Origin of the sequence: Gordonia sp. CPCC 205333 (assembly GCF_048537885.1) — a bacterium.
GTDB lineage: Bacteria > Actinomycetota > Actinomycetes > Mycobacteriales > Mycobacteriaceae > Gordonia.
In genome coordinates, this window is sequence record NZ_JBCLVI010000001.1 from 57,188 (window position 1) to 171,381 (window position 114,194).

At 61.8% G+C, this 114,194-nt stretch carries 112 protein-coding genes (2 of these 112 running past the window's edge); 62 read left to right on the forward strand and 50 right to left on the reverse strand.

Translation table 11 applies throughout. The features are described 5' to 3' along the window. The 9 genes from AAFP29_RS00295 to AAFP29_RS00335 form a co-directional block, all read left to right on the forward strand. On the forward strand, positions 1-202 hold the final stretch of the coding sequence (locus AAFP29_RS00295) for an enolase C-terminal domain-like protein (protein WP_419215305.1). 1,013 nt of this gene lie to the left of the window's left edge; the window shows 202 of its 1,215 coding nt (coding positions 1,014-1,215); its start codon lies beyond the left edge, outside the window; the stop codon is at positions 200-202. A 50-nt stretch (positions 203-252) separates the two neighbouring features. Further along, on the forward strand, positions 253-999 hold the full coding sequence (locus AAFP29_RS00300) for an SDR family NAD(P)-dependent oxidoreductase (protein ID WP_419215306.1): 747 nt from the start codon (positions 253-255) through the stop codon (positions 997-999). Between the two features lie 35 nt (positions 1,000-1,034). Continuing rightward, the gene (locus AAFP29_RS00305) at positions 1,035-1,313 is read left to right on the forward strand and encodes a YciI family protein (RefSeq protein ID WP_419215307.1); all 279 of its coding nucleotides are present in this window, start codon (positions 1,035-1,037) and stop codon (positions 1,311-1,313) included. Beyond that, positions 1,300-1,968: a fumarylacetoacetate hydrolase family protein gene (locus tag AAFP29_RS00310; RefSeq protein WP_419215308.1), complete on the forward strand. Its 669-nt coding sequence runs from the start codon at positions 1,300-1,302 to the stop codon at positions 1,966-1,968. Before AAFP29_RS00305 ends, AAFP29_RS00310 begins: the two co-directional genes overlap by 14 nt. Before the next feature lie 30 nt (positions 1,969-1,998). Next, positions 1,999-3,207 (forward strand): DNA polymerase IV, encoded by a 1,209-nt coding sequence (gene dinB, locus AAFP29_RS00315; RefSeq protein WP_419215309.1) that lies wholly within the window; start codon positions 1,999-2,001, stop codon positions 3,205-3,207. 126 nt (positions 3,208-3,333) lie between these two features. Next, on the forward strand, positions 3,334-4,716 hold the full coding sequence (locus AAFP29_RS00320; protein ID WP_419215310.1) for a CitMHS family transporter: 1,383 nt from the start codon (positions 3,334-3,336) through the stop codon (positions 4,714-4,716). A gap of 30 nt (positions 4,717-4,746) precedes the next feature. Further along, entirely contained in the window at positions 4,747-6,408 is a 1,662-nt protein-coding gene (locus AAFP29_RS00325) for an ATP-binding protein (protein WP_419215311.1), read from the forward strand. Then, on the forward strand, positions 6,401-7,087 hold the full coding sequence (locus tag AAFP29_RS00330) for a response regulator (protein WP_419215312.1): 687 nt from the start codon (positions 6,401-6,403) through the stop codon (positions 7,085-7,087). Before AAFP29_RS00325 ends, AAFP29_RS00330 begins: the two co-directional genes overlap by 8 nt. 45 nt (positions 7,088-7,132) lie before the next feature. After that, positions 7,133-7,777: a TetR/AcrR family transcriptional regulator gene (locus AAFP29_RS00335; RefSeq protein ID WP_419215313.1), complete on the forward strand. Its 645-nt coding sequence runs from the start codon at positions 7,133-7,135 to the stop codon at positions 7,775-7,777. A gap of 18 nt (positions 7,778-7,795) precedes the next feature. On the opposite strand, the gene AAFP29_RS00340 is transcribed toward AAFP29_RS00335, so the two are convergent. Beyond that, positions 7,796-9,130: a cytochrome P450 gene (locus AAFP29_RS00340; RefSeq protein WP_419215314.1), complete on the reverse strand. Its 1,335-nt coding sequence runs from the start codon at positions 9,128-9,130 to the stop codon at positions 7,796-7,798. Positions 9,131-9,439: 309 nt separating this feature from the next. On the opposite strand from AAFP29_RS00340, the gene AAFP29_RS00345 reads away from it, so the two are divergent. Both AAFP29_RS00345 and AAFP29_RS00350 read left to right on the forward strand, forming a co-directional pair. Then, positions 9,440-10,015, forward strand: a complete 576-nt coding sequence (locus tag AAFP29_RS00345; RefSeq protein WP_419215315.1) for a TerD family protein — start codon at positions 9,440-9,442, stop codon at positions 10,013-10,015. 143 nt (positions 10,016-10,158) lie between these two features. Beyond that, complete coding sequence (locus AAFP29_RS00350; RefSeq protein WP_419215316.1) at positions 10,159-11,268, forward strand: DUF475 domain-containing protein; 1,110 nt, start codon at positions 10,159-10,161, stop codon at positions 11,266-11,268. 16 nt (positions 11,269-11,284) lie between these two features. Here the strand turns inward: AAFP29_RS00350 and AAFP29_RS00355 are convergent, their stop codons facing one another. Genes AAFP29_RS00355 through AAFP29_RS00365 form a run of 3 tightly spaced genes read right to left on the reverse strand, consistent with a single transcriptional unit; the run spans position 11,285 to position 13,423 of the window. Beyond that, complete coding sequence (locus tag AAFP29_RS00355; RefSeq protein WP_419216305.1) at positions 11,285-12,040, reverse strand: AIM24 family protein; 756 nt, start codon at positions 12,038-12,040, stop codon at positions 11,285-11,287. A gap of 20 nt (positions 12,041-12,060) precedes the next feature. Continuing rightward, positions 12,061-12,792, reverse strand: coding sequence for an AIM24 family protein (locus AAFP29_RS00360; protein ID WP_419215317.1), 732 nt, complete (start codon positions 12,790-12,792; stop codon positions 12,061-12,063). A 10-nt stretch (positions 12,793-12,802) separates the two neighbouring features. Then, complete coding sequence (locus tag AAFP29_RS00365; protein WP_419215318.1) at positions 12,803-13,423, reverse strand: AIM24 family protein; 621 nt, start codon at positions 13,421-13,423, stop codon at positions 12,803-12,805. A gap of 220 nt (positions 13,424-13,643) precedes the next feature. Between AAFP29_RS00365 and AAFP29_RS00370 the strand changes: the two genes are divergently transcribed. The 5 genes from AAFP29_RS00370 to AAFP29_RS00390 are packed head-to-tail and all read left to right on the forward strand — an operon-like array spanning position 13,644 to position 19,465. Continuing rightward, a complete protein-coding gene (locus AAFP29_RS00370) occupies positions 13,644-14,834 on the forward strand; it encodes an HpcH/HpaI aldolase/citrate lyase family protein (RefSeq protein ID WP_419215319.1) in 1,191 nt (396 codons plus the stop codon). Beyond that, positions 14,834-16,132: a phosphoribosyltransferase family protein gene (locus AAFP29_RS00375; protein ID WP_419215320.1), complete on the forward strand. Its 1,299-nt coding sequence runs from the start codon at positions 14,834-14,836 to the stop codon at positions 16,130-16,132. The genes AAFP29_RS00370 and AAFP29_RS00375 overlap by 1 nt, the downstream gene beginning before the upstream one ends. 11 nt (positions 16,133-16,143) lie before the next feature. Next, positions 16,144-17,265, forward strand: coding sequence for a cysteine protease StiP family protein (locus AAFP29_RS00380; protein WP_419216306.1), 1,122 nt, complete (start codon positions 16,144-16,146; stop codon positions 17,263-17,265). A gap of 59 nt (positions 17,266-17,324) precedes the next feature. Then, complete coding sequence (locus AAFP29_RS00385; protein WP_419216307.1) at positions 17,325-18,152, forward strand: HAD family hydrolase; 828 nt, start codon at positions 17,325-17,327, stop codon at positions 18,150-18,152. After that, the gene (locus tag AAFP29_RS00390; protein WP_419215321.1) at positions 18,149-19,465 is read left to right on the forward strand and encodes a TerD family protein; all 1,317 of its coding nucleotides are present in this window, start codon (positions 18,149-18,151) and stop codon (positions 19,463-19,465) included. The genes AAFP29_RS00385 and AAFP29_RS00390 overlap by 4 nt, the downstream gene beginning before the upstream one ends. A 38-nt stretch (positions 19,466-19,503) precedes the next feature. Here AAFP29_RS00390 and AAFP29_RS00395 read toward each other — a convergent pair whose 3' ends face one another. Then, a complete protein-coding gene (locus AAFP29_RS00395) occupies positions 19,504-21,393 on the reverse strand; it encodes a YhgE/Pip family protein (RefSeq protein WP_419215322.1) in 1,890 nt (629 codons plus the stop codon). A gap of 408 nt (positions 21,394-21,801) precedes the next feature. On the opposite strand from AAFP29_RS00395, the gene AAFP29_RS00400 reads away from it, so the two are divergent. After that, a complete protein-coding gene (locus AAFP29_RS00400; protein ID WP_419215323.1) occupies positions 21,802-23,544 on the forward strand; it encodes a PE-PPE domain-containing protein in 1,743 nt (580 codons plus the stop codon). Between the two features lie 90 nt (positions 23,545-23,634). Further along, positions 23,635-24,513: a bile acid:sodium symporter family protein gene (locus tag AAFP29_RS00405; protein ID WP_419215324.1), complete on the forward strand. Its 879-nt coding sequence runs from the start codon at positions 23,635-23,637 to the stop codon at positions 24,511-24,513. A gap of 237 nt (positions 24,514-24,750) precedes the next feature. Here AAFP29_RS00405 and AAFP29_RS00410 read toward each other — a convergent pair whose 3' ends face one another. Beyond that, on the reverse strand, positions 24,751-25,845 hold the full coding sequence (locus AAFP29_RS00410; protein ID WP_419215325.1) for an inositol-3-phosphate synthase: 1,095 nt from the start codon (positions 25,843-25,845) through the stop codon (positions 24,751-24,753). Continuing rightward, positions 25,838-26,542, reverse strand: coding sequence for a PadR family transcriptional regulator (locus tag AAFP29_RS00415; RefSeq protein WP_419216308.1), 705 nt, complete (start codon positions 26,540-26,542; stop codon positions 25,838-25,840). The genes AAFP29_RS00410 and AAFP29_RS00415 overlap by 8 nt, the downstream gene beginning before the upstream one ends. A gap of 205 nt (positions 26,543-26,747) precedes the next feature. On the opposite strand from AAFP29_RS00415, the gene AAFP29_RS00420 reads away from it, so the two are divergent. The 3 genes from AAFP29_RS00420 (at position 26,748) to AAFP29_RS00430 (ending at position 31,049) form a co-directional block, all read left to right on the forward strand. After that, a complete protein-coding gene (locus tag AAFP29_RS00420) occupies positions 26,748-27,161 on the forward strand; it encodes a DUF5318 family protein (protein ID WP_419215326.1) in 414 nt (137 codons plus the stop codon). A gap of 97 nt (positions 27,162-27,258) precedes the next feature. Continuing rightward, a complete protein-coding gene (locus tag AAFP29_RS00425) occupies positions 27,259-29,511 on the forward strand; it encodes a transglycosylase domain-containing protein (protein ID WP_419215327.1) in 2,253 nt (750 codons plus the stop codon). Next, positions 29,508-31,049 (forward strand): glycosyltransferase family 87 protein, encoded by a 1,542-nt coding sequence (locus AAFP29_RS00430; RefSeq protein WP_419215328.1) that lies wholly within the window; start codon positions 29,508-29,510, stop codon positions 31,047-31,049. Before AAFP29_RS00425 ends, AAFP29_RS00430 begins: the two co-directional genes overlap by 4 nt. 9 nt (positions 31,050-31,058) lie before the next feature. Here the strand turns inward: AAFP29_RS00430 and AAFP29_RS00435 are convergent, their stop codons facing one another. Then, positions 31,059-31,634, reverse strand: coding sequence for a GNAT family N-acetyltransferase (locus tag AAFP29_RS00435; protein ID WP_419215329.1), 576 nt, complete (start codon positions 31,632-31,634; stop codon positions 31,059-31,061). Then, positions 31,631-33,091: a hypothetical protein gene (locus tag AAFP29_RS00440; protein WP_419215330.1), complete on the reverse strand. Its 1,461-nt coding sequence runs from the start codon at positions 33,089-33,091 to the stop codon at positions 31,631-31,633. Before AAFP29_RS00440 ends, AAFP29_RS00435 begins: the two co-directional genes overlap by 4 nt. A gap of 183 nt (positions 33,092-33,274) precedes the next feature. Between AAFP29_RS00440 and rpsF the strand changes: the two genes are divergently transcribed. The 4 genes from rpsF to rplI all read left to right on the forward strand — a co-directional run bounded on the left by rpsF (position 33,275) and on the right by rplI (position 35,018). Further along, positions 33,275-33,556: a 30S ribosomal protein S6 gene (rpsF, locus tag AAFP29_RS00445; RefSeq protein WP_419215331.1), complete on the forward strand. Its 282-nt coding sequence runs from the start codon at positions 33,275-33,277 to the stop codon at positions 33,554-33,556. A 156-nt stretch (positions 33,557-33,712) separates the two neighbouring features. After that, positions 33,713-34,240 carry a single-stranded DNA-binding protein gene (locus tag AAFP29_RS00450; protein WP_419215332.1) on the forward strand — a complete coding sequence of 176 codons (528 nt, stop codon included), beginning with the start codon at positions 33,713-33,715 and terminating at the stop codon, positions 34,238-34,240. A gap of 52 nt (positions 34,241-34,292) precedes the next feature. Next, complete coding sequence (gene rpsR, locus AAFP29_RS00455; RefSeq protein WP_007319000.1) at positions 34,293-34,547, forward strand: 30S ribosomal protein S18; 255 nt, start codon at positions 34,293-34,295, stop codon at positions 34,545-34,547. Between the two features lie 18 nt (positions 34,548-34,565). After that, entirely contained in the window at positions 34,566-35,018 is a 453-nt protein-coding gene (gene rplI, locus AAFP29_RS00460) for a 50S ribosomal protein L9 (RefSeq protein ID WP_419215333.1), read from the forward strand. Between the two features lie 233 nt (positions 35,019-35,251). Here the strand turns inward: rplI and AAFP29_RS00465 are convergent, their stop codons facing one another. The 5 genes from AAFP29_RS00465 to AAFP29_RS00485 all read right to left on the reverse strand — a co-directional run bounded on the left by AAFP29_RS00465 (position 35,252) and on the right by AAFP29_RS00485 (position 39,236). Continuing rightward, entirely contained in the window at positions 35,252-36,067 is an 816-nt protein-coding gene (locus tag AAFP29_RS00465; protein ID WP_419215334.1) for an ABC transporter permease, read from the reverse strand. After that, the gene (locus AAFP29_RS00470) at positions 36,064-37,056 is read right to left on the reverse strand and encodes an ATP-binding cassette domain-containing protein (protein WP_419215335.1); all 993 of its coding nucleotides are present in this window, start codon (positions 37,054-37,056) and stop codon (positions 36,064-36,066) included. The genes AAFP29_RS00465 and AAFP29_RS00470 overlap by 4 nt, the downstream gene beginning before the upstream one ends. Then, a complete protein-coding gene (locus AAFP29_RS00475) occupies positions 37,053-37,928 on the reverse strand; it encodes a DUF4097 family beta strand repeat-containing protein (protein WP_419215336.1) in 876 nt (291 codons plus the stop codon). Before AAFP29_RS00475 ends, AAFP29_RS00470 begins: the two co-directional genes overlap by 4 nt. Positions 37,929-37,952: 24 nt before the next feature. Further along, positions 37,953-38,465 (reverse strand): toxin-antitoxin system HicB family antitoxin, encoded by a 513-nt coding sequence (locus AAFP29_RS00480; RefSeq protein ID WP_419215337.1) that lies wholly within the window; start codon positions 38,463-38,465, stop codon positions 37,953-37,955. Positions 38,466-38,600: 135 nt separating this feature from the next. Beyond that, entirely contained in the window at positions 38,601-39,236 is a 636-nt protein-coding gene (locus tag AAFP29_RS00485; protein WP_419215338.1) for a hypothetical protein, read from the reverse strand. 566 nt (positions 39,237-39,802) lie between these two features. Here AAFP29_RS00485 and dnaB point away from each other — a divergent pair. Continuing rightward, positions 39,803-41,968 carry a replicative DNA helicase gene (gene dnaB / locus AAFP29_RS00490; protein WP_419216310.1) on the forward strand — a complete coding sequence of 722 codons (2,166 nt, stop codon included), beginning with the start codon at positions 39,803-39,805 and terminating at the stop codon, positions 41,966-41,968. Between the two features lie 13 nt (positions 41,969-41,981). Here dnaB and AAFP29_RS00495 read toward each other — a convergent pair whose 3' ends face one another. Continuing rightward, positions 41,982-42,536: an SRPBCC family protein gene (locus tag AAFP29_RS00495; RefSeq protein ID WP_419215339.1), complete on the reverse strand. Its 555-nt coding sequence runs from the start codon at positions 42,534-42,536 to the stop codon at positions 41,982-41,984. Between the two features lie 433 nt (positions 42,537-42,969). Here AAFP29_RS00495 and AAFP29_RS00500 point away from each other — a divergent pair, with 433 nt between their 5' ends. Further along, positions 42,970-44,301 carry a haloacid dehalogenase-like hydrolase gene (locus AAFP29_RS00500; RefSeq protein ID WP_419215340.1) on the forward strand — a complete coding sequence of 444 codons (1,332 nt, stop codon included), beginning with the start codon at positions 42,970-42,972 and terminating at the stop codon, positions 44,299-44,301. Positions 44,302-44,324: 23 nt separating this feature from the next. Here AAFP29_RS00500 and AAFP29_RS00505 read toward each other — a convergent pair whose 3' ends face one another. Further along, on the reverse strand, positions 44,325-44,792 hold the full coding sequence (locus tag AAFP29_RS00505) for a MarR family winged helix-turn-helix transcriptional regulator (protein ID WP_419215341.1): 468 nt from the start codon (positions 44,790-44,792) through the stop codon (positions 44,325-44,327). Positions 44,793-44,858: 66 nt separating this feature from the next. On the opposite strand from AAFP29_RS00505, the gene AAFP29_RS00510 reads away from it, so the two are divergent. Both AAFP29_RS00510 and AAFP29_RS00515 read left to right on the forward strand, forming a co-directional pair. Next, entirely contained in the window at positions 44,859-46,973 is a 2,115-nt protein-coding gene (locus AAFP29_RS00510; protein ID WP_419215342.1) for an MMPL family transporter, read from the forward strand. A gap of 47 nt (positions 46,974-47,020) precedes the next feature. Beyond that, the gene (locus AAFP29_RS00515; RefSeq protein ID WP_419215343.1) at positions 47,021-47,635 is read left to right on the forward strand and encodes a lipocalin family protein; all 615 of its coding nucleotides are present in this window, start codon (positions 47,021-47,023) and stop codon (positions 47,633-47,635) included. An 18-nt stretch (positions 47,636-47,653) separates the two neighbouring features. Here the strand turns inward: AAFP29_RS00515 and AAFP29_RS00520 are convergent, their stop codons facing one another. Together AAFP29_RS00520 and AAFP29_RS00525 are read right to left on the reverse strand one after the other, a co-directional pair. After that, complete coding sequence (locus tag AAFP29_RS00520; RefSeq protein WP_419215344.1) at positions 47,654-48,529, reverse strand: hypothetical protein; 876 nt, start codon at positions 48,527-48,529, stop codon at positions 47,654-47,656. A 380-nt stretch (positions 48,530-48,909) separates the two neighbouring features. Beyond that, positions 48,910-49,416: a winged helix-turn-helix transcriptional regulator gene (locus AAFP29_RS00525; RefSeq protein ID WP_419215345.1), complete on the reverse strand. Its 507-nt coding sequence runs from the start codon at positions 49,414-49,416 to the stop codon at positions 48,910-48,912. A gap of 101 nt (positions 49,417-49,517) precedes the next feature. Here AAFP29_RS00525 and AAFP29_RS00530 point away from each other — a divergent pair, with 101 nt between their 5' ends. Together AAFP29_RS00530 and AAFP29_RS00535 are read left to right on the forward strand one after the other, a co-directional pair. Continuing rightward, entirely contained in the window at positions 49,518-50,297 is a 780-nt protein-coding gene (locus tag AAFP29_RS00530) for a crotonase/enoyl-CoA hydratase family protein (protein ID WP_419215346.1), read from the forward strand. A 28-nt stretch (positions 50,298-50,325) separates the two neighbouring features. Beyond that, positions 50,326-52,830 carry a molybdopterin-dependent oxidoreductase gene (locus AAFP29_RS00535; RefSeq protein WP_419215347.1) on the forward strand — a complete coding sequence of 835 codons (2,505 nt, stop codon included), beginning with the start codon at positions 50,326-50,328 and terminating at the stop codon, positions 52,828-52,830. 40 nt (positions 52,831-52,870) lie between these two features. Here the strand turns inward: AAFP29_RS00535 and AAFP29_RS00540 are convergent, their stop codons facing one another. Then, positions 52,871-53,503 carry a TetR/AcrR family transcriptional regulator gene (locus tag AAFP29_RS00540; protein WP_419215348.1) on the reverse strand — a complete coding sequence of 211 codons (633 nt, stop codon included), beginning with the start codon at positions 53,501-53,503 and terminating at the stop codon, positions 52,871-52,873. A gap of 179 nt (positions 53,504-53,682) precedes the next feature. On the opposite strand from AAFP29_RS00540, the gene AAFP29_RS00545 reads away from it, so the two are divergent. From AAFP29_RS00545 to AAFP29_RS00565, 5 genes are read left to right on the forward strand one after another with little or no spacing between them, the layout of a single operon-like run. After that, positions 53,683-54,888 (forward strand): lipid-transfer protein, encoded by a 1,206-nt coding sequence (locus AAFP29_RS00545; RefSeq protein ID WP_419216311.1) that lies wholly within the window; start codon positions 53,683-53,685, stop codon positions 54,886-54,888. A 37-nt stretch (positions 54,889-54,925) separates the two neighbouring features. Beyond that, positions 54,926-55,360, forward strand: coding sequence for an SRPBCC family protein (locus AAFP29_RS00550; protein WP_419215349.1), 435 nt, complete (start codon positions 54,926-54,928; stop codon positions 55,358-55,360). Continuing rightward, the gene (locus tag AAFP29_RS00555; RefSeq protein WP_419215350.1) at positions 55,357-56,238 is read left to right on the forward strand and encodes a MaoC/PaaZ C-terminal domain-containing protein; all 882 of its coding nucleotides are present in this window, start codon (positions 55,357-55,359) and stop codon (positions 56,236-56,238) included. Before AAFP29_RS00550 ends, AAFP29_RS00555 begins: the two co-directional genes overlap by 4 nt. A gap of 26 nt (positions 56,239-56,264) precedes the next feature. After that, positions 56,265-57,143: an SDR family oxidoreductase gene (locus AAFP29_RS00560; RefSeq protein WP_419215351.1), complete on the forward strand. Its 879-nt coding sequence runs from the start codon at positions 56,265-56,267 to the stop codon at positions 57,141-57,143. Positions 57,144-57,161: 18 nt separating this feature from the next. Next, a complete protein-coding gene (locus AAFP29_RS00565) occupies positions 57,162-58,430 on the forward strand; it encodes an acyl-CoA dehydrogenase family protein (protein WP_419215352.1) in 1,269 nt (422 codons plus the stop codon). A 10-nt stretch (positions 58,431-58,440) separates the two neighbouring features. Here AAFP29_RS00565 and AAFP29_RS00570 read toward each other — a convergent pair whose 3' ends face one another. After that, entirely contained in the window at positions 58,441-59,550 is a 1,110-nt protein-coding gene (locus tag AAFP29_RS00570) for a glycerate kinase (protein WP_419215353.1), read from the reverse strand. 584 nt (positions 59,551-60,134) lie between these two features. Here AAFP29_RS00570 and AAFP29_RS00575 point away from each other — a divergent pair. After that, a complete protein-coding gene (locus AAFP29_RS00575; RefSeq protein ID WP_419215354.1) occupies positions 60,135-60,719 on the forward strand; it encodes a transglycosylase SLT domain-containing protein in 585 nt (194 codons plus the stop codon). 37 nt (positions 60,720-60,756) lie between these two features. Here the strand turns inward: AAFP29_RS00575 and AAFP29_RS00580 are convergent, their stop codons facing one another. Both AAFP29_RS00580 and AAFP29_RS00585 read right to left on the reverse strand, forming a co-directional pair. Further along, positions 60,757-61,374 carry an MspA family porin gene (locus tag AAFP29_RS00580; RefSeq protein WP_419215355.1) on the reverse strand — a complete coding sequence of 206 codons (618 nt, stop codon included), beginning with the start codon at positions 61,372-61,374 and terminating at the stop codon, positions 60,757-60,759. A 113-nt stretch (positions 61,375-61,487) separates the two neighbouring features. Continuing rightward, positions 61,488-62,156 carry an MspA family porin gene (locus AAFP29_RS00585; protein WP_419215356.1) on the reverse strand — a complete coding sequence of 223 codons (669 nt, stop codon included), beginning with the start codon at positions 62,154-62,156 and terminating at the stop codon, positions 61,488-61,490. Between the two features lie 360 nt (positions 62,157-62,516). Here AAFP29_RS00585 and AAFP29_RS00590 point away from each other — a divergent pair, with 360 nt between their 5' ends. After that, positions 62,517-63,194 (forward strand): hypothetical protein, encoded by a 678-nt coding sequence (locus AAFP29_RS00590; protein ID WP_419215357.1) that lies wholly within the window; start codon positions 62,517-62,519, stop codon positions 63,192-63,194. Here AAFP29_RS00590 and AAFP29_RS00595 read toward each other — a convergent pair. From AAFP29_RS00595 to AAFP29_RS00605, 3 genes are all read right to left on the reverse strand, one after another. Further along, the gene (locus AAFP29_RS00595; protein ID WP_419215358.1) at positions 63,171-65,066 is read right to left on the reverse strand and encodes a sigma factor-like helix-turn-helix DNA-binding protein; all 1,896 of its coding nucleotides are present in this window, start codon (positions 65,064-65,066) and stop codon (positions 63,171-63,173) included. The two genes, AAFP29_RS00590 and AAFP29_RS00595, sit on opposite strands and share 24 nt — an antisense overlap. A 130-nt stretch (positions 65,067-65,196) precedes the next feature. After that, on the reverse strand, positions 65,197-65,778 hold the full coding sequence (locus AAFP29_RS00600; RefSeq protein WP_419215359.1) for a PadR family transcriptional regulator: 582 nt from the start codon (positions 65,776-65,778) through the stop codon (positions 65,197-65,199). A 364-nt stretch (positions 65,779-66,142) separates the two neighbouring features. Further along, positions 66,143-66,442: a hypothetical protein gene (locus AAFP29_RS00605; protein WP_419215360.1), complete on the reverse strand. Its 300-nt coding sequence runs from the start codon at positions 66,440-66,442 to the stop codon at positions 66,143-66,145. A 113-nt stretch (positions 66,443-66,555) separates the two neighbouring features. Here AAFP29_RS00605 and AAFP29_RS00610 point away from each other — a divergent pair, with 113 nt between their 5' ends. Further along, positions 66,556-67,725, forward strand: a complete 1,170-nt coding sequence (locus tag AAFP29_RS00610; RefSeq protein ID WP_419215361.1) for an acyl-CoA dehydrogenase family protein — start codon at positions 66,556-66,558, stop codon at positions 67,723-67,725. A gap of 7 nt (positions 67,726-67,732) precedes the next feature. Here AAFP29_RS00610 and AAFP29_RS00615 read toward each other — a convergent pair whose 3' ends face one another. Further along, positions 67,733-68,308 (reverse strand): TetR/AcrR family transcriptional regulator, encoded by a 576-nt coding sequence (locus tag AAFP29_RS00615; protein ID WP_419215362.1) that lies wholly within the window; start codon positions 68,306-68,308, stop codon positions 67,733-67,735. Between the two features lie 83 nt (positions 68,309-68,391). Here AAFP29_RS00615 and AAFP29_RS00620 point away from each other — a divergent pair, with 83 nt between their 5' ends. Genes AAFP29_RS00620 through AAFP29_RS00630 form a run of 3 tightly spaced genes read left to right on the forward strand, consistent with a single transcriptional unit; the run spans position 68,392 to position 70,162 of the window. Continuing rightward, positions 68,392-69,033 carry a TetR/AcrR family transcriptional regulator gene (locus AAFP29_RS00620; RefSeq protein WP_419215363.1) on the forward strand — a complete coding sequence of 214 codons (642 nt, stop codon included), beginning with the start codon at positions 68,392-68,394 and terminating at the stop codon, positions 69,031-69,033. After that, positions 69,030-69,587 (forward strand): hypothetical protein, encoded by a 558-nt coding sequence (locus AAFP29_RS00625; RefSeq protein ID WP_419215364.1) that lies wholly within the window; start codon positions 69,030-69,032, stop codon positions 69,585-69,587. Before AAFP29_RS00620 ends, AAFP29_RS00625 begins: the two co-directional genes overlap by 4 nt. Positions 69,588-69,622: 35 nt before the next feature. Next, the gene (locus AAFP29_RS00630; RefSeq protein ID WP_419215365.1) at positions 69,623-70,162 is read left to right on the forward strand and encodes an MOSC domain-containing protein; all 540 of its coding nucleotides are present in this window, start codon (positions 69,623-69,625) and stop codon (positions 70,160-70,162) included. A 64-nt stretch (positions 70,163-70,226) separates the two neighbouring features. Here AAFP29_RS00630 and AAFP29_RS00635 read toward each other — a convergent pair whose 3' ends face one another. Beyond that, on the reverse strand, positions 70,227-70,682 hold the full coding sequence (locus AAFP29_RS00635) for a DoxX family protein (protein WP_419215366.1): 456 nt from the start codon (positions 70,680-70,682) through the stop codon (positions 70,227-70,229). A 415-nt stretch (positions 70,683-71,097) separates the two neighbouring features. Between AAFP29_RS00635 and AAFP29_RS00640 the strand changes: the two genes are divergently transcribed. Further along, the gene (locus AAFP29_RS00640; protein ID WP_419215367.1) at positions 71,098-71,991 is read left to right on the forward strand and encodes a siderophore-interacting protein; all 894 of its coding nucleotides are present in this window, start codon (positions 71,098-71,100) and stop codon (positions 71,989-71,991) included. 11 nt (positions 71,992-72,002) lie between these two features. On the opposite strand, the gene AAFP29_RS00645 is transcribed toward AAFP29_RS00640, so the two are convergent. Continuing rightward, complete coding sequence (locus tag AAFP29_RS00645) at positions 72,003-72,869, reverse strand: alpha/beta fold hydrolase (RefSeq protein WP_419215368.1); 867 nt, start codon at positions 72,867-72,869, stop codon at positions 72,003-72,005. A gap of 99 nt (positions 72,870-72,968) precedes the next feature. Between AAFP29_RS00645 and AAFP29_RS00650 the strand changes: the two genes are divergently transcribed. Both AAFP29_RS00650 and AAFP29_RS00655 read left to right on the forward strand, forming a co-directional pair. Further along, a complete protein-coding gene (locus AAFP29_RS00650; protein WP_419215369.1) occupies positions 72,969-73,844 on the forward strand; it encodes a sulfurtransferase in 876 nt (291 codons plus the stop codon). Next, a complete protein-coding gene (locus tag AAFP29_RS00655) occupies positions 73,841-74,968 on the forward strand; it encodes an NADH oxidase (protein ID WP_419215370.1) in 1,128 nt (375 codons plus the stop codon). Before AAFP29_RS00650 ends, AAFP29_RS00655 begins: the two co-directional genes overlap by 4 nt. Here the strand turns inward: AAFP29_RS00655 and AAFP29_RS00660 are convergent, their stop codons facing one another. Then, on the reverse strand, positions 74,969-77,185 hold the full coding sequence (locus AAFP29_RS00660; RefSeq protein WP_419215371.1) for a heavy metal translocating P-type ATPase: 2,217 nt from the start codon (positions 77,183-77,185) through the stop codon (positions 74,969-74,971). Beyond that, a complete protein-coding gene (locus tag AAFP29_RS00665; protein ID WP_419215372.1) occupies positions 77,185-78,111 on the reverse strand; it encodes a heavy-metal-associated domain-containing protein in 927 nt (308 codons plus the stop codon). The genes AAFP29_RS00660 and AAFP29_RS00665 overlap by 1 nt, the downstream gene beginning before the upstream one ends. Before the next feature lie 208 nt (positions 78,112-78,319). Here AAFP29_RS00665 and AAFP29_RS00670 point away from each other — a divergent pair, with 208 nt between their 5' ends. From AAFP29_RS00670 to AAFP29_RS00685, 4 genes are all read left to right on the forward strand, one after another. Continuing rightward, positions 78,320-78,715 carry a DUF4189 domain-containing protein gene (locus tag AAFP29_RS00670; protein ID WP_419215373.1) on the forward strand — a complete coding sequence of 132 codons (396 nt, stop codon included), beginning with the start codon at positions 78,320-78,322 and terminating at the stop codon, positions 78,713-78,715. Positions 78,716-78,938: 223 nt separating this feature from the next. After that, complete coding sequence (locus tag AAFP29_RS00675) at positions 78,939-80,942, forward strand: OPT family oligopeptide transporter (RefSeq protein ID WP_419215374.1); 2,004 nt, start codon at positions 78,939-78,941, stop codon at positions 80,940-80,942. 111 nt (positions 80,943-81,053) lie between these two features. After that, positions 81,054-82,202, forward strand: a complete 1,149-nt coding sequence (locus AAFP29_RS00680) for an acyl-CoA dehydrogenase family protein (RefSeq protein WP_419215375.1) — start codon at positions 81,054-81,056, stop codon at positions 82,200-82,202. Positions 82,203-82,227: 25 nt separating this feature from the next. Next, complete coding sequence (locus AAFP29_RS00685; RefSeq protein ID WP_419215377.1) at positions 82,228-82,896, forward strand: GntR family transcriptional regulator; 669 nt, start codon at positions 82,228-82,230, stop codon at positions 82,894-82,896. On the opposite strand, the gene AAFP29_RS00690 is transcribed toward AAFP29_RS00685, so the two are convergent. Continuing rightward, a complete protein-coding gene (locus tag AAFP29_RS00690) occupies positions 82,886-83,341 on the reverse strand; it encodes a MaoC family dehydratase (RefSeq protein ID WP_419215378.1) in 456 nt (151 codons plus the stop codon). The genes AAFP29_RS00685 and AAFP29_RS00690 overlap by 11 nt on opposite strands. Then, entirely contained in the window at positions 83,338-84,219 is an 882-nt protein-coding gene (locus AAFP29_RS00695; protein ID WP_419215379.1) for an FAS1-like dehydratase domain-containing protein, read from the reverse strand. The genes AAFP29_RS00690 and AAFP29_RS00695 overlap by 4 nt, the downstream gene beginning before the upstream one ends. Positions 84,220-84,346: 127 nt before the next feature. Here AAFP29_RS00695 and AAFP29_RS00700 point away from each other — a divergent pair, with 127 nt between their 5' ends. Both AAFP29_RS00700 and AAFP29_RS00705 read left to right on the forward strand, forming a co-directional pair. Then, complete coding sequence (locus AAFP29_RS00700; protein WP_419215380.1) at positions 84,347-85,558, forward strand: acetyl-CoA C-acetyltransferase; 1,212 nt, start codon at positions 84,347-84,349, stop codon at positions 85,556-85,558. A gap of 9 nt (positions 85,559-85,567) precedes the next feature. Further along, a complete protein-coding gene (locus tag AAFP29_RS00705) occupies positions 85,568-86,791 on the forward strand; it encodes a CoA transferase (RefSeq protein ID WP_419215381.1) in 1,224 nt (407 codons plus the stop codon). Here the strand turns inward: AAFP29_RS00705 and ald are convergent. Beyond that, the gene (gene ald, locus AAFP29_RS00710; RefSeq protein WP_419215382.1) at positions 86,784-87,920 is read right to left on the reverse strand and encodes an alanine dehydrogenase; all 1,137 of its coding nucleotides are present in this window, start codon (positions 87,918-87,920) and stop codon (positions 86,784-86,786) included. The two genes, AAFP29_RS00705 and ald, sit on opposite strands and share 8 nt — an antisense overlap. Before the next feature lie 130 nt (positions 87,921-88,050). Between ald and AAFP29_RS00715 the strand changes: the two genes are divergently transcribed. Next, on the forward strand, positions 88,051-88,530 hold the full coding sequence (locus AAFP29_RS00715) for an Lrp/AsnC family transcriptional regulator (RefSeq protein ID WP_419215383.1): 480 nt from the start codon (positions 88,051-88,053) through the stop codon (positions 88,528-88,530). Between the two features lie 8 nt (positions 88,531-88,538). Here AAFP29_RS00715 and AAFP29_RS00720 read toward each other — a convergent pair whose 3' ends face one another. From AAFP29_RS00720 to AAFP29_RS00735, 4 genes are all read right to left on the reverse strand, one after another. Further along, positions 88,539-89,567 (reverse strand): esterase-like activity of phytase family protein, encoded by a 1,029-nt coding sequence (locus AAFP29_RS00720; RefSeq protein ID WP_419215384.1) that lies wholly within the window; start codon positions 89,565-89,567, stop codon positions 88,539-88,541. 64 nt (positions 89,568-89,631) lie between these two features. Further along, a complete protein-coding gene (locus tag AAFP29_RS00725) occupies positions 89,632-90,414 on the reverse strand; it encodes an SDR family oxidoreductase (protein ID WP_419215385.1) in 783 nt (260 codons plus the stop codon). A 65-nt stretch (positions 90,415-90,479) separates the two neighbouring features. Then, on the reverse strand, positions 90,480-92,258 hold the full coding sequence (locus tag AAFP29_RS00730) for an alpha/beta hydrolase (RefSeq protein WP_419215386.1): 1,779 nt from the start codon (positions 92,256-92,258) through the stop codon (positions 90,480-90,482). A gap of 9 nt (positions 92,259-92,267) precedes the next feature. Then, a complete protein-coding gene (locus tag AAFP29_RS00735) occupies positions 92,268-92,567 on the reverse strand; it encodes a hypothetical protein (RefSeq protein ID WP_419215387.1) in 300 nt (99 codons plus the stop codon). A gap of 102 nt (positions 92,568-92,669) precedes the next feature. Here AAFP29_RS00735 and AAFP29_RS00740 point away from each other — a divergent pair, with 102 nt between their 5' ends. From AAFP29_RS00740 to AAFP29_RS00755, 4 genes are read left to right on the forward strand one after another with little or no spacing between them, the layout of a single operon-like run. After that, positions 92,670-93,095 (forward strand): CoA-binding protein, encoded by a 426-nt coding sequence (locus AAFP29_RS00740; RefSeq protein WP_419215388.1) that lies wholly within the window; start codon positions 92,670-92,672, stop codon positions 93,093-93,095. Next, positions 93,092-93,676, forward strand: coding sequence for a hypothetical protein (locus AAFP29_RS00745; RefSeq protein WP_419215389.1), 585 nt, complete (start codon positions 93,092-93,094; stop codon positions 93,674-93,676). The genes AAFP29_RS00740 and AAFP29_RS00745 overlap by 4 nt, the downstream gene beginning before the upstream one ends. A gap of 51 nt (positions 93,677-93,727) precedes the next feature. Then, complete coding sequence (locus AAFP29_RS00750; RefSeq protein ID WP_419215390.1) at positions 93,728-94,594, forward strand: SDR family oxidoreductase; 867 nt, start codon at positions 93,728-93,730, stop codon at positions 94,592-94,594. A 19-nt stretch (positions 94,595-94,613) separates the two neighbouring features. Continuing rightward, positions 94,614-95,111, forward strand: a complete 498-nt coding sequence (locus AAFP29_RS00755) for a MerR family transcriptional regulator (protein WP_419215391.1) — start codon at positions 94,614-94,616, stop codon at positions 95,109-95,111. Positions 95,112-95,126: 15 nt separating this feature from the next. On the opposite strand, the gene AAFP29_RS00760 is transcribed toward AAFP29_RS00755, so the two are convergent. Together AAFP29_RS00760 and AAFP29_RS00765 are read right to left on the reverse strand one after the other, a co-directional pair. Then, complete coding sequence (locus AAFP29_RS00760) at positions 95,127-95,651, reverse strand: DUF1697 domain-containing protein (protein WP_419215392.1); 525 nt, start codon at positions 95,649-95,651, stop codon at positions 95,127-95,129. A gap of 85 nt (positions 95,652-95,736) precedes the next feature. Next, positions 95,737-96,273 (reverse strand): hypothetical protein, encoded by a 537-nt coding sequence (locus AAFP29_RS00765; RefSeq protein ID WP_419215393.1) that lies wholly within the window; start codon positions 96,271-96,273, stop codon positions 95,737-95,739. Positions 96,274-96,484: 211 nt separating this feature from the next. Between AAFP29_RS00765 and AAFP29_RS00770 the strand changes: the two genes are divergently transcribed. Continuing rightward, positions 96,485-97,342, forward strand: coding sequence for an arylamine N-acetyltransferase family protein (locus AAFP29_RS00770; protein ID WP_419215394.1), 858 nt, complete (start codon positions 96,485-96,487; stop codon positions 97,340-97,342). A gap of 107 nt (positions 97,343-97,449) precedes the next feature. Here AAFP29_RS00770 and AAFP29_RS00775 read toward each other — a convergent pair whose 3' ends face one another. Beyond that, positions 97,450-98,718 carry a DUF4185 domain-containing protein gene (locus tag AAFP29_RS00775; protein WP_419215395.1) on the reverse strand — a complete coding sequence of 423 codons (1,269 nt, stop codon included), beginning with the start codon at positions 98,716-98,718 and terminating at the stop codon, positions 97,450-97,452. Positions 98,719-98,910: 192 nt separating this feature from the next. Further along, positions 98,911-99,693, reverse strand: coding sequence for a methyltransferase domain-containing protein (locus AAFP29_RS00780; RefSeq protein WP_419215396.1), 783 nt, complete (start codon positions 99,691-99,693; stop codon positions 98,911-98,913). Positions 99,694-99,761: 68 nt separating this feature from the next. On the opposite strand from AAFP29_RS00780, the gene rnhA reads away from it, so the two are divergent. Next, complete coding sequence (gene rnhA, locus AAFP29_RS00785; protein ID WP_419216312.1) at positions 99,762-100,223, forward strand: ribonuclease HI; 462 nt, start codon at positions 99,762-99,764, stop codon at positions 100,221-100,223. Between the two features lie 2 nt (positions 100,224-100,225). Beyond that, positions 100,226-101,131: an NAD(P)-dependent oxidoreductase gene (locus AAFP29_RS00790; RefSeq protein WP_419215397.1), complete on the forward strand. Its 906-nt coding sequence runs from the start codon at positions 100,226-100,228 to the stop codon at positions 101,129-101,131. 12 nt (positions 101,132-101,143) lie between these two features. Here the strand turns inward: AAFP29_RS00790 and AAFP29_RS00795 are convergent, their stop codons facing one another. The 5 genes from AAFP29_RS00795 to AAFP29_RS00815 form a co-directional block, all read right to left on the reverse strand. Continuing rightward, a complete protein-coding gene (locus AAFP29_RS00795) occupies positions 101,144-101,422 on the reverse strand; it encodes a WhiB family transcriptional regulator (protein ID WP_419215398.1) in 279 nt (92 codons plus the stop codon). A gap of 22 nt (positions 101,423-101,444) precedes the next feature. After that, positions 101,445-101,924, reverse strand: coding sequence for an HNH endonuclease (locus tag AAFP29_RS00800; protein ID WP_419215399.1), 480 nt, complete (start codon positions 101,922-101,924; stop codon positions 101,445-101,447). A 304-nt stretch (positions 101,925-102,228) separates the two neighbouring features. Beyond that, entirely contained in the window at positions 102,229-102,795 is a 567-nt protein-coding gene (locus AAFP29_RS00805) for a YdeI/OmpD-associated family protein (RefSeq protein WP_419215400.1), read from the reverse strand. A 46-nt stretch (positions 102,796-102,841) separates the two neighbouring features. Beyond that, a complete protein-coding gene (locus AAFP29_RS00810; RefSeq protein ID WP_419215401.1) occupies positions 102,842-104,773 on the reverse strand; it encodes an ABC transporter ATP-binding protein in 1,932 nt (643 codons plus the stop codon). Continuing rightward, positions 104,770-106,497: an ABC transporter ATP-binding protein gene (locus AAFP29_RS00815; protein ID WP_419215402.1), complete on the reverse strand. Its 1,728-nt coding sequence runs from the start codon at positions 106,495-106,497 to the stop codon at positions 104,770-104,772. Before AAFP29_RS00815 ends, AAFP29_RS00810 begins: the two co-directional genes overlap by 4 nt. A 134-nt stretch (positions 106,498-106,631) precedes the next feature. Here AAFP29_RS00815 and AAFP29_RS00820 point away from each other — a divergent pair, with 134 nt between their 5' ends. Further along, positions 106,632-107,423: an SDR family oxidoreductase gene (locus AAFP29_RS00820; RefSeq protein WP_419215403.1), complete on the forward strand. Its 792-nt coding sequence runs from the start codon at positions 106,632-106,634 to the stop codon at positions 107,421-107,423. An 85-nt stretch (positions 107,424-107,508) separates the two neighbouring features. On the opposite strand, the gene AAFP29_RS00825 is transcribed toward AAFP29_RS00820, so the two are convergent. The 4 genes from AAFP29_RS00825 to AAFP29_RS00840 are packed head-to-tail and all read right to left on the reverse strand — an operon-like array spanning position 107,509 to position 112,516. Beyond that, on the reverse strand, positions 107,509-108,309 hold the full coding sequence (locus AAFP29_RS00825) for a family 1 encapsulin nanocompartment shell protein (protein WP_419215404.1): 801 nt from the start codon (positions 108,307-108,309) through the stop codon (positions 107,509-107,511). 32 nt (positions 108,310-108,341) lie between these two features. Next, positions 108,342-109,352: a Dyp-type peroxidase gene (locus AAFP29_RS00830; RefSeq protein ID WP_419215405.1), complete on the reverse strand. Its 1,011-nt coding sequence runs from the start codon at positions 109,350-109,352 to the stop codon at positions 108,342-108,344. A 20-nt stretch (positions 109,353-109,372) separates the two neighbouring features. Then, a complete protein-coding gene (locus AAFP29_RS00835) occupies positions 109,373-111,028 on the reverse strand; it encodes an FAD-binding dehydrogenase (RefSeq protein ID WP_419215406.1) in 1,656 nt (551 codons plus the stop codon). A 3-nt stretch (positions 111,029-111,031) separates the two neighbouring features. Further along, positions 111,032-112,516 (reverse strand): amidase, encoded by a 1,485-nt coding sequence (locus tag AAFP29_RS00840; RefSeq protein ID WP_419215407.1) that lies wholly within the window; start codon positions 112,514-112,516, stop codon positions 111,032-111,034. 287 nt (positions 112,517-112,803) lie between these two features. Here AAFP29_RS00840 and AAFP29_RS00845 point away from each other — a divergent pair, with 287 nt between their 5' ends. Together AAFP29_RS00845 and AAFP29_RS00850 are read left to right on the forward strand one after the other, a co-directional pair. After that, on the forward strand, positions 112,804-113,766 hold the full coding sequence (locus AAFP29_RS00845; RefSeq protein WP_419215408.1) for an alpha/beta hydrolase: 963 nt from the start codon (positions 112,804-112,806) through the stop codon (positions 113,764-113,766). Positions 113,767-113,883: 117 nt separating this feature from the next. Beyond that, positions 113,884-114,194, forward strand: partial view of an ArsR/SmtB family transcription factor gene (locus tag AAFP29_RS00850; RefSeq protein ID WP_419215409.1) — the 5' portion only. It continues 79 nt past the right edge of the window; the window shows 311 of its 390 coding nt (coding positions 1-311); the start codon lies at positions 113,884-113,886; its stop codon lies off the right edge, out of view.

The following is a 114,194-nucleotide window of genomic DNA, read 5'->3' on the forward strand; positions in this document are numbered from 1 at the left end:
CGTCGGGCGGATTCTCGCGACGCACCTATCGGGTTTGCTCGCGGTCGAGGCCGGGCGTCAGGACGAATGGTTCGATCCGCCGCTGACATATCCGCCGTACCGCATTGATCGCACCCGACATCTCGCACCGGAATTCGACGGAATCGGTCTGGGAGTGATTCCGTCGCCCGCTCTTCGTACTCACTGTCCGACCCTCGTCTGAGTCATCCCAGGCAGTACTAACCTTCGCGAATACCAAGAGGAGATATATCCATGACCCAGCACACCGCGCTGATCATCGGCGCCGCGGGCGGAATCTGTAGTGAGTTGTCACGCCGGCTGGCAGACAAGTCGGAGCGACTGGTTCTCTTCGACCGTGATGATGCGGCGGTGAAGAAGCTTGCCACCGAACTCAGCGATATCACCGAAGTCGAGGTAATCGTCGGAGACATCCTCGATGTGGAAAGCGCCGAACACCAGATCAAGTCGCTGGAGGGCGACTGGACGCCGTCGATCCTCGTGAACGGAACCGGTGGCGACACTCGCGTCATTCCGGTCACCGAGCTGGACGAGGACTTCATCCGTCAATCGGTGGCCGAGAATCTGGTGCCGGTCCTTACCGCTACACGTCTGTGCGTGCCGGCGATGAAGGAGGCCGGATACGGACGAATCGTCAACTTCTCGTCGGCCGGCGGCCGCACGTACAGCCATTTCAATAACGCCGCCTACGTTGCCGCGAAGGCCGCGGTGATCGGTTTTACCAAGCAGGCGGCCTACGAGTTGGCCCCCTGGGGGGTCACGGTCAACGTCGTAGCACACGGTCCGATCGCGACCGATCGCGTGGCCGGGGCATGGGAACGTCGGCCCGCGGACCAGAAGGCCGCGGTGTTGTCGAAGATCCCGATGGGTCGGATGGGCACGGTGAGCGAAGCCGCCGGCAGTGTCGCGCACTTCTGCTCTGAAGAGTCGGGGTACAGCACTGGCACCGTCACCGACGTCAACGGCGGAATCTGGATCTGAGTCAGGTAACCGAACTAGGAAAGGTAACAAAACCGATGGCAGTCTTTATCGTGGAATGGAACTATGCCGTGGACCGCGCCGGTCGCGAACCGGTGAACGCCGAGCATAAGGCCCACCTCAGCGACCTGGCCGACCGGGGAATTCTCGTTGCCGGTGGACCACTCCCGCAGGACAATGCGGGATTGCTGATATATCGCGTCCAGGATCGGGCGGCGCTCGCTGAAGTCCTCGGCGCCGACCCGTACGTCCGGGCGGGGTACGTCAAACATTCGTCGATCAGAGAGTGGCAGGTGAATTTCGGTGTCCTCGCCTAGCGCCGCACTGCTCGGCTGGGATTCGCCGGCTTCGGTCCTCCCGGATCGTCCCGGCAAGATAATCGTGATCGGGCGAAACTATTCTGATCGTGTCGATGTGGACGGCGCACCGCCGACGCCGCTGGCCGTCTTCTTCAAACCATCGACATCCCTGGTTGGTACGGGTCAATCCGTCCAATTGCCACCGGGGATAGGGGACGTGCGTTTCGAAGGGGAACTCGCGGTAGTCATCGGAATGCGCTGTAAGAATGTCCGGCCGGACGACTTTCGCGAGGTAGTCCTTGGCTATACCTGCGCCGACGATGTGACCGCCTGGGAGGTGGGCACCGCGACCGGTCACTGGTCGAAGGCAAAGGGCTTTGACACCTTCTGCCCATTGGGGCCACGCGTCGTACGTGATCTGGATCCGACCAATGTAGTGATCCGGACTCGAGTCAACGGGCAGATCCGTCAGGAGGGGAATACCTCGCAGTTGGTGCGTTCGGTACCGCAACTCATCTCGGAGGTGAGCTCGCTGATGACGCTTGAACCAGGGGACGTATTGCTGACCGGCACTCCCGCCGGAGCGGGGGTTCTGCATCCGGGTGATTCCGTCGAAGTAGAGATCGAGGGAATCGGTTCGCTGGTGCACACCGTGGAAAGAGCTGCCGCATAAGCTGTCACACCCTGATGCGAACATATGTTCGTGAGAATCACCCGCGAGGAACGCAGTGAAGCGTCGATACTGCATGCTGACCTTGACTCGTTCTACGCCTCGGTCGAGCAGCGTGACAATCCCGCGCTACGTGGCAGACCGGTCCTCGTCGGCGGAGGCGTCGTTGTGGCGGCGAGTTATGAGGCCAAGGCATTCGGTGTCCGCTGCCCGATGTCGGGGCGGGAGGCGATGGCACTATGCCCGGGGGCGGTGATGGCCAGGCCTCGCTTCGACGCCTACCTAGCGGCGAGCGGTCAGGTCTTCGACATCTTCCGGGACACCACGCCGATCGTCGAGGGCATCTCAGTCGACGAGGCGTTCCTCGACGTTGGCGGCCTGCGGCGGATATCCGGGTCGCCGGTTGAGATAGCCACGACGTTGCGTGCCCGGGTCCGCGCCGACGTCGGATTGCCGATCACGGTCGGCATCGCGCGCAGCAAATTCCTCGCGAAGGTTGCCAGCGCTGTCGGCAAACCCGATGGGCTGCTTGAGGTTTCGCCCGACGCCGAGTTGGACTTCCTACATCCCTTGCCGGTCCGCCGGCTCTGGGGTGTCGGAGCGATCACCGAAACCAAACTCGCCGACGCCGGCGTGCGTACGGTCGGTGATCTGGCCGAGCTAGGCGAGCGGAATCTATCCGGAATCCTCGGCCGCGCATCGGGTCGGCATCTGTATTCCCTTGCGATGGCGCAAGATCCGCGCCGAGTGGAGACCGGACGCAGACGCGGCTCCATCGGTTCTCAGCGAGCCCTGGGGCGCAAGCCGAAGTCGCCGGCCGACCTGGAAGCCACACTCATCGCGATCGTTGAGCGTCTGGCGAAACGGCTTCGCAAGGCGGACCGGCTCACCCGAACAGTGGTGTTGCGCTTGCGATTCGACGACTTCGGACGGGCCACGCGGTCCCGGTCGATGCTCACCGCGACCGATCGAACTGACATTCTTATGGCTCTTGCCCGTGGCCTGTTCGCCGACGCATTGCCGTTGATCCGCGACCGCGGTTGCACATTGATCGGATTGTCGTTAACCAACCTCGACGATGCGGACACCTGCCAGCTGGCCTTGCCATTCGACGACGACCACCAGCCTGCACTCGACCAGACAATGGACGACCTGCGCACCAGATTCGGCGTCGACGCCGTCACGCGGGCGGTTCTCGTTGGACGTCATCACGGCGCCGATGCCCCGATGCTGCCGGACTGAGCAAAACGATCAAAACGCGAGTTACGCGCGCAAGCGTGACTGTGACCTGGATTACTCCGACACTCATGTCAACCCGATGCCACAGCCGGTGGCCGTCGAACAATTCAGAGTGAATCGAGTAAGCCGATGTTGGTAGCGCTGGGCCTCGCGATGGTGGCTACGTTCATGTTCCTGATCATGACGAAGCGTGCGACGCCGGTCGTCGCGCTTATTCTGATACCTACCGCGTTCGGTCTCTTCGCCGGCGCGGGCCTCGGCATCAGCGACATGATCTCCGACGGCATCAAAGAGCTGGCGCCGACGGCCGCGATGCTGTTCTTCGCGATCATCTTCTTCGGCATCATGATCGACGTCGGGTTGTTTGACCCGATCGTGCGCGCCGTGGTGCGGTTGGTCCGCAATGACCCGGCCCGCCTTGTCGTGGGTACCGCTGTCCTCGCGGCTATCGTCTCCCTCGACGGTGACGGCTCAACCACTTTCATCATCGTTACGTCGGCACTCCTGCCGCTCTACCTGAAACTCGGCGTCAGCCCGGTGGTCCTCACCGTGACAGCTGGTCTGGCCAACGGCACGATGAATATCTTGCCGTGGGGTGGTCCGACGGCCCGTGCGGCATCGGCGCTCAAGATCGACACCTCCGACGTATTCGTCCCGATGGTCCCGTCGCTGATCGCCGCGATGCTCGTGGTGCTCGCATTTTCCTATCACCTGGGGGTGCTGGAACGTCGTCGCATCGGACGGATCGAGATCCGCGAGTCGGTGCTGGCATCGGTGGGGTCACGGAATATTCCACCCGTCCGCAGTGGCGGATCGGCCGGCAGCGGTGGCGATTCCGGCGAATCTAATGAGTCCAACGCCTTCAGTGGCGTCCTTGATCCCAATCGTGCCACGCTTCGCCCAAAGTTATTGTGGGCCAACGCTGCGCTGACCATCGGCCTGCTCGCAGTGCTCGGTGCAGATATCGTCGCGATTCCGGTCCTGTTCATGATCGCCACCGGATTGGCGCTGGTCATCAACTTCCCGCAGGTCAAAGATCAGCAGGCCGCCATCACTCGGCATTCCTCGTCGATCGTGTCGGTGGTTGCAATGGTGCTCGCCGCCGCGGTACTGACCGGCGTGTTCACCGGCACCGGAATGGTTGACGCACTAGCTCATTGGCTGACCGGCGCCATCCCGGACTGGATGGGACCACACTTGGCGATCGTCGCAGGCCTGTTGTCCATCCCGCTAACCTTCCTGATGAGCAACGACGCCTTCTACTACGGGGTGCTGCCGGTGCTGAGCGAGACGGCGTCGAAGTATGGCATCGACCCAGCCGAGATGGCTCGGGCGTCGATCACCGGCCAACCGGTTCATATGCAGAGCCCGCTGGTGCCGGCCATCCTGCTGCTGGTAGCGCTAGCTGCCGTGCCGCTGGCCGACCACCACAAGAAGGTCCTCTGGCGCGCGGCGGTGGTGTCCATCGTGATGTTGGTGGTGGGTTGCCTCGTCGGCGCCATTCCGTTCTGATCCACGATCGCCAGCCTTTAGGCTCACACCATGCCCGGTCGCCTGTCCTTGGTCGCGCAGGTACTCATCCTGCAGGTGGTGGTGATCACGCTGAGTCTGGCCGTCGGATTCGGTTGGCATATCAGCAAAGTCGACGACAATATGCGCGACGAGTACGCACAGCGAGCGGTAGCGGTGGCCCACGCGGTCGCCGGTGACCCCGACGTCGCGCGGCTTCTCGCCGCGAATCAGGGCGTCGACCTCGATGCCGCGGCACTTGCTGATGGAGAACTCCAACACGAAGCGGTCGACGTCGCGCGCCGCGCCGGAGTGCTGTTCGTGGTCATCGCCAACCGGGATGGAATCCGCGTCGCGCATCCAGAGATAGCCGAACTGGGCCGACATGTGTCAACCGATCCCAGCGCGGTGCTCGCGGGCAACGACGTCGCCGACACCGACCGGGGCACCCTCGGCGAGTCGGTGCGAGGCAAAGTTGCCATCCGCGCCGCCGACGGAACGGTAATCGGCTTCGTCAGCGTTGGCATTTCCACCGAAAAGGTTGCCGAGGCCACCAAGCGTGACATCGCGGTCACGATCGGTCTCGCGTCGGCCGCGTTGGCTGTTGGTGTGATTGGCGCGACGCTGTTGGCTCGCCGCTGGCGGCGCCTCACCTTGGGGTTGCAGCCCGATGAACTCGTCGCGCTGGTCGGCGAGCAACGTGCCGTGTTGCACGCACTAGCCGACGGAGTGCTGGCAGTCGATGCCGCCGGGCGACTTCGCGTCGTGAATGATAAAGCGCGACAGCTGCTTTCGATCGATTCGCCGATCGGGACGGCTTGCGACGAGATTGGCTTGACTCCGCGCCTGCGGCGCCTTCTCGACGAGCCGCAGGCGGTGCCGGTCGCTGCAACGGTTGGCGAACGAATAGTTCTGGTGAGTTCGCATCGGGTGCGCGCCGACGGCCGGGATTTGGGAATGGTCATGTCGGTGATCGACCGCACCGATGTCGAGAAACTCACCCGCGAACTCGATGCCATTCGTTCGATGAGCGAGGCATTGCGGGCGCAACGCCACGAGACGGCGAATAGATTGCACGTACTGGCGGGACTGCTCCGCCACGACAATGTCGGCGAGGCCCTCGCGTACCTGACTGAACTCACCGGATCAGGTTCGCGTGCAGAGCAATTGGCAGGTATCGATAACGTCGGCGAGCCGCATCTCGCCGCGTTTCTCGATGCCAAGGCTACGATCGCGCGCGAGCGCGGAGTCACCTTGGGTCTGGGCCCGCAGACCTGGGTGGCCGGCACTCTGGCCGACCCGGTCGCGGTGACGACGGTCGTCGGCAATCTTATCGACAATGCGATAGATGCTGCGGCTCAGGCAGATTCGGAACCCAAGCGGGTTGAGGTGGAACTCTTGACCGACGCCGACACCTTGTGGATCACCGTCACGGACTCGGGCGGGGGCGTACTGTTCGTCGATCCGGAAGCGATTTTCACCGAGGGAGTTACGTCCAAGGACGACCACGCGGTGCCGGGTGGCCGCGGGATGGGATTGGCATTGGTGCGGCAGATCTGTCGGCGGCACGGCGGCGACGTATGGCTCGCGGAGCGAGACGGTACGAGCACTGACGTTCTGGGCGGAGCAGTATTCGTAGCCAAATTTCCTGGGGCACTTGATGACCCGGACGAGTTAGGAGACAGAGATGGATGAGCGGCCCGGCGAACTCGGGGTGTTGATCTGCGACGACGACTTCCGCGTGGCCCGACTCCACGCCGCGATAGTCGAGGCGGTACGTGGATTTCGGGTCAGTGTGCAGGTCGGCACCACCGCTCAGGCTCGTGCTGTTTTCGACGATCCGTCCGTGTCGCGGATTGATCTGGCACTACTCGACGTCTACCTGCCCGATGGCTCCGGTATCGAGCTGATAGCCGAATTGCCTTGTGACTGTTTCATTCTGGGGGCTGAGTCCGATGGTGAGGCGATTCGTCGGGCCACCCGCTCGGGAGCACTCACCTATTTGATCAAACCATTCGACGACACTGAATTGGCTCGCCGGCTGGCAGGATACGCACATTATCGACGGCTGCTGGCCAGCAGTGAGGTGGATCAGCGCGGAGTTGATGAAGCGTTGTCTGCGATGAGATTCGGAACGCGTAACCGTGAGCGCGATGCGCCCGCGTCGCCGACCGAGGAAAGAATCCTGGCTCTGTTCGATGATCCGGATACGGGACTGTTCGCCGACGAGGTGTCCGCACGGATCGGTATCGCGGCCCCGACAGCCCGGCGGCACCTCGCGAATCTGGTCGCGGCGGGGCGTCTGCGGATGAGCCTTCGGTACGGCGGCACCGGTCGACCGCGCCAGGAGTATCACGTGAGTCCCCGCAGCTGATCGCCCCGCGGGGCGCGGTCAGAGGTCGCGACTAGAATGTCTGCTGTGCCCCAGACCGAAGGAACGGAAGTTCAACCAGAGAAACGGGTCCGGCTCACGGCAGCTAAACGGGAGGCTCAGCTGCTCGACATCGCCGAGGAGACCTTTAGCAAATTTGGGTATGAAGGCACCACCATCGACAAGATCGCGAAAGCATCTGGCGTCAGTCGGGCGATGGTCTATCAGCATCACGGCACCAAGGACGAGATTTTTCTCGCATGCGTGCGACGAGCGCGCACGCTTTTCGAGCAAGCGCTGATCGAGAAGATCGGTGTTCCGAGCACCGACTGGGACGCCAAGATCGAAGCGGGCGGGCGAGTCTATTTCGAGCTCATCGCTGAGAACCCGCAGCGTTGGCGGCTATTGTTCGCCACATCGGCCGGCGTCGGTGGGCATCTCGCCGACGAACTCGTCCAACTGCGGGCGCATACCGTGAAGATGACCGCGGGCGCGTTGCGCGGGTATTTTCCCGACGCCGAAGGGGAGACGCTGATCGCCCTGGCTTCGGTGCTGTCTGGTGCGGCCGAACAACTCGGGCGCTGGTGGATAACCGACCCGCAGGTATCGGAATCACGAGTTCTGTCCTATTACGTCGCCGCCGCGAGAGGAGCATTGTTTGAGATGCTCGGCCTACCGCACGGCATGAAATAGCCCAGCCCGGTTACGGCGTTACGCACTCGCTCGGCTCCGCGTGCCGACCCGTGCGGGCAACTTCTCATACCCGTGCAAGTTGATCAGTCCCCGATGTACCGGCGGGCCGGTCAGTCGCAGATCCGGATAGCGTTCGACCAGCGACCGCAGCGCGATGACGCCCTCCATACGTGCGAGTGAAGCGCCAAGGCACGCGTGAACGCCGCTGCTGAAGGCCAGATGGTCGCGCGCGTTATCCCGTGCGACGTCGAACTTCGCCGGGTCGTTGAAGATAGCCGGATCCCTATTCGCGCCGCCGATGAGTGTCACTACCACTTCATTCGGCTCAATTGTCCTCTGCGGCAACTCGATCCGCTCTTTGGCGACTCTCCCAGTTAGTTGCACCGGACTGTCGTAGCGAAGGATCTCCTCAATGGCGTTGGGCCACAACGACGGATCTGACCGCAGTACATTGAGTTGATCGGGGTGTCGTTGCAATGCGACGATCCCGTTGCCGATCAGGTTGACCGTCGTTTCAAAACCCGCGCCGAGCAATAGGGCGGCTGTCGCCTTGAGTTCGCGTGGATTCAGATCACCCTCGGCGATGACGGTCCCCAAGATGCCATCGTTGCCCGATGCGCGTAGCGAGGCGATGTGGTCGTCGAGGAAGCGATCGAATGCGACGAGACTGTCCGAAGCCTGACGGTAGGCAGCCCAGCTGATGCCGACGTCGAGGAGGACCGATCCGTGCGCTCCCCATCTCAGCAGTTTCGGCGCGTGTTCCAACGGCACACCGAGCATTTCGGCGATGATCGCTACCGGTAGTTTCGCGGCGTAATCGGCCACCAGGTCGACCCTCGGTTTGGTCTCCAGGCCGTCGAGCAGTTGTTCGGTCACTTCCTGGATTCGAGCGTCGAGTACAGCCAGGGCCCTGGGCGTGAACGCCCGAGACACCAGCTTGCGATACCGGGTGTGTACCGGCGGGTCGACGGCGAGCATCGCGGGTGACTCGACGGGGTTGGGCAGGCCCGGCTCGGTGACGCGGAAGATCCATTTGATCGACGCCGGCAGTGGTAGATTGCCGATTGCCAAAGTGACGAACCGTTTGTCGCGCAACACTTCTCGGGTCACGGCATAGTCGGCGGTCACCAGTCCGGCCAGACCGGGCGCCAGTGGTCCGTTGGCCCTGATCCGCTCGATGGCGGGATATGGATCATCGGTGCCGCCCGCGCCGGTCATGAACTGCGCGTAGGGGTCGCCGCGACGCGACATCGTGCGGAATCCGACGCGGGCCGCTCCGTGTTTCGCTACCCACCGAAACCAGTGTTTACCAACGCCCACAGCGTTCAGCCGATCACGACCGCTGAGTCTCATGAGACCTCACTCCCAAAGATCTTTCGACCGGCCCCGCCCGGTCGTCTAGGGGTGAGGCTACTCGTCGTGAAGTCTGCAGCGTCCGGAACTGTCCCGCCAGCAGGAGCAGGCGCCATATCGCCATCTGCTCGCGTCACGGGACAGTTCCAGGATCAGACGGCAGCGCGCGGGAAATGCCCGGATTTTCCGCTCTGGGCGAAGACGTGCCATTCACTTGTACGATGGCCTGGTGTCATGCGTCTCACCTAGGGTGGGATTAGTGCGCAAAATACATCCGCAACCGTGGATCGACAATTGGAGGAACGACTCATGGGCGTGAGCCTGAGCAAGGGCGGGAATGTCTCGCTGACCAAGGAAGCCCCCGGACTGACTGCGGTTTCGGTCGGCCTCGGCTGGGATGTCCGCACCACCACCGGCACCGATTTCGACCTCGATGCCAGCGCGATCGGTCTCACCACCGATAAGAAGATCGTCAACGACGGCTTCTTCGTGTTCTTCAACAACCTGAAGTCCCCCGAGGGTTCCATCGAGCACACCGGCGACAACCTGACCGGCGAGGGCGAAGGCGATGACGAGGTCATCAAGGTAAACCTGGCCGCCGTCCCGGCCGAGGTCGATTCGATCACCTTCCCGGTCTCGATTTACGAAGGCGGCGCTCGCAGTCAGTCCTTCGGACAGGTCCGCAACGCGTTCATCCGCGTCGTGAACCAGGCCGACGGTAACGAGCTGGCCCGCTACGACCTCTCCGAGGACGCCTCAACCGAGACCGCCATGATCTTCGGTGAGTTGTACCGCAACGGTGCGGAGTGGAAGTTCCGCGCCATCGGGCAGGGCTACGCATCCGGCCTTTCCGGAATCGCCCGCGACTTCGGCGTGAATGTCTAAGCGCAACAACTGATTTCGTCGAACCGCCGGCGCTGATCGGATATTTCCGCAGCGTCGGCGGTTTTGCGCACACCAGGGTCTGATTTGCCGTGAATGCACAGTCGGCCCGGCTCTACCCCTTGACCAATGCATGAAAGGCCATCGTGGTTATCCGCATATTCGGCTTATCGTTTCTCATCACCGCTATCTCTCTGGTGGTTGCCGTTCTCTACGACGGCTGGGAGGCCTTAGCTCTCGTCGCCATCCTCGGCATCCTCGAAGTCTCACTCTCCTTCGACAACGCGGTCATCAACGCCACCGTGCTGCGGCGGATGAGCGAGTTCTGGCAGAAGATCTTCCTCACCATCGGCATCGTGATCGCCGTATTCGGCATGCGGTTGGTGTTCCCGCTGGCGATCGTGTGGATCACCGCGGGACTCAATCCCGTTGACGCACTTGATCTAGCCCTCAACCCACCGCCCGAGGGATCGGGTCAGGAGAGCTACGAATCGCTGATCACCGCCGCCCATCCGCAGATAGCGTCCTTCGGCGGCATGTTCCTGTTGATGCTGTTCCTCGGCTTCGTCCTGGAAGAGAAGGAACTCACCTGGCTCTCCTGGATCGAACGCCCACTTGAGCGCATCGGCAAACTTGACTCACTCGAAGTGGTCATCGCGACCGTCTTGCTGGTATGCACCGCTTCCTTCCTCGTCGACGACGACCACCGCGCGACGGTGATGATTGCCGGCTCCCTCGGCATGATCACCTACATGTTGGTCAATGGACTCGGCGAGTTGTTCAACATCGAAGAAGAGGACATCGAACAAGAACTCGACGAAAAGGCCGTTGCGACAAAGAAATCCGGCGGGCCGTCAGAGCTGGCGAAGGCTACCGGCAAGGCCGGCTTCTTCCTATTCCTCTATCTGGAAGTCCTCGACGCCTCGTTCTCGTTCGACGGCGTCATCGGTGCGTTCGCGATCACAGCGGATCCGATCCTCATCGCGCTCGGCCTCGGCTTCATCGGCGCGATGTTCGTTCGTTCGCTGACGGTCTATCTGGTCCGCAAGGGCACGCTGAGCGAATACGTGTACCTGGAGCACGGCGCCCACTGGGCGATCGGCGCCCTGGCGTTCATCCTGCTGTACTCGCTGGGCGGGACGCATATCCCCGAGGTCGTCACCGGACTCATCGGCGTTGTGTTGATCGCGGCCGCGCTGGTGTCGAGCATCATCCGACGCCGTCGCGAACAAGCGCTGGAGACCGCGAGCGTCTGATAGTCCGACGTCGGGTCTACTGCTGCTGACCCAACTGCTGCTGTATCTGCGAGTTGATCTGCTGTAGACCCGACGTCGAGATCCCCGGAAGTTGCCCGGTGATGTTACGAATCACATGCTGATCGTTGATGACCTTCTCACTTGATTGCACCAGAACCGTTCCGGCCCCGGTGAAGTCGAACTGCCGCTCCTCACCGGACCGCACACCCAAACCGTGTCCCGCGGCGGCGATGAAACTCGATACCCAGGCCTGGTCGTAGTGATGACTCGGTGACGGACAATCCGCCCAACCGACCATCGCCTCCGGGTCGACGCGCACTGGCGGCTCTACGAACATGACCGGCCCATTAGACGACGCCAGGAATTTGCCGGTGCCCACGAGTGTCACAAAGCCCGGCACGATCGACTGGTTCAACGTCAGATTCGGTTCGAACGCAAGCAGATTCGACGCCCGGATGGTCAGGTTGCCATTGTCTTCGAGATCGTAGGAATTGATGTCGTAACCGCGGTCGCCGATGATCAGCTTGCCGTGACCCTCGGCAACCACATAGTCGCCGAGATAGAGCGGCGCGGAGAATTGTTGCGACACCATCTGCAGTAACTGACCCTGCAGTCCGTGCTGCAATGACGTGAAATTCATCTGCCCGTAGTAGGCGATCATCGCGCCCTTGGACAGGAACCAGGGCTTCGCCAGGTCGATGCAGAACGAGTACTGATTGTCGGGGATGTTGTCGTCAACGGGGAGATTGTTGGGACTCCACACCGTATTCAGTTGGCTCCCTGATGGGTGACTCACAGCCGGTGCTCCGATGCTTGGACGAAGACCACACCCTGTCCGGTGCAGTCGAGTTGGAAGGCTTCGCCGCCCGTGCGGCCCATATTGCGGAAGCTCACGGTGGAGCGCAGGTTGGTCTGAATCTGCCCGACCGATGCCGCGAACGCCTGGGGATCGACCGTCAGCGGACTATTGGGCGAAACCGGCAGCGCAATGAAACCACCGTGACCGAGGATGACCGCGGTACCGACGCCGGTCAGCTGCGTCGTGAACATGCCCTGCCCGGTCGCGACTCCGCTTGCGGCCGAACGCAATGCACCCATCAGACCGCCGCCACCGCCACCCCCGCCACCTGACGATGTCGTGGAGACGACCGACGCTTGCAGCCCCTGCGTGTAGGCCAGAAGCCGGGACGCCTCGACCCGCATCTCGCCGCCCTGGCTGTACTGACCGGGCCCGCTCGCTCCGCTCCCGGTGCCCAAATCGACGACCTCCAGTTCGAGGCCGCGGTACCCGTAATGCACGGTGCCATTGCCCTGCGCGATCATCGTGGCTTCGTGTTCGCCCTGCATCATTCGACCGGCCATTCCGGCGAGTCCGCCCATGCCGCCGCCGCCCATACCGGGAATCTGGTGGGGCTGGAAGAACACCTGTCCGGTGTAGAACAACATCGCACCGCGGCGCGCGATGATCTGACCGGCCTGCGCCAGATTGACCGACACGACCTTACTGTTGACCTTGGTGAACATCTAGGCTCTCCTATCGCTCTGCCGGCTGAATGGACACCACACCAGTGCCATCCCACCGCAGTGAGAAGGCCTCGCCGCCGCCCTGCCCCATAGCCGAGCGCCAGGAAACGTCGGTGACGAATGACTGCGACAACTGTCCGCGCGCACACACGAACGCGTCCGGATCGACGACCAGTGGGAACTGCGGCGATACTTCCAGATGAATGAGCGGACCGCCTTTGGACAACAGAGCGACTTGGCCCTGGCCGGTGACCGTGGTGGTGAATAGACCTTGCCCCGACATTCCGCCGCGTACTCCCGCGAAGGTGATGTTGGTCGACAGGTTCGGCGTTAGCGCGAGTAGCTGTTGAGACTCAACCTGCAAGGTCTCGCCGGTCAGGTCGACGACGGTGACGTTGGCCGCGTCTTGAGCGAGGTACACCACTCCGGTGCCGGTACATTCCATCAGCGATAGTCCTTCGCCGGTGGCCTTCTGTTTAATACCGGCCAGCAATCCGTCGCCACCACCGAAACCGGCGGATTTGAAGGACACCTGACCTTCGAACGCGATCATCGAACCGCTCAACGCCCGGATGGAACTGTTGTTGAGATGAGCCTCGACGACCCGCTTCGTTTTCGAAACGAGTTGCATGAAACGGAACCCTTCGCAGAGGTAATTACTGGTGAGCCGCCATATTCTTACAATTACGACGGCGACCGACGAATACGACAATAGCGCCACCGGAGCCACGCCGGGGGTACTCGTCCGGCATTTCATGCCGAGGTCATTTGCCTGGCGCACACGCGTCCGATTTCGCCGGTACGATCACGGATGTCGCTTTCCGGGGGCCTGCAGCGAGAGGAGTTGCCCCATGAGTATTTCCGCGGAACCTATTCGCACCTCCCTTCGCTATTTCAATCATCTGACGCCAGACGTCATGGAGCGTCTCTTCCTCCAGCCACCACAACCCTTCTCCGACGATGACCAACGTGAACGTCTCGCGTACGCATTGGGTGCGACGCTCTATGTTCCCGGCACCCGACCGGATCTGCCCGCCACCATCACCCGCCGGTGCGCCGACGGCGTGCGGTCGATGGTCATCGATCTGGAAGACGCGGTCGCCGACGATGAACTGGAAACCGGTCTCGCACAGACGGTCGCCACTCTCGACGCGCTGGCCGGCACCCCGGCCGCGGGAATGTTGCTCTTCGTCCGCACTCGCACCGCCGGTGATATCCGCCGGTTGATCGATCGTCTCGGGCCGGGCGTCGATACCCTGACTGGTTTCGTAGTACCGAAGTTCACCGCCGAATCCGAACCGGCGCTGGCAGCCGTCGCCGACGCCGGGACTTATGCCGGCAAACACCTGTATGTGATGCCGGTTCTCGAATCACCCGAGCTGGTCTACCGGGAGAGCCGTGACGCGCAGCTTCAAGCCATCTCCGAACTTCTTGGCCGATACCGATCCCACGTACTCGCCGCCCGGATCGGTGCGACCGACATGTGCGGGGTTTACGGTATTCGGCGCGATCGGGACCTCACCATCTATGACGTGGCCGTCATCGCCGAGGCAATCACCGGAATCGTGAATTATCTTGGGCGGCAGGATGACTCGGGCTTTACCATCACCGGCCCGGTATGGGAGTACTTCGCCGACCACGAGCGGATGTTCCGCCCGATGCTGCGGACCACGCCATTCGCGGAAAACGATGCCGTCCGGTTCCGTCAACAACTGGTAAGCCGTGATCTCGACGGTCTGCTTCGTGAGATCGCACTTGATCGCGCCAACGGCATCCACGGCAAAACCGTTATCCACCCCTCCCACGTGGCACCGGTCAATGCGCTGTCCGCGGTCACTCACGAGGAATATCTCGACGCCTGCGATATCACCGCGTCCAAAGCCGGTGGTGTCCGAGCTTCGACCTATGGGAACAAGATGAATGAAGCCAAGCCGCACCGAATTTGGGCCCAGCAGGTGTTGAGCCGCGCGTCGGTTTTCGGCGTGACCAACCAGGGCATCACCTTCGTCGATCTGCTCACCGAGTTGGTGACGCCAAGCTGATGAGCAGTTCGTCACCGCAGTGGACCGAGCGTAACCTCGGTTTGTCCGTATCGGATGCAGCCGGGGATTCTTCTTGGCACGCAACCGAACTCGTCATCCCGGGTCTACGCCGCAATCCTCGTCGAGCGCATCTGTTGGTCTCGACGGTACTCGGCAAACATATCCCGACTGATCCGCGTAAAGTCCGCGCGGCTGCCGAATCCCTCGGCGACCTGGTCGCCGACGCTTTAGGACGACTCGCTCCCTCTGTCGACGCCGATGCCGCGACGATATTCGGATTCGCCGAAACTGCAACGGGATTGGGACACGGGGTAGCTGCCCACCTGCGCAGTCACTGCTATCTGCAGTCGACGCGGCGCACTGGTCCCGACGTTGACGTAGTCGGCGAGTTCACCGAGGGGCATTCGCACGCCACCCGTCATTTGATCCAGCCGACGTCGGCGGAATTATTTGCCGATACCAATGTGCCACTGGTTCTCGTCGACGACGAGATCTCAACCGGCGCGACCGCGATAGACGCCATTCACTCGCTACACGCGATCGCACCGCACCCGGCGTATGTGGTTGCCTCGCTCGTCGACATGCGCACAGCCGACAACCGGGCGGAAAATAGCGTTGCGGCAGCCGAATTGGGGGTGGCTATCGAATTCGTCGCGCTCGCCGCGGGGTCGGTGACACTGCCGGCCGAATTGCCAACCGCGGTCGCCGCACTGGAGGCCGCTCCGTTGAATCCGGTTGCCAGCCAACCCGGTTCCGTCGACTTTCGCTACCTCGACTGGCCGACCGACATTCCCGACGGTGGTCGCTTCGGCTTCCTCGCCGACGACTACGACCGGTTCAACGCGGCGGTCTATGACGCCACGGCACTGATCGATACCCGACTGCACGGTGGCGACGTCGTTGTCGTCGGGCATGAGGAATTGATGTATCTGCCGCAGCGGATCGCCGAGGCGTTGATCACCGGAGGGCGCGACGTCAGGTATCAGACGACCACTCGCTCACCGGCCGTCGTACTCGACGCCGACGGTTACCCACTGCGCCGTGGATTCGAATTCATTGCGCCCGAAGCTGATCCGACGGCACGCCGCTACTTGTACAACGCGACGCACAAGCACGACGAACCTAGTCAGATCGTGCTGGTGGTGGACACCCCGGCCGACTCCGACGAACTCCGCGGCCCCGGTGGACTGCTCGATGTTCTCACCCAGGCCGGTCACGATGTACTGGTCGTGGTGGTGCCCACGCCAACTCAGGCTGGCCTTCGGGCCGCCCGCGCACATGTGAAGGCAGGCCGATGACAACCGGAATCATCACTGAGCCATTGACCGGACCGGCCTTCGGTTCCTACGCCGCCGACGAAGTGACATGGCTGCTCAAAGACCTCTCGGATGTGGATTTGGAAGCCGACGTCGCGCTGCGCGAGCGTCGAATTCAGTCGGGCACAGCGCATTACGCCGAATCATTGCCGATCGAGTATCAGCCGACCGACTCGTACCGGCAGCTATTCGACGAAACGCTGACCGCGTCGGCACCAAGGCTGGCCGAGGCTGTGGGTGCGGTGACCGACCTGCTGATCGCCGATCGTGGAGTGGATCTGGTGTTGGTATCGCTGGCTCGCGCCGGAACTCCGGTCGGAATTCTGATGCGCCGGTGGGCCGCCCATCGGCACGGACTCGACTGGCCCCACTACGCGGTCTCGATCGTGCGAGATCGCGGTATCGATGCGGTGGCACTCGATTATCTTGCCGCGCACCATGAGCCGTCGTCGATCGTGTTTGTCGACGGATGGACCGGCAAAGGTGCGATAGCCAAAGAGTTGTCCGAAGCGCTGCGTGAATACTCCGCCGTGAATGGAACCGCGTTCAATGACGATCTGGCTGTCCTCGCCGATCCCGGATCGTGTGTCCGCACCTACGGCACGCGCAGCGACTTCCTCATCGCCTCGGCATGCCTGAATTCGACGGTATCCGGGCTGGTGTCGCGGACGGTGTTGAACGCTGATCTGATCGGCCCGGGGGAGTTCCACGGAGCCAAGTTCTATCGGGAACTTGTACCATTCGATGTATCAAATATCTTGCTGGACAAGGTGTCCGATGAATTCGACGCCGTCGAGTTGTCAGCTGCCCGAATGGCACAGCAGATCGCTGACTCTGACCGCACTCCGACGTGGTCCGGGTGGGCGTCGGTGGAGAAGGTTCGTGAGCGCTACGGCATCTCATCGGTGAATTTCGTGAAGCCCGGCGTAGGTGAGACTACGCGTGTCTTGCTGCGGCGGGTGCCGTGGAAGGTGTTGGTACGCAACGCCGATGCTCCCGAACACGCGCATATTCGACTGCTGGCCGCCGATCGCGGTGTGCCGGTCGAGGTTGTCGATGATCTGGCCTATTCCTGCATGGGCCTCATCGCACCGGTCGAGAGTGATGAGCAGTGACCGAGACTGCCGTTCCCGAGCGAGGCGACACGCTCATCGCGACCGATCTCGACCGGACGATGATCTATTCGCGAACCGCGATGGGCGAGAATCAGTTTCAGACCACTTCGCCGCAGTGCGTCGAGATCTATGACGACGCGCCGCTGTCATATATGACGCGGCGCGCGGTTGATCAATTGACCGCGCTGGCAGCCTCGGCAGTCGTGGTTCCCACCACCACTAGGACACCGGAACAATACAATCGGATCTCGCTGCCCGGTGGCCCGTACCGGTTCGCGGTGACCAGCAACGGCGGTGCGATCCTGGTCAACGGCGTGCGAGATCGACTGTGGGACAGTCATATCTCCGAGCAAGTGGCCACCGTGGGAACATCACTCGCCGACATCCTCGCGGCTCTCACCGAGCGCGTGCCCGTCGCTCATCCGGTCGATGGTTGGGTCCGTAAGGTGCGTGTCGCCGACGACCTGTTCTGCTATCTCGTCGTAGAGCCGAGTCGCCAGCCAGTCGAGTTTCTGCCCGCCTGGCAGGAGTTGTGCGCTGCCAGTGGCTGGAGCGCGTCCCAGCAGGGCCGCAAGATCTACACCATGCCGTTGGCCGTCACCAAGAGCGCGGCCATCGGTGAAGTTCGGCGCCGACTCGTGGCGGACGGGACGCTCTCCGCCTCGCACACGCTACTGGCCGCCGGCGATGGCTGGCTGGACAATGATCTGCTGCTCGCCGCTGATGCCGCGATCCGGCCGCGCCACGGAGAATTGGAGTCGCTCGGCTGGCAGGCGGCTAACGTATCGGTAACCGTCGGCGCTGGGGCATTAGCCGGCGAGGAGATTCTTTCGTGGATGCACTCGAGGACCGCCCACATCCTCACCGACCGAATAGGAACGACGTGACACCTCTAGTCAAAGGCCAGAATGGTCCGTTAACCACGACCAACGTGGTGGTTTCGGTGACGCTGACTGCTCCGGCCGATGTGTCGGCGCTGCTGGTTACCGATAGCGGCAAGGTCCGCTCCGACGCCGATTTCGTGTTCTTCAATCAGCCGAACGGGCCGGGCGTCAACCTCGTCACTGGACCATCGGGTGCATCGCTGCATATCGACAGCCGCAACGTGCCGGCCGATATTGATCAGATCCGCGCCGTCATCACCCTCGACGACGCGTCCAGCAATTTCGGCCGCTACCCCGCGCCGACCGCACGGGTCGCCGACGCCAACGGCGTCGAACTGTACTCGTATCAAATCGACGGATTGAATACCGAATCGGTAGTCATCGCGCTGGAGGTGTACCGCCGCCAGGGTGATTGGAAGGTGCGTGCCGTAGGGCAGGGCTACGCGGGCGGATTCGCCGACCTGGTGCGCGATCACGGCGTCACCGTCGATGACGCTCCGGCGCCGAGTGCCCCACCCGCGCCGATGGGTGTCCCACCGACTCCTGCGCCACCGACCTTGGACTATCCGGCACCGAGTTATGGCACACCGGCGCAGCCGCCGAGCTATCCGGCACCAAATTTCGGCGCACCGGCCGCTTCACCACCGGCCGTCCCTCCGCCGTCCGCACCGGCGCAGCCCGCGGCCGCACCTGCTGCTCCCGCAGGCGAGATCAGCCTGACCAAGGCCCGTCCGGTGAGCCTGACCAAGGGGCAGAAAGTCACCCTGCGTAAAGACGGCGGCGTCGCCCTCACCCAGATTCGGATGGGCCTGGGATGGGATCCGATTCGAAAGGGCGGCGGCAGATTTGGCGGCGGCGGGCGCAGCGCCAGCATCGACCTCGACGCCTCGGTGATTCTGTTCGCCGGCCAACAGCCTTTCGACACAATCTATTTCGGAAATCTGCGAACACCGGACGGTTCGATCGTGCACTCGGGTGACAATCTCACCGGCGAAGGTGAGGGTGACGATGAAGTCATCAACGTCGACCTCCCAAGAATTCCACCGCAGGTCGACACCCTGCTCTTCATTGTCACGTCGTACCGGGGACAGACTTTCGAGCAGGTGGACAACGCCTTCTGCCGGTTGGTGGACTCGACGACGAACGCCGAGTTGGCCCGCTACACCCTTAAGGGCGGAATGCCTTTCACCGCAATGGTCATGGCGACCATCGTCCGATCGGGCAACGACTGGAAGCTGCACGCCATCGGTGAGGGACTGAACGCGAAGACGCCGGGTAAGGCATTGCCTCTGCTGGGACCGTTCTTGGGTAGGTAGTGCTGGCCGCGCACCGATGGTGCGCGGCCAGTCGTTCGTTAGCCGACGGTAACCAATTCTGATCCCGCATCAGCATCTGGGCGGCCGCCGTCGCCGCCGTGATTCGCGTATCGCTTGCGGAAGAAATACACAGCTGCGAAGTTGATGGCTGTGGCGATAACGGTGATCAACACAATTATCGCCAGTCCGGGTCCAAAACCGGGCGCTCCGTTGAAGGCGCCGATCAACCCCTCGCGCACATAGGTCAGCGGCGTCACCGGGTGCAACCACCGCAACGGAGCGGGCAATGTCTCGACCATCCAGATACCGCCATAGGCGAAGAGCTGGAGCATCAACCAGGCCAGGGATGTTAGGGCGCCGGCGCCATAGCCGAGCACCGTGAAGAGGACCGAGAAGATCGCGACGTTCATTATCGTCGCGGCGCCGACGATAATCGCCACTTGTAACGTGGAGGCGGGAGTGGGTGCCGGGTCCAAGAATGCCCACAGTCCAAGTGCTATCACCCCGACGCCGGCAAGACTGACCGCACATACCGCCACCGCACGACGCAGTACGGTCGCAACGGTCGGCGGTTGATCGGTACCCAATATGTAGCGGCGTCCGCGAAATGACAACAGGACTGCGATTACGACTAGAGCTGAAGCGAAGATCAGGAGTGTCGGCGCGGCTCCGGGACCGCCGAACTGTGCCCGTGCCAAGTTCTCCGATTGGCTGGCCACCGGAGTGCTAATGAGTTTCGCCAGCGATTCCTGCTGAGTCTCGTCGCCCATGTCGGGCGCTTTGCTCGCGCCGGCAGACAATCCATCAGTGAGGGTCGTTGCGCCTGTGTCAAGACGTTCGGCGCCGTGTTGCAGCCGGATCGCACCGGCCGTGAGTTGCGAGGTTCCCACGTTGATCTGCTGCATGCCAGATGACAATTGGGTAGCTCCGGTAGCTAGCTGTGTGCTTCCAGCGGCGATGCGGTCGACTCCACTGCGGTAGGCAGCAGTGGGATCGGTTAGTTCGGTGGCGACTCGGCGACTCCCAGCCTGCAACTGCTGTAAACCGGTGAGTAGTTCCGTGACCTTCTCAACCCCGGCGCCGGGTGGTAAGGCTTGCTGTAAGCGAGTGAGCTGGGCTTTCAGTGCTGCGATATCGACGCGGGTAACCAGTTTGTCGATGCCGTCGGCGACTTTGGTCGCACCGTCACCGAGTCGAACCGTTCCCGCCTGCAATTGCGTTGCGCCAGTGGATAATTTGGCTGATCCGGAAGCAAGTTGGGCGCTACCCGCGGTTGCTTTTCTTACCCCGGGACCCAATTTGTCGACGAGAGACATTGAGAGAGTGTCGGCACCGTCGCTTAGCTGTCCGGTGCCTTCGGAAAGCTGCTGCGAGCCTGCCGCGGCCTTCTTGAGCCCGGTTCCCAAGTCATCAACGCCGCTGACGACTTTGCCAACCGTCGTACTGGACACACCACGCAGCACCGCAGCCTGAACCTTGCTCATCGCCGCGGCACCGATACTCGACGCCTTGACCGTGTTGTTGTCGTTGTAGGTCACGGTGATCAGCGCGGGGGCCTTGGTGACTGAACCGATTTTTGCCAATGTCTCGCTGAAGTTCTCCGGAATCCGAATGACGAAATAGTAGTCGCCGCTGTTGAGTCCGCGGGTCGCGGTTTCCTGGTCGACCGCCTCGAAGCCGAGCGCATGCGAGTCGAGCAGGTTTTTAGTCACCTGTGCGCCGGCGCTGACGCGAGAATCCCCGTCGCCGAAGGGCTTGTCGGCGTTGACAACGGCGACTGGTAACTCGTCGACGCTCTTCGTCGGGTCCCACATCCACCACATGTAGATCGCCGAGAAGGCCAACGGAATAGTCACTACTACGGCCAGGAGCACGCGCAGCACGCGTGATCGCTGCACCAGTGTCTCGGTGTTGGCTGAGCCGCTCATCGTGCACCTCCGTAGACATCGGCGGCGTTGAGCGCGCGCGAGGATCGAGGTAGCCATGTAGGAGTTGGACGTCGCATAACGCGGGGCCTTTCAAAGGGCTCGATGAGGCACTGACCAGGGATTCTCTCGGCGAGAGCAGGTGATCTTCGTCGCACCATCGGCGATCTCAGGGATAGCTGCCAGATTTTGACGAGTCGAAAATATCCCATCTCGCCTCAACTGGCAATCTGTAAGTTACACCTTGCCAGTATTCCGATTATGTGATTAGGATCATTGCGACGATGGCGACAGTCATCACAGTCACACCGTGATGTGATGACTGACTCAGATGCTTTTGGTCGTTCGTGACCAGTAGTGACCAGGTCGGTCAGCACGCGGTCACTTAGCGGTAACGAAAGAGGTTGTGAGATGAACAGAGGTACGCGCCTGGTCGCTACTCTGCTGGCGGCGAGTACTTTCGCGGGACTGGCGGTGACACCATTGGTCGGCACTGCATCAGCTTCGCCACGAGGTTCTGGCGAGTCGACTGCCGTGGCGGTGTCCACCGCCCAGAAGCGGCTTAGCGCAAAGGACTCTAGGTTAAAGCCGCTGCCGGGCGGGTTGACCGTTGGCGTGGGACCGACCGGAGATCCGATCGCGATGACACTGCCATTGTTCTTCTGGGGGACAGCGGTGCCGAAAGGCAACACCTATCTGCCAGTGTTCTACCCAGCGCTGATGGCTCCCACTTTGGTAACCGGGATTACCATGACGAACACATCGGTGGGGATCGGTGAAGTCCTTCTAAGACACGCGTTGCGTACGGTCCCGTCGGGTACCGCGACGACGGTAATCGGTATGTCGCAGGGCTGTTTCGTGGTCGATCGGACACGGGTAAGTCTGAAGAAGGGCCCGAACAGCCCGAAGTACCGCTTCTTGCTGCTAGGCAATCCGCTTAGGCCGAATGGTGGCGCTTCGACTCGTGGTAGCTCGATCGACTTCGCGCCGCTTCTGCCGTTCAAGTTACGTCTGGACCACGGTTGGCCGATCGTAGATGATCTGCCGTCAAGGATTACGGGCCTACCAATCGGTCGACCAAAGTCCGATGGCGACTTCCCTACCGTTGATGTGTCGACCACCTACGACGCCGTTTCTGACTTTCCGGCTTACGCGAATCCGCTGTCGATCGTGAATGCAGTTGCGGGTATAGCCTTTTCGCATGTCTTTCCCGGCTACGCTCTAGTCGATCCGAATGCGTCAAATAACACCTCGACGACGATCGGCAACACGACGTACGTCACGATCCCGTCGCGCACCCTGCCGATCTTGTACCCATTTCGACAAATCGCATCGCTATCGGGCAATACGCGTTACGTCGATGCGCTCGACCCGGTGTTGCGGCTCTTGATTGAAGCCGGCTACGACCGCGGCGCTGATCCCGCAAAGGTGAAGGGCTTCACCATCGTCACGCCACAATCGAAGATCAATGAAGTGCGTCGCCAACTTCCCAAGGCGTATCTCGAGACGCTGGCGGTGCTAGCCGGCAAGCCACTTCCGATCCCCGTGATCGAGGGGTCGAAGACCCCAAGCACCGGGCCCGAAATCAAAGCCACGATCCCGGGAACGCTCAACGATCCGCTGCCCGGAACCACATCCTTTCCAGTTCCTGATCCCAATGACCCACTTCAGAACTTGATCGGTATGGCCCTCACCGGCGACGCCGGAAAGCGGTTCGGAGGTCCGTTTGGGCTCAGTCTGGGCGGCGCTGCGGGCAAACTTGAGGGCTACGCGGAGGGGGCCAGTGTCGCGACGAACATACTGGCGCGCAAGGGTGTTACGCCCAAGACAATCGATGAGGCGCTACTCGCCGGCGACACCGCCGCGACTGAGTACGCGATTCGGCGCTCGGGCAAGGGCCGGATTACTGGTAGTTCCTTAGGTGGCGGTGCCAACCAGGGGATAGTCGGGGCACTCAGAGCCGGAAACGACACGATGGCGAAGAGTGGAAGCCTCCCGGCGGGGATCAATGCTGGACTGACCGCCTTTCGGAAAGGATTTCAAAAGGGCAATGATGAAGCATTAGCCGATTCTAACAACGAGCGAACATCGTCGAATTCTGCGAGGCAGTCGAAACTCATAAAGAAGTCGCTAGTTCCCATGCGGCGACGTTAATTCTTGCGGCGGATCGGGGCGCCTGTTCGGGGTGCCCCGAGCTCGCAGTGAATCCTTGGTCAGTGGGGTCCACAGAATGGAGGATGGAACATGACCGATTCAGCGTTAATCACCACGGGTTTGCCTGTCGCATTGGCGATCATCATGTTTGGACTCGGCCTATCGTTGACGCTGGGTGACTTCCGTCGTGTAGCACGGACGCCTAAGGCCGTTGCGGTGGCACTATTTCTGCAAGTCGTGATACTGCCGATGGTCGCGTTGACTCTAATTTTGATCTTTGATGTAGAACCTCTGCTGGCTGTCGGACTAATGCTGCTGGCGGCGTCACCAGGTGGGACAACCGCCAGCTTGTTCAGTCATCTCTTTCGCGGTGACGTGGCTTTGAATATCACGTTGACCGCGATCAACTCTGTGCTTGCCGTGATCACCATACCGGTCTTCACCAATTTCGCCATCGGGTATTTTGATGTCGACGGAAAGCTTGGACTGCAATTCGGAAAGATTAGTGAGGTACTCGCGTTCATCCTTATTCCGGTGGTTATCGGGATGTTCGTCCGCACTCAGGCGCCGAAATTCGCCCTCCGTATGGATCGCCCGGTTCGTATTTTCTCTATCGTCATTCTCGCTACGGTTTCAGTTGGCGCCCTTATTGGCGAGCGGGATAATGCGCTGGACTATCTCCTGCAGATTGGCCTTGTCACCGCGCTGTTCTGTCTATTTAGTCTGACCCTGGGTTATCTCGGCGCACGCATACTCAGGCTTGATCAACCGAGTTCGGTCGCAAGTTCAATGGAAGTCGGTATTCACAACACCACGGTTGCCCTCACTGTCGCGTTAAGTGTCCTTGAGAACCCGATAGTGGCTATTCCCAGTGCGGTCTATTCGGTCTTCATGTATCCATTTGCCGCAGCATTTGGCTACGCAGTCACCCGCGAGAGAAGCCATGCCATTGAGTCGAGGCCGGCGTAGTCCCACGACGAGGAGACTCAGCCTTTGCGCCCGACCGTGATCAATGTGAGTCCCAGCAGCGTCGACGTAGCGCCGGGCGGGCCTCGCGCCAATCAGTTGGCTGCGGGTGCCGCCGCGCGGAACGTTACCTGCCGTCGTGACGGCTGAGCCGCAAACCCTGCAAACGCAGTCAAACCCAACACGAAAACGTGTTGGGTTTGACCGTCAGTGCGGGGTTTGCGGCTCAGCCGCGGTGAACTACTCCGCGCCGATGATGAAGGCTTCGAGCTGAGTACGAGCCTCGTCGTCGGCGACCTGCACCGGCGGGGACTTCATCAGGTAGGCCGACGCCGGAAGGATCGGGCCGCCGAGGCCACGGTCCAAGGCGATCTTCGCAGCACGCACGGCATCGATGATGATGCCGGCCGAGTTGGGGGAGTCCCACACTTCGAGCTTGTACTCCAGGTTCAGCGGCACGTCACCGAAGGCGCGGCCTTCCAGGCGCACGTAGGCCCACTTGCGGTCATCGAGCCATTCGACGTGATCCGACGGTCCGATGTGGACATTCTTGTCGGAGATCTTGTTGGCCAGCTGACCCGTCAAGTTCGAGGTCACGGCCTGGGTCTTCGATACCTTCTTGGACTCAAGGCGCTCACGCTCGAGCATGTTCTTGAAGTCCATGTTGCCGCCGACGTTGAGCTGGTACGTGCGGTCGAGGGCCACGCCGCGGTCCTCGAACAGCTTCGCCATCACGCGGTGGGTGATGGTCGCGCCGACCTGGCTCTTGATGTCGTCGCCGACGATCGGCACGCCGGCATCGACGAACTTCTGCGCCCACACGGGATCCGAGGCGATGAACACCGGAAGTGCGTTGACGAAGGCGACCTTAGCGTCGATGGCGCACTGTGCGTAGAACTTGTCGGCGTCGTCGGATCCGACCGGCAGGTAGGAGACCAGGACGTCAGCCTTGGAGTCCTTGAGGATCTGGACCACGTCGACACCGTCGCCGTCGGCCTCGGTGATGGTCTCGCGGTAGTACTTGCCGAGGCCGTCCAGGGTATGACCGCGCTGGACGGTGATGCCGGTCGGCGGGACGTCGGCGATCTTGATGGTGTTGTTCTCGCTTGCGCCGATCGCGTCAGAAAGGTCGAAGCCGACCTTCTTGGCGTCAACGTCGAACGCGGCGACGAACTCGACGTCGCGGACGTGGTACTCGCCGAACTTCACATGCATCAAGCCGGGAACGGTCTCGTTCTCGTTGGCATCCTTGTAGTACTCGACGCCCTGTACCAAGGATGAAGCGCAGTTACCTACGCCCACAATGGCAACGCGCACCTTTTTGGGCTCACCCATGGTCGGGTTCTCCTTTTCTCGGAGGCGTCGCGGCCGACTGCCGCGATGCCTTGGTTCTCTTTTTGGGAGCGTCGGTGACGACCGGTGGGTCGTCGACGCCCAAATCTTTGTCGATAGTGGTTTCGTTGCGAAACGGGATCTGGCTCAATGGCATTGGTGCGGTGGCTTCGCCAGCTTCGCCCGACGCTTCTTCGGCGATGAGTTCGTTGAGCCAGCGGACCTCGCGCTCGCTCGACTCGAGGCTGAGTTCGTGAAGTTGCCGGGAATAGCGATCCGACGCCCCGCGGGTTCGGCCGACCATCTCGCGCAGCCCTTCGCGTCGTTCCTCGACCTGCCGTCGGCGACCTTCGAGGATGCGCATCCGCGCGACCGCGGGGGTCCGACTGAAGAAGGCCAGATGTACGCCGAAGCCGTCGTCGGTGTAGTTCTGCGGCCCGGTGTCGGCGACGAGTTCGGCGAACCGTTCTCGGCCGGTCTCAGTCATCTGATACACCCGACGTCCGCGACGCACCTTCACGCCCTGCGGACCGTCATCTTCGACGATCAGTCCGTCGGCCTGCATCCGACGCAGCGTCGGGTACAGCGAGCCGTAGGAGAAGGCACGGAAGGCGCCGAGTAGCCCGGTGAGGCGTTTGCGCAGTTCATAACCGTGCATCGGCGATTCCAGAAGGAGTCCAAGCACAGCCATTTCCAGCATGCTCGTCATCTCCTCACTGGATTCGTCCGATGCGCGCGGTCGATGTGACGGCACGCAGTATCACCGAAATCGGTGAACTCGATGCTACACGCGAATGTATCGCGCCGATATAACAGGGGGTGATCCGGTGACCTCCGTCACCCGACACCGGGCGCCGCACCGCGCACTTCATCTCGGTGTCGGGACGCACAGCTAGGCTGGACGCGTGCAACCGCAACGGCAGGTCGCGACGCGACGGGAGTTGATCGACTACGCACTTACGCGTAAGTCGGTGCTGTCGGATGTCTACGCGGGTCGTGTCGCGGTCAGCGAGGTATGCGACGCCAATCCGTATCTACTGCGGGCAGCGAAATTTCACGGTGCGGCCAGCGATATCACCTGCCCAATCTGCCGCAAGGAAAAGGTCACGATGGTGTCGTGGATCTTCGGCGACAAGTTGGGGCAGGCGTCGGGATCGGCCCGCTCGACCGAGGAGCTCGACCGGATGGCAGCGGTCCACGAAGAGTTCTCGGTACATGTCGTGGAAGTGTGTCGCACATGTCACTGGAACCATTTGGTCCAGTCCTTCGTTCTCGGTCTGCGGCCAACCCGGTCGCGTACGCGCCGGGTAGCCAAGTAGCACTCACGTCGCCGCCGGCATGATGTTCGGTTTCAGATGCGACCACCACATAAGTACGCTGGTCGTCAGACCGTGCAGTAAAACGAAGGGCACTTGAATGTCAGCCGGAAATGGTTCACCCAGCAAGACTGGGAAAGAGCCGACCAAGACTGAGTCGGTGCGTAAAAGGCAGAAGGTCATCTCCTGGGTGATCGGGCTGGTCGGCGTCGGAATCCCGGCTGTCGCACTCATCGCGATCATTGCCTTCATGGCCGTGTATGTCTCGGCCGACGTCCCGCGTCCCGGTGACATCAAGCAGAATCAGGTGGCGCTGATCCTCAATTCGAGCGGCAAGACGATCGCCAAAGTCGTGCCGCCGGAGGGTAACCGCACTGACGTCAAGATCGCCGACATCCCCAAGTCTGTACAAGACGCGGTCATCGCCGCCGAGGACCGTGAGTTCCGCAGCAATGGCGGCTTTTCGGTCCGTGGTCTCTCGCGCGCGGTGCTGGGTAAGTTCACCGGACGCGACGACGCGGGCGGCGGTTCGACGATCACCCAGCAGTATGTGAAGAACGCGCTTGTCGGTGACGAGCATTCGTATACGCGTAAGTTCAAGGAACTCGCGATTGCCACCAAGATGTCGAGTAAGTGGTCCAAGGACGACATCATGGCCGCATATCTCAACACCATCTACTTCGGCCGAGGCGCGTATGGCGTTTCCGCTGCGGCGCAGGCGTATTTCCGTAAGGACATCAGCAAGATCACGCCGGCCGAATCCGCGGTTCTCGCCTCGTCGATCCGGTCGCCGTCGTACTACGACCCAGACATCAACCCCGATGCCGCACTCGGTCGCTGGAATTACGTACTCGACGGCATGGTCGCCATCGGCGCGCTGAATCCGTCCGAACGGGCCGGGATGAAATACCCGAAGGTGCCAGCCTATCGCGAGGCGGCGTCGACCGATCCCGGACCGACCGGTCTGATCAAACGACAGGTCCTGTCTGAACTCGAATCGCTGAACATCTCCGAACAGCAGGTCCGTACCGAGGGATTGAAGATCACCACGACGATCGATCCGCAGGTACAAAATTCCGTCGTGAACGCGGCGAAGAACAAACTCGATGGTGAGCAGAAGACCACCCGGACCGCGATCGTCTCCATCGACCCGGAGACCGGGGGCGTCCGCGGTTACTACGGCGGTAGTGACGGAATGGGCTGGGACCACGCTCAGGCTGGTCTGCAGACCGGATCGTCATTCAAGGTGTTCGCGCTGGTCGCGGCGCTGGAACAAGATATCCCGCTGTCGAAGGTATATAGCTCGTCGCCCTATGAGGCAACGGGCGGCCTGACCGTCAACAACTCTGACGGCGAAAGCTGCGGTTCGTGCAACCTGGCGACGGCGATGAAGATGTCCCTCAACACCGTGTACTACCGGCTGATGATGGACCTCGACGGCAAGGCGCAGGCAGTCGCCGACGCCGCGCATAAGGCCGGCGTCGCGGAGAGTTTCGGCGACGTCGCACACACCCTTCAGGAGAAGAACGGGGTCCCCGAGGGTGGCGTCGTGCTCGGCCAGTACCCCTCGCGCGTTATCGACATGGCGTCGGCATATGCGACGCTCGCGGCGTCGGGTATTTACCGTGCTCCGCATTTCGTGCAGAAGGTAGAGACGTCGAAGGGCGACGTGCTCTTCGATCGGCAGAAGGATCCGGGCAAGCGGGTATTCCCGGCCAAGGTCGCCGACAATGTCTCGGCAGCGCTTGGGCCGGTCGCGGCGTACTCGAATGGCAACGGCCTGACCGACGACACCTACGGCACACGTCCATCGGCGGCGAAGACCGGTACCGCCCAGCTCGGTGACACCGGCCAGAACAAGGATGCGTGGATGGTCGGCTATACGCCGCAGCTGTCAACCGCCGTATGGGTTGGCACCGATAAGGGTATCGCGCTCAAGAACGCCTGGGGCGGTCCGATGTACGGCAGTGGCCTGCCCGCGCAGATCTGGAAAGCTGCAATGGACGGCGCGCTCGCGGGCAAACCGATCAAGCAATTCCCTGAACCGGCCGCGGTCGGCGGTCAGGCCGGTGTGCCATATGAGCCACCGCCGGTGACCTATACCCCGCCCAAGAGTCGCTCGAATGAGCGAAACGGTCGCGGCGGCAACAATAACGACAACAACAACGGTGGCGGCGGCAACCTGACGCTCGCACCCGGTGTGACAATTCCGCTGCCTGGCAACAGTCCTCGACGCGGCAATAACGGAGGGAACTCCGGCGGCGACACCGGTGGGAACTCTGGTGGCGACACCGGCGGAGACTCGGGTGGCGACACCGGTGGAAACGGCGACAATTCGGGTACTGATTGGTGATCGATGCCAGCGAGCAGGTGAGCCCCGACGACGTCGAGTCGCCGGGGCCGCTTGCTGCTGATAGCCGCGTCGATGTCGACCGCGAGTCGCCATCGACGGTGGATCCCCTTGTCGGGCCGGCAAGCTCGGTTATCGGTGGCCCACTCGGCCGACATGCGGTCGTCGGTCGTGAGAAGTTTCTGACGCCGATTCGCGTCCTGTTCGCGCTCGCCTTGCTGGGATTGGCACTCGGCTGGTTCGGCAAGGCCGGGTGTTTACAGCAGGCGCCGGTCGATGCCGCGTCGTCGACGCCCTCGCGAACCGCAGAGGGCGGCTTCGATCTCGATTGGAAGAATCAGCGGCAGTTCTTCGCTCTCTGCTACTCCGACATCGTCCCGCTCTACGGAAACGAACGGCTCGATACTGGCGGATTCCCGTACCGGACCTACTGGGTCGGCAAGGACACCAGTGGCAAAGAGGTCAAGCAGTACATGGAGTACCCGGTGCTCACCGGTGCGTATATGTACGGCGTTGCGAAATTCACCCACTGGTGGCAGTTAGGCCATGACAAGTGGGGGCTGCCGTCAGCGTTGTCGGCGGTGATGTTCTTTAACTTCACCGCACTCGGGTTGGCGCTGTTTTGGTTGATAACCATCTGGGCAACCGGCCGAACAGCGCGGACCCGGATCTGGGCTCCGTGGCTGGCCGCGCTGTCGCCACTGGTCATCGTGCATGTATTCACCAATTTCGATGCAATTCCCATCGCCATGGTCGCGCTCGCAATGCTGGCCTGGACGCGCTTCGAACGCGATCAGAATTCCTGGACTCCGTGGGTGGCTGGAGCGTGTGTCGGGCTCGGGGTGTCATCGAATTGGTATCCGGTGCTGTTACTGGTTGCGATCGGCGTACTGTGCGCTCGTAGTCGTCAGGTGCGACCATTCCTGGCGGCCGCCGCCGGTGCGATTGCGGCGTGGATGGCTGTCAACACCGCTGTGCTGATTCTCTATCCAACCGGGTGGTCGGAGTATTTCCGCTACGACCTGGCCCGGTCGGCCGAATCGGATTCACTATTCGGAGTGGTCCGTGACCTCGCTGGTTTCACGTGGAACACCGGCGTACTCAACGGTCTTTCGCTGTTCTTGTTGGTGATGGCGATTGTCGGGGTCGTAATCGTCGGGGTTGTCGCGCCGCGACCGCCGTCGCTCGCCCAACTCATGTTCTTGTTGGTGGCTGCGTACCTGCTCACCAATAAGGTGTGGAGTCCGCAGTACTCCCTGTGGCTGGTACCCCTTGCCGTACTGGCCATTCCGCGAACGCGTCTTCTCATCGCCTGGATGGTCATCGATGCTCTGATCTGGGTTCCGCGGATGTCGCTGTATCTCGACGCCGATCGAATGTGGCTGACCTCGCAGTGGTTCACCCTCGCGGTACTGATCAGGACCGCGATGGTGATCGCCCTGTGCGTGGTCGTGATTACCGATATCCTGCAACTCAATACGGGACGTTTGAAGAGCTGGGTACCCGACGGCGGGAAGCTGGATTTCGCCAAGGCTCGGTAGGTGCGGTGCCTATTCGCCGAGACGCGTCGACAACCGGGCCTTAGCCGCTGGCCAGTCATCATCGGTCATCGCATATTGAGCAGTGGTGCGCCAACCATCGCCAAATCGTCGGTGTTTGCGGATCAGCCCTTCGAATGACGCGCCGAGTTTGGCGATCGCCGCTCGAGACCGCGCGTTGTTCTCGTGGGTATGCCACACCACGCGGACGGCGCCGCATATCTCGAAAGCATGGTGCAGCAGAAGGTATTTCGACGCCGGATTGACCACGGTGCCCTGCGCCGCCTCGGCGTAGAAGGTGTAGCCGATGGCCAGCGAGAGGTTTTGTTGGTCGATATCGTAGTAACTGGTGGACCCGACGACATCGCCGGTGGCGTCGTCAACGACGGCGAATGCTTGTCTGTCGCCAGTAGATAGGGCGGTCTCGATGTACTCGAGTGCGTCGGCTCGGTTGAGTGGGACGCCCGGCGACCAGCTGAAGATTTCCGGAGTGGTGACCAGTGTCCCCAGCGCGTCGACGTCACCAACTGCCAACGGTCGCAAGGTGACTCCCGCGCGCGACATCGTCGGCGACCCGAGCCAGGTCATGCGCGGGCCAACGCGGCATCGTCGGTGAGCTCGGTGTCGGCCGGATCGGTGGCCTTGGTGCGCAATCCAATTGATGCCAGCGGCTCGCGGAATCCGGCGACGACGAACGCATAGATCAAGTACACCAACAGGATTGACTGCACCCAGACGCCGAAGTTCACGCCGCCGATGACCCACCATTTCATTTCGGCGCCGGAGTTCATGATGCCGAACAAGCGGAAGATGGTCATATCTAGAATGCCGTTGGCGATGATGTAGGCCGCGACCACCTGCCAACGGACCTGGAGCAGTACGAAGAACGGCAGGATCCACAGCGCGTACTGCGGCGAGTTGACTTTGTGGAAGACCATGAAGCCGGCGAGCATCGCCGCCGCGACACCGACCCACGGGAAGGTTCCGCGGCGTTGATACATCCGCCAGCCCAGGTACATCGCTACGCACCATGCGGTCAGGATCAGCAGCGGCGACAAAATCCCGACGAGGGTGTTGTAGGTATCGATGTTGTTGCGGCCCACAATGAATCGAAAACCCCAGTGCCAGATGGAGTTGGTGTCGACCTCAGCGCGACGCTTGCCCTGGAATGTCATAGCAGCTTTCCAGCCGTCGAAGCCGGCGATCATGAAGGGCAGTTGCACGAGTATCACGGTGATCGTCGCTGTCGCCACAACCCAGAGCGCGCTTGCCCAATCGAGGGCTCGTCGAGCCGGCGTCGAGCCGGCGGTAAGGACGTAGGCGGCCAGCGGCAGGACGAAGAAGCCAGGGTAGAGCTTGAGGCAGAATCCGAGGGCGAGGAGAATGGACGCCAGTATCGCGCTGGTGCGCAACGACATTCGTCGTTCGCCCGTGGTCGGGGATATCGTCGATCCCCAGGCCATGACCGCGACAGCGGCGACCGAAGTGAACACCACGGGTAGTTCCCAGTTGTGGAACGCGTAGAGAACCAACGGGCCAGATGCGGCCCACACGAGTACCCACCAACGGGCCAGCAGAGCGAGCATGACCGTGATCGCGAGAGCGAACGGCACCAGAAGCCACACGGTGTGGGTGAAGAAGGCCGTGTCGGTATGCGCGCCGATGGCGCCGAGCCACATCATCAGCCCCGACAGCACCGGGTATTCGACCGAGCCACCGAACAGATGGCCGCTCGCGTCGATGCCTCCATTGACATAGGGGAAGACATGGTTATTGATGTCACGCCCCACCCACAGGAACATGATGTCGGAATAGCAGGGGATCGCGGAGTCAGGATTGCCGACCGGCCAGTGGTGACTTCGACCGTCCGCGGAGAATGGTGGACCGCCGCAGGAGACCTTCGCGTAATAGCTCCAGACGAGCGCGTAACCAGTGATGAGCAGCGAGTTCAGCAGCACCAGCGCTTCGCTGCCGCGGCCTGCGAGATACGCGCGCACTCGGCCGCCTGGACTGGTCGTCGCCAGTTGTGGGCGCAGGTCAGACATGGGCTACAGGTTAGGTGGTGGCGGGCGCCGGGAGCCAATCGCTGGCCCGGGGAACCTCGATGCGGATGGCGATTTCCCAGGTCACGGGTGCGTCGTGTATCTTGGAGCGGTTGCCGACGCAGGCGACCCTCCTGCCGCGGACAGTCCGTGGCCGACCTAGCCCATAGGAGGTGATGTGGTCTTATGCGTCACTACGAATTGATGGTCATCCTCGATCCAAGCTTGGACGAACGTACCGTCGCACCCTCTCTCGATACTTTTCTCAATGTTGTCCGCACTGATGGCGGCAAAATTGATGGAGTCGACATCTGGGGCAAGCGCCGTCTTGCCTACGAGATTGCCAAGCACAGCGAAGGCATCTACGCGGTTATCGACCTGAATGCGGAACCCGCCACGGTCAGCGAACTCGATCGTCAGCTCAAGCTGAACGAATCGGTGCTGCGCACCAAGGTACTGCGTAAGTGATCTTGCGTCCGCCGGGAACCAAACGCAGTATTGCTGCGTCTAAGTTCTCAGCGGATGTCGGTGCCGATGCTTAGGCTGGAGTGCGACTCCTACCCAATCGGTGCAGTCGATAAATCGAGTGCCCACTTCACAGGCTTCTAGAGCGAGGGAAAACACATGGCAGGCGAAACAGTCATCACCGTCGTTGGCAACCTGACCGCCGACCCCGAACTGCGGTTCACACCGTCCGGGGCTGCTGTCGCTAACTTCACGGTTGCGTCGACGCCACGCACCTTCGATCGTCAGACCAATGAATGGAAAGACGGCGAAGCACTGTTCATGCGTTGCAATATCTGGCGTGACGCTGCGGAGAATGTCACCGAGAGCCTTACCAAAGGTTCGCGAGTGATTGTCTCCGGCCGGCTACGTCAGCGCTCCTTCGAAACCCGCGAGGGTGAGAAGCGCACGGTTGTGGAACTCGAAGTCGACGAGATCGGTCCCTCGTTGCGTTACGCCACCGCGAAGGTCAATCGGGCTTCGCGCGGCGGCGGTAACAGCGGCGGCGGATTCGGTGCGCCAAGCGGCGGCGGTGCAAACCGCAGCGGCGGCGGATCGGGTCAGCCCGCTGCGGCTGAAGATCCCTGGGGCAGCGCCCCCGCATCCTCGGGATCATTCGGCGGAAACAACGACGAACCACCCTTCTAAAGAGATTTCCGGATTACCCAGCGTGGTATCCGGGCCCTAACTGGAGCAACATATGGCGAAGCAAAAAGGACGGAAGGTCCGCGTCGAAAAGGTCACCAAGACCAAGGCGTGCACCTTCTGCAAGGACAAGAAGAACGACATCGACTACAAGGACACCGCGTTGCTGCGTCGTTTCCTGTCGGACCGCGGCAAGATTCGTTCGCGTCGTGTGACCGGCAACTGCGTGCAGCACCAGCGCGACGTCGCTGTCGCCGTCAAGAACTCGCGTGAAGTGGCCCTGCTGCCCTTCACCTCGACCGGTCGATAAGCGGAAGGGATAAGAACAATGAAACTCATCCTCACCGCTGCCATCGAAAAGCTCGGTGTCGCTGGCGACACCGTCGAGGTCAAAGACGGCTACGGCCGCAACTACCTGCTGCCCCGCGGCCTGGCCATCAAGGCCACCCGTGGCGCCGAGAAGCAGGTTGAAGGCATCCGTCGTGCACAGGAAGCCCGCGAGGTTCGCGGAGTCGAGCACGCCAACGAGCTGAAGCAGGCCCTCGAAGGCCTGGAGAATGTCTCGCTCGGCGTGAAGACTCACGACTCGGGCAAGCTGTTCGGTTCGGTCACCACAGCCGACGTTGCCGGCGCGATCAAGAAGGCCGGCGGCCCTGCCGTCGACAAGCGCGCGGTCGATCTGCCCAAGGGGCATATCAAGGCCACCGGCACCTACCCGGTTGTCATCGACCTACACACCGGCGTCTCGGCCAAGCTGAATCTGGCTGTCGTCGCGGAGTAAGTCTCGCGTTCATGAAACCGCCGCCCGGCAATGTCGGGCGGCGGTTTTCGTTTTGTCCGGGTGTTTTGGACTGGAGTCTGCGTTGTGCGGGGCCGCGAGGGGAATGTGCCCCGGGGCTCGACGCGGATGCAGATTCCAGCCGGTCCGGCCCCGCGCTCCCGAGGACACCAGCGCACGTTGACCACTCGCGCCGCGAATGGCCAACGTGCCCAGGAGACTTCAGGAACTTCACATCAGTTCAGCGAGCTCTTGTTGTACAGCCGCATCGACCACACATACCCGACGACGCTGAGTCCGATGCACCAGAGAACTGTCTGAAATGCGTTGCTCCCCATCGGGGTACCGAGCAGCAGCGCACGCACCGTCTCGATGAACGGGGTGAACGGCTGATGCGCCGCGAACCAGGCGATTGCCGACGGCATCGAATCGGTCGGGACGAAACCGCTTGACAGGAATGGAAGCAGCAGCAGGATCATCGGGGTGTTACTTGCCGATTCGACGCTCTTTGCCGCGATGCCCATCCCAACCGCGATCCACGTGATCGCCAACGCGACTAGTGCGACGAAGCCCAGCGCGGCAATCACGCTGCCGATATCGGTCGATGTGCGGAAACCCAGTGCCACCGCAACCGCGAATACGACGATGACAGAAATGATCGTCTGTGCGACAGCTCCGATCACATGCCCGGTCAGGACCGACGCCCGTGAGATGGCCATCGTGCGGAAGCGAGCTACGATACCTTCGCGCATATCCATCGCCACACTGATGGCGGTGCCCTGAGCGCTCATCACAATCGCGATGAGCAGGATCCCCGGTACCACGTAGCGAAGGTAGGCGGCCGTCCCGCTGTCTGCATTTGGAGCGGAACCCGTTGCCCCGGTGGGCAATCCGCTGCCAAGGGTGCCGCCGAGCACGTACACGAAAATCAGTAGCAGGATGACCGGCGTGCCGATGGTCAGCACGGTGAGGACGGGGTAGCGGAGCATATGACGCAAGTTGCGCCGCAGCATCGTGCTCGAGTCGGCGAGGGTGTAGGTGAGAGTGGTCATTGCGAAACCTCCTGGGTCGCAGTCGAAGTGGAGTCAGTGAGGGCGAAGAACACATCGTCGAGGTTCGGGGTGCCGATGGATACATCTTCGATGCGGGCAGTCGCGTCGAGTCGATCGATGATGGCTTTGACGGAGCCGAAGCTGCCGTCACTGTCGATGGTGAGGGACAGCGAAGCATCGCCTTCGCTTGAGTCGTCTTCCTGCCGCGATACCAGTCCGGTGAGTTGCCGCCGCGCCGCATCGCGGGCATCAGAGTCGGAAAAGCCAAGTCGCACATGGCCCCCTGGTACAAGCTTCTTGAGATCCGCAGGCGATCCCTGCGCCGCGATACGGCCGTTGTTGAGGACCGCGATCTGGTCGGCGAGTTGGTCGGCTTCTTCCAAGTATTGGGTGGTGAGGAAGATGGTCATGCCGTCGTTGACTAGGTTGCGGACTATCTCCCACATCGACGCGCGGCTGCGTGGATCGAGGCCGGTCGTCGGTTCGTCGAGGAATATGATGCTTGTGCCAGTGGGGCTTTCGCCGGTGCCGCCGCCGACGAGTGTCATTGCCAGATCGAGCCGACGTCGCATGCCACCCGAGTAGTTTGCGAGGGTTTTGTTCGCCGCATCGGAGAGATCGAAACGTTCGAGCAGTTCATCGACGCGTGCTCGGCCGGCCTTCCGGGGCAGGTGGCGAAGGTCAGCCATGAGCTGAAGGTTTTCGCGGCCGGTGAGCAGACTATCGACGGCGGCGAACTGTCCGGTAAGGCCGATCGCGCCGCGAACTGAATCCGATTGGGTGACAACGTCATAGCCCGCGACCCTAACCGTACCGGCATCTTGTCGTAGCAGTGTCGAGCAGATATGGACCACCGTGGTCTTGCCGGCGCCGTTGGGGCCGAGGAGCGCGAATACTGTTCCGGCGTCGACGGTGATATCGATACCGTCGAGAACAGTCTTGTCGCCGAAGGACTTTCGTAGTCGTTCTATCTCAATTGCCGTTGTCATAGTGCTTCCTTTGTGAGAGTGGAGCGGGTGCGAGTGACGGTAATATCGCCGAAGCTGGTGTTAGCGTGTACCTCGACAGTGTCGTCGTCGGAACCGGGAGTGGTGGATGGAGTGAGTTCATTGTGAAAGTGGCCGTAGTCTGACTTGACGTCGAGCCAGGCGGCTGTCCCATCGTGGATGCCGATTTCTATTGCACCGTAGGAACTTTCAATGGTTACCGTGCCGTGCTGGACCTCGCGAATCGCGGTCCGCCCGTGTGCGGTCTTGACCCCGACCGAGTCGAGGGCGCGGGTGATGTCGATCGCTCCGTACGCTCCGCGGACCTGCAGAGCGCCGCGCACGGTCCCGATCGAGATGTCGCCGTAACTGGCCTTCACCGCGAGTGCACCGTCAATCTCGCGTAGGCGAACATTGCCATAGCTCGCGGTTACAGTGGCGTCGCCGGACACGAACCCGGCAGTGACCGATCCTGACCCCGACTTCACGATCAGCGCAGCGGCGGACTCGACGTCGAGATCGGCGTGGGAGATGTCAAGGGTGCACGGACCCAACGTTCCTTCGGTGCGAAAGCTCCCGACGCCGAGGGAACCGGTAATCATTGTGCCAGAAGGAATTTCAACGATGATATTGACGGCGTCGGGTGATCCGAACGGGGTGTAGGTCCGCCACGAGCGGGAGCTGTGGATACGCAGGCGGTTGCCGGCCAGGCTCGCGGTCGTCTGGTCGGCGGCGCGAGCAGATGACGTCTTGTTGGGGAGTTGCGGGCGGATGGTGACTTCGGCGTCGTCGCGGTCGGTGGCGATGATGCGCACGTCGCCGACGGTCAAGTCAAGATCGACGGTGAGGGGGCCGGTTAGTGGGTAAGTGGTCATCGATAATCCTTGTCGAGGGAGTGGTTAACGAACCCAGCCGGTGAAATTCGAACCGGACTCGCGTCGCGGTGCTGCGGACTGGGTGGTCGCCCTGTTGTCGAGCGCGGTCGCGACGGCGCGGACGAGCCAGTTGTTGACCGATACTCCGTCACTGGCGGCGGCGGCCTCGGCCCGTTGTTTGAGGTGATCGGGGAGGCGAAGGGTGACCCGGGCGGTGGTGCCGTCATCGGATGAGTCGGGGACGGTCGCCCTAGCGGCGGTCGTTGCTGCATCGTCACTCGATGCGATTGGCGTCGGCGGTGCTGTCACCACGAACTCAGGGTCGCGACCGCGCAGACGTACTTCCACCGACCCCGGGGCGAGGTCACTCGTAATCTCGCCGGCCGCCGTCGACAATGCGTCGAGCAGGACGAGGCGCGCTGCGGCGTCGAGCGATGCGGTTAGTCGCTCGGCGAGGTCGCGGGCATCGTCGCCGCCGGCTGCTGCGGCGACGGCGAGCTGGTTGCGGAGGTCGTCGACATATCGGGAGAGGTGCATGACGTCAGTTTGGCGTCATCGTGGCGTCAATGTCAAGGGCGGCGGTATATGCCCAGTTCACGACATATTCATTGCAGGAAGCCATTGTGCGTGACGATGGCAATTGACGTCATGATGACGTCATAGACGCGCTTGCTACTTGGGCGGCGAGAAACCCAGCGGCAGCTGGTTCCAGTAGCGCAAGCGCGCGGGCAGATATCGCGGCGCGGGGTTGGCGTTATGCGCGGTGTCGTCGGCCGGGTAGAAGAATTTGTGCCACGCGCGGGTGAAGATCAGGGCACGAGCGCCGGTGGTGCACGCGACGACGTTGGGACGCGGGACGGTACATGTGGTGCCGCCGACGGTGAGCCGCTTGCCGACGCCCAGCGTCGGCGGACGGAATCCCGACGTCGGAGTCAGTTGGGTATTGGGGCCGAAGATTCCCTTCGGGGTGACCCACCAAGGCCCCTGCTGATCGCCGGAAATGGTGGCTCCCTGTGTTCCGGGTGGCGCCGTAGCGGGGGTGCCTTTGCAGCTCACATAGCGGTATGTCGGACCGAACGAGCAGAGCCACTGGCCCGCGGCGAAGAAACTACGACCGTTGTCGGAGTAAGCCAGTGACCGGAACTTCGTCGGGTTCACCGGTTGATAGCGGGTCAAGTCGAATTCGACGGGCAGTGTCGGACCCGACGGCGCCGCATCTGCGGCGCCGGCGCCAAGTGTCGCGAATGACGTCAGCGCGACGATCGTCACTGTCGCGCGCTTCATCACCCTCATCAAGCGGGTCGTCATTTCGTGGTCCTCTCGGGTCCGCCCGACTCCTCGGCACATGCCGAACCATTCCACCACGCCGCCAAGGCGGCGCGTGGGCGAAGGCGCGAATCGGCGATGTTCGATTGCGCCCGATTCGCCCGTAACGGGATGTTCACGGAGTCGTTGAATTCAGTCAGTTGCATGTACAAATCGACACGCCCGACATTCACAATCGCACGACACGCCGACGAACCTGAAATTTCTCACCTGTGCATAGAGAACGTCACCTCTACCTGCGGATTCAGATAGATCTTCCACAGAAGTCCCCAAGTTACCCACAGGTGGTCAACAAGCGCTCCTGCGCTGTGCCCAAACGCTCCACATCTTGTCCACAGAGTTATTCACACCCGGGTTTGAGTGATCTGCATTCGCGCTTTATGGTTCGGTTCGCGGTAGTTGCCGGCGTCGTAAAACTCGTTCCTGTCAGACCCAAACGGTATGACGAGAAGGTCCGACGTGAGCGCGTCATCGGTGGAAAATGCGTGAGAGGTAAGACGGACTTGGCAGTAGTCGACGACCGGGGCCATGAAGAGGCTCCCGAGGAGATGCCAGCCGAAGAATTCGGCCGGCAACCGCCGCAAGACTTGGCGGCTGAGCAATCAGTGCTCGGCGGAATGATGCTGTCCAAAGACGCTATCGCTGACGTGCTGGAGAAACTTCGCCCCGGCGATTTCTACCGACCCGCCCATCAAGCTGTCTATGACGCCGTACTGGAGCTTTACGGCAAAGGTGAGCCGGCCGATGCCGTCACGGTCGCGGCCGAGCTTGACCGTGCCGGCGAGCTGAAACGGGTCGGCGGAGCCCCGTACTTACATACGCTCATCTCCACCGTGCCGACGGCGGCGAACGCTGGGTACTACGCCGAGATTGTCGCCGAGAAGTCGATCCTGCGACGCCTCGTAGAGGCAGGCACCCGCATTGTGCAGTTCGGATATGCCGGCAGTGACGGACAAGATGTTGCCGAGGTCGTCGACCGCGCTCAGGCCGAGGTCTATGAGGTCACCGAGCGGAACACCTCCGAAGACTATGTCGCGCTGGAAGAACTGCTGCAGCCGACGATGGACGAGATCGACTCCATCGCATCACGCGGAGGCATCTCGCTTGGTGTACCGACTGGCTTCGCCGACCTCGATCGGCTCACCAATGGCTTACACGCCGGACAGATGATCATCGTTGCGGCGCGTCCGGGTGTGGGCAAGGCGCTCGCGCTCGACACGCCACTACCGACGCCGACCGGATGGACCACGATGGGCACCATCGCTGTCGGCGAGCACTTGCTCGATGCGCAGGGACGCCCGACTAAGGTTGTCGCGGCCACCGAGGTGATGACTGAGCGGCCCTGCTACGAAGTGGAATTCTCCGATGGCGCCGTGCTGGTTGCCGACGAGGAGCATCAGTGGGTGGCTGAGGTCGACGGCGAGCGCGACGTAATGACTACCGCGGCGTTACGCGCGAAGGTTGGCAAAGCCGTCGTGCGGAATACCGCTCCGTTGGAGTTGCCGAACCGGCGCTACGTCTATGGGCCGTACACCGTTGCGGCACTTGCCGGTATGGCTTTTGACGATCCTGAAATCGGGATGCGGATCGACGCCGAGGGGCCCGTCGACGTGATGACGTTGATGGCCGATCTGGGCGGCCGGATCCCCTTCGAGTATCTGCGCGGTTCGATCGCGCAACGTCGGGCATTGCTCGCCGGTTTGCTGGACGCACGGGCCATCGTTGAAGACGATGGCTGGATCACGGTACCGGCCGCTACTCGGCATATGACTGACGTCGTGGCCGATCTTGCTGCGGGACTTGGGTATACGTATCGAGTGTCGGCGACCGGCTGGGTTCGAGTAGACGCCGACGATGACGTATTCACGTTGCACCACAAGGCGATTCGACATAAGGAGTTGCGCCGGGCGTCGGGGGTGCGTCGCATCGTTGCGATCCGTCCGGTCGATTCGGTGCCGGTTCGTTGTGTTCAGGTCGACAATGCCGACTCGATGTATCTCGCGGGCGAATCCATGGTGCCAACGCATAATTCGACATTGGCGATGGACTTCCTGCGGTCGTGCTCGATTCACAACGGCAAGACCAGCGCCATGTTCTCTCTCGAGATGAGCAAGACCGAGATCGTCATGCGATTGCTCTCGGCCGAGGCGAAAATCAAACTGGCAGATATGCGTTCGGGTTCGATGACCGACGACGACTGGTCGCGATTGGCCCGGCGCATGGGCGAGATTTCCGAGGCCCCGCTATTCATCGATGATTCGCCGAACCTCACGATGATGGAGATTCGCGCGAAGGCGAGACGGTTGAAGCAACGCCACGATTTGTCGCTCGTCGTCATCGACTACATGCAGTTGATGTCGTCGGGTAAGAAGGTCGAGTCCCGACAGCAGGAAGTCTCCGAGTTTTCGCGGTCAATCAAGTTGTTGGCCAAGGAACTTGAGGTTCCGGTGGTCGCCATCTCGCAGCTGAACCGCGGTCCCGAGCAGCGCACCGATAAGCGGCCGCAGGTGTCGGACCTTCGTGAGTCGGGCTCGCTGGAGCAGGACGCCGACATGGTCATCTTGCTGCACCGGCCCGACTCAATCGAGCGTGACGATCCCCGTGCGGGCGAGGCCGACATCATCGTCGGCAAACACCGTAATGGTCCGACGGCGACGATCACCGTCGCGCATCAGCTGCACCTGTCGCGGTTCGTCGATATGGCGCGCGGGTAGGGATTGCACCCCACTACGCAGAGAAGGCCCGACGAATACCGAATCTGATAAATGGCTTGGCAAATACTGCCGTCCAACCGATCGGCAGGAACCCGAAGAACTTCGGGCTGAACGCCAACGTGCAAGTGACGGTACTTCCGGATGGGGTTTGCTCGACCGACCAACGTTCGACATACGATTTGACGGCCAGCGGAATCGATATGCCGGTCCCCGCAGCGGTCACTCCGTTCGGTTGTTCATCGACTACCCGCGATGTTGTCGCAATGAGCCCCCGATAGGTGCGAGTTCCGTTCTCGACAACTGGTCCGGAAAATGCTGGTTGCGCGCCAACGGTGGGGCCGGACTGCAGCCGTTGCCGTACCTCCGGTGCTGACTCTGGAAGATCAACGGTGACGGTAGCCGACCACGGAGCAGCCTTGATGAAGCTATCCGCGTTTGTCGGCGCGGACAGGGCGAATCTACGTGGCCCCTTCGCTCCACTTGCCAAGATTGCGAGGAGGGTGAGGCCGAGTGCAGCCAAGATCCCGAGGACGACGAGGACGATGATGACTATCAGAAGTTTGCTCATGTGGACTTCCTGATCGGTGAAGTGGCTGAGATGGCCGCCGGCGTACCGATAGTAACGGCTAATCCAAGTATATGTAACCCAAATTCACATAAAAACTTTCGCCGAGGCTGAAATGCCCAAAAGTGCTGTTCACGCCGATGTTCGCGGACTCGGCAGAACGCCGAACTTCCGACGTTGGGCTGGGGCGGATGTGATCGCCCGGGTATCCGATGGATAAGCGTTAGTCGACGTAGGATGTCACGGGCCGCCCCACTATCAGTGCACTCCAGAAGCGGATGCGGTCGAATTCTGGGCGTACCGGAGCGCCCGAGAATAGTGACGGCGATCGTTCCAACCCTGGCCGCCGCAATCTCGAAAGCCGTTGTACCTCTAGTGTTCACCCGCTGGCCGGATCGGCCGATGAGTATTCGGCACGCATCGTCCAGTCGTGGTTATGATGCTCCCCACCGACCGTCAGGACCCCGACATGATCCCTCGTCGCTCGATTCTCGTAGCCGCTGCGGTCGCGCTCACCATTGGGGTGTCCGCATGTTCCTCGGATGCCGAACAGACTGCGGCGACGTCGTCGAAGGCTGACGCGAATGTCTGTGCGGTCTTGGCAGACTCACCTCCCTGGTACGGCGACAATGTGGCTCGCATCAACGAGATGCTGCGCCAGTACGGTAGTTGTGCGGGCCACACGGCGTCGACCACAGTGGGTGGCAAAGCTCCGCTGGCCTTGTTCGACTGGGATAACACGGTCGTGCGCAACGACATTGGCAATGCGACCTTCTACTGGATGGTCGCGCACGACAAGATCCGGCAGCCAGCTGGCGGCGACTGGGCCACCACCAGTAGTTACTTGACCCCCGATGCACGAGCCGCTCTCGCCAAAGCCTGCGGTAGCGCCGCCGCTGCGGGCCAACCGCTACCGACCTCCCGTACCCCCGACTGCGCCGATGAACTGTTGGCCATCTACGGCGATGCCACGACCACTGACGGCAAAGACGCATACGGCAACTACAACCACCGCGAAATGGAACCCGCCTACGCGTGGCTGGCCCAGCTATTCGCCGGCTGGACCCCGGCGGAGATCGGCCAGTTCGCGACCAGCGCACGGGATCGGGCACTCGCGGCTCCAATCGACGGCACCGAAACGATCGGCACCACCAAAGTCGACGCCGGAGTTCGATACTACGACCAGATCAAGAATCTGTTTGCCGCGTTGCGCGCCAACGGTTTTGACGTCCGGATAATCTCCGCCTCGCCCGAGCGGGTAGTCCAGGTGTGGGCAAAGCCCCTCGGTTTCGCCGATGACAAGACGATGGGAATCCAGTCGCGTCTGACGCGTGGAACCTATACGAGCAATATCGTTGGCTGCGGCGGTCGGGCCGACAACACCGTGATCACTTACATCGACGGCAAGCGCTGCCGAATTAACGAGCAGGTTCTCGGCATCGCCGGCGACAAGGCGTTCGAACAGGCTCCGGCCGATCGCCGCCAAGTCTTTGCCGCCGGTGATTCCGACACCGACCTCACCTTTCTGTCGGATGCGACCGGCCTACGCCTGGCCATCAACCGAAACAAGACCGCGCTGATGTGCAGCGCCTACGCCGACGTCGACAATCGCTGGATCGTCAACCCGATGTTCATCGACCCCAAACCGGTGCAGGACAAGCTCTACGCCTGCGCCACCGAAGGCGGTATCTCCGCGGATGGCAAGGACATTCCCGCGAAGGTGGACGGACAATCGATCGGCGACCAAACCGACCGGGTCCACGGCTGAACTCAGCCCGAAGGGCGTCGCCGTTATCCCTCGAATTCCGCCGAGTACTTGACCATCGCCTCAATCAGCGCATTGAGCACTCTTTCGGCGGTGATCAGGTCCTCATCGGCGAAACCCGACAGCGTTTCATGGGTTAGGTCGCCCAACGGGCCGAAGAACTCCCGCGCCAACTCCATTCCACGTTTGTCGTAGTGAAGGGTCAGCCGACGTCGGTCTTGCGGATCGGGCTCTCTGCGAATATGGCCGGACGCAACCATCCGATCGACCAGGTACGTCATCGCGGCCGACGTCAGCCCCAGCGAAGCGGCGAGGCGGCCCGCAGTGGTCGGTTCGCCGGCAGAATCGGCGACCATAACGCGGAGCAGTGCTTGAAAGTCGTTGGCGCCGAGGTTGTGTTGCCCCGCGAAGATACGGCCGATTTGCTCGGACTCCGCCGTCAACGCGCGTATCGCGGATGACAGCGACGTCTCCAGTTGTGCGCGGTCGGGCATCCCTGAAGTGTACGACGGCAAATTAGTTAAGTTGCTTAATAGTTCAAACTTTGAGACGCTGTCGAGGTGACTACCTCCACCTGGGATCGCGTGGCGTCAGTTGTCACCGCGAAGCGTTCGTGGGCTTTGGGCCTGGCAGTTCTGATCATAGGACTCGGCTTCATGACTCTGGTCGGCGAAAATGACTCCGGCGACGACGCTCCGAACTCGCTTCCAATCTCAACGCAGTCGTCGCAGATCAAAGACGTCGAGGCAGCGTTCCCGGACAGCGGTGTCGCATCAGCCATCCTGGTGGCCACGCGATCAGACAGTGGAGAACTGACCGACGCCGACAAATCGGCGATCGAGGCCGCAAGCGACCGCATGCTCGCTGTCGACAGGTCGCTCACCGACAAGAATGCGGCATCGCCGGTCGCGGTATCGGAGGACAAGAAGTCGGCGGTGGTCGCCATCCCCGTCTCGGCAGAACTCAATGGTTTCGGCCTGCGCGATACCGTCGATGAGTTGCGCACCGCCGCGGCCTCGGGTTTGCCGCCAACTTTGACGACGCACGTAACCGGCGGGCCCGCATTTGCCGCCGACATCGCCAACTCCTTTTCCGGAGCCAATGTCACGCTACTTCTAGTCACCGCATTGGTCGTGGCGCTGCTTTTGATCGCCACCTATCGATCGCCGGTGTTGTGGCTCGTGCCGCTGATCGTGGTCGGGATTGCCGACCGCGTCGCGAGTAGTGCTGGCACCGCGCTCGCGAACGTGACCGGCCTGAGCTTCGATGGCTCGACGTCCGGCATCACCAGCGTCCTGGTGTTCGGTGCCGGCACGAATTATGCGCTGCTCCTGATTTCGCGGTATCGAGAGGAACTGCACAATTTCGCCGACCATCGGGCGGCGCTTCGACTGGCGGTGCGCCGCGCCGGCCCGTCGATCCTCGCGAGCAATCTGACTGTCGTGCTGGCATTGCTCATCCTGTTGTTGGCGACGTTGCCGAATACCCGGAGCCTTGGCGTATTCGGGGCGGTGGGATTGGTGATCGCTGCGGTGTTCGTCCTGTTGGTTCTGCCCGCGGCGTTGGCGCTATTTGGCCGAAAGTTATTCTGGCCCTTCATTCCGCGATATTCGGGATCCGGTGAACCTGAGCGTGATTCGGTCACCGACACTGGAGTCTGGCACCGCATCGCAACCGTGGTTGTCGACAATCCGTGGCGAGCCGCGATTGCATCGGTTGTAGTGCTGGCGATCTGTGCGAGCGGTCTGTTGACCGCTTCTATCGGCCTCTCCCAAACGGAGCAGTTCCGAGTCACCGCTGATTCGGTCGCCGGATTCGACACCCTCGGTCAACACTTTCCAGCGGGCGAATCGGACCCGACTGTTGTCACTGCCGCAACATCGACGGCGCCGGCTATCGAAAGTCGGCTCAAGGCCGTCGATGGGGTGGAATCAGTACGTGCGACCGGCGAGTCCGAAACCGGTCAGACGCGCTGGAGCCTAGTGCTGGATTCCGCGCCGGCGTCCGCGGAGTCATTCAAAACCATTGAGTCCATTCGTAATTCGGTTGCCGACGTCGATGACGCCGATGCCCTCGTCGGTGGCAGTGACGCACAGGCGCTCGACGAACGGGACGCGGCCGCACGGGATCGACTGGTCATTATTCCGTTGATCTTGTGTGTAGTACTGGGTGTGCTCTTCCTACTACTGCGGGCAGTCGCCGCTCCGATCGTCTTGATCTGCGCGACGGTCGCGAGTTCGGTCGGAGCAATCGGCCTTGGCAGTTGGGTAAGCAAGTATGTCTTCGGCTTTCCCGCTCTCGACAACAACGTCGTGCTGTTCTCTTTCCTCTTTCTAGTGGCACTGGGCGTGGATTACACGATCTTCCTTGTCACCCGCGCCAAAGAGGAGAACTCCGCGCACCCGATCAATATCGCGATGATCCGGGCCGTATCGGCAACCGGCGCGGTCATTACCAGTGCGGGAATCGTGCTGGCGGCGGTCTTCTGCGTGCTTGGAATCCTTCCGCTCATCACGCTGACCCAGCTGGGAATCATCGTCGGCCTGGGCATTCTCCTCGATACCTTCCTGGTTCGAACGGTCCTCGTCCCAGCATTATTCACGCTGGTCGGGGAGCAAATCTGGTGGCCATCGACGACGAGGAAGGAGTCGGATCACGCCGTACAGCATCGATAGTCCATCCGAGTAAAAGACTCCGCAACCTGAGGAATAGAAGGTCTCACATGAAATTCGTACCTTCCCTGCGCGCCAGGGCTTCAATTATGGTCGTAGTGGCGCTAGCACTGACATTCGTGGGATTACTGGGCGAGGGTTCGGCAAGTGCCGGCCCTGGGCAACTGCAACCGATCAGCAAACTAGATGTTGCGCGATATCTTGGCGTCTGGAATCAGGTTGCCGCGATTCCGCAACCATTCAACGTCGATTGTCTAAGCAGCACGCAAGCGAAGTACAGCAAGATTGACGATCGAAATATCCGAGTGGAGAATACCTGCATTCGAAACAACGGCAGTCGAAATCGAATTGTTGGAAATGCCCGCGTCAATGACTTGAAGACACTCGCGCAGCTTCACGTGAGCTTCCCGGGAGTGCCATTTCAGGGCAGCAAATCCGGACCAACCAACTACGTGGTGACTTATATTGCGCCGGACTACTCGTGGGCTCTTGTTGGCGACCCGAATCGGCTGTCCGGATTCGTCTTGAAGAGAACTCCCGACGTCTCCAAGAAACAATGGGATTCGATAAAGAAGGTCATCTCCGCGCGCGGCTACAACACATGCTTCTTCCTGGTCACTCCGGTTCGAGGGAAGGGCACACCGGCGCCGTTGTGCACGCGCTGACACCCGTTGAGTAACTGATCACACCAGTTCGAATTTGTCGGAGTCGACTTCTTCATGCGACGAGTCGTCGTTATGAGAATCTTCGTCGCGTCCGTCTTCGTTCCGGTCGGGACGCCGCCGCCACGAGTTGACGGCGGCGAGCCCGATCAGCAGGAGGACACCGAACATTGCTCCGGTGATGACGGACCAACTGACATGCTCGGCGACCGTTGCCGACGAGGGGGCCGCCGATTGTTCGGCTGGCGTCGTAGGGCCGCTCTCCTCATCGGGCGGCGCCAGATTGGCCTGAGCACTGTCCAAACTGCTGGTGATGGAGCTCAGGGTTCCGTCCAATTGCTTCACGCCGGAGTTGACCTTTTTGGCGGCTGACAAGGTATCGGCCCTGGCCGACGACAGTTTCGTCAAGCCTGACCGCAACTGTCGGGCTGCTGTTCTAGCTTGCGAGATGGCGGCGTCCGCACTGCCCGCTGATCGGTTCAGAGCGCCGCGCATCGTTCCGAGTTCAGTTTGGAGCTGACCTAGTGACGCCAATTGCGAGGCGATCGCGCGGCTAGATTGTTGCAAGGTCCGAAGACGCTGCAGAGCATCTTTGGAGCCCGGCGTCTGCGCAGTTGCCAAGTAGTCGATCAGCGGGGTCACCAATGAATCGAGCTGCTTTACCGACGCGGACAATGACTTGGCCTGGGTGAGCGCACCGGAAATCGCGAGTGAACCGTCATTGATCTGCTTCGCCGCTCCTGATAGGTTCGGCGCGTTTTGCAACGACATCACCAGCTCATTCGACGCGCTGGTCGCGGTATCGACGGCATCGAACAAATCACGAGCACCGCCGGTAACAGTCGTGATGCTCCCAGTGGCGCCGTTAACCGCACTCGACATCAATTGCAAGAGCATCTTGGCCGACGATATGGACTCGGCTGCCGAGTCAATGTGTTCAGCCGGTGGCCGAGGATCAGGTTCGGCTGGCTTCTGTTCTGGCGTGGGGAAGATCAAATAGGCCCCACTGCCGACGATTAAGGTTCCCAAGAATATCGCGAGAAATCCGGTTGCGGACAGTGGTATCGACGTTTTCTTGGATCTAGCCAGTTTGCCAGATATCGCCCGTATACTCGGAATGATCGTCAACTTTCTCCACGCACATGTTTTTCGCCACGCTACCCGCGACATCTGTGCAGCAGGTCGCTGCTTGTCGATTCTCAGCGGATTCTACGGAGAGTCTTGAAAGTCCTTCAGGTGCTCTGGGGGCTATTCATAAATAGCGGCTCCACCAGGTTTCACTTCTCAGGTTTCCCGAACCGTCTCACAAAAGCCGGTAGCTTCATCAGTACCTCGGGAAAGCCGGGCCCGACCCGCACACTGATGTCACGGTGACGGACCTCGTCGCCGCATTCCCGGCAGACCACCGCGGCCTCGAGATCGTGACCGCAGCTGTTGTGGTGCAAGATCATTGGGGCACCCTGATCGCCGCTCATCCAGCGATCACCCCACGAATTTATGGCGGCGACGACGCCGAAGAGGTCGCTACCCTTCTCGGTGAGCAGATATTCGTGACGAATCGGATCGGTCTGATAGATCTCCCGCGAGACGATGCCGCTGTCGGCCAGGGTCCGTAGCCGGTCGGTCAGGGTTGATCGAGCGATGCCTAGGGTCGTCACCAACCCGTCGAACCGAGTTTCGCCGTAAAAGAGCTCACGCAGAATCAGGAGTGTCCAACCGTCGCCGACCAGGCCGACGGTACGTGCGACCGAGCATGGCCAGCGTTCGAAAGATTCGCGTTTCACCTGGCCAGAATATCAGTCTGTTTTGCAGACGCACTTGTGGAAGCACCGGTTGGGCAGCTAGGGTCCGAGTGAGTCTTGATTCCGAACTCAGGAGGTTATCCGTGGGTGAGACAATAACGCTCGAGCGCGACGGACATGTTCTGCTCATCGGTCTGAACCGGCCGGCCAAGCGAAACGCTTTCGATCGGCAGATGCTCGGTGAGCTTGCCGAAGCGTATGGCGTCCTGGAGAGCGACGACGAGATTCGCAGCGGAGTTCTCTTCGCGCACGGTGACCATTTCACCGGTGGCCTCGACCTCGCCGACGTCGTCGGCGATATTGCGGCCAACTCGATGTCGATTCCGGAGAACAGTCGGGACCCCTGGCGTCTCGACGGCCCCTGGGCCACGCCGCTAGTCGCAGCTGCCCAGGGATGGGTGATGACATTGGGCATCGAACTACTCCTCGCTGCCGACATCCGCGTCGCGGCCGCTGACGCGCGCTTCACTCAATACGAAGTACGTCGCGGAATCTTCCCCTTCGGCGGTGCGACGTTGAGATTCCCCCGGGAAGCCGGCTGGGGCAATGCCATGCGCTGGATGTTGACCGGTGCGGAATTCGACGCCGCCGAAGCGTTGCGGCTGGGCCTTGTTCAGGAGGTCGCCGACGATGCGACAACCGCCCGCGAGCGCGCGGTTGCCATCGCCAGAGAGATCGCGAATAGTGCTGCGCCACTGGGAGTTCGGGCCACGCTCGAAGCAGCGCAGGACGGACTGTCGCAAGGTGTCCCGGTGGCCGCTGAGTTGCGCTCGAAGGTCGCGGGGCTATTCGCCACCGCAGACGCGGCGGAAGGCGTCCAGTCCTTCATCGAACGCCGCGACGCCGTCTTTACCGGTCGCTGAGCCCACCGGCGACATTGAGGAGAACGCGATGCCCACCCCGAAAGAGTCGACGCGTAGCCCCGAAGGTGACTGGCTCAAAACGGCTTGCATTCTCTGCGAATGTAATTGCGGCCTCGAGGTGCTCCTCGATGACCGTCAACTGAAGAAGATTCGGGGCGACAAAGAGCATCCCGGTTCGGCTGGCTACACCTGCGAGAAGCCGCTGCGGCTCGACTACTACCAGAACGGACCGCATCGCCTCACCTCGCCGATGCGCCGCACCGCCACCGGCGAGTATGAGGAAATCGATTGGGACACAGCACTTGACGAGATTGCGGACCGCCTACGGCAGGTGAAGGACGAGCATGGTGGCGAGTCGATCTTCTTCTACGGCGGCGGCGGACAGGGCAATCACCTCGGTGGAGCTTACGGTCGCTCCCTATTCGCCGCGGTCGGCGCTCGCTATATGTCAAACGCGTTGGCGCAGGAGAAAACCGGCGAGGCGTGGGTGGATCAACAGCTCTACGGAAACCACACCAGCGGTGACTTTGAGAACACCGAAGTGGCTATCTTCATCGGAAAGAATCCGTGGCAGTCACATGGCGTTGCTCGCGCCCGGCCGGTTCTCCGCGAGATTTCACGAGATCCTGATCGCGCGATAGTCGTCATCGACCCGCGTCGGTCGGAGACCGCTGACATCGCAGACTTCCATTTGCAGATCCGCCCAGGGACCGATGTCTGGTGCGTGTCGGCGATAGTGGCGACCCTCGTGCAGGAAGACTTGTACGACAAGATATTTCTGACCGAGCGCACCACCGGTAGTGACGAGGTGCTGCGTCACCTACGGCTCGTTGACATCCCAACCCACGCCCGACGTTGTGGCGTCGATGAAGAACTTCTCCGCACAGTCGCCCGCCGGATCGCCGGCGCGAAGAGCGCCGCAACCTATGAAGATCTCGGCGTGCAACAGTCACCCAACAGCACGCTGGTCGCATATCTCAACAAGATGATGTGGATGCTCACCGGCAACTTTGGCAAACCCGGTGGGGTACATATCCATTCATGGATGGTGCCGATCACTGGTCGATGGCATCCCGTTCCGTCTGCCAAGCCGATTCGGGCGCGTCGAGCGCGCAAGGCTGTCGGTCAGTTCGCGATGAGCAATGGTTCGGCACTGATTCGACGCGGAATCGCCTCTGCGGCAAAGTCATCCACGTTCGGATCGCTCACCGACAGGGTTGCGACTATCGGCCTGGATGCCTTCTTCGACGCGGTTGCGGTAGACACGGCGCGACGTATCGCCGATTCGATCGGGCGACCGGACGAGGATGGTGTCACACCGGTTGGTGGGGCTCGCATTCAATACGGCCTGACCCCGTGCAACGCCATCGCCGACGAAATCCTCACCGACCACCCGGACCGACTGCGCGCGATGTGGATCGACGCGTCCAATCCCGCACATTCACTGGCCGAGTCGGCACGTTTTCGTGACGCGATGCGTGCCCTCGACTTGACGGTGGTTATCGACGTGGCGATGACCGAGACCGCCCGTCACGCTGACTACGTACTGCCGGCTGCCAGCCAGTTCGAAAAACATGAGGCGTCGCTGTTCACTCTCCACTTCCCACACAACGCATTTCAGGTTCGGCGGCCACTTGTCGCTCCGCTAGTGGGGACTCGTGACGAACCGTGGATCTATGCCCAGATCATCGATCGTCTCGGAGTCTTGGACACTTCGGTGATCGGCGATCTCGTCTCCGCCGCCCGCTGCGGTCGCTCCGCATTCGCACTGGCATTCTTCAGCACCATCGAGGCGCGGCCGGACCTGGCCGGTCTGGTGCCCTATCTGCTGTACCGCACCCTCGGCGAGACATTCGACGACGGGGAGCAAGCGCTTGCACTGATCTGGGGCATGGCGCAGTTGGCCGCGATCGCGCAGCCGGACGCTGTTGCCCGTGCGGGCTTCGGCGGCAATGGTTTTGCGAGGGGTGAGGCTCTTTTCGAGGCGATTCGATCGACCTACTCCGGTGTTCAGTTCACCGACGATCGGTACAGCGACGCGTGGGGATACGTTCAGCACGATGACCGACGTATCCATCTGGAGATTCCCGAATTACTCCATGAGTTCGCGCGCTTGCGTGACTCCGAGCCGCCGCGCCTACCGGCCGAGTACCCGTTCATTTTGTCCGCTGGTGAACGTCGTGCCTTCACGGCCAACGTCATCATCCGAAACCCGCAGTGGCGCAGGCGTGATGCGGCCGGGGCGCTACGGATCAATCCCGATGACGCCGCGACTTTGGGTATCGAGACTGGTGCATCGGTTCGAGTCGTGACCGAAGCTGGCGCTGCCCAGACCACCGTCGAGGTCAGTGACATGATGCAAGCCGGGCATATCTCGCTACCCAACGGAATGGGCGTGACCTACCCGACCGATGATGGTGTGGAGACCGTTGGTGTCCCCCTCAACACGCTGACCTCAGCGGCTCGCCGCGACAAGTTCTTCGGCTCTCCGTGGCACAAGTACATACCGGCACGGATCGAAGTTGATCGGTAGTTGTTGCCTAGGCATGAGAGCTATTGTGCGTAAATAACTTTCACTCGTCGAGGAACTCGCCGGCACCCAACCGTAGTTGTGCACACGCTCGCTGCCACCGGCGTCGAGCTCGCTCGGGGTCGTCGGAGATGTAGTTGGCCACTTGAATCCCGCGCAAGGCATCCATCGCGGTGTACACGAATTGCCGTGCCTCCTCGCGTCTCAGCTCGTCAGGCACCGTGCGGGCGATCGCTTCGAATAGGGCGTCGTTGACGACCGGTTCGACGCGCCGCATCTCGGCGGCGAGGTGCGCATCGGTCCGGCCGGCCATCCATAATTCCATCACCGCTATCGCCAGCGGCCCTTGGTGAAATTCCCAAAGCAGATCGAACAAGATTCCGATCGGATCGTCGCCCAACGTCAGGCGCCCCAATTCGCCGATCGCTGTTTGTACCCGTCGTTGGGCGAGATGGCTGATGGCGGCGACCATCAGATCCTGACGCGATCCGAAATGATGTACTTGCGCGCCACGCGTGACACCGGCTTGGGCGGCGATGCGCGGCGTCGTCGCGCCCGCATATCCGTAGGTGACGAGGCAGTCGATCGTCGCATCGAGTAGCCGCGTCCGGGTCTCGGCAGAGCGTTGTTCCTGCGTGCGCCGGGCAGGAGCGGTCGCCGCGCGCGGCAATCTCATGTGGTCCGGGTCCGTACTGGCATGCCTTGTACCGTAGTCGCCCACCTCGGCGTCGATGGCATGAGTGCGTGCGACCGCCGGAGATAATGTGATATACCTCACTGACATACATGCACACATGTATGTATGTTTCTGGCAGTCGCGAGACTCGCGAAGACCTCGTCGAATCCAGGAGGACGTTGATGAACAAGGTGTATGTGGTCGGCGTCGGGATGACCAAGTTCGAAAAGCCGGGCCGACGGAGCAACGACGACGGCAGTCCGTGGGATTACCCGGATATGGCGCGCGAATCCGGAACCAAGGCGCTGGCTGACGCGGGCCTGTCTTACGACGTGATTCAACAGGCGTATGTCGGGTACGTATACGGGGAGTCGACCTCGGGGCAGCGCGCTGTCTACGAACTGGGGATGACGGGCATTCCGGTGATCAACGTGAACAACAACTGCTCCACCGGGTCGACCGCGTTGTATCTGGCCGCGCAGGCAATCCGCGGCGGTCTGGCCGAATGCACGCTGGCCCTCGGATTCGAAAAGATGCAACCCGGCTCGCTGGGTTCCAGTTACGACGATCGCGAACAACCTCTTGCCAACCATCTACAGGCGCTTGCGGAGATCTCCGAGGTGCTCTTTCCGCCCGCTCCGTGGATGTTCGGAGCTGCGGGACGCGAACACATGAGGGAATTCGGCACTACCGCGGAGCATTTCGCCAAGATCGGGCTGAAAAACCATAGTCACTCGGTGAACAATCCATACGCGCAGTTCCAGGACAGCTACTCGATGGATGAAATCCAGGGGTCACGAATGATCTATGACCCACTGACCAAACTCCAGTGCTCGCCGACGTCGGACGGCTCCGGCGCCGCGATCCTAGCCAGCGAGGCATTCGTCGACGCGCACGGTCTCGCGAGCCGAGCAGTCGAAATCGTCGGGCAAGAAATGACGACCGACTTCCGGTCGACCTTCGACGGAACCTGCAAAAGCATTGTCGGACATGACATGAACGTCAAAGCTGCCCGCAGTGTGTACGACCAATCCGGCCTGGGACCGGAGGACTTCCAGGTCATTGAGCTGCACGATTGCTTCTCTGCCAATGAGTTACTCCTCTACGAGGCACTTGGACTGTGCGATGAGGGTGACGCCGGGCGCCTTATCGACGATGGTCAGACGACCTACGGAGGTCGATGGGTAGTCAATCCGTCCGGTGGGCTCATCTCGAAGGGACATCCGCTCGGCGCGACCGGTCTGGCGCAGTGCGCGGAACTCACCTGGCAATTGCGCGGCGATGCCGACAAGCGACAGGTCGACGACGTGTCCGCGGCCCTCGCGCACAACATCGGCCTGGGCGGCGCGGCCGTCGTCACCGCGTACCAACGCGCCGAACGCTAAATCCCCTCCCGCTCAACGCATTCAAAGGAGAATCATCATGGGACATATCGAATCCACCAAAACCGTCGACGCACCGCCTGCCGCGCTGTGGGCGACCATCTCCAATCCGGGAACGTGGAGCGACTGGTTTTCCATCCACGAGCGCTGGATGGAAGAGCCGCCCGCCACCCTTGAGGCCGGTGCCGAGTTGACCGCGAAGATCGTAATGCTCGGCATGGCAAACAAGATCGAGTGGGTGGTAGCCGCGGTAGACGCGCCGACGTCGATGACACTGACCGGAACCGGAATGGCAGGCGTCAAAGTCGAATTCACCTTCACACTCAAGCCGGTGGACGGCGGAAGTGAGGTTACGGTGTCCGGTGACTTCGAGGGTTCGCTGATCAAGGGAGCACTGGGCAAGGCGGTGGAGAAGGACGGCCGCAACCAATTGGAGAAGTCGCTCAACGCATTAGAGGCTTTGGCCCTGGCATGACGACTCTCGACAACAGCGTCGAATTCGACGAAGCGGGCCTCGGCGTCTGGAGTGACGAGGAGCGCTTTGACGTCACCGGTGAACGAATCGCCGAGTACGCGATAGCTACCAATGACCCGATCGAGGTACATCGTGAGGGTTTGGTCGCCCCGCCGGTATTCGCCATCGTGCCAGTCTTCGATTCGATGCTCACGCCGGTGATCGATGTTGCCCCGATCGAGATCTTCGGTCGAGTTGTCCACGGCGAGCAGGACTTTCGATTTCATCGGCCGATCAAGCCGGGTGAGACGCTGGTCTCTCGGGCGCGCGCGGTGGGATTCACCGGCAAGCCCAAAGGCAGCACGATAACCGTCAATATCGAATGCCGTTCGGAGACAGGGGAACTGGTCAACGAGCAGTACCTGACCGCATATTTCCGGAATGTCGATGCGCGGCGGACCGTCGGCGAGCAGGCGCCCGAACACCGCGTAGACGAGGCTATCCGAGCCACCACTCCGCTGGCCGTCGTCGAACAGCACGTGGACGATGATCAAACCTACCGCTACGCACCGGCTTCCGGTGATCCAGTTCCGCTGCACCTCGATGACGAAGTCGCCAAGGGCGCAGGTCTGCCAGGGATCATCGCGCACGGACTGTGCACGATGGCATTCGCGTCCTGGGCGGTACTGACTGAGACCGCCAATTCCGACGTCGCGCGTATTCGACGACTCGCGGTGCGCTTCGCCGCACTGGTCTTCCCGGGCGATGATCTGAAAACCCGGATCTGGCAGCTCAGTTCTGAAAACGGTGTCACCACATATGGATTCGAGACCGTTCGGTCCGGGCCGGACGGAGATGTCGTCGTGCTGTCCGACGGCATCGCCGATATCGCGGACTGACCACTCGACAATCGAAAGGACATTTCATGGGAGTACTAGATGGCAAAGTAGCCATCGTTACGGGTGCGGGGCGGGGGATTGGCCGCGAGCATTCGCTGCTATTCGCCGCTGAGGGCGCCGCGGTAGTCGTCAACGATCTCGGCGGAACCAACTCGGGTGAAGGGGCCGATTCCATCCCCGCGCAGGAGGTCGCCGACGAAATCGTCGCGGCAGGGGGCCGCGCGGTCGCCAACACGGACAACGTCGCAACCTTCGATGGAGCGCGGAGCCTCGTCGAGCGGGCGATTTCTGAATACGGTTCACTCGACATCGTCGCGAACAATGCCGGCATTCTGCGGGACGGCTTCATCGCGACGCTGTCCGAAGGTGAGTGGGACGCCGTGATCGCCGTTCATCTCAAAGGACATTTCAATGTGCTCCGGCACGCGGCGGAGTACTGGAAGACACAATCCAAGGCCGGCAACCAGCCAACGGCCGCGGTAGTGAACACTGCCTCGGCGTCGGGCACCACGCTGCCCAATGCGGGCCAGGCCAATTACGGCGCAGCCAAGGCGGGAATCGCTGCTCTGACCCAGGTCGCGGCGGAGGAACTCGGCCGATATGGGGTGCGGGTCAACGCGATCGCTCCGATCGCGCGCACTCGATTGACGCTTGCGACTCCGGGGATGGGTGAAGTCATCGCTGCCGAACACGCCACCCTGAACGAAGGCGATTTCGACGCGTTCAGCCCGGCCAATATCTCACCTTTGGTCGCGCATCTCGTATCCGATGATTGTGCGATCACCGGCAAGGTCTTCGCTGTGCAAGGCGGCGCGATCTCTGAACTGGCGGGCTGGCATGACGTGCGAACCATCGAGACCGAAGGTCCCTGGCAGATCGACGACATAGCCGCCCGACTCTCTTAAAACCCTGGAGCGACAACGATGTTCGAATGGTCTGATACCGATCTGATGATGCGCGACGCCGTTCGCGAGTTCATCGACAAAGAAATCCGCCCCAATCTCGACGACTTGGAACACGGTGACCTACCGCCGTACGACATTCTGCGAAAGCTATGGGCACAGTTCGGCATTGATGTACTCGCTGGTGAAGCGATTGACAAAGCGCTGGCCCGCAAGCGTGCGAAGCAGCAGGCGCTAGACGTGGGTGAGGCACCAGCGGAGAAGAGTCGCGACACGAAGACCTCGGGTGAGGACCCGATGCTGGCTCAGGTATCGGTGGCGGCACTGGTGGTGAGCGAACTCGCAGGTGTCTCGTTAGGGATGGTCGCCGCCGTTGGTGTGAGCCTCGGCTTGGGCGCGGCCACGATCCTCTCGCGCGGCACGCTCGCGCAGCAGGAGCGTTGGGTGCCAGATATCTTGCGCCTCAACAAGGTTGCCTCGTGGGCGATCACCGAGCCGGACTCCGGGTCAGATGCGTTCGGCGGGATGAAGACATATGTCCGGCGCGACGGGGACGACTATATTCTCAACGGGCAGAAGACGTTTATCACCAACGGCCCGTTCGCGGACGTGATCGTGGTCTACGCCAAGCTCGATGACGGCGCGGCAGTGGACAAACGTGATCGCAAGGTGCTGACATTTGTGCTCGATGCCGGTATGCCTGGACTTACCCAGGGAAAGCCGTTCAAGAAGATGGGCATGCATTCGTCGCCGACCGGTGAATTGTTTTTCGCCGATGTCCGTGTGAGTAGGGATCGACTGCTCGGCGAGACAGAGGAACACCAGGGCGGTGATGGAAGAGATAGTGCGCGTGGTGCTTTCACCACGGAACGGATCGGTTGCACAATTCTCGCATTGGGCATCATCAACGAATGTCACCGACTGTGTCTGGACTATGCCAACACCCGGACGCTGTGGGGACAGGAAATTGGACGGTTTCAGCTAATCCAGCTGAAACTCGCCCGGATGGAGATCGCCCGAATCAACGTCCAGAACATGGTGTTCAACGCGCTGGAACGGATGAAGGCGGGAAAGTTGCCGACTCTCGCCGAGGCATCGGCGATGAAGCTCTACTCGTCCGAGATAGCGACCGAGGTGGCTATGGACGCGGTGCAGTTATTCGGCGGCAACGGGTATATGGCGGAGTATCGCGTGGAACAACTTGCGCGAGATGCCAAGTCGCTGATGATCTATGCCGGCAGCAACGAGATCCAGGTGACACATGTGGCCAAGGGGTTACTGGGTCGCTGAGGTTCGGCAGTTAGCGAAGACGTCGGACGGCATGTTCGGCGATCTGCTCCAACAGGTCCCCCGTGAGTAGCGGGTCCGATGCGGTGTCGACATCCGTCCATTCGTCGAGCGCGTATATCCGCCTAAAGCCCGCTCGCGTCCAGTGCTTGTGATCCAACAGGTTTCGCCCCGCGATGGCGACTACAGGAGTCGGAGCGGACCGCCGAGTCAGCACCGAGAGTAGCTTTCCATGCTCGGTTTGGCGGTCGATACTTCCCTCCCCGGTGATCACCACATCAGCATGTGAGGCATGCTTGTCGAACTCAAGCAGATCGAGGAAGAAGTCAGCGCCGGACACCGTCGTGCCACCGAGCAGCATGGCGGCGAATCCCACGCCGCCGGCCGCCCCGGACCCGGGTAGTCGCGCGATCCGCGCGGCATCGCTAAAGCCATTGCGTACCAATATATTTACGAACTGGGCGAGGGACTCGTCCAGTCGGGCGACGATATTCGGATCCGCACCCTTCTGTGGACCGTAGACCCGCGCGGCGCCGCGCGGGCCCGTTAGTGGGTTGAACACGTCCCCCGCGACGACGATCTCGATGTCATGCAATTCGGCCATCGGGTTCACGTCGATCCGATCGATCTCGGAAAGAACTGCCGCACTGGGGATCAGCTCATCGCCGTTGGCGTCGCAGAAGGTATATCCGAGGGCGCTGAGCATTCCGATTCCCGCGTCGGTACTCGCGCTACCGCCGAGCGCGAGTACGAGTCGTCGGGGCCGGTGGTGCATAGCGCTACGTACCGCGTGGCCCAGTCCTACCGTGGACGAGTCCAGCGGCGCCAACACTCCGGGCGGCAATGTGGACATTCCGCAGGTGTTGGCGACTTCCACGACGACGGTATCTGCTCCGACGGCAATCGCGGTCTCATGTTCGTTGCCGAGTGCCGCGGCCACCGTTACGCCCTCGCGGGTAAAGCCGGCCGCTATTGCTGTCTCGACGCTGCCATCGCCGCCGTCGGCGAGTGGCAGCACGGTGGTAGTGGCGTCGGCATTCCGCGCTCCTTGCGCTATCCGGGCAGCGACGTCGGCGGCGGTAAGGCTGCCTTTGAACTTGTCGGGAGCGACGAGAATATGCACGGTAGGACCTTTCGCAGGCGGTCGTACGAACTCCACAATGTCACGGCGAACCTCATTCGCCACAGGCGATTACATGCTCACCAGTCGAGTATCACTAAGGAGAACAAATATTGTGAGTCCGGCCACAATCCGGTAACGATCGAATAAGCCCAGTTCAAATAGACATTTGTCGACCCGATGATGGCTGGCGCGGGGTGGTGAACGCCGGGAATTGCGGAGAGTCCACTGGATTTTCTCAGCCATGTATATCAATCTGTTATCTGACCGGAAACGGGCCAAAAGCCCGAACCCCACCAGAAAGTCGAGTAGCTATGCGGACTCTCCCCGCATGCGCAATCCGCGGTTTCGTCGCGGCTTATGGGGCACCTGCCCTCACTATGGTCGCCTGAGCGATTCTCGTCTGGGCCGTCTCCCGATTGGACGGTTGCGTCATGCGTCGAGGTGGTGCCAGCACCCCTCCGCCAAAAGTTCATCCCATCCCGCGACGATGCTGTCGTGGCGTCTAACCGCGCCGTCGTACCTGGCTGCTCGCTGCTCGGCCCGAATTGAAAATCGTTTGGACCGTACATCTTTAGGAATCATCTATGTCTGTTGTGTCAACTATGCTTCACCGTGTTCGGGTACCTCGAAAGCACTCCCGCTATGTGGCGGGTGCGGTGACACTCGCGGTGGCCGCGGGTGTTTCGGTCGGCTCGGTCGCAGCAACCGAGCCGGCGTACGCCGAGCGGCCCCATCAGGCGGGTGCGCCGCGGACAGCTCCCGCCACGACCGGCGTAGCCGCCGCGATGCCTGCGCTCAAAGGGCCGGTCATCGAGGAGGCATCGCAGAGCAGGCAACTCGCGAAATATGAGAACAACCTGGACGGCTGGATCCGCGAGTCGCTGGAGGTGTTGCGTAAGAACAACATTCCCGCGAGCTACGACGGAATCCACCGGAATATCATGCGTGAGTCGACGGGCAATCCCCGCGCCATCAACTTATATGACTCGAATGCTGCCGCTGGTATCCCGTCCAAAGGGCTACTGCAGGTGATCGACCCGACATTTGCCGCGTATCACGTCAAGGGCACGGCGTTCGACATCTGGAACCCAGTCAGCAACATTGTCGCGGCATGTAACTACGCCGCGCACAACTACGGCTCAATGGATAACGTCAGCGCCGCCTACTGACGCCTCCGTGCCGGGACACCGTTGCCGCGTGATGTATCTACCCGAGGCTGAACGGCTTGCCGTATAGGAAGACCGACTGTGAGACCTTGTCGGTGATCACCCGAACTTTCACATACGCTCGCGCTTGGGCGTATCCAGCGCAGCCGTTGATCATCATCGTCTCGTTGCGGTAGACCACCGCGCCGTTGCCGCCACGGAATTTGACCGCGTTCTCATGTGCGCGAGCCCCGAAGGGGTCCTGATACTCGATGTCGTTGATGAAATAGTTCGCCGCTTGGCCGGGACCGATAGTTACGCCGGCGCCGGTCTGCGCCGTGACCGTCGCATTCTCCGGGGTGTAATTCGACGCGGTGCCGGTAGTGCCGCCATTCGCGCTGCCACCCAAGGTGAGTTGGCATGCCACGATATATCCCGAGCCGATGCCGAATTTCGCGGATTTGTCGGACACCGTGACGTCGTAGCGCCCCGACACCCATGCATTTCGGTGCAGCGGAGTCGAGCCCATCGAGGGATTGATCCGTGCCGATTCGTTGGACCGCTTAATCAGTACCCGAGTGCCGTCCGGAAGCGTCCGACTCAAGGTCTGCGACGGTAGGTGAATATTGGTATCGGCCTGAGCCACTGCGAGATTGGCGAGTGGGATTGCCGCGGTCACGACGACGCCACTGATGGCCGCCCGCCTGACAATAGTGCTGAATCGATTCGATGTGTTCACGTTGAGCTTTCGGTTGCTAGTGCGGCCAGGGTGAAAGTGCTTGTCGGACTGTCTCATCCGATTGAGAAGGGTTTGCCGTACAGGTTGATCTTCTGATGCGGATTGCCCGTCGTCTCCACCGTGGTGAAGGCTCGTGCCTGTGCATAGCCACCACAGTTCTGGATATTCACCTGCGCGTGGTCATAGCCGATGTAATAGGTACCGGGACCTTCGATGTCCTTGACCTCGATCTGCAGGAACACCACCCTGCCGGCTGCCATTGGCACCGTGAGTGTGCCGGAAAGGCTTGGCGCGGTAGTGGATAGGGTGCCTGACAACCCAGCGGCGAGTCCGGAAATATCGACCTGACAGCCGATGATGTACCCGGTGGACAGGGTCGCGGCCGCACCGTTGGTGGCCGTTCCGTTGGAACCGGGGATCTCCCCCTCGCCCGCGGGACCGTTGCTGGGTCCAGCCTTACTCGACTCGAGTTTCGGTGCCCGGAGTTTGACGGTACCGGTTACCCAGGTGGTGCGTGATGCGCCATTCGCGGCCAATGACGGTGAGACTCGCGCACTTTCGTTGGTGCGAGTCAGGGAGATGCCGTCGCCCGTGGCCGTTCCGTTGGGTAGCCGGACGAAGGTGTCGGCACTGGCCGAACCTGTGCCCGTGAGTACGGTGGCGGCCACCGCTGCGGCGGCGAATCCGGCGAGACCGGAAAGTCGTGAAATCGGATGCCTCATCTTCAGCGAGTTCCTCCAGGTGGGGTGAATCAGGAGCCGCACTGTCGCGGCGGGGAGTCTCGGTTCGGACACCGTCGGAACCGAGTAGCGGTTGTACCGTATCCGGCAATCTAAGGAAAGTCTAACAACGAGGTAAGGGTCACCTTGGTGTCGGGAGGTACTCGCGTATAACGATGTCGCAACGGGATTCTCGCTGACCTGGTCTAATGCCCGAAAGAATCGGACACCCGCCGTCGGCCTATTTACAACTGAAGCAAAGCTAACCTAACTTCTCCGTGGGTGGCCGTTGAAAACGTCGACCCATTGACGAGCGAGTCGAGCGTCCGGATCGGGCCTTCTCGCGATGATTAGGAGGGTGGCATGAGTGTCGCGGGTTCGCCGCTCGCTGCTGCGCAAGATGAGTTTCCGTCGGCGCGAGCGCTGCAGATAGGCGATACCGCCATCGACTTCGAACGCTTCGCGGAGTCGGTTGACTGTATGTGCGATGAGCTCAGAGCATGCGGCGTGAGCCGTGGCAGCCGCGTCGCGGTGGTCATGTGCGATGGCCTCGATGCAGTGTTGGCGTGGCACGCGCTGGTCTGTCTGGGGTCGGTCATTGTCCCGGTCGACCTCTGCGACGGCCGCCAAGTCGACGCGATGTCATACGGGCGAGTTGATTGTGTGCTGGCGCCAGCGCAATTTGACGAAGTTCTCGAAGATATTGCCGAATACCTTGGCGCACATGACTCTCCATGTCCGCTCTTCTGTATCGGCGACGAGTTCACCGTTCTCGACGTGAATGGCGGCGCGGCGCTGCGTCCGACCGGTGACGTGGCGGTCACGGCGAATGAACTCCGACCGGGCGAAACGGCCGAAAGCCTATTAGCGGAGGCCAATGCAGTTGCCGGTAGCCGCGACTACCGACCAGGTGCACGCATTGAACTTGATGGCGACCTGACTGTCCGCTCGCGGATCGTGGTCACATTGGCCAGCGTGGCGTCGGGTGCGTGTCTACATCTCGCCGCAGCGTCCTCGTCAGGAGGCGGCGGCCCGAACTAGTTGCGCTAGAACCGACTCCTTGCGATGTTCGAGAGTGCTGAGGATGACGTCGACGGTGGCGTCGGGCGGCAACCAGAGTGCTTCGCGTAGGACCGAAGTCAGTTCACGTCTACCTAGGTCTTTGGATGTTCGCCCCAGCAGCGCGAGTATTTGCGAGGCGACCGAACGGTCGCTCATCGGTGAAGCGAGTCGGATGTCAAAGGTCCCCGGTCCGAAGTCGATGAAGACAGGATCACCCTGTACCAGTGGTATTTCGGTGACAAAGCGTTTGATGGATCCGGACCGTGCTTGCACCGACGCCCAGGTGAACTGCTGAGGGCCGAGGGGCGAGTCCAAGGTGACCGGCGAGCCGGGGCCGACGCCGATGATCCCAGCCAGTGCGCTCGGAATGTTGAATGCCGCACCCTTGACGTGTGCTGCGGTGATCGAGGTTTGCCAATGCACGACGTGGTTGTCGCGATAAAGGGCACGAGTGCTGGTCGGAGACTTACGCGGTCGGTACGGACGGGCACGCCTGGTGACCGAATGGCCACGAGTCTCGAACTCGCCGGAACTCGCGTACGCACGGATACTTGCCTCACTCACCGCGTATTTGGCTCGTATCGCACTGGCGATTTCATCGATTGATGCCGTACCACCCGCGGCGTCGAGCAGGGCGCCGATCTGGCGATGGACGGGGACATACCTTTCGACGCCCCAGCGAGCCAGTCCGTAATGGTTACGGTCGGTCTTGATGATTCGATCGTCGGCCACCAGCGCGTTGCGCAGACTCGAGTCGGCCCGTGGGAACTCGCCGAGCGCGGCGGTGATGTCGGCGAAGGTAAGTGCGGCATCCGCGATCCCCAGGACCGCGGCCACCAGATCGCCGGTCGATGCTGACGCGGAGATTGCATGGCCGCTCAGAATGGCGAATCCGGTGCGCCGCAGCCACTTTGCGGCATCAGAGAGGGGCAGTCCCAATTCGATGGCGACCTGAGAGAGCGGGGAGGTTCCTTCCGGCGTCGCCGCTGCGGTCACGATCGCATGCGTCTGCGCGGTTACCTCCCGAAGGGTGCCTCGCAGAATCCATCCTTCGCTGGCGGTGATACCTGATATTCCGGCGCAGACGATACGCCACGTCGCCACATCGAGCGCTGGCACAGGTCGGGCCGCGGTTGGGTGGCTTGCCAAAAACTCATCTACCGCCACCAGCGGCTGGGCCCGCGACAAGATATCGGACCGCAATAAATCCAACGAATAATCCTGTGCTACAAGATCTTCCAACTTTCGTCGGATTGATCGGTCCAGTTGCGTTACGCGCTCGCGAGAGCTGCCGATTTGAGCGGCCAACTCCGTTTGGGTTCGGGGGCGATCGGACAGGATTCGCTCGACCAGAACCAGTCTGTCGCGACCGGTCAGATCATTGACGAACTCGGTCATCGACTCGGATGAGTTAACCGCTGGTGCTGAGATCGTCTCTGCGCTGAGTCGGATCAAAGTCGTCAGCACCTGATTTATCACGGCGGGGCCGATCCGAGGCAACGTCAGCAGGCTATCAGCCGAGTGCTCGGTCAACGTCGAGGTGTCACGAATCTCGTTGTGTGTCAAGGCTTTGACGGTGGCGCCTGAGAAGTCGACGTCGTGTAGCGACGCGGTCCGGCAGAAGGGGAAAGCCGACGCGAGTGTTTGCGCGCTCCGATCGGCGAGGAAGCGTTCGGCGATCCGTGAGCAGAAGGTGTCGGTATTCGCGGCGGTGAGGGTCCGTGTCGGCGTCGAATCAATCCATGCGTTGACGATGAGTTCGTCGTCGGCCAGTAGTGGTGGCCCATCGCGATAGTCTTCGAGCCAGGGCAACAGCGTGGCCCAAGGAGTCGATGACAGGGAATCACTCACAGACCGTGACATCGAGCTCGTCTTTCACATGGGTGCCCCGAGCGGTGCCGTGGCGGGTGGAGCGCGCTCGGTCGTTCGAGCGACTCGCCAAGAGTACCGTGTGGGGAAATCTCAGGGAAGTTGAATTCGTCTACTCGCCAGGGGCGGAATCAGTGACCGCCGCGCGCTTGCGCAGGACCGAGATGGTCATCTCACACCAGCGAATGTTCTCCTCCTCGAAGGATATGCCTCGCAACAAGGTGAGGTAGGGGCCGACGTGCGGCGCGTCGCCGAAGAACTCCGGCTCGTTGCGGCCGTTGAGAATTCGATCCCGCAGCTTCTGGTAGCCCGCCAATTTCTCCTGCGAGCCGCGTAACCGCTCTTCGACATTCGCCACTACTGTCGACCCATCACCCGCGTCGATCGCCTGTAGTTGCACGAGTAGATCATCGCGAATGGCTGTCTGCTTCGGGGTGGTGGTGGTGTACTGCGCCAGTGTGGCGAGGCCGACCTCGGTCAGGGTGAAGAGTCGCTTGTTTGGCCGCTTCTCCTGCGTTACCACCCGAGCCTCGACGCAGCCCTCGGATTCGAGTCGGTCCAGCTCTCGGTAGAGCTGTTGGGGCGTCGCAACCCAGAATTTCGCGATGGAGATGTCGAAGCTCTTGGCAAGGTCGTAGCCCGATGCCGCGCCCTCGTTGAGCAAGGTCGCGAGAATCGCGTGTCGTAACGCCATGTGGTGAGTCTAGTGAATTTGTTGACTATCTAGCCGACGATCGACTGACAGGTGGTCGCCGCGTGTTCGCGACGACCACCCGACCGGTCGGCGGTACCGAAAGAGGCTTCAGCTACCAAAGAAGCCCAGGAATCCCCGGCGCGGCCGCGGCCGATTCTGCCGGCGCTGTCCGCGAGCTCCGCCGCGCGGCTGGTCGCGGTTGTTGGGGGTATTGTTCGGACGTGGCATCATTGCCTCCTGTTGATAGTGAATTCCGTTGCGACAGAGAATATTTCATGTTCCTCGTCTTCTCTGACTTCACCAACGATAGGAACTCATTCTTGCGGTATCGGCGATACGCGCTGTGAGTCGACTGTGGGGCAAGTCAGTCGCGCGATTCGGCGGCTTTTGCCGCGGCAATCGCTCGCATCACCTCGGGCGTCAGATTTGGCCACGGCGGGCGTCGTACAACCGCAATGGTGCCGAGCAGAGCCGCGACGAAACCCGTGCAGACACCAACGAGTGCGTGCCGATTGGCGTCGACGGCGGGAAGCCATTGGGTGCCGGTCGAAGAGACCGAATAGACGCCGACCGGGTGTTCGACGCCGGACCGCCAGCCGGTACGCGTCACCGTGATCACCACGGTTCCGTTCGTCGCTTCATATGGCTCGCTGAAGATCAACATGCGTACTCCCAAGGTTGTCTTATGACCGGTTCCACGATCAAGCCAACACCATTGGATGGACTAGCAGTCGGAAATCATATCGACCATACTTTAAAGTATGTTAGCGTCGGAGTATGACCGAGACAGAAACCCGTGCGACTGCATTCGTCGATGGCGCATTGATCGATCGACTCGCCGACCGAGCGCCCGAAGGGGAACGTCTTCGCCGGCTCCCCGACGACACCGTCGCCGAACTTAAGGCGAGCAACTTCACCAGACTGCTGCTGCCCAAACGCTATGGCGGCGAACAGGGTTCGATTGCCGAATTGCTCGGTCCGACCCGACGTATCGCGCACGGTTGCACATCGTCGGCGTGGACGATGTCGTTTTACGCATTGCATGTATGGATGTTCTCGCAGTTCCCTGAGCAAGCGCAGGACGAGTTCTTCGCCGACGGCCCGTCCTATTCCCCGGTCACGTTGGCGCCAACCGGAACCGGAGTCGTCGACGGCGACGGTATTCGTGTCTCCGGCCGATGGTCGTGGGCGACCGGAGTGATGAATGCGAACTGGGTCGGCATGAATGTGGTTGTCAACGAGGGTGATTCGATTGTCCCGAAGATGGTCGTCTTGCCGATTGCCGAGGTGCGGGTCGAGGATGTCTGGCAGACCGCAGGCATGCGCGCCACGGGGTCCAATGATGTTGTCGTTGAGGATGTCTGGGTGCCGATGCACCGTACCGTCGATCTTCTGGACCTCTATCGAGGTTCGGCGCCGGGCGCTCGGCTGCACGACGTCGGGACCTATCGTTGGCCGCTGGTCGCCGGGCTGGCGTTGACCGCGGCAATGCCGGTCCTCGGTACCGCTGAGCGGGTGGTAGAGCTTTACACCCAGCGGGTCAGTGAGCGGGTCCTCGCGTATTCCGGTGTCGCGCAGAAGGATCAGCCAACAGCCAAAATGCGGATAGGCGCGGCGACGACCCAGCTCCGTGCGATGCGAGCGCTCGTCGACGATGTCGCCACCGCCATCGACAACGCCGTGAATGCAGAGTTGACCGTGCCCCTGCAGTTGCGTGTCGAGGCGAGGATGACCGCTGCCAGCGTGGTACACGAATCACGTTCGCTTATAACGGAACTGATGGAGTCGGCAGGCGCGGGAGCGCATTTCCTCGACAATCCGCTGCAGCGGTGCAAACGCGATGTCGACATAGTCTCCGGCCACGCGGTATTCGATTTCGACACCAGTCGTCTGCTGGCCGGGACACTTGCGATCGGTCAGAAATTGCCACCGATGTCGATGGTCTGACCGTCCGTCAGTCTCGTCGCAGCAACAGATCCAGTAGCTCGTCCAGCCGGCTCGCGGTACGCATTCTGCTCGTGCCGGCGAGGTGCATCGATCCGATTCCTGCGGAGAATGTCAGGTCGGCACGCAACGATGCTTGTTCGGCATCGAATCCGTGATCGGCGAAGGCTCGGGCGACCGCCTTCCACACGCGGAGGTCAGCTCGTCCGACGGCCGCCGCCAGCGCCTCGTCGTGGCGTGCCCACTCCCGCATCGATCGCTCCAGCAGCCACTTTTCATCGCCCAATAGCCATTCGATCATGGTCGACAGGCGTGGTCGCGGGTCGAGATCGCCGATGCCGTCGACAAAGTCGCGCTCGGCGGTCAACGCTCTTGTCCACGACTCAACCAGTGCGGTGCGGAAGCTCGCGATCGTTGCGAAATGCCAGTAGAAACTGCCGCGGGTCACCCCGGCTCGCTCGCACAGTCGATCGATCTTGAGTGCGGCGATGCCGTCTTCGGCGAGTAGGCGGTACCCAACGGCCAGCCAGTCGTCGGCAGAAAGGGGCCCCGGCGTTCGCGGGTCGGAAGAGTTGCGCGATGCCACGCGTCCATCACATCACAACCGAGCCTGTGCAGGGAAAACACCTAACCAATATCAAATTAATACAGTCGTGCTAGTCTGGTTGTGTGATTCGGACTATCGACGGCGACGCGCGTAGACGGTTGCTGGTGCGTGCGGTGTGGGACCTGCTGAGAGAAGGTGGACTCGACGCGGCGTCGGTACGTTCGGTCGCCGCCGCCACCGGTCTGAGTAGCGGTTCGGTTCGCCACTTCTTTCCGACCCAGACCGAGTTGCATGTCTTCGCGATGCGCGAGTTGTACCGGGAGGTCGCTGAAGATGTCCAGGCCGTATTTGCCGGCGAGTTGCCGATGCTTGACGTCGAAATAGGTTGGACACCAACGGAAGCGCGCCGCAGAGTGGCGGCGGTCTTGCATGAGTTGCTGCCACTGACCGATCGGCACATGGAGATGTTTCGTGTCCACCTGCAGTTCACCGCCAAGGCTGCAACCGATTCCGCGTTGCGGCCCGTCGCTGACCAGGGCAGCGACGAAATGCACAACCTATATGGACAGCTGGTGGCACTTCTTGTGCACACCGGTTCTGCCCCAGCTGATCTCGACGTCGCACGCACCGCTTCGGATCTCGGCGTCATGATGGACGGCCTCGCGTGGCGTCGGATGACCGCACCGCATCTACTCTCCGTCGAAGCAACCTATGACTCCGTCACCGCATTTATCGATCGCCTCGCCTTGGGAGTTGACTCATGATCATTGCCATCGCGGCCGCCGAAATAGCGTTCTGGATCTTCCTGGGAGCTGGTCTGGTCGCGCGTTATGTGTTGCGTGCCAAAAGGATCAGCTCGATTCTGTTGGCCTGTGTTCCCGCGGTTGACGTCGTGCTGCTGACATTTGTCAGCATCGATATCCTGCGGGGCGCACCGCCCAGTTCGGGTCACGCGATCGCAGCCGTCTACCTCGGCGTGACTGTCGCGTTCGGTCGATCCATCATCGCGTGGGCCGACGCGTGGTTCCGGTATCGATTCGATGATGGTCCGCGTCCGCAAAAGCCGGCTAAAGGCTCACGCGCGCAAGTCGATTCCCTCTGGCAGGAGTGGCGGCGAGTAGTTCTGGCAGCGATGATCGCAGCCGGTGGACTGGGGCTGATGATCCTGATCGATGGTGCTCCGATGCCGGCGTCGATGGATGAGGCAGCGCAGCAACCCTATTGGTCGACGTTGACAGGACTTGTGATCATCGTCTTTGCTTGGTATTTGGCCGGGCCGGCATTCGCCGGTGATCCGACCGACGATAAGAATGCATAGCGAATCCGTCCTGCCGCGGCACGTACCATTGCCGTATGCCGGAATTAGTCGCGATCTGTGTCGTGCGCGCGTTGCACCCGGATCCGGGTCAAGTTGGCGTAACCGCGATTGACAAGGAGCCGGTTGACGGCCCGATCCGGATCGGACCATATGGTGCCTATGCCGACGTGCAGGCCGATCGTAAACATCACGGTGGCCTGGAAAAGGCGCTCTACGCCTATGCCCAGGAAGATGCGGATTTCTGGGCCGCAGAACTCGGACGCGAGATCCCGCCGGGCTTCTTCGGCGAGAATCTGCGCACCGTTGGAATCGAGGTAAACGCGGCCCGTGTCGGCGAACGTTGGCAGATCGGCGAGCGCGTCGTCGTCGAAGTAACCTCGCCCCGCATTCCGTGTAAGACCTTCGCGCGGTGGATGGACGACGAAGGCGCGTGGATCAAGAAATTCGCCGACGCCCGACGTCCCGGTCCCTATTTACGAGTCGTCAAACGCGGCGAGATCAAAGCCGGCGATGAGATCACGGTGCTCAGCACTCCCGACGACATGCCGGCGGTTCGCGACGTCGGGCGCGGCTGAGCCGCCCATTCGGAAAATCGGGAGAATAAGCTGGGAGCGAGGGCAAGTTGCCCTCGGCGGCCAACTATTTGGACGATTTTTCGAGGGGGCGGTCGGCAGGAGCGGCGGAACGATCCGGCGTCGGCTCGCGGCCGATCACCGAGTCGAGGGCCAGCTTGCCCGGTCCGATGAATACCAGCAGCAGTAGCGCCCAGCAGTACAGCGCTGCTGAGTCGCCGCCGTTCTCGACCGGAAATAGCCCGTCGCCCTGGTGTTTCCAGAAGTAGGCCACCGCCATCGCGCCCGAGCCGATGAACGCCGCCAGCCGCGTGCCGAGGCCGAGGATGAGTAGGAGTCCGCCGACCAGCTCAATGGCTCCGGACCACCACGACGGCCAGGCTCCGAATGACGGGGCGCCGCCGTGCGATTCGGCCGGCCAGCTCAGCAGGGTGGTCGCGCCGTGGCAGAAGAACAAGAATCCCACGACGACGCGGAATGCGGCGATCGCCCAGGGTGCGTAACGTTCGAGTGAGGTAAGCATTGCCTAATCCTATCCGCCGACTGGTGAGATCCGCGAGTGCAACTGCGATAGTGTGCCCCAACTCCGCGAAACCGCCCCGCGTCCGGGAGAGGGGACGCGGGGCGGCAGGGGAGCGAAGTGGCCTATTTCCAGATCCACTGGCGGCGGCGGGCGTCCCACTGGCGACGCTTGGGCTTGGGCTTGTGGTTGTTGGGCTTACGGACGACCTGGGGACGCTGGGGCATGGTGAACTCCTCTGATGTAGCGGACTTTGTTGTCCGGCTTGGGTTTTCGTTCTGCTTGCGAGATCTAAACTATGGCCCGGTTCTGGGCTGCGTCTGCATCGGCGCTGCAAGAATCCTGTGAGGGTGGCGTTCACCGCGGACGGGTAGCCTCAATGAATGCCAAAGATGCGAGAACGAAGGGATGCCGAATAGTGAAGTGGCCCAATTTCGTTGGCACACTGACGAATTGCGAATCAGTCGCCGCCAATTTACTCCGCGCGACATTCGAGATCGGTCCGGGCACCGCCGAGGGATATGAGCCGCTGAGTGCGGGTGACGAGGCTGTCGCGCTGTATCTGAGTGGCGACGGCGTCGAATTGCACGCTCGTACCAGTGACGACTCGAAGGCTCTTGGCGGCTGGGAAGTAGCCGACCCCGAACGCGGGTTGGAACACCGCAATTACACCGTGCGGTCATTCGACACCCAGACACGTGAGATGGTCATCGACATCGCGGTCCACGAGCACGGTCCCGCGATCGACTGGTTTCGAGCAGCGCAACCGGGTTGGCGTCTGTTGATGGCCGGGCCGCGGTCCTGGTACTCGCCACCGTCGGATGCCACCCGGCATATCTTGGCGGCAGACCTGGCGGCGCTGCCGGCGCTCGCGCGCATCCTCGCCGACACTCCTGACCGGATTCCGGTGACAGTTGTCGCCGAAGTTCTTGATCGCAGCGAATTCGACTACCTGCCGGCGCGGCCGAATACCGAGGTCCTCGAGGTCATTGGGTCGGGTAATGGCGTTGCGCCGACGCAACTTTCGGCGACGCTATCGGAGTTGAGTTTCACCGATGGCGACTACTGCTGGTATTCCGGCGAGGCGTCCGACACTCGGGCGGCCAAGAAACATTTGCGCGCGCTCGGGTTCAGCCGCGAGCGATACGACATCATCGGCTATTGGCGTCAGGACGCCGAGCGATGGGCTCGGCGTTTCGAAGAACGCGGGGACGAATTACGCAAGGTCTTCGACGACGCGATCACCTCGGGTGCGTCGGCTGACGAGGCAACCGACCTCTTCGACGACGCGCTGGAGCAGGCCGGACTTTAGGATCCGTTGGCTCACAGCTTATTTCGAGTCAGAAACTCCTTGATGGCATCGGCGAACACCTGATTGTCATCCCCGGCGACCATGTGGCCGGCCGCGCTCACATCGGCGACCTCGGCATGTGGCACCAATTTCAACATGCTCTCGATGCCCGCGTCGCTCACCACGTCGGATTTGCCTCCGCGCACGATCAGCGTCGGGACGGTCACTTTGCGTGCGGCCGCTCCAAGACGTTCGGGATCGGTATGTCGTCGAGCCTCTTCGCCCGATGCGATGAATGCCGGATCCCAGTGCCAGTACCAGCGGCCGTCGTCGCGTTGCCGGACATTCTTACGCAGACCGTCCAGATTGCGAGTGCGCTTTCGTTCCGGGTTGTACACCGCGATCGCGTCGGCGACGTCATCGAGGGATTCGAAACCACCCACGTGATCGGACATGAATTTCTTGATCCGGTCGATGCCTTTGGGCTCTACGTCCACCACGACGTCCACGAGTACCAGGGCTGAGGCCACCCCGGGGTTCTCGCCAACCACGCACAGACTGGTAATGCCGCCGAGTGAAGCTCCGATCAACACGGGTTCGGTGAGGTCAAGCGCGTCTATCGCGCCGAGTAGGTCAGCGGCGAAAGCGTCGATTTCATAGTTCCCGTCGGGTGCCCACGCGCTATCGCCGTGCCCGCGGGCGTCAAGGGTGTAGACCTCGTGCCCGCCTGCGGCCAGGTCGGCCGCGCTGTGGTCCCACGAATGGCGGGTCTGGCCGCCGCCATGCAGGAGGACCAGGGGAGATGACGAACCACCGGTATCGGCGGTGGCCCAACGGTCGCCTGCCACCTGCACGTCTTGCACGTCAAGAGCGAACGAACTGCCATTGATCTGCGTCACTGCCAACTCCTCATCTCGCGCTGTCGCCGACGCTACCCTCGGCTGACGCCGCCGCGTCGGCCAGGTACCGACAAGCGTGAGGCGACGTAGATTGGTCTGATGGCCGAAATTCTCACCGATCCCGATGGCCTCGCCGATGCGATGCTCTCCTCGACGCCGCCGGTCGTACTCGATGTGCGATGGCAACTCGGTGATCCAGACGGGTATCAGCACTACCGTGCCGGACATATTCCCGGTGCGGTGTTCGTCGACCTCGACGCCGAGTTGGCTGCAGCCCCTTCGCCGGAATTGGGCAGGCATCCGCTGCCCGCCGCCGACGACCTGCAGACTGCCGCTCGACGCTGGGGGATCGACGATGGCGTGCCTGTCGTCGTCTACGACGACATCGGCAATCTCGCCGCCGCCCGCGCCTGGTGGCTGCTGAAATGGGGCGGTATCAGCGACGTGCGCATGCTCGACGGTGGCCTGGGCGCATGGAAGTCCGCGGGTTTCCGTACGTCCCAGGGTGATACTGAACCACGTTCTGGCGCAGTCACTTTGACTGCTGGTAGGTTGCCGGTGGCAACTATCGACCAGCTCGATATCGGCGCGCGGTCGGATGGGAATTACGTGGTGCTCGACGCGCGCGCCGCCGAGCGGTTTCGGGGTGAGGTGGAGCCCGTTGACCCGCGGGCGGGTCACATTCCGGGTGCGCTCAGTGCGCCGACGTCGGAGAACTTGACCGGTGATGGGACGTTTCGGTCGGTAGCTGAACTCCGTGTGCGTTTCGCCACGTTGGGAATCAACGACGGCGACAATCCCGTTGTGTACTGCGGCTCGGGAGTGAACGCCGCACATCAGATCGCGGCTTTACAGCTCGCCGGATTGCGCGGGACGCTATACCCGGGTTCGTGGTCGCAATGGTCTGCGGACCCGACGCGTCCGCTGGCAACCGGTGCCGACGAGAACCGTTCCAACGAAGGAGAATTCGCGTGACATCTGGCCGTCAACTGCAATCACTCATCACTTCGACGGGAGAGCTTCGGCTGTCCTTTGCCGAGGTCGAGATCGGTGAGCCGGGCCCCGACGAGGTGATCGTCAGCGTGCAAGCTGCTCCGCTCAACCCTTCTGACCTCGGCCTCATGCTGGGGCCCGCGGATATCTCAACGGCGTCGGCGAGTGGCGAGGGCGCGGATCGGGTCATCACCGCGAGTGTCCCGGAGCGCGCCTTGTCGCGATTGGCCACACGCTTGGACAAGTCCCAGCCGGTCGGCAACGAGGGAGCCGGGATCGTTGTCGGAGCTGGCTCGTCGGATGCGGCGCAGGCATTGGTCGGCAAGACGGTCGCGATGATCGGCGGCGCGATGTTCGGCGAGTATCGGTTGCTCAATTACCGTATGTGTCAAGAGCTTCCGGCCGGCACGACCGCTGCCGACGGAGCCTCCTGGTTCGTCAACCCGATGACCGCGCTAGCGATGGTCGAGACGATGCGCCGCGACGGTCACACCGCGATCGTCTTCACCGCGGCGGCATCGAATCTTGGGCAGATGCTCAACCGCGTATGCCTGGAAGACGGCATTGGAATAGTCAACATTGTCCGGAGTGAAGATCAGCGGAGGATTCTGGAGGAGATCGGCGCCGAGTACATCGTCGACTCGACGACGGAGACCTTCCGCGCCGACTTGACCGCGGCGATCACTGCTACCGGAGCAACGGTCGCCTTCGACGCGATCGGTGGGGGCACCCTCGCCAGCGATATTCTCAATTCGATGGAGGCAGCACTGAGCGCCGACGCTACCGAATTCAGCGTATATGGGACCAATGTGCACAAGCAGGTCTACATCTATGGCGCACTCAACCCCGGAAAGACCGAGCTCGCCCGCGGATTCGGATTCGCCTGGGGGGTGAACGGTTGGCTCCTGGCACCCACACTCGCGAAACTCGGAACCGACCAGTACCGGCTGCGTGAGCGCGTAGTGAACTCGCTGACGACAACTTTTGCCAGCAACTACACCCGACAGATCTCGCTACTCGATGTGCTCGATCCCGCGGTGATGGCGTCGTATAGCCAGCAGAAGACCGGAGAGAAGTATCTGGTCGTTCCGAATCTGGGCGAATGATCAGTTCAGGCTGCGAAAACTTTTGAGCCGCAGGCTGTTTCCAACGACGAAGACACTGGAGAGCGCCATCGCCGCACCGGCGAGCATCGGATTGAGAAGCCCGAACGCGGCCAATGGAATCGTGGCGATGTTGTAAGCGAACGCCCAGAACAGATTCGTCTTGATCGTGCTCAGGGTGCGCCTTGACAACCGGATGGCGTCGGCGGCGCTGCGCAGGTCGCCGCGTACCAGCGTGATATCCGATGCTTCGATGGCGACGTCGGTGCCGGTGCCCATCGCGATGCCCAGGTCTGCCTGAGCAAGTGCTGCAGCGTCATTCACGCCGTCGCCGACCATCGCGACTACTTTTCCATTGGCTTGCAGCCGCTTCACCACGTCAACCTTGTCGGCCGGCAGCACCTCGGCGATCACCTCGTCGATGCCGACCTCTCGGGCGATCTGAGTAGCGGTGGCTTTGTTGTCCCCGGTCACCAGGATCGGCGACAATCCCAAGGTGTCCAGTTGTGAAATTGCCTGCGCACTAGTCGGTTTCACCGTATCGGCGACGACCAGCAGTGCCCGCGCGGCACCATCCCAGCCGACGGCGACGACGGTCTTTCCGTCGCCCTCGGCGCGTATTTTGTCCGCGGCGAGGCCATCGGTCAATGGCTGCGACCAATCAGCCAGCAGTGCCTCCCGACCGACTACCACTGCGTGGCCGTCGACGAGTCCCTGCACGCCCTTACCTTCGACATTCGTGAACTCCGAAGGTAGCGAGAGACTTCCGACTTCCTCCCGTGCTGCGCGCGCGATCGCTGCGGCGATGGGGTGTTCCGACGAGTCTTCGATCGCGCCGGCTAGCCGCAGCACATCGTCGCGACTCACTCCCGGTGCGGTGATTACCTCCACAAGTGACATCGCTCCGGTAGTCACCGTGCCAGTCTTATCCAGCACGACGGTGTCCACGGTCCGCGTCGACTCCAACACCTCCGGGCCCTTGATGAGTATCCCCAATTGGGCGCCACGACCGGTGCCGACCAAAAGTGCTGTCGGCGTGGCCAACCCGAGAGCGCACGGGCACGCGATGATGAGCACGGCGACGGCTGCGGTGAACGCCGCGGTCCAGCCGAAGCCGGCTCCCAGCCAGGCACCGAGGGTTGCGACCGCGATCGCGATGACAATCGGGACGAAAATACCCGAGATTCGATCGGCGAGGCGCTGTACGGCCGCCTTACCGGATTGTGCGGCCGCCACCAGTTTCGCCATCTGCGCCAGTTGGGTATCGGACCCGGTACGTGTTACTCGAACCAACAGTCGCCCACCGGCATTCACCGTCGCTCCGGTAACCGCATCGCCGGGCCCAACCTCCACTGGGGCCGACTCTCCCGTCAATAGCGATAGGTCGATGGCTGATGCACCGGTAACTATTTCTCCGTCGGTGGCGACCTTCTCACCTGGCCGGACCACGAATTCGTCCCCGACGCGCAGGTCGGTGACCGGGATACGTGTTTGTTCGCCATTGCGTACCACCGCAACGTCTTTCGCGCCGAGATCGAGGAGTGCGCGCAATGCCGAGCCGGCAGTCCGTTTGGCGCGCTTCTCAAAATAGCGCCCGGCGACAATGAAGGTCGTGACGCCGGCTGCGACTTCCAGATAGATGTTGCCCGCGCCGTCAGACGGCGAAACGGTGAAGCTGAAACTGTGGGTCATGCCTGGCTCACCCGCTGTGCCGAAGAACAGCGCGTAGAGCGACCAACCGAATGCTGACAGGGTGCCGACGGAGATCAGCGTGTCCATCGTTGCGGCGCCGTGCCGCAAGTTGATCCACGCCGCCCTATGAAACGGCCACGCCGCCCAGAGGACCACCGGTGCAGCCAACGCCAACGACGCCCACTGCCAATAGGTGAACTGCCACGCGGGAATCATGGCGAGGGCGATGACTGGCAGAGAGAGAACCACCGAACCGATCAGGCGCTGCCGCAGTGAAATCAACTCCCGCGCGGCGGCGTCGAGGCCGGGGGCCTCATCGATGGGAGACGGCAGAGCGGCCGAGTAGCCGGCCTTCTCCACCTCGCTGACTAGCAGCGCGGGGTCATAGCCGACGGGAGTGTCCACACTCGCTTTCTCGGTGGCGTAGTTGACCGTCGCATTAACACCGTCGAGTTTGTTGAGTGTGCGCTCGATTCGATTGGCGCAGGACGCGCAGGTCATACCGCCGATTTCGAGTTCGATCGTCATCAATGTGCTCCGTGATCTGCATCTGCTGCGGGGGCGCTCGCACGGCGGGCGTCGAGAACGAATGTCGCGGTATGAACGATGCCGTCGACTTGGAAGTCCAGGTACAAGAGGTAGCGTCCGACGCTGGGTGCCGTAGCCATGAATTCGATGCGAGGCCCCGACCGCGCCCCTGTTTCGGTCGGCATATCGCCCATCGGATGGACGTGGAGGTATGCGAGATCCCCCTGCCGAAGAACGACCAAATGACCGAAGGCGCCTAGGTAGGGCTGCAGCGATGTCACCGGAACACCGTTCCGGGAGATGGCGACTGTAAGGTGGCTCGACGACCCGGCTCGCAAGTCACCCGACAGCGTCGCGGAATAGCCGGCGACCTCGCTTGAGGTGGCAGCGGTGATCCGCGGGTCCGGTCGTAGATCACCAGCGACGTCGACGGTGCGGCTCAAGGTCACCGAGTCATTCCCGGACGATGGCGTGAAGTCGACAAACACTCGGTATGTGCCGGCGTTGGACCAGCTCCACGGCATCGACCAAATACCGGTCGTCGAGTTGAGTTGCGGATGCACGTGCCGAAACCCGCTGCCGTCGGTGCGTACGACGATCAAGTGCAGTTGCTTGCCATGTGCGGTGGTGTATTTCGTCAGCGGTGCGCCGGAGGTGTCATCGATCCGAAACGAGAGTGTGCCGCCGACGTCAACGGTGCCGGGGGCCTCGACCCGACTCAGGACGAAGCCGCCGCTCGCCGAAGCAAGTCCCATCAGGTCCGGTGCCGCGGCCGGGGTTGTTTCGTGATTGCCATGTGTATCGGCCGAAGCGGTCCACTTGGATACGGCGTCGTCGGGGACCAATGGCTTGGCAACTGCGAACGATACTCCGAAGATCGCCAGCAGCCCCGCGCCGTACAAGCCCAGTCGGGCTGCGGTGTTCATCGTGATCGCACTCCTCAATGAATACCCCTCTAGGGTATACCTCACCCACGCCTTTATACCCCTAAGGGGTATCTAAGGCAAGGCGAGATCGACGGTGCCGGCGAGTGTCGCTAGATTCTGAGAGTTACATGGGTAGTTCTCCCCATTGGCATAAGAGTTGCCATCGAGTTCAATCAGATCGTTACCAACAACCGATAAGGGGACACCCATGACGAAGATGATCCGCCGAGCTGTGACCGGGGCGTTGCTTGCACTGATAGCTGTCGTCGGCCTGGTCAGCGTGCCTTCGCAGGCATCTGCCGCACCGAACTACTATGGCTCGATCGCGATCTCCACCCGCACCGGGAACGCGTCCTACGCCATCGACTTCCCGTCGCCTGCTTCAGCGAAGCGCGCCGCAATCCGTAAGTGTTCGGCGCGTGACTGCCGCTGGGTTGTGCTGATGCACAACAACTGTGGTGCCGCCGCGCAGCAGCCGCGCACCTTGCGTTGGGGCTGGGCCTACGCGCCGACTCGTAACGGCGCCATCAACGCCGCGCGCAACGCCGCCGGCCGCGGGTCGCGCACCATTGTGTGGGCGTGCACCACCCGCCCGCGTTACTGAGTCTCAGACGAGCCCCGGGGATCAACGCCCCCGACCCCACCACCGGGGTCGGGGGCGTTTCCCGTCGTTCGGCTTAGTCCCGACGCCCGACTGCGATAGATACGCCCAAATCGGGCGGATAGGTGCCATGCGCTATCGAACAAGCGTGTTCATCGTGTGGCCACGGGTGCGGAGTCCTAAGGTTGGCTTTTGATATCGACGCCAAGATCAAGGGAGCCGACGGGTGTCAACTAAAACTGCGAACGCGCCAACCGTGCGTGAACTTACGCTGCGGGGCATCGTCCTCGGTGGCGCGATCACTTTGGTTTTCACCGCGGCAAATGTCTATCTAGGGCTCAAAGTCGGCCTGACATTCGCGACGGCGATCCCCGCCGCGGTGATTTCGATGAGCATCCTGCGGTACTTCGCCAACCACACGGTGATTGAGAACAACATCGTGCAGACCATCGCATCGGCCGCTGGAACACTGTCAGCGATAATCTTCGTACTGCCGGGGCTGGTGATGATCGGCTGGTGGGCCGGATTCCCGTATTGGATCACGGTGGCAGTCTGTGCGATTGGCGGCATTCTCGGCGTCATGTATTCGATCCCACTTCGCCGTGCGCTCGTCACCGGCTCCGATCTTCCCTATCCGGAAGGCGTTGCCGCGGCTGAAGTTCTCAAGGTCGGCGACACGACTCAGGGAGCCCAGGAGAATAAACTGGGTCTGCGCGTTATCACGCTGGGAGGCGTTGCGGCGGCGGGCTTTTCGTTGTTGGCGGCGCTCAAGGTGGTGACGAGTGCGCTGTCGGCAACTTTCCGCGTCGGCGCGGGTGGGTCTATGTTCGGCGCAAGTTTGTCATTCGCGCTGATCGGTGTCGGGCACCTGGTCGGCTTGGGTGTCGGCATCGCAATGCTTGTGGGACTTGTTATTTCGTTCTTTGTCATGCTTCCCATCCGCAGCGCGCACAATGTGCCGGTCACCGGCGATATCGCCGACGCGGTGAGCTCGATATTCACCAACGAAGTCCGGTTCATCGGTGCCGGTGCGATCGCGGTCGCGGCGGTCTGGACGTTACTGAAGATCATCGGCCCCATCGCCCGCGGCATCAAGTCGGCCATCGCGTCGTCGCGGGCCCGGCGACAGGGCTCACTGGTGGCGCTCACCGAGCAGGATATTCCGATTCAGTACGTAGTCGGAGTTGTCCTCGTCTCGATGATTCCGATCGGACTCCTCCTGTGGGACTTCACAATCGGCAGCCCGCTGGAAGGTGGATCGGCGAGCATCATCGCGGTCAGTATCGCCTTTGTCCTGCTGATCGGACTCCTGGTCGCATCGGTATGCGGCTATATGGCCGGTCTCATCGGGTCGTCCAACAGTCCGATCTCCGGCGTCGGCATCCTCGTGGTTCTTATCGCCGCGATCCTGATCAAATTCACCTATGGCACGACGTCGGGGGATCAGACCACGGCGCTCATCGCGTTCACCCTGTTCACCGCGGCGATCGTATTCGGTGTGGCGACGATCTCCAACGACAATTTGCAGGATCTGAAGACCGGCCAGCTCGTCGGCGCGACGCCGTGGAAACAGCAGGTGGCATTGATAATTGGCGTGGTGTTCGGCTCGGCGATCATCCCGCCGATTTTGCAACTCATGCAGACAGCGTTCGGTTTTCAGGGTGCGCCGGGAGCCGGCGACGATGCGTTGGCGGCTCCCCAGGCAGCGCTCATCTCATCGCTGGCGAAAGGCGTTCTCGGCGACGACCTGGACTGGGGATTGATCGGACTGGGCGGTGCGATCGGCGTTGTGGTGATCCTGGTCGATGAGGTGCTTGGTCATACGTCAAAGAAATTCCGACTGCCCCCACTGGCCGTCGGCATGGGCATGTACTTGCCGATGTCACTGACGCTGATCATCCCGCTTGGAGCGATCATCGGCCGTTTCTACGACAAGTGGGCAGAGGGAACTGGCAAAGATGTGGAGCGGAAAAAGCGCGTCGGCATACTGCTTGCCACCGGCCTGATCGTCGGTGAGAGCTTGTTCGGCGTGGTCTTCGCTGGCATCGTCGCGGCTAGTGGCAAGGACGAACCATTGGCGTTGCCGTTTATCGGTGAGGGTTATACCCACTGGGCCGAGGCGCTGGGTGTCATCGTATTTGTGGTCGTCATCGGCGCGCTCTACAAGCTGACCCAGCGATGGGCGAGCAAATCTCCCGGCGACTCGGAACAAGCGACCCTGGTGAAATAGTCCGACGTTGGGGCGCTGGAGTGACCTGGGTTCAGCTCCGTCGGAAGAATTTCATATTATATTTAATCGACGCGCCCGGACTGTTTCGTGGCGGCGAACGATTGGATAGTCATGAGTTTGACTCCGGACGAGCAGGACATGGTTGCCCTCGTCGCCGACTTCATCGACCAGCGGGTTCGCGGGAATGTCCGTGAATTCGACGAGAATGACATCTATCCCGAGGGATTCATCGACGAGATGAAGCGCCTCGGCTTCTTTGGCCTGTTGGCACCCGCGGAGTACGGCGGCGTCGACATCAGCACGGCAGCTTTCGCGCGGGTGACCGAAGAGTTGGCGCGCGGCTGGATGAGCCTTGCCGGGGCGATCGGCGGCCACTCGGTTATCACATACCTCATCAAAACCTTTGGTACGCAAGAGCAGAAGGACAACTACCTACCGAAAATGGCCGATGGGTCGATCCGCGCGACAATGGCGCTGACCGAGCCTGGTGGTGGAAGCGATCTGCAAGCGATGCGGACCTACGCGACACCCGGCGCCGACGGCTATTCGATCACCGGCTCCAAGACCTGGATATCCAACGCCGCCCACTCAGGCCTTATCGGCCTGCTGTGTATTACCGATCGCGACGCGACGCCCGCGCACAAGGGAATGAGCGTAGTCCTGGTCGAGCCCGGCGACGGTCTGACTATCTCCAAGAAGCTGCCAAAGCTGGGCTACCGAGGCGTCGAGGCATGCGAACTCGTCTTCGACGGCCGCGAGGTGCCGCTGACCGCGGTGCTCGGCGGCGAACCGAATCTGGGTTGGGGTCAGATGATGCGGGGACTCGAAGTCGGTCGAATCCAAGTCGCGGCACGGGCATTGGGAGTTGGACAGGCAGCGCTCGACGCCGCGATCCGATACGCGCAGGAACGAGAGTCGTTCGGCAAACCGATCTGGAAACATCAGTCTGTCGGCAATCTCATCGCCGACATGGGGACCAAACAGCAAGCAGCGCGGCTGTTGACACTCGACGCAGCGCAGAAGCTCGACCGCGGCGAGCGTGCCGACCTGGAAGCCGGGATGGCGAAGCTGTTCGCCTCCGAAACAGCAATGCAGATCGCGCTGGACTCGATCCGCGTTCACGGCGGGTATGGCTATTCCAAAGAGTACGACGTGGAACGGTATTTTCGGGATGCGCCGCTGATGATCGTCGGTGAGGGCACCAACGAGATTCAGCGCAATGTCATTGCGGCACAACTGGTCGCGCGCAACAAGATCTGATCAGCGCCGGGGAGGTGTACAGCCAATGAGAGCTCAACTATCCGAGGACGTCGCCGCATACGTGCGTGAACTCATCATTTCCGGGCGGGTCAGACCCGGTGACTTCCTGCGGACCGAGCCGATCGCGGCGGCCGTGGGTGTGAGTAATACGCCTGTGCGAGAAGGCCTTTTGTTGTTGTCGGGGGAGGGTTTTGTCGAGCTGGTTCCCCGCCGGGGCTTCGTCGTCGCCGATTTCAGTCCGCAGGACGTCCATGACCTGTTCTGGGCGCAAGCGGCACTTGGTGCCGAATTAGCCACTCGCGCAGCGCGAAACATCACCGACGAGCAGCTGGCGCATCTCGAAGAGCTCTATACGCGCCACCTCGCGGCGATGGACCGGGATGCGTCATCCGATGCCGCGATTGCGTTGGGCCACGAGTTTCATCGCGCCATCAACTTGGCGGGCAACTCGCGGCGCCTCGCTCAGATGCTTGGGATGATCGTCAAACAACTGCCGAATCGCTTCTACAACGATATCGAGGGTCACGTGGCGGATATTTGGGACTCGCACCCCAAAATCCTTGTGGCACTGCGGAAACGCGATGCGGCGCGCGCGGGGGAGCTGATGCGGGATCACATCATGTCCGGCGCGGACGAAGTGATCGCGATGCTGCGCAACCAGGGTATCTGGGATGACAGCACGCCTAGGGCGTGAGCACCACGAGCGTCTCGGCAACACATGCGGGTTTCGCCGCACCGTCCGCGCTCACCACATATTTCACCGTGAGTACTGCGCCCGCCGGACTTTGCGTCAGGTCGGTGAAGGTCGCGGTGGCGCGTAGAACGCTATCGACTGGGACGGGTGACGGGAAGCGGACCTTATTGGAGCCGTAGTTGATCTTCGCGCCGCCGAAGCCGAGCGAAAACAGTCCCGCGCCCAGCAGCGGAATCAGGGAGAGTGTCAGGTAGCCATGTGCGATTGTGGTCCCGAACGGGCCGGCGGCGGCTCGCTCGGCGTCGATGTGAATCCACTGATGATCGCCGGTGGCGTCGGCGAAGGCATTGATCCGATCCTGGGTGATGGTCAGCGGTTCACTCGGTCCGATCTCTTCGCCGAGGGCGTCGCGGATTTCCTCGAGTGAGGTGAAAGCGCGGGTCATGGCTGGGCTCCTTTGCTCAGGGTCAGTTCTATCGCGGTACGTATGCCGGCGTCCGGGCCGATCAGTTCGACGTTATGCCCCGCCACGGTGGCGGTCGATCGCAGGTGTGCGGATTGTCCGCAGAATAGTGGCGCGCGATTGCGGTGGACTAGTGTCTCGATCCGGTCCGGCGTGCCGTTCAGGCGGTGAGTTTCAGCCAATGCAAGGGTCATCAACGGGCCATGAACGACGAGACCGGGATAGCCTTCGACGCCGGTCGCATATGGCCAGTCGTAGTGAATCCGATGTGCGTTGGCGGTCGCGGCGGAAAAGCGCATCAGCAGAGTCGGGTCGGTGCGGAAGTCCCACTCGCCGCCGCTGTCGGCGACCAGTGGCGGCCCGGCGGGAACCACGGTGGCAGGTGCGTCCGGTCCGGCCGGGAAATTGGGCTCGCTGTCGGTCGGAGCCTCGCGATAGATCAAGTTCTGCCGCTCGACGACGGCCCGCTCGCCGGCAGGGGTGAACAGCGTCGTCGACACCACGACGATCACGAATCGTCCACTGCGCCCGTTCTTTTCGGTCACCGACTCGACGGTGGATACCCGTCGCGTCGTATCCCCGACGCGCAGATCGGCGAGGAAGGCAACGTTGCCGCCGGCGAACATCCGCCGCGGCAACTCGACCGGCGGTAGAAAGGAACCGCGGAACGGGTGGCCGTCGGAACTCAGTTCTGATGACGGACTCCATTGTGGCAATGCGGCCCAATGCCAAAGGGGCGGAAGGCTATCGCCCGGTGCCGGGGTGGGTAGGCCGTCGTCGAACAGTGACGCCAAGGCCGCGACGGGGAAAGGATCGATCAACTCGTTCGTGGTCACGGTGTGAGCGGTCCAGGCATTCATATCGTTAGTCAGACTCCTCGCTCATCGGGCGGCTTTCTGTGATGCCCACTACAGGCCATTACGCATAATATATTATCCTGGCGTTACCGCACTCTGTCTCGGGTGGCGGTCGACGAGGAGGACCTTGATGCGGGAAGTCGTTATCTGCGAGCCGTTGCGTACCCCGGTGGGACGTTACGGTGGGAGCTTCAAAGACGTGCCGGCGGCCGATCTGGCATCGCACGTCGTGCGGGAATTGGTGTCGCGCACTGGGATTGACGGATCGAATATCGACGACGTCCTCTTCGGGCAGTGCTATTCGAATGGCGAGGCGCCGGCGCTCGGTCGCGTCGCGGCTCTCGACGCGGGGCTGCCAGTGACGGTTCCCGGTCAGCAACTCGACCGCCGCTGCGGCTCGGGGCTGCAAGCCGTCCTCGACGCCGCGATGCGGATCCAAACTGGCATCTGCGATGTGGTGATCGCAGGTGGTGCCGACAGTATGAGCCAGGCCGAGCACTACGCCCTGGGGCTGCGGTTCGGATTTCCAGGTGAACAGACACCGCTGAGCGACCGGATCGCCCGGGGGCGGATCACCGCCGGAGGCCGTGACTATCCGGTGCCGGGCGGCATGCTGGAAACCGCGGAGAATCTGCGCGCCGAGTATGGCATCAGCCGCGAATCTCAGGATCGGCTGGCATTCGAGTCCCACCGACGTGCAGTTACCGCACAGGAGAATGGGCTATTCGGCGACGAGATCGTGCCAGTTACCGTGTCGACGCGTAAAGGCGACGTCGTGGTGGATCGGGACGAACATCCTCGACCGGATGTGTCCCTGGAGAAGCTGGCATCGCTACGTCCGGTCCGGGTCAAGGCCGATCCGGACTCGACTGTCACGGCGGGTAACGCGAGTGGTCAAAATGACGGGGCCGCAGCATGTGTGGTCACCACGCCTCAGCGTGCCGAAGAGCTGGGTTTACGTCCGCTGATTCGGTTGGTCACCTGGGCTGCCGCCGGAGTCGAGCCCTCGCGGATGGGCATTGGTCCGGTGCCGGCAACGCAAACAGCGCTCGACCGGGCCGGGTTGGCGATCCACGACATCGACCTGATCGAACTGAACGAGGCATTCGCGGCGCAAGTTCTCGCCTGCACCACCGCGATGGGATTGGGGGACAAGGACTTCGACCGGATCAACGTCAATGGCTCTGGCATCTCCCTTGGACATCCCGTCGGGGCCACAGGCGTGCGCATCCTGGCGACGCTGGCTCGCGAGATGGACCGCCGCCAGGTACGTTACGGACTGGAAACTATGTGCATCGGCGGTGGGCAAGGACTGGCCGCGATCTTCGAACGGGTTGCGTGAGGAGTTGTCGTGACCGACCCCGAAAACACCTCGCCCGGACCGCTTTCGGGACTGCGTATCGTCGAGTTCGCTAGTTTCGTCGCTGGACCCTCGGGTGGAATGTCGTTGGCGCAGTTGGGTGCTGACGTCATTCGGGTCGACCCGATCGGGGGGAATATCGACTACCGGCGGTGGCCGTTGGCGTCGTCGGGCGACAGTTTCTATTGGACTTCGCTGAACCGCGGCAAGCGGTCGGTGGCGATTGATGTCCGTAGCGCAGAAGGGCGAGAGTTGTTGTTGGCCTTGGCAACTGCGCCCGGTCCGGACGCGGGGCTGGTGGTGGACAATAACGTTGGCCGGCCGTGGTTCTCCTATCAGGTGTTGGCGCAGCGACGAGCCGACGTCATTCGGATCCACATCGAAGGGACCGCTGGTGGCGGCGCAGCGGTGGACTACACCGTTAACACAGCCGTAGGAATCGCGGATATGACCGGTCCGGCGGATAGTCCACATCCGGTGAATCACGTTCTGCCCGCATGGGATTTGATCGCGGGACAAACTGCGACGACCGCACTGCTCGCAGCCCTGCATCGCCGGAATAGGTCTGGCGCGGGGTCGTATGTGCAGATCGCATTGGCCGACGTCGCGTTGGCGGCGGTGGCCAACCTGGGCTGGCTGTCGGAGGCCGCGCAAGACGGGAATCGTGCGCGGCACGGTAACTACATGTACGGCAGCTTCGGGGTCGATTTCGCCACGTCGGACGGACGTCGACTGATGTTGGTGGCGTTGACCCCGCGCCAGTGGACGGCAATCGGACTGGCGACTGGGACCGCCAATGTCTTTGCCGCGCTGGAGGAATCGCTGAGTGCGGATTTCGCCACCGACGAGGGGCGATATGCGCACCGAGAGGTGATCGCCGCCGTATTGCGGCCCTGGTTCGCCGCGCACACGTTTGACGAGACGGATAAGGCCCTTACCGACGCCGGCGCGCTGTGGGGACCGTATCGAACAATGGCGGGCGTGGTCGCCGATCATCGTGCGGGTACGGCCAGCGAGACGGTTCTCGTCGATGTCGAGCAGCCGGGCATCGGATCGGTCATCTCGTCGAGTTCGCCGGTCCGATTCGATAAGAGTTATAGCGGTTCGGCACCCGCGGCCCGACTCGGGCAGCACACCGACGACGTGTTGAGCGAGGTTCTTGGACTGTCCGACGCCGATTTGGGGCGACTGCACGACGCCGGGACAGTTAGCTAGCCACCGTGCCCAATGCGATTCCCAGGGCCTGCGACACGTTCGCGCTCAGTAGCTCGCCCGAATGAGTGCTCAGTCCCTTAGCCAGCGCGGTATTGGACCGCAGTGCCGACCGCCAGCCGTGCTCGGCGAGCATGATGACATACGGCAAGGTTGCGTTGGTCAGCGCCATTGTCGACGTACGCGCGACAGAGCCGGGCATATTGGCGACGCAGTAGAAGATCGAGTCGTGCACCTTGAATGTCGGGTCGTCATGTGTCGTCGGACGCGAGTCCTCGAAGCAGCCACCCTGATCGATCGCGATGTCGACCAGGACGGATCCGGATTTCATCTGCGCGACAAGGGAATTCGGGACCAGTGTCGGAGCCTTGGCGCCTGGTATCAGGACGGCGCCGATCACCAGGTCGGCGGTCCTGATGGCACTGTGCAAGTCGAGGGTCGTGCTGTAGCGAGTCGCAACCCGGCCGCCAAAGCGGCTGTCGATCGCGCGCAGTTTGTCAATGTCGAGATCGAAGACAGTGACGTGCGCGCCCATGCCTTGCGCGATTGTTGCCGCGTTGACACCGCTGACTCCGCCGCCGATGATGACAACCTCGGCGGGATGTGTACCGGGGACTCCGCCGAGTAATACTCCGCGTCCACCAGAACTGTTCATTAGCGCGACCGCGCCGACTTGCGGTGCGAGCCGTCCAGCCACTTCGCTCATCGGCGCAAGCAGCGGCAGTGAACCGTCGCCCTGCTGGACTGTTTCGTAGGCAATCGACGTGGTGCCCGCAGCGAGTAACGCGTCGGTGCAGGCGCGACTGGCGGCCAGATGCAGATAGGTGAACAGGACCTGACCGCCCTTGGTTCCATCGGCGCCATGCGCACCGAGTCTCATGAGGTCGTATTCCTGCTCGATGGGTTCTTTGACCTTCAGGATCATCTCGGCCTGCTCCCACACCGCAGTGGCGGTGCCGAGGATTTGAGCGCCGGCAGCTTTGAAGTCGTTATCGTCGGTAGCGGATCCGACGCCGGCTCCGTGTTCGACGATCACCTCGTGGCCGCGATGGACCAGTTCGGCCGCGCCCGCCGGTGTCAGCGCGACGCGGTACTCGTTGTTCTTCACTTCTTTGGGTACCCCGATGATCATCAGACTCTCCGCATCATGTTCTGGATAGTTACTGAAAGCGTGAAGTAATATCAAAGGACGTGCAATTCATGTGTAGATAATTCGAGTCAGTTGCCAATTTGGCATGTTTTCTTCGTAGAGGAGGCCACCTGTGACCACTGCGTCGAAGGATGTTCGGCCACTGCTCGATGACACCGATCGTCGCATCTTGGAACTGCTGCAATCTGATGCGCGCATCCCCAATAACGCACTCGCGTCAGCAGTCGGCATCGCGCCATCCACCTGTCATGGGCGCGTTCGTCGCCTGATGGATATCGGGGTCATCCGCGGCTTCATGACCGACATCGATCCGGCCGCCGTAGGCTATCCGTTGCGTGCTTTGATTGCCGTTCGACTGCAATCGGAGGCACGCGGCAAGATTCGTTCCTTCGTCGGTGAGATACGTGCGGTGCCGGGAGTATCCGACGTCTTCTTCCTCGCCGGCGATGACGACTTCCTCATGCATGTGGCTTCGCAGGACACCGAGGGGCTACGCAAACTGGTGGAAGTAATCAACAGTCGGCCGGAGGTCGCGGGTACCACGACGTCGCTGGTGTTCGAGCACCAATGGGGTGCGTCGCCGATCTTCTGACATGCCGGTCAGGACGGTAGTTTCGCCGACAGCGTCAACAAGCGAGTCACCTGTTTGGCAGAGAAGTTGTCGTCGGAAATCAGTCGCAGGGTAAATCGATCGCCAGCCTGGGTCACCGCCAGTCCCTCGTAGTTGTCCATCAACGGATTACGTTGCAGCTCTTTGGTTTTCGCTCCCAATGTTGGGCACCGAGTGAGGTTGGCCAGATCGCGTCGATCGACGACGCGTGCGGTGGCAGATCCCGAGACAGGTCCGATGCGAGATGTGGTCAGGCGCACCGTGTTTCCGCTGCCGCTCGAATAGGCGGCTTCGAGTACGACTATCCGGTCTTCTCTGTATGCCGCGATGTCGGCGATTCGCATCCCCGCTCCGGCCTGGTAGACGAGTTCGCGAACTAACGCGTAACGGCCCGAGGCGGTACGACGGTAGTCGAGGAATCGGTGGGAGCGTTCACCCACCAACGGCCCTTCCATCGCGGCGATCAACCGATCGCCGGACGGTGTCACCGTGAGTCCCTCCAGGGTGGTGTTCGGCTGGGCTCGACCGAATGGCGTGACCCGGAATGCCTGCGGCACAGGTACTTCGGAGCGCTGCCGACCGTCGCGGCCGAAGACGCGGATGGACGGCGCGGATTCTGAACTGATGATCAGCACGCCGTCCCGCCCGACGGCCAGTCCCTCATTGTCGGGATCTGCACCCAGCGCTCGACCGGCCGGATCTTTGAGAATCAGTGGTCCGCCGACGATCCGAGGGTTACCGGGATCGGTGAGAGTCCATATGACCGCGCCATTCGGTCCGTGGTCGGGCAGGGTCAGATAGTTTCCCGACGTACTGTCGCGGGTCAGTGCCGATAGCCCGCCGATCCGCTGTCCGGTCACGGCGACCTTGTCGAGTGCGTCTGAATACCCCACGACGTCAATGGAATTCGAGCACCGGGCGGGTGCGGCCTCGGTGGGCGTTGGCAGCGAAGTCAGTGCGGCCAGGGTTAGCACGGCGCAGCTGATGAAACGGGCGGTCGAGGTTCGCGATAGACGCATACTTATTCGATAGCCGCTCGAATGCCCGATGTCCACTCGCGGCGGGCGACGGCCGGATGAACGGCTACCCAGCGGCCATCCCCAAGGTTGCACCACCATCGATGACGATTAGTTGCCCGGTGATCCATGCGGCGTCGTCGGATAAGAGGAAGGCGACGGCGCTGCCGATATCGTCTGGCACGCCGAGCCGCTTGAGGGGGTAGGCGGCCGCGACTTGTTCCTCATTGCCCTCGTAGAGGGCACGCGCGAACTTCGTCTTCACCACCGCCGGAGCTACCGCATTGACTCGGATAGTCGGGCCGAGTTCCAGCGCCAGTTCTTCGGTGAGATGTATCAGCATGGCCTTGCTCGCGCCGTACATAGCGATGCCAGGCGCCGGGCGGATACCCGCGAGCGAGGACACGTTTACGACTGCGCCGCCACCGTCGGCCAGGCCATTGCGGTAGGCCTCTTGAGTCCACGACAGGGCGGCGAATACGTTGACCTCCACAATTTTTCGTGCGGCGTCGAGGTCGATGTCGATCAGGGGACCGAAGACCGGGTTGATTCCGGTGTTGTTGACCAGCAGGTCCACCGACCCGAATTTCTCGATCGTCCGCCCGATCGTCTCACGTTGATGATCAGCATCGTCGGCATGTCCGGCGACACCCAAGGCGACGTCGGGCCCGCCTAGTTCGTCGACGGCGACGTCGAGTGCGTCGGATTTGCGACCGGTGATGACGACACGCGCACCGTCGGCGACAAGGCGTCGCGCGACGGCGAGGCCGATACCTCGGCTGGCGCCGGTAACGATCGCGGTGCGCCCGGCGAATCGGGGGCTGGACTTATCGACAGGTTGTGCTGACATACGTCGTTCATATCGTGAACCCCGGCGCCGACGCAGGGAAATGGACGCTTAGTCGCTCGACCAAGTCAATGCCGCAGAGTTTCGATGCCGAGAATGCCGCCGATGCTGCCCGCGATCGCCGCACTGCGCGCGGCGGCGAAGGCCGAAGTTTGGGCGGCTGGAGTATCGGGCATACGCGGCACATACTCGACAGGTGTGTCGCCGGTGATCACCGCGACCATATTCTGGAATCCAGTGGAATCGGGGTCATCCCAATAGGCGCCATGGCCGCCGTTCTGCCCGGTGACAAGTTGCCCGTGATGGTCGCCAGCGATGCTGTAAAAACCGGTATCGAGGCGTATGACGCCCGGCGTCGTGTCGGGATCGGAACCGAAACGCCCGGTTGCCTGGGCGGTGTGGATCCAATCGCCGGGCGCCGTCAACGAGTAGCGCTCGACATTCGGATTCGCGTTGTGCCAGCCGGTAGTCAAAGCGCCGGTACCGGCCGACGACGCATAAATCACGCGGTCGGCCCGGAGGCCAAGTTGTTCAGCGGTTCCGACGACCGCGCCACCGTAGGAATGACCGATGAAGGTGGTCTTGGCCGTTGGTGCGATGCGGCTGAGTTCGGCGTCGAGTTCGTGTCCGAACTGCACCAGACCGGGCGCTATTTCCTTGGCCGGTGCGGTATCTGCCGCGGAGTCTTTGAGTCCGAGTACCGCGTGCATAACGCCATCGGCCGCTCCGCCCGGCACCATCGCCATTTTCGCTCCGCTGAGCACGCCCTCATGGCCCATCTTCTGCGGTAGCCGGTCGTCGAGATACATGAGTACCGGTGCGCCGGTCCGTGCGGACAGATTCCGCGCGCTCTCGTAGTTGGAGCGGCTTCCATTCAGATTGGAGTTGGTGCCGGGGACGTATGCGACGACGTTGCGTGTCGAACTGTCCAACTCGCCGATTAACTCGATAGCGTGTCCGACCTTGGTATTGGAGAACGCGACGAATTTGCGCTCGGCGGCAGCGGGGTCACCAACCAGCGGGCCGGTCGGCCGCACCGGGGTCAACATCTCGGAAAGCTTCTTGGCCCGATCTCCGTCTGCGCGGCCGGCGGTTATCTCATCGGCGAGTGCGTTACGGATGTTCACGGTATTGGCCTTGATACGAATCTCGAACGGCACGCCGTCGAGATTGCCGATGACATGTGGATCGGCGGTCACCAGTTGCCGAATGACATCCGGAGTGAGAGTGGACAAAAAGGCGCGACGTTGCGTCAGTGTCATCGCGACCAGTGTGGCGACGACAGCGTCGGGGTCAGCGCGGGTGCCGTCAGGCAGTGTGACCGGCCGCTGACCGTTGACCATGTCGGTCAGGTCTTTCGCGTGGGCGGTGAACGCCCGGCCGTAGGCGGCGTCCAAATCGGCAACTGCGGTCAATGCCAGTGAGATCCGATTTTGCCAGACTGTCGCGTCGGCAGTGCGGTCGGCGAGGATGGCCCGATCGGTTTCACCGTCGTCGGGAGCGCTGACGTCCCCGGCGTCGGATACATCAAAACCGGCCGCGACGATGCGCCGGACCTCCGACAGCACCTGTTCGCGGGCAGGCACCAGTTCGCGGTTGGCGTTGGCTGCGGTCGAGGCCAGGGCGTGCAGAACGGCGCAGACTTCGCTGGCATGATCGGCGTTGGCCGCAATGGTTTGCCTGGCCGCCGATTGCGCGTGACCGGACCACCCTCTCGCTGACAACAGGGCGCGATCGATCTTGCTCGCGGCGTCGGAAATCGCACGAGCATTCGCGCTCGCGACCGACGATGCCAGGGCAAGATCGTTGAGTCGCCAGCGTCGCAGTGCCGAGATCGTCGGTCGCATCGCGGTCACCTAGAATATCGCCCCGAGCAATACCGCACCCCGGTTGTCAGCCTGTTTCAGGCCGGTCGCGGCGGTTGTCGCCGATCGACCGGATTCAGAAAAGCGCGCACCGACCCCGCGCGTGGTGGTGGTTGCCGCAGTGACGCATGACCCGAGCGCAGCGAAAGTCTCGCTCGACGCCGTAGTCGGTCTCATTCCGCCGAAGTCCAGCGTCCCAACGGTCACTCCGGCGGCCGATGCGGTCCTCCCGAGTTGTTCGACGCGTTCGGCTTCGAGCGTGACTGAAGCTGCCTTCGCCGCAAGAATCATGATCCCCTCCCTCGACGCACTGCGCATACGTCCTCCGGTCCTATACAGACGCGCGTGGAGCCGACTCGGTTCCATCGGATTTGCCGACGTAGACTCAGTACCGTGAGCGCCGACGACGTCATCGAATCGATCCTGCGCGACTACGACACGATTACCGTGGTCGGGGCGAGTGCCAACACTGCCAAGGCGGCAAACGAGGTGCCCGCCTATATGAAAGAACGCGGTTGGCGGATCATTCCGGTCAATCCTCATGCCGATGAGATTGTCGGTGAGCCGGTCTATCGAACACTGGCCGATATTCCCGAACAGGTGGGGCTGGTCGATGTATTCCGGCCGTCCGACGACGCCGCCGAGATTGCGCGGCAGGCAGTCGAGGCTGGAGCTAGCGCGTTGTGGCTGCAATTGGGTATCCGGTCAGCTGCGGCACGTGAGATCGCAGAATCGGCCGGACTCCGTTATGTGGAGGACCGCTGCCTGATCATCGAACAGCGGCGTACCGGCATCGTCGCATCCGGAGGAGCGCGATGAGCGCGATGGTCATCGTGGTGATCGCCCTGGTCCTCGCGGCTTTGGTCCTCGCTGGCGTCGTGTGGTTTGTGTTGGACTCGAACAAACGGGTCAAGCGGTTCGCCACCTCGACAGACCTTATCCCCGGCAGGCCGGGACGAGCACCTGCGGCGTGGGCAACGTCAACAGCGGCGGAAGCTCAACTGCACCAACGCATTCGGTATGCCATCGCAGATGTCCACCAGGCGCCGGGAGCCCATGCGACTCCAGAAGTGATAGCCGCTCGCGACGATCTGGACGACGCAGTCTTCGAACTCGATGATCGGCTCATCGAAATCGGCGAGATGGCCGATGAAGGGTCGACTGGAGTCATCGACACTCGCGTTGTCGAAACGGATGACAAGGATAACGACGGCCCTGATCGCGGCGAACAGGCCGCGAAGGCCGCCGAGGAGATCGATAGCCCGAAGGCGCGCAAGCTCCGGGCCATCGAGCAAACGATTCTAGTTCTTGAGGCGCTACCCAAGAAGATCTGGGATGCACAGCCGGCCGCAGCGCTCGCAGATCTGAATTCGACGGCAAAGGCCCTGCGGAGCAACTAATTTCGGCTGTGGTCTTGCATTCGAGCGCACTCAAACCCATAGCGTGCGCCTATGACTTCACCACAGCAGACCTGGATCATCACCGGCGCCACTCGCGGTTTCGGCTACGCACTCACCATCGAAGCCTTGCGGCGCGGTGACAATGTGGTGGCCGCAGTCCGACGGCCGACCGCACTTAGCGACGTCGTAGCGCAGTGGCCCGATCGCATCGCCGTTTGCGAATTCGATGCCGGGGCAACAGATCAGGTGGACGCGGTCATCGAGATGGCGCGCGAACGATTCGGCGGCGTCGATGTATTGGTCAACAACGCCGGCCGGGGAATCGTCGGTGCGGCCGAAGAGGTAAGTGAAGCTGAACTCCGGGCCGGTATGGATCTGCATTTGCATGTACCAGCGGCGATGGTGCGTGCGGCATTGCCGACGATGCGAGCGCAAGGGTCGGGGACGATCGTGCAGATGAGCAGCCAGGGTGGTCGACTGTCCTTCCCAGGGATCGGAGCCTATTCGGCGGGCAAATTCGCGCTGGAAGGTTGGTCGGAGGCACTAGCCGGTGAAGTGGCACCATTCGGCATCCGCGTGATGTTGGTGGAGCCAAGCAGATTTCGCACGGCCTTCAACGAGCCGGAGGTACTGCGAGTCGTCGAGCGGAGCGACGTGTATGGCGCCATCCTTGATGATGTTCGCGCGAATATGGCCGCAGGGGATGGTGTGCAGGAAGGCGATCCGGCCCGCGCTGCCCGGATAATCGCCGATGCGGTCGGCAGCGACGACGTTCCGTTGCGGCTTCCGCTGGGAGCTGAGGCTGTTCGCCGCCTCGACGAGTCATATCGCGCTGGGTTGGCCGGTGTGCGGCGTTGGGAGCACACCGCCGTCGCGGCGGACTTTCCGGGAGTGCCAGCCTCTGCTCGTCCGTTCTGAGCGGCCTAGGCTGGTGATTATGGTGGACTCGGCATCTGAACGGGCAGTCTCGTCGTCTGCTGATCTGATGAATCGGGCCTTGGCTGCGCTCGGTGAATTGGGTGGTCCGGCTTCGGTCGACGCGATCCATCGGCTCACTGAGACAAGCGATTCGAGTGAGTCGATGACTATCGCGGAGGTGGCGGAACTCCTTACGGTTTCGGCGCATACGTTGCGCTACTACGAACGGGTCAATCTGGTCGACGTGGAGCGCGATCCGCGCGGACATCGGATCTATTCACCCGAAGCGGTTCGCCGCCTGGTGTTCCTGACTCGAATGCGGTTGTCCGGCATGCCGATGCGCGATTTGCAACACTACGTCGAGCTGGTCGACGCGGGTGCCGGTACGGTGCCCGAGCGACTGGACATGCTTGTCGAACATCGAGACACCCTGCGCAGGCAGATTCGCGAACTCACGCTCTCGCTGGTGGCCACCGAGTACAAGATCGAGAACTACGGTGGGCATGCGGGCGAATGACCTTCGCCGACCGAATCAGCTTGCCAGGTCGATGAGTTTGGCCACCGTGTTCAGATTGCGGCCGGTTCCCTGTACGCCGAGAATACGGGCGATGACGGTCGCGGTGAGCTTTGATTGCCCCGCACCGGCGTTGTAGCGGATGTGGAGATCGTCGCCGATCACTCGAACCACCTCGGTCGGGAACTCGCGGGACTCAAATTCGTTGACCGCCTTGACCGTTGGTGTCCCGGTCAATGCATAGACGTAGGAAAACTTGGGGTTGGCGACTTCGAAGGGATGCGCTGCCAATGCTTCACGAAGTTGCGCGGGTGTTCGGCTGATGACTTCCCGGTAGTAGCCGAACCGGGTTTCGATCGCCTTCTCCAGCGCACGGTCGAAGTCCTCGGATACGCCAGGCGGGGTATACAGCAGGTTTCCCGACGCGATATAGGTGGACACTTCAGTGGCGCCGAGTTCGCTTGCGATTTCCCGCAATTGGGCCATTGGGAGTTTCGCGCCACCGACGTTGACGGCACGAATGAGTGCGATGCGATCGGGCATGACATTCCTTCGGTCACTCGTAGTGCGAGCCCGGCGGGTGGCCGGCCAGACGATCTGGAGTCTAGTGTCTATCGGCCCACGAGTGTCAGCGGATCGTCGCATCGGCTCGCGACGGTCGACGGATGACAGCCAGTACTCCGGTACAGATGATCATCACGATCAGAGCACCTCCGACCGCGACGAGCACTGGTATCGACAGCGTTGATCGGGTGAATGGCGTGAATGATTCGATGCCGAGTTTTTGCGCGAGATCGCTGTAGAACAGCTCGGGGATACACACGATCGATACGACCACGACTGCCGCCACGAGCGCTGACAATGCTGCGGCGATGTTCATCAGACTGATTGTGGTTCGCGGAGTTGGTGCTATCGCGGTTGCCGCAGCGATGATCGTCAGCGCCGCCGCGGCTACTACCGTCCAGCTGAGCGGATTGAGGTCCAGTATCGAGCTATTGTGCGATGCCTGCGGCCCGCCGTCGCTCCCGAGGCCCATCCAGGCGAACGGTCCGTCGGACGAGGACAGATCTAGCCAGGGCAGCACTGTCAGCGCACCAGCGACGATCGCCGCGACGATACCCACCGCGCAGAGCAGGGGGCGGGCCGTCCGCTGCAACGGTCTCAAGGTTGATGTCCGAGGTGTTCCGACGTCGTTGGCGTCCGTCGGTGCTGACAGAAGGGATCCACTAGTGGGCCGCACCCGAATCCTCCCGTCGAGAAAATGACTTCCTTTGGCGAGGTTACGACCGATAGGCGCGCAGGTGGGAACCGGTGTCGTGCGTTCAACGGACATCGACCGCGCCGAAGAGTCTGGCCGACTTCAGTAGGCTCGGACTGTGACCACCTGGCATGGCGATGAACTGGACCTTGACGCGTATCTCGAACGGATCGGATACGCCGGCAACCGCGCTCCGACGCAGGCGACTCTTGCTGCGTTGCATCGTGCCCATACGACGTCGATTCCGTTCGAGAATCTCGAGATCATCCTGGGACGGCAGATCGTATTGGACCTGAAGGCATTGCAGCACAAGATGATTCGGCAGCGGCGTGGCGGCTATTGCTTTGAACATGTCGCATTGTTCGCGGCTTCCCTCGAGCGGCTGGGCTTCGGATTCACCGCATTGAGTGGTCGGGTCATGTTGGGGGCCAAGACTATTCGCCCGCGAACCCACGCGCTCCTTGTCGTCGAATTCGACGACGGTGGCCGATGGCTATGCGACGTAGGATTTGGCCGCGGCCCGCTTGAGCCGATCGAGTTGATCGCGGGTAACGAGGTCGATCACGATGGCTGGCGGCTGAAGTTGTCCACGGCGCCACTCGGCGCCGACACCGAAGTGTTTCACCCCGAGCAGTGGACGCTGTGGCAACGATCGGTCGTCGACGGTGAGATCGGCTGGCTCGACCGGCACGTGTTCACACTCGACCCGCAGTATCCGATCGACTTCGCCGTCGGAAATCACTTCGTGTCGACATCGCCACGTTCGCCATTCGTCACCCGGCCCTTCGCTCAGCGATTTGCCGCCGAGATCCAACACACTCTCGATGGAATCACCTGGACCACAACAACTCCCGATGGTGCGAGTAGTGAGCGTGAGGTTGGCATCGACGATCTTCCCGCGTTACTCGCCGATACCTTCGAGATCGAATTGACGGCCGGCGACGCCTCGGCGCTCGTGGACGCGATGTCGGGATAGGCCCCGGCAATCGGCAGGGGGAGACTCTATCCATGGGAACGAGCTGGCCGGCCAACTGTCTTCGCGCACAGTTGTATCGGTCATCTTTCCCCCTAAGCTGGTACCGGTTAGATCTTCGACAGGTCTGTCTTGATCAGCATCACGTTATAGTCCTCCCACCGCGACGCCACGAAATAGAGGTTCTGGCCGGTTGAGCGCGGGTGGATATACGGAGCGTAAAGTCCCTGAGTTTGGCTGGCGGGCACGATGACTCGCGGATTGCTCCACGGCCCGGTTGGTTTCGGCGAGGTGCGGATGACGACGCTACCCCCGCGCGCCGCGAGCATGACGTACTTCTTCAGGTAGGAGTTGTAGGCAATCGACAACTCGCTCACCGGTTCGTGGATCACCCGTCCGGCGGTTGCCGAATCCCGCGACCACCGGCCGTTTGTCCCGCCGCTGTAGTACTCGTAAGCGTTGAAATTGGTGAGCTGGGACGCCGGGACCCGGGAGAGGAACATCGCTCCGTATCGACCGTTGGGTGTCCCGTATTGATATACCCACGGGCCGACGCGCAGGAATGCGCTCACCTGAAAGCGACCCTGGCCGGTCCGGAAATGCGGGTTGCCGGGAATGTTGAGCTCATAGTTGGAGCGCGCGGTATTCCAGTCGATCGCCCAGTGCTGTCCGTTGTCTCGGGAGACCGCCAGTGCGGAGTAATTGGTGACCCAGCGTCCGGGCGGACCCCAATTGTGGATCGACATGAAACTCACATATTGAACGCCGTTAACCGAGATGCCCGCCGTCGGGATCATGCCGATTTCGATGTTCTTCACACCGACGGCATTCACCATCGGCTGAGCGAAGGTCGGATGCGCTGACGTCACCGATGCGCCGGAGAAGATATTTCCTGCCTGCGCGTCACGGAAGGTGATGCCTTTGGACAGATCACTGTTGCCGTTGGAACGAAGCATCGTATTGTGGCGCCAGACCATCTGGCCGGCGCATTTTCCCCAGGTGTCACCGAACGCCATCAGCACCTGACCTGAGCCGTTGTCCCACGGCACGCCGACGTCGGTCGAGGTGATGGAGAACCGCTTGTCTGTCTTGGCGGTGCTGCGGGGACCGGTTACCCAGGACACCGTCTGAGAGGGTCCCGACGATAACTTGAGGAGTGGCTGTTGTGGCTTCTTGCCCCCGGCTCGGTAACTGCCGAAATCGAGGCTGCCAAGCCCGATCTGACTGGAGCCGGAGCTACCGGTGTTCCCGAAGTCGCTGCCGACCAGCCCGGTGGCATTACACGGGGAGGCGGCCGCCGGCGGTGCCACGACCGTCGCCGTCGTCAAAACGAGCCCTATGGCGGCAAGGCCCGCCGTGGCGGTACGCGTGATGCGCATCGGCTTCCCCTCAATACGGTGCGCTTCGATGCGCGAGTCGAGAAACTACTGTGAACGATGAGACTCCAGAGGTTGCTGGGGCGTCAATGGTTGTGCTCCGATCGTCACACATGTGTGACCCTGCCACGAAAGTCGGTGTCCTACATTCGCGCGGCGACTCGGCGAAGTACTACATGCGCGAGTCGACTGCCGTCAGTTCCGCACAGCGACGACGAAAGTGCGGCGGAAAGGCAAGGGTGTGCCCCAGTCCCGCGCCGGGAATGCCGTGCGAAGCGCGGCCCGATAGTCGGCGATGAACTCGTCGCGTAACTGCGGTTCGTCGGCGAGTGCGGCGAGATATGGACGCAGCCGGGTGCCCGCAATCCATTCATATACCGGATTTTCGCCCTGCAAGATGTGCAGATACGTGGTGGACCACGCGTTGACCGTGAATCCGCGTGGCGCGAAGAAGTCGACATAGTCCACCGGGGGGATCGGATCGAATGGGCGGATGTTGTCGAAGCGTCCGGTGAACCTCGACTCGGCAGCGAGTTCGTCGAGAAGTCGATGAGTCGGCCGATCGGCGTTGTCGGGGACTCCGATGGCGACAACTCCGTGTGGTGATAGCCCGGCAAGCAGGCGCTCGATAGTGGCGAACTGATCTGGCAGCCACTGGAAGGTCGCGTTGGAAACGATGAGATCGGTCGCCTCGGTCGGCAGCCACGACGCCGCGTCAGCCAATGCGTATCGCACGCCATCACCGGCGTGCTCCCGCGTCGCGCGCTCGATCATCGCGGGCGAAGAATCTACACCGGTGATCGCCGCGCTCGGCCAGCGCTGACGGAGGAACTGAGTCAAATGCCCAGGCCCACAGCCGATGTCGCTGATCGTGGTGATCGGCCGAGTAGATTGCGGAATCTGCCCGATCAAGTCGAGAAATGGGCGGGTGCGTTCGTCGCCGAATCGCAAATACTGGGCCGGGTCCCACGATGCCATGAAACCTAATGTACGGGCAGTGGGCTATCGCAGCGGGTCGCAACGGTGTCGAAGTGGGCCCGAGTACCGTGACTGCGGTGAGCGACGACATTGTGGAGATCTCGACCGACGGCGCATGCCTGGGAAATCCCGGGCCCGGAGGATGGGGTGCGGTGTTGCGATATCGCGGGCACGAGAAGCAGATTTCCGGGGCCGAAGCCGACAGCACCAACAATAAAATGGAGCTGACCGCTGCGATCGAAGGTCTCGCAGCACTGAACAAGCCGTCGACGGTCGTCATCTATACCGACTCGACCTACGTCCGAAACGGCATCACCAAATGGGTCAGCGGGTGGCAGGCGAATGGTTGGAAAACTTCGGCCAAGCAGCCGGTGAAGAATGCGGACCTATGGCGTCGGCTCGTCGATGAGGAACAACGTCATCAGGTCACCTGGAAATGGGTGAAAGGTCATGCGGGAGACCATTACAACGAGATAGCGGACACCTTGGCGACGTCGGCGGCGCGCGCGCTGCGTGACGGACAGGAGTGAATATGGTGCGGGTAGCACTGGCGCCGCACACCGACCAGCACCTGGTCGGTGCGATCAAAGATGCCGGGGGACAGCTTGTTTCGCCCGACAATGCCGAGGTTCTGGTCTGGCTCGGCGGAGCTGACGACTTTCCCCAGCTCGCCGACGGCGTCGAGTGGGTGGCACTGAAGACGGCAGGGATCGAGGAATTCGTGACTGCCGGAGTGATCGACGATCGTCGTAAATGGACCAATGCGTCCGGGTTCTATGCCGCGGGATGTGCCGAGCACGCGCTGGGCCTCTTGCTGGCCGGGCTGCGTCAGATCAACACCGCAATTCGGTACGGCTGGGATAAGGAGCGGATCGATCCCGAGGTACGGACTCTGCGCGGTGCGACGGTTGGCATTATCGGTGCGGGCGGCATCGGCCGTGAACTAACTCCACGGCTGAAGGCCTGCGGTGCAAGGGTTGTCGCGGTCAACTACTCCGGTCGGAAGGTCGACGGCGCAGACGAGACCGTTCCGGCCGTACGCCTGGACGATGTGTGGGGCCGGGTTGATCATGTGGTCTTGGCGGCGCCGTCGACACCGTCAACCCATCACATGATCAACGATGCTTCATTAGCGGCCCTGCCGTCCCACGCGTGGGTGGTGAATGTGGCGCGCGGACCGCTGATCGATGAGGCGGCGTTGCATCGCGCGCTGATCGCAGGTGAAATTGCCGGCGCCGCAATCGATGTCACTGATCCGGAACCGCCGGCTCAGGATAACCCGCTACTTACTTTGCCCAACGTCATCGTCACCCCACACGTGGCGAACCCGGCCTCGAGGCTGACCGAGGAGATGGCGCCGTGGCTTGCCGAGAATATCCGACGCTTCAGTGCCGGTGAGGAACTGCTCTCGCGGGTGAGCTCCGGCCGGGACTACTAGGGCATACCCGGACTAGGCCGTGCGGGCGACCGCACGGCCGTAGACCAGGTCGACACCGCCCCACACGCCGTCGAGGTGGTTGTCGATGCCGAACTCGTAACAGTCTCGACGCAACGGACATGCCGCACAGAGGCGCTCCGCGACGTCATAACTCTCACTGGGGAAGGGGAACCACAACTCGGGCTGCGGATGTCCGCTGCAACGCGCTCGGTCCCAATCGATTTCGGTGGAGGGCACGAGGAACTGCGTCAGTGCGCGCAGTAGCTGTGTGTCCCGTGGGCGTCGGCCCATGATTCCTCCTTTCAAAGTCGGGTCAGGTAACGAGCTCGTACACTTGTCGTTGATAGTGCTGCCAGGGGTCGTACACCCGCGGGGTGATCCGCAATGCCATGCCGGCCTCCTGAGGTGTGCGAGCTGCCTTGTGCGAGTTGCACTTTGAGCAACACGCGACGAGGTTCCGCCAGGTCGATCCACCGCCACGGCTCGATGGCCGGACGTGGTCGACCGTGGCCGCCGGTGCGCCGCAGTATCCGCAGATGCGTGCGTCGCGGGTGAGGATGGCGGCGTTTGGCGCATAGGTATCCGGGGTTGCGTTGGACCACGGACGAAAGGCATTGCGCTGTACCGCGATCACCCGGTGTATCGCCAAGGCGGTGCTGGGTGATCGTACGACCTTGACGATCGGTGCGCTAGCGAGATTCACCGCGTCGCCGGTGACCAACAGCGTTGCCGCACGTTGCCACGACGCGATGGCGAGGATCTGCAAACCCGGGTTGGTGACGAAGATGTTCATTGGACTGAGCTTTCGATGGTCGTGGATGCGGGATCCGCACCTCACGAGAATTGGCTCAGGGGGTACGGCAGGACGAGAGATAGCCAAAATCATTACGGCGCAGCAGATAGACCGACGTTGTGTCGGTCAGTCGTTCGCGCTGCGGGCGCAGTCCACGAAGAGTATGGATTGGCATGTCGGTCACCTCCGTCAAGATCGCGTGTCAATGTCTCGCGAGACATGATTACACGGCGTAGGGCGGGTTGTCGCGCGAATATTGTGCGGACGGTGACCACCTGCGAGCTAGCCGACTGTCTGGGAGCGGCTAGCTGGGGCGAATGTTGTTCGCTGCCTGCTCGACGATCTTGGCGACTCGTCGTGACTTGGTTTCTGGCCGTTTGGCGAAGGCGATCTGAGATAGCGCGAACTTTCGCGCCGATGGCGGAAACGCGTCCCAATTGAGACGAGCCTGTGGGACGGCGTCGAGGGCGACGGTGAGTTCATCCGACTCGATGAGCGCTTCGGCGTCGTCGAGTAGTGTCCACGACCCGGACGCCTTAGCCCCGTCGACAACGGCTTGGCCAGAAGGCTGCATCCGGCCGTCGGCCAGTAACTGTGCCACACGACGCTTGTTGGTTGCGGCCCACGCGCTGGCAGGACGGCGAGGCGTGAATCGAAGCATCGTGTGCGTTTCGTCGAGGGGATTGGCCAAGCCGTCGACCCATCCCCAACACAGCGCCTCGCACACTAGATCCTCATAGGAGATTGGCTCAATACGATTGCGCGCCAGTACAACCCATACCCCGACCGAGGAGTCGTGGTTGGCCGACAGCCAGGCACGCCACTCGTCACCGCTCTGGGGCGCGACTCTCGGCAGTTCCTGGCTGGTCATGACGGTAAGGATAGTCGCGATACAGCCCGATGGAACTTCGTGATTCTTACTCGGCCACCGCGCCCACGAACTGACTGTTGTAGAGCCGGTAATAGGCGCCCCGCAATGCCAGCAATTCTTCGTGATCGCCCTGCTCGACGATATGGCCGTCCTCCATCACCACGATCGTGTCGGCGTCTCGGATAGTTGAAAGTCGGTGCGCGATTACGAAACTCGTCCGGCCTCTGGACTCACCGTCCGTTTGCTCACCTCGGCGCAGACGTGCCATCGCCTTCTGGATCAGCAGCTCGGTGCGCGTATCGACCGAACTGGTCGCCTCGTCGAGGATCAGGATCGTGGGTTTGGCGAGGAAGGCACGCGCGATCGTTATCAGCTGTTTCTCACCTGCGCTTACGCCGCCACCCTCTTCGTCGATTACGGTGTCGTAACCGTCGGGCAGCACCCGTACGAAATGATCGACGTGACTGACTTTGGCCGCTTCAATGACTTCCTCGTACGACGCCGTCGGATCACCGTAGGCGATGTTCTCGAAGATGCTGCCGCCGAACAGCCAGGAATCCTGCAACACCATCCCAGTTCGCTCGCGCAGATCGTCGCGCGTCATGTGGCGCGAGTCGGTGCCGTCGACCTTGATGGTCCCGGAGTCGACGTCGTAGAACCGCATGATCAGGTTGACCAGGGTGGTCTTACCCGCGCCGGTCGGCCCCACGATGGCGACCATATGTCCGGGCTTGGCGATGAGCGACAGATTGTCGATGAGAGGTTTGTCGGGGACGTATCGGAATGACACATCATCGAATTCGATGAGGCCGCGGTCGTGGTCGGGCGTCGACGGTGTGGCCGGGTCGCGACTTTCCTCGTCGGCGTCGAGGATGTCGAAGATCCGCTCAGCCGATGCGACTCCACTCTGCATCAGGTTGAACATCGACCCGATCTGGGTGAGCGGCTGGGTGAACTGGCGTGAGTACTGGATGAAGGCCTGCACTTCACCGAGGCTGAGCGACCCCGATGCCACGCGTAGCCCACCAACTACCGCGACGACCACGTAATTGACGTTGCCGAGGAACATGATGGTTGGCATGATGATGCCGGAGATGAACTGGGCGCGCCAGCTCGACTCGTACAGCTTCTCGTTGCGGTCATCGAAGGCAGATTCCACTTGCGCTTGCCGCCCAAAGGCTTTCACCAGCTCGTGTCCGGTGAAGGCCTCTTCCACCTGAGCATTGAGTTGGCCCGTCGACGCCCACTGGGCCATGAAATGCGGCTTGGAACGCTTTGCGATCTGCGTTGTTGCTACGAAGGCAAGCGGCACAGTGAGTACCGCGATCACCGACAGTAGTGGCGAGATCCAGAGCATCATCACCAAAATGGCGATGACCGTCAGAACGGAGTTGAGGAATTGGCTGATGGTCTGTTGCAGGGTTTGAGACAGATTGTCGAGGTCGTTGGTCACTCGTGAGAGTAGGTCGCCGCGCGCGGAGGCATCGTAGTAACGCAGCGGCAGTCGGTGAACCTTGTTCTCGACGTCGGTGCGCAACTCCTTGATCGAGTGCGCGACAACGATATTGAGCAGATAGGCGGCGAGCCACGAGAGTAACGACGAGCCGGCGTACAGGATCAACACCCAGACGAGGACCTGGCCAACCGCGCCGAAATCCACGCCGACGCCGGGTGTCAGGTCCATCGACGTGACCATATCGGCGAACGTGCCCTGGCCGTCTTCGCGAAGACCCTGTACCGCTTGATCTTTGGTGATGCCGGACGGTAGTCGACCGCCGATGACACCGTTGAAGATCAAGTCGGTGGCATGGCCGAGCACTTTTGGCGCATAGGCGGTCAGGACGACTGACGCGACGATCGATGCGATAACGGTGCCCACCGCAGCGCGCCGCTTGCCGAGCAGCTTGAGCAGCCGGCGCACCGAGGGACCGAAAGACCGTGCCTTCTCAGTGGGTGGGCCTCCCATCGGGCGTGTCATGAGGTCACCGCCAGTTGAGACTCCGCGATCTCCGCATAGGTTGCGCAATATGCCAATAGCTGCTCGTGGGTGCCGATACCGGCAATTCGGCCCTTGTCCAGGACGATGATCTGGTCGGCATCGATGATGGTGGAGATACGTTGCGCGACAACGATAACCGCCGCATCGCCGGTGACCGGCAGGAGAGCGGCGCGCAGTCTGGCATCGGTCGTGAGGTCGAGAGCGGAGAACGAATCGTCGAATAGATAGACCGATGGGTTGCGGATCACCGCCCGAGCGATAGCGAGACGCTGTCGCTGGCCACCGGAGACCGTAGTACCGCCTTGTGCGACAGCGGTATCGAGACCATCGGGCATCGCGGCTACAAAATCGTCCGCCTGGGCGATGCGTAGTGCAGCCCAAATCTCATCGTCAGTGGCATCGTGTTTGCCGTGCCGCACATTGGCGGCGATGGTGCCGGAGAACAGGTATGGCTTCTGCGGAACCAGCCCGATGACCGAACGAAGCGCATCAGGGTCGAGTCGAGCGACGTCGGTGCCTCCTACACGGACCGTGCCGGACGTCGTATCGATCAGGCGCGGCACTAGGTTCAGCAGCGTCGTCTTACCTGAGCCGGTCGATCCGACGATCGCCGTGGTGGTGCCGGGAGCTACGGCGAAGGAGATATCTTGCAGCACAGACTCATCGGCGCCAGGGTAGCGGAACTCGGCGGCGTCGAAACTGACGGTCGACGGCTCGGTGGCGAAGCCGACCGGTGCGTCGGGTGGGCTAACTGACGTCTCGGTGTCGAGAACTTCGGAGATGCGTTCGGCGCAGACGGCCGCGCGCGGGGCCATCATCGCGAGGAAGGATGCCATCATCACCGCCATCATGATCTGCATGACATAACTCATCATCGCGGTGAGTGCGCCGATTTCGACCGAACCGTCGGCCACTTGGTGGCCGCCGATCCAGATGATGGCGACAATGGTGACGTTGGTGATCAGCATGACCGCGGGAAACATCAGGGCCATCATGCGGCCGACGCGCAGTGTCGCGTCGGTGAGATCGCCATTGGCGACGCCGAAGCGGGCCTTCTCATGACGTTCCCGGACGAACGCCCGGACCACTCGAATGCCGGTGATCTGTTCGCGCAGAATGCGATTGATGTTGTCGATACGCGCCTGCATCGAGCGGAAACCGGGAATCATGCGGGCGATGATGACGGCCATCGCCAGACCGAGTACGGGCACCGCGACCGCCATGATCCACGACATGCCCGGTGCCACATGGATTCCCATCGCGATGCCGCCAACGCACATGATCGGGGCCATCACCAGGATGGTCATCGACATGGAGGCAAGCATCTGGACTTGCTGGACATCGTTGGTGGTGCGAGTGATCAGTGAGGGAGCGCCGAATCTACCGACCTCACGAGCCGAGAAACTGTTTATGCGATGCAGCAGGTCGTGCCGGATATCTCGCCCGGCGCCGAGCGCCGCCCGCGACCCGAAGTACAGCGAGATGATCGAGCAGACGACCTGGGCCAGCGTGACGACCAACATGATGGCGCCGATGCGGAAGATGTAGCCGGTGTCGCCGACGGCCACGCCGTTGTCGATGATATCCGCGTTGAGGGTTGGCAAGTACAACATCGCCGCGGTGGCGACGAGTTGCAGCACAATGACGGTGGTTATCTCGCGACGATAATTGTCCAGGTAGGAGCGGAGGAGTCGGCTCAGCATGGGGCACTCACTTGATCGACGGTAGCAATGAGTACCGACATGCGCCGAAGCATTTTCTGTCCCGTGCCGGGAAGGGGGGAATTGTCCGAGAATTGGGCTAGAACCTGTTCTATTTTCGTGGCACAGTGAGGGCCATGCTTCTCGACAAGTTTCGTATCGATGACACCGTGGCGATCGTGACTGGCGCCGGACGTGGCCTAGGTGCCGCGATAGCCGTCGGATTTGCCCAGTCGGGTGCCGACGTCGTCATCGCCGCGCGTACCCAGTCCGACCTCGACGATATTGCCCGGCAGGTGGTCGCGGCCGGGCGCCGCGCACATATTGTCGCGACCGACCTTGCCGATCCCGAGGCGGTCGCCGCGCTCGCCGACGTCGCTGTCGAACAATTCGGTCGGCTCGACACCGTCGTGAACAACGTCGGGGGTGCGTTACCGAGACCGCTGCTCGACACCAAGCCGAAGCACCTCTCGGATGCTTTCAATTTCAATGTCGCAACCGCGCACGCGTTGGTGCGTACCGCTGTGCCGCAAATGATTTCGACGGCAGGCGGTGGATCCATCATCAACGTCACCTCGGCCGTCGGACGGCTGCCGGGACGAGCGTACGCCGCGTACGGAACAGCGAAGGCGGCGCTGGCGCATTACACACGCCTTGCCGCGATGGACCTCAACCCGCGGATCCGGGTCAACGGGATCGCCCCCGGTGCGATTTTGACGTCGGCGCTGCAGGTGGTCGCCGACAGCGATGAGATGCGCGGTGCCATCGAATCGGCGACTCCGCTGCGACGCCTGGGGGACCCCGACGACATAGCGGCGGCCGCACTGTATTTGGCGTCGCCCGCCGGGGCCTATGTGACCGGAAAGATCCTGGAAGTCGACGGCGGATTGTTGACGCCGAATCTGGATCTGCCGATTCCAGATGTCTAAGACCGGCCGAAACCTGCGAGATGGTTGGCCCGGAGGGGGACTGGCCCTCGCGGTGACCCCACAAGCAGATACCAGCAGTTCCTGCCTACGGAGCGGTGAGCGCGACCGCGGCCTCGCCGGTATAAGACAGGAAAGTGAACGACTCGGTGAAGTAGAGATTGACCACGTCGCCGTCATGCGAGTCGTAGCCGATCGACACATCCTGACCGATGGTCAGCTCGAAGTCGCCGCCTCGCGTGCTAACCGCGAATGCACCGGTAATTGCCGGCGCCCAGACGATGTCTCCGGTCACCACGCGTTGCAGATGCTGCAGGATCGGATAGCCGTGGTTGGAAGTCTCGTTGACCAGTGAGTACACCTCCGCCGACAGGGCGAGCGAATACGGACCGTCAACCGACGCGAGGCGTAGCCGTGCCAACGCCTGGCTCACCGCTTCCGGATAGTCCCGGACGTCGGAGGGTAACGCGATTCTCGACGAACCGTCGGCACTGGCGATGCCGGTGATGCTTGCGGCTTGGTAACCGTCGAAGATCGCACGGTCTTCGGCCAGGGCGAGTTCTCGCGCCGCGTCGACGACTGGGTCCCAATTGCTGTCCTGCGCACCACGATCGACGTCGTCGATCGCTTCTCGCGTGACCGAGAACGGCACCTTGAGTTCGACGAGCGGCTGCGTGTGGCGCAGCGATGCCACGATTCCGGTGCCCGGTGCGTCGATTTTGGAGCGGTGCCCGATAGTCACCGACGCGACGTCGAGGCCCAAGGGGCCCTTCACGTCAACAAGTCGGCGGCCGGCGACATTTCGTTTGAACGACCTCGATGCCTCTTCTTCGATCGCCTCCCAGGCGGCGCTCGAGATCGGTGCCAGTTCGCGATGCAGGTTATTCATGTGCTGCCTCCTGTAGTGGATGTGTCAGGTGATCAGTGCAGAGAGCCGATGCCGAGCGAGCCGTCGCTTGACTTTGCTGGTGAATCAGGTTGCGCCGCAATCTCTTCTGGTGCGGGCGGCATATCTTCGAGGAATTCGACAGTGGGGGCGAAGTACTGGGTACCGGTGACCGCCGTCGTGAAGTCGAGCAGCCGGTCATGATTGCCCGGCGGATCGCCGATGAACATATTCGACATCATCCGTTCGGTCACCTCGGGTGACGCCGAGTAGGCGATGAACAGGGTTCCGCGCTCGCCGGAGGCGTCGCCGTATGGCATGTTGTCGCGCACGATCTGAAGTTGATTGCCGTCGTCATCCTCGATCACATTGAGCGCGATATGTGAATTGGTCGGCTTGACATCATCGTCGAATTCGATGTTCTCCAACTTGGTACGTCCGATCGCTGCCTCCTGGCCGTCGGTGCCCACTTCATTCCAGGCCGGCAAGTCGGTGACGTAGCGCTGAACCGTGACATGACTGCCGCCGATGAAGTCGGGATCTTCGTCGCCGACCGTGATCGCCGCGATAGCGGCGGCACCTACAGGATTCTCGGTGCCGTCGACGAATCCGATTAGATCGCGGAGATCGAAATACCGAAAGCCATGGACCTCGTCAATGACATCAATCGAATCACCCAACTGCTCAACGACTTTCGTCGCGACCTCATAGCAGAGGTCAAACTGGTCGGCCTTGATATGCAAGAGGATGTCACCCGGCGTAGACGGCGCGGTGTGCGTCTCGCCGACCAACTCGACGAACGGATGCAGGCCAGCGGGCCGTGGACCGGTGAACAGCCGATCCCATGCCTGCGAGCCGATGCCGACGATACCGGCCAGGGCCGACTCGGGGGCACGGGAGGACACTGAGCGGACCAGGCCGGAGAAACCGCCAAGCACGTCACGGACAGTGTCGACACCGTCGTCATTGATGCACAACACAAGGAAGGCTGCGCTTTTGGTTTTGCGGGTGAGAATTGTCTGCCCGGTCGCTGATCCGGAGTTCACTGTGACAACTCTAGTACGTCTCAGCGCGCGGCGTGCCGGCCCGCCGCGCGACCAGAGAATATGCAGCCGCCAAGGAAGGTTCCTTCCAGTGCGTTATAGCCGTGTACACCACCGCCGCCGAAGCCGGCGACTTCGCCGGCCGCGTAGAGACCGGTCAATGGTGTACCGCTAGAACGCATCACCTGCGAATCGAGATTGGTCTCCAGGCCGCCCAACGTCTTTCGAGTCAGGATGTTGAGCCGAACCGCGATCAGTGGCCCGTGCGCCGGATCGAGCAGTCGGTGTGGTTTGGCTACCCGAACCACCTTGTCGCCCAGGTACTGTCGAGCGTTCGTCATCGCCATCAACTGGGCGTCTTTGCTGTACTTGTTGTCCAACTGCGCATCCCGGGCCTCGACGATATGCTCGATCTGGCCAAGGTCGAGCTGCGGACCGCGGGCGATGGCGTTCATCTTGGGCACCAACTCAGCCAGGGTGTTTCCGACCACGAAGTCGACGCCGTTATCGACGAATGCCTGTACCGGACCAGGGGCACCTTTGGCGAGGCGGCTCTTGGCCGCGAACCGGAGGTCCTTGCCGGTGATATCTGGATTCTGCTCCGACCCCGACAGCGCGAATTCCTTCTCGATGATCGACTGGGTGAGGATGAACCACGAATAATCGTGGCCGGTCGCCAGAATTTCTCGCATCGTCGAGTTGGTGTCGAACCCTGGAAAGTTCGGCGGCGCAAGTCGATTGCCGTTGGCATCGAGCCACAGCGATGACGGTCCGGGGATGATGCGGATGGCGTGGTTAGGCCAGATCGGGTCCCAGTTGTGGATCCCCTCGGTGTAGTGCCACATCCGGTCGCGGTTGATCAGGTGCGCGCCAGCGTCTTCGGCGATGCCGAGCATGCGACCATCGACATAGGCTGGCACACCCGAGATCATCGTCTTCGGAGCGGGGCCGAGCCGCTCGACCGGCCAGTTCTTGCGCACTAACTCATGATTGTGGCCGATGCCGCCACTCGTGACGATGGTTTTGGGTGCGCGAAACTCGAAGTCGGACAGTACTGTTCGCGACGACGCCACCCCACGTTCGGTATCGGAGTCTTCGAGCACCGATCCGCGAACGCCGACGACGGAACCGTCGTCATCGACGATCAGATCGTCGACTCGATGGCGAAATGCGAAGTGCACAAGCCCTTTTCGTTCGGCCTGCAGAACGGGTTCGGCGAATACGCGGACGACCTCCGGTCCGGTACCCCAGGTCAGGTGGAACCGGGGTACCGAATTGCCGTGACCGTCGGCGAATCCGCCGCCGCGCTCGGCCCACCCGATGACCGGGGTGATACGCAAACCGAGGTCATGCAAATACTGTCTTTTTTCGGTCGCGGCGAATCGGACATATGCGCGCGCCCACTGTCGCGGCCAGTTGTCCTCGACATCGCGATCGAAGCCGGCCGAACCCATCCAGTCCTGCAGGGCAAGCTCTTCGGAATCGTGAATTCCGAGCCGGCGCTGTTCGGGAGTGTCGACGAGGAACAGTCCACCGAGCGACCAGAATGCTTGTCCACCAAGGTTTTTACGATTCTCTTGGTCGACGACGAGTACGCGACGGCCGGCTTTGGTGAGTTCGTAGGTTGCGACAAGTCCGGCGAGGCCGGATCCGACGACGATCACTTCAGGGTTGTCCACGTGTTAGACCTGCACTTCCGAATAGCGGTGGAACCACGGTTGGGCGGCTTCGAGTTGGGCGGCGAGGGAAAGGAGGCCGCCGTCGGCGCCGAGGCGGCCGACGAACTGCACTCCGAGCGGGAGCCCGGTTGCGGTCCAATGCAACGGAACGCTGATCGCGGGCCGACCGGTGAGATTGGCCAGTTGGGTATAGGGCACCCAGCCGAGACTCTGTGAGATGAGGTCGTCGAGAATGCCGCTGAGTGACAACAGTTTTCCAGCATGAACGCGGGAGATGACGCGAGACGCGCGCTGGAGTAGTGGTGCCGTAGTGGTCTCACCGACCGTAAGCGGGGGCGTGGCCAACGTCGGAGTGAGTAGTAGGTCGTAGTCCCGATGAAACCGGTCGAGCGACAGTACATACTTGTTCACGCTATCGAGAGCGGTGAACGCGGCGACTACACCTCCGGACCTACCCAATTCGGCGATGGCGAGCGTGTCAGCCTCGAAGTCGGAGTCGCTCGCGCCGGTGAGTTCGCGGGTCTGCGCCACCTCGGTGGCCAGTACCGCGAACCAGATGGTGAGGAAGTCGCGTGCCAGCGCCTCGTCGTCGTATGGTGGATCGACCGGCTCGACGTGGTGTCCCAGTTCGGTGAGAAGTTTCGCTGTATTCTCTACCGCCGCAACGGCTTCGGGATGCGGATTGGCATTGATTGCCGAGCGGGCGGAGTAGCCGATCCGAAGTCCGGCGGGGGCGCTCTTGATTTGCTGGAGGTAGCTGACGTCGGGTGTGGACGTGGGATAGACCGAACCCGCGGTCGGCCCGACGACGGCGTCGTAGATCGCTGCGGCATCGCGCACGGTCCGCGTGACCGCGCCCTGCACCGCCATTCCGAACATCGACTCGCCGGCCGCCGGTCCGAATGGTGCGATGCCGCGGCTTGGTTTGAGCCCGACCAGGCCATTGCACGCGGCCGGGATTCGGATGGAACCGCCGCCGTCGTTGGCCCCAGCGGCTGGCACGATGCCCGCGGCGACGGCGGCACCCGACCCACCCGACGATCCGCCTGGCGTGTGGTCGGTATTCCACGGGTTGCGCGCGGGGCCCCAATACTCAGACTCGGTGACACCCTTAGCCCCGAACTCCGGAGTATTTGTCTTGCCGAAGATGACGAACCCCGCGTCGAGGAATCGTTGGGTGATATTCGCATGCTCGGTCGCGGGCAGTTTGGCCAACGACCGTGATCCGCACGACGTCGGGTAGCCGCGGTACTCCTGAGCGAGATCTTTGATGAGGAACGGGACGCCAGCGAACGGGCCGGAGGCCGCGGAATCGGCAGCCTGGGTGTCGGCTTCGGAGATGTGCGCGACGATCGCGTTGAGTTTCGGGTTGGCGACGTCGGCGCGTGCCCGCGCGAGTTCAAGCAATTCGGTTGCGGTCACTTCGCCCTTAGCGACGAGGTCGGCGAGCGCGGTGGCATCGAAGGACTGGTATTCGGAGAGGTCCACGTCACAAAGCCTAGGCGAACGGGCGAGACTGAACAGAACCTGATCCTTCGGCTGCAAAAGCCAACTTGTGATCAACTCGATCGAGAATTGTTCTCTGACGGCGTTTCGGCAGGTAGTAGCGTTACTCGAGTGTCTTTCACGGGCATAGATCGCCAGTTGCTTTTGCCCGCGTGTTATCGAGCCGTTACACTCCCTAACGACGGGGAGCCCTGGGCCATGTTTGGTCATCGGATCACCACATGCCCATATGAACGAAGCCTTTTGGTCAGATCGTAAGGACTTACTAAATGTTGAAGAGCGCCCGTAAGCGCATCATGGCCGGCGCACTTGCGTTGGCGTCGGCCGCAGGTGTTGCTGTGGCCGTCGCTCCGCAAGCTCAAGCCGCTGGCACCACCGAGTACGTGTACTCGGCATCGATGCACCGAAGCATCCCAGTTCGTATCGTCAGTGCAGGTGGCAGTGGCCCCAAGCCGACGCTGTACGTCCTCGACGGTCTGCGTGCACCGAATAACACCACCGGCTGGCTGCAGAACCGCACCGGCATCGATAATTTCATGGTTGGCAAGGGTGTAAACCTGGTTCTCCCATTCGGTGGCGGCGGCACTTTCTACAGTGACTGGCTCAGCCGCGACCCCAAACTGGGCAAGCCGATGTGGGAGACCTTCCTAACCCGTGAGCTGCCGGCCTACATGAAGGCCAAGCACAACAGTGACAACCGCCGTAACGGCATCGCAGGTCTGTCGATGTCCGGTACAGCGGCGCTGAACCTGGCTTCGCGGCACCCGAACTTCTACCGCGCAGTCGCTTCCTACAGTGGCTACCCCACGGTCACTATGCCGGGCTTCACGCAGGGCATCCAGGTCTCGGTCGCCGAGATGGGCGGCAATCCCATCAACATGTGGGGCTTCTACCCCGCTGGTACTTGGTTCCAGAACGATCCGTTCCTGAGTGCGGGCAACTTGGTTGGCAAGCGCGTATACGTGTCGTCGGGTACCGGAATCACCAGTAAGTTCGATTCGTCACTTACCCCGACGTCGGCGAACTTCAACCCGGTCAAGTTCGCCCAGATGGTTCCGCTGGAGACCGCTGCGTCGATCAGCAGCCAGCTGTACATCGCTCGCCTGCGCACCCTCGGCGTCAACCTGACCACCAACATCACGCCCGATGGCGCACACTGGTGGGACTACTGGAACGAGCGGTTCCGCCAGTCGTACTACACGACCTTCCGCCCGGCATTCTTCGGACGCTGATAGATCGTTAACCCAGAAGGCCGGTTCCCCGAGAGGGGCGCCGGCCTTTTGCGTTGCCTGGGCCGAGGTACCTAGCCAGAGTTGCGCGCCAATAGCTTCGAGGCTTAATATCTGCGTATGAATGCAGATAGTGGTTCATGTCGACGGCGGCTCGACGACGACCAGATAGGACTCGTCGTCGAAGTGTTCCGAATGCTGGCCGACGGAACTCGGGTGAGGCTGTTGTGGGCGCTTCGCGATCGCGAGATGTCGGTGAGTCAACTGGCCGACGAAGTCGGCAAAGCGGCGCCGTCGGTGTCGCAGCATCTCGCCAAACTGCGGATGGCGCGGCTGGTGCGGACCAGGCGTGAAGGCACCACGATCTACTACAGCGTCGAGAATGAGCATATTCGGCAGCTCGTCGTCGATGCCGTGCACAACGCCGAGCA

Bases quoted from the DNA above. Each gene is read 5' to 3' on its own strand.
- AAFP29_RS00660 (WP_419215371.1), bottom strand. From the start codon at position 77,185: ATGACGATCGAACTCGAAATCGGCGGTATGACCTGCGCGTCCTGCGCC.
- AAFP29_RS00800 (WP_419215399.1), bottom strand. From the start codon at position 101,924: ATGAACATCTTCGTCACCAACCCGGGTTTGCAGATCCTCGCCATCGCG.
- AAFP29_RS00760 (WP_419215392.1), bottom strand. From the start codon at position 95,651: ATGCCCGATCGCATCGCACTCATTCGTGCCGTCAACGTCGGTGGCGCG.
- AAFP29_RS00575 (WP_419215354.1), top strand. From the start codon at position 60,135: ATGTCTGTTGTGTCAACTATGCTTCACCGTGTTCGGGTACCTCGAAAG.
- AAFP29_RS00360 (WP_419215317.1), bottom strand. From the start codon at position 12,792: ATGTTCACCAAGGTCAACAGTAAGGTCGTGTCGGTCAATCTGGCGCAG.
- AAFP29_RS00495 (WP_419215339.1), bottom strand. From the start codon at position 42,536: ATGAGCAAACTTCTGATAGTCATCATCGTCCTCGTCGTCCTCGGGATC.
- AAFP29_RS00470 (WP_419215335.1), bottom strand. From the start codon at position 37,056: ATGACAACGGCAATTGAGATAGAACGACTACGAAAGTCCTTCGGCGAC.
- AAFP29_RS00825 (WP_419215404.1), bottom strand. From the start codon at position 108,309: ATGAATAACCTGCATCGCGAACTGGCACCGATCTCGAGCGCCGCCTGG.
- AAFP29_RS00805 (WP_419215400.1), bottom strand. From the start codon at position 102,795: ATGACCAGCCAGGAACTGCCGAGAGTCGCGCCCCAGAGCGGTGACGAG.
- AAFP29_RS00845 (WP_419215408.1), top strand. From the start codon at position 112,804: ATGTTGAAGAGCGCCCGTAAGCGCATCATGGCCGGCGCACTTGCGTTG.
- AAFP29_RS00775 (WP_419215395.1), bottom strand. From the start codon at position 98,718: ATGCGCATCACGCGTACCGCCACGGCGGGCCTTGCCGCCATAGGGCTC.
- AAFP29_RS00535 (WP_419215347.1), top strand. From the start codon at position 50,326: ATGCCCACCCCGAAAGAGTCGACGCGTAGCCCCGAAGGTGACTGGCTC.
- AAFP29_RS00650 (WP_419215369.1), top strand. From the start codon at position 72,969: ATGGCCGAAATTCTCACCGATCCCGATGGCCTCGCCGATGCGATGCTC.
- AAFP29_RS00750 (WP_419215390.1), top strand. From the start codon at position 93,728: ATGACTTCACCACAGCAGACCTGGATCATCACCGGCGCCACTCGCGGT.
- AAFP29_RS00735 (WP_419215387.1), bottom strand. From the start codon at position 92,567: ATGATTCTTGCGGCGAAGGCAGCTTCAGTCACGCTCGAAGCCGAACGC.
- AAFP29_RS00400 (WP_419215323.1), top strand. From the start codon at position 21,802: ATGAACAGAGGTACGCGCCTGGTCGCTACTCTGCTGGCGGCGAGTACT.
- AAFP29_RS00565 (WP_419215352.1), top strand. From the start codon at position 57,162: ATGTTCGAATGGTCTGATACCGATCTGATGATGCGCGACGCCGTTCGC.
- AAFP29_RS00405 (WP_419215324.1), top strand. From the start codon at position 23,635: ATGACCGATTCAGCGTTAATCACCACGGGTTTGCCTGTCGCATTGGCG.
- AAFP29_RS00665 (WP_419215372.1), bottom strand. From the start codon at position 78,111: ATGAACACCGCAGCCCGACTGGGCTTGTACGGCGCGGGGCTGCTGGCG.
- AAFP29_RS00520 (WP_419215344.1), bottom strand. From the start codon at position 48,529: ATGCTCTTGCAATTGATGTCGAGTGCGGTTAACGGCGCCACTGGGAGC.
- AAFP29_RS00820 (WP_419215403.1), top strand. From the start codon at position 106,632: ATGCTTCTCGACAAGTTTCGTATCGATGACACCGTGGCGATCGTGACT.
- AAFP29_RS00680 (WP_419215375.1), top strand. From the start codon at position 81,054: ATGAGTTTGACTCCGGACGAGCAGGACATGGTTGCCCTCGTCGCCGAC.
- AAFP29_RS00695 (WP_419215379.1), bottom strand. From the start codon at position 84,219: ATGAATGCCTGGACCGCTCACACCGTGACCACGAACGAGTTGATCGAT.
- AAFP29_RS00345 (WP_419215315.1), top strand. From the start codon at position 9,440: ATGGGCGTGAGCCTGAGCAAGGGCGGGAATGTCTCGCTGACCAAGGAA.
- AAFP29_RS00625 (WP_419215364.1), top strand. From the start codon at position 69,030: ATGATCATTGCCATCGCGGCCGCCGAAATAGCGTTCTGGATCTTCCTG.
- AAFP29_RS00500 (WP_419215340.1), top strand. From the start codon at position 42,970: ATGATGCTCCCCACCGACCGTCAGGACCCCGACATGATCCCTCGTCGC.
- AAFP29_RS00485 (WP_419215338.1), bottom strand. From the start codon at position 39,236: ATGACGACCCGCTTGATGAGGGTGATGAAGCGCGCGACAGTGACGATC.
- AAFP29_RS00435 (WP_419215329.1), bottom strand. From the start codon at position 31,634: ATGACCTGGCTCGGGTCGCCGACGATGTCGCGCGCGGGAGTCACCTTG.
- AAFP29_RS00300 (WP_419215306.1), top strand. From the start codon at position 253: ATGACCCAGCACACCGCGCTGATCATCGGCGCCGCGGGCGGAATCTGT.
- AAFP29_RS00810 (WP_419215401.1), bottom strand. From the start codon at position 104,773: ATGACACGCCCGATGGGAGGCCCACCCACTGAGAAGGCACGGTCTTTC.
- AAFP29_RS00375 (WP_419215320.1), top strand. From the start codon at position 14,834: ATGAGCAGTTCGTCACCGCAGTGGACCGAGCGTAACCTCGGTTTGTCC.
- AAFP29_RS00725 (WP_419215385.1), bottom strand. From the start codon at position 90,414: ATGTCAGCACAACCTGTCGATAAGTCCAGCCCCCGATTCGCCGGGCGC.
- AAFP29_RS00475 (WP_419215336.1), bottom strand. From the start codon at position 37,928: ATGACCACTTACCCACTAACCGGCCCCCTCACCGTCGATCTTGACTTG.
- AAFP29_RS00320 (WP_419215310.1), top strand. From the start codon at position 3,334: ATGTTGGTAGCGCTGGGCCTCGCGATGGTGGCTACGTTCATGTTCCTG.
- AAFP29_RS00340 (WP_419215314.1), bottom strand. From the start codon at position 9,130: ATGAGACTCAGCGGTCGTGATCGGCTGAACGCTGTGGGCGTTGGTAAA.
- rpsR (WP_007319000.1), top strand. From the start codon at position 34,293: ATGGCGAAGCAAAAAGGACGGAAGGTCCGCGTCGAAAAGGTCACCAAG.
- AAFP29_RS00590 (WP_419215357.1), top strand. From the start codon at position 62,517: ATGAGTGTCGCGGGTTCGCCGCTCGCTGCTGCGCAAGATGAGTTTCCG.
- AAFP29_RS00600 (WP_419215359.1), bottom strand. From the start codon at position 65,778: ATGGCGTTACGACACGCGATTCTCGCGACCTTGCTCAACGAGGGCGCG.
- AAFP29_RS00425 (WP_419215327.1), top strand. From the start codon at position 27,259: ATGTCAGCCGGAAATGGTTCACCCAGCAAGACTGGGAAAGAGCCGACC.
- AAFP29_RS00690 (WP_419215378.1), bottom strand. From the start codon at position 83,341: ATGACCCGCGCTTTCACCTCACTCGAGGAAATCCGCGACGCCCTCGGC.
- AAFP29_RS00585 (WP_419215356.1), bottom strand. From the start codon at position 62,156: ATGAGGCATCCGATTTCACGACTTTCCGGTCTCGCCGGATTCGCCGCC.
- AAFP29_RS00790 (WP_419215397.1), top strand. From the start codon at position 100,226: ATGGTGCGGGTAGCACTGGCGCCGCACACCGACCAGCACCTGGTCGGT.
- AAFP29_RS00720 (WP_419215384.1), bottom strand. From the start codon at position 89,567: ATGCGTCTATCGCGAACCTCGACCGCCCGTTTCATCAGCTGCGCCGTG.
- AAFP29_RS00540 (WP_419215348.1), bottom strand. From the start codon at position 53,503: ATGAGATTGCCGCGCGCGGCGACCGCTCCTGCCCGGCGCACGCAGGAA.
- AAFP29_RS00605 (WP_419215360.1), bottom strand. From the start codon at position 66,442: ATGTTGATCTTCAGCGAGCCATATGAAGCGACGAACGGAACCGTGGTG.
- AAFP29_RS00505 (WP_419215341.1), bottom strand. From the start codon at position 44,792: ATGCCCGACCGCGCACAACTGGAGACGTCGCTGTCATCCGCGATACGC.
- AAFP29_RS00685 (WP_419215377.1), top strand. From the start codon at position 82,228: ATGAGAGCTCAACTATCCGAGGACGTCGCCGCATACGTGCGTGAACTC.
- ald (WP_419215382.1), bottom strand. From the start codon at position 87,920: ATGATCATCGGGGTACCCAAAGAAGTGAAGAACAACGAGTACCGCGTC.
- AAFP29_RS00385 (WP_419216307.1), top strand. From the start codon at position 17,325: ATGATCTATTCGCGAACCGCGATGGGCGAGAATCAGTTTCAGACCACT.
- AAFP29_RS00755 (WP_419215391.1), top strand. From the start codon at position 94,614: ATGGTGGACTCGGCATCTGAACGGGCAGTCTCGTCGTCTGCTGATCTG.
- AAFP29_RS00795 (WP_419215398.1), bottom strand. From the start codon at position 101,422: ATGGGCCGACGCCCACGGGACACACAGCTACTGCGCGCACTGACGCAG.
- rplI (WP_419215333.1), top strand. From the start codon at position 34,566: ATGAAACTCATCCTCACCGCTGCCATCGAAAAGCTCGGTGTCGCTGGC.
- AAFP29_RS00560 (WP_419215351.1), top strand. From the start codon at position 56,265: ATGGGAGTACTAGATGGCAAAGTAGCCATCGTTACGGGTGCGGGGCGG.
- dnaB (WP_419216310.1), top strand. From the start codon at position 39,803: ATGCCAGCCGAAGAATTCGGCCGGCAACCGCCGCAAGACTTGGCGGCT.
- AAFP29_RS00450 (WP_419215332.1), top strand. From the start codon at position 33,713: ATGGCAGGCGAAACAGTCATCACCGTCGTTGGCAACCTGACCGCCGAC.
- AAFP29_RS00330 (WP_419215312.1), top strand. From the start codon at position 6,401: ATGGATGAGCGGCCCGGCGAACTCGGGGTGTTGATCTGCGACGACGAC.
- AAFP29_RS00630 (WP_419215365.1), top strand. From the start codon at position 69,623: ATGCCGGAATTAGTCGCGATCTGTGTCGTGCGCGCGTTGCACCCGGAT.
- AAFP29_RS00365 (WP_419215318.1), bottom strand. From the start codon at position 13,423: ATGCAACTCGTTTCGAAAACGAAGCGGGTCGTCGAGGCTCATCTCAAC.
- AAFP29_RS00415 (WP_419216308.1), bottom strand. From the start codon at position 26,542: ATGCTGGAAATGGCTGTGCTTGGACTCCTTCTGGAATCGCCGATGCAC.
- AAFP29_RS00480 (WP_419215337.1), bottom strand. From the start codon at position 38,465: ATGCACCTCTCCCGATATGTCGACGACCTCCGCAACCAGCTCGCCGTC.
- AAFP29_RS00465 (WP_419215334.1), bottom strand. From the start codon at position 36,067: ATGACCACTCTCACCTACACCCTCGCCGACTCGAGCACGATGCTGCGG.
- AAFP29_RS00305 (WP_419215307.1), top strand. From the start codon at position 1,035: ATGGCAGTCTTTATCGTGGAATGGAACTATGCCGTGGACCGCGCCGGT.
- AAFP29_RS00745 (WP_419215389.1), top strand. From the start codon at position 93,092: ATGAGCGCGATGGTCATCGTGGTGATCGCCCTGGTCCTCGCGGCTTTG.
- AAFP29_RS00670 (WP_419215373.1), top strand. From the start codon at position 78,320: ATGACGAAGATGATCCGCCGAGCTGTGACCGGGGCGTTGCTTGCACTG.
- AAFP29_RS00555 (WP_419215350.1), top strand. From the start codon at position 55,357: ATGACGACTCTCGACAACAGCGTCGAATTCGACGAAGCGGGCCTCGGC.
- AAFP29_RS00700 (WP_419215380.1), top strand. From the start codon at position 84,347: ATGCGGGAAGTCGTTATCTGCGAGCCGTTGCGTACCCCGGTGGGACGT.
- AAFP29_RS00440 (WP_419215330.1), bottom strand. From the start codon at position 33,091: ATGTCTGACCTGCGCCCACAACTGGCGACGACCAGTCCAGGCGGCCGA.
- AAFP29_RS00325 (WP_419215311.1), top strand. From the start codon at position 4,747: ATGCCCGGTCGCCTGTCCTTGGTCGCGCAGGTACTCATCCTGCAGGTG.
- AAFP29_RS00550 (WP_419215349.1), top strand. From the start codon at position 54,926: ATGGGACATATCGAATCCACCAAAACCGTCGACGCACCGCCTGCCGCG.
- AAFP29_RS00395 (WP_419215322.1), bottom strand. From the start codon at position 21,393: ATGAGCGGCTCAGCCAACACCGAGACACTGGTGCAGCGATCACGCGTG.
- AAFP29_RS00730 (WP_419215386.1), bottom strand. From the start codon at position 92,258: ATGCGACCGACGATCTCGGCACTGCGACGCTGGCGACTCAACGATCTT.
- AAFP29_RS00610 (WP_419215361.1), top strand. From the start codon at position 66,556: ATGACCGAGACAGAAACCCGTGCGACTGCATTCGTCGATGGCGCATTG.
- AAFP29_RS00515 (WP_419215343.1), top strand. From the start codon at position 47,021: ATGAAATTCGTACCTTCCCTGCGCGCCAGGGCTTCAATTATGGTCGTA.
- AAFP29_RS00780 (WP_419215396.1), bottom strand. From the start codon at position 99,693: ATGGCATCGTGGGACCCGGCCCAGTATTTGCGATTCGGCGACGAACGC.
- AAFP29_RS00410 (WP_419215325.1), bottom strand. From the start codon at position 25,845: ATGGGTGAGCCCAAAAAGGTGCGCGTTGCCATTGTGGGCGTAGGTAAC.
- AAFP29_RS00370 (WP_419215319.1), top strand. From the start codon at position 13,644: ATGAGTATTTCCGCGGAACCTATTCGCACCTCCCTTCGCTATTTCAAT.
- AAFP29_RS00635 (WP_419215366.1), bottom strand. From the start codon at position 70,682: ATGCTTACCTCACTCGAACGTTACGCACCCTGGGCGATCGCCGCATTC.
- AAFP29_RS00815 (WP_419215402.1), bottom strand. From the start codon at position 106,497: ATGCTGAGCCGACTCCTCCGCTCCTACCTGGACAATTATCGTCGCGAG.
- rpsF (WP_419215331.1), top strand. From the start codon at position 33,275: ATGCGTCACTACGAATTGATGGTCATCCTCGATCCAAGCTTGGACGAA.